General features: G+C 56.3%; 96 protein-coding genes and 2 pseudogenes. 86 read left to right on the top strand and 12 right to left on the bottom strand.

Annotation, left to right across the window (positions count from 1 at the left end):
- Window positions 1-503: 503 nt before the first annotated feature.
- The 17 genes from GTO89_RS14875 to GTO89_RS14795 all read left to right on the top strand — a co-directional run bounded on the left by GTO89_RS14875 (window position 504) and on the right by GTO89_RS14795 (window position 27,926).
- A complete protein-coding gene (locus GTO89_RS14875; RefSeq protein ID WP_328793924.1) occupies window positions 504-4,493 on the top strand; it encodes an SAM-dependent methyltransferase in 3,990 nt (1,329 codons plus the stop codon).
- A 7-nt stretch (window positions 4,494-4,500) separates the two neighbouring features.
- Window positions 4,501-5,037 carry a DUF4255 domain-containing protein gene (locus GTO89_RS14870; RefSeq protein ID WP_161262880.1) on the top strand — a complete coding sequence of 179 codons (537 nt, stop codon included), beginning with the start codon at window positions 4,501-4,503 and terminating at the stop codon, window positions 5,035-5,037.
- 11 nt (window positions 5,038-5,048) lie between these two features.
- Window positions 5,049-5,870: a hypothetical protein gene (locus GTO89_RS14865; protein ID WP_161262879.1), complete on the top strand. Its 822-nt coding sequence runs from the start codon at window positions 5,049-5,051 to the stop codon at window positions 5,868-5,870.
- 217 nt (window positions 5,871-6,087) lie between these two features.
- The gene (locus tag GTO89_RS14860; RefSeq protein ID WP_161262878.1) at window positions 6,088-7,827 is read left to right on the top strand and encodes a phage tail sheath subtilisin-like domain-containing protein; all 1,740 of its coding nucleotides are present in this window, start codon (window positions 6,088-6,090) and stop codon (window positions 7,825-7,827) included.
- Between the two features lie 33 nt (window positions 7,828-7,860).
- Window positions 7,861-8,298, top strand: coding sequence for a phage tail protein (locus GTO89_RS14855; RefSeq protein ID WP_161262877.1), 438 nt, complete (start codon window positions 7,861-7,863; stop codon window positions 8,296-8,298).
- Window positions 8,299-8,377: 79 nt separating this feature from the next.
- Window positions 8,378-8,752 (top strand): phage tail assembly protein, encoded by a 375-nt coding sequence (locus tag GTO89_RS14850; protein ID WP_161262876.1) that lies wholly within the window; start codon window positions 8,378-8,380, stop codon window positions 8,750-8,752.
- On the top strand, window positions 8,749-8,931 hold the full coding sequence (locus tag GTO89_RS17885) for a DUF6760 family protein (RefSeq protein WP_161262890.1): 183 nt from the start codon (window positions 8,749-8,751) through the stop codon (window positions 8,929-8,931). The genes GTO89_RS14850 and GTO89_RS17885 overlap by 4 nt, the downstream gene beginning before the upstream one ends.
- 66 nt (window positions 8,932-8,997) lie before the next feature.
- Entirely contained in the window at window positions 8,998-9,450 is a 453-nt protein-coding gene (locus GTO89_RS14840) for a phage tail protein (RefSeq protein WP_161262875.1), read from the top strand.
- A 35-nt stretch (window positions 9,451-9,485) separates the two neighbouring features.
- Window positions 9,486-15,665, top strand: a complete 6,180-nt coding sequence (locus tag GTO89_RS14835; RefSeq protein WP_161262874.1) for a hypothetical protein — start codon at window positions 9,486-9,488, stop codon at window positions 15,663-15,665.
- Between the two features lie 3 nt (window positions 15,666-15,668).
- A complete protein-coding gene (locus tag GTO89_RS14830; RefSeq protein ID WP_161262873.1) occupies window positions 15,669-16,292 on the top strand; it encodes a CIS tube protein in 624 nt (207 codons plus the stop codon).
- Window positions 16,293-16,299: 7 nt separating this feature from the next.
- Window positions 16,300-17,397 (top strand): phage late control D family protein, encoded by a 1,098-nt coding sequence (locus GTO89_RS14825; protein WP_161262872.1) that lies wholly within the window; start codon window positions 16,300-16,302, stop codon window positions 17,395-17,397.
- Window positions 17,394-18,089 carry a phage baseplate assembly protein V gene (locus GTO89_RS14820; RefSeq protein ID WP_161262871.1) on the top strand — a complete coding sequence of 232 codons (696 nt, stop codon included), beginning with the start codon at window positions 17,394-17,396 and terminating at the stop codon, window positions 18,087-18,089. Before GTO89_RS14825 ends, GTO89_RS14820 begins: the two co-directional genes overlap by 4 nt.
- Before the next feature lie 31 nt (window positions 18,090-18,120).
- Entirely contained in the window at window positions 18,121-18,519 is a 399-nt protein-coding gene (locus GTO89_RS14815; protein ID WP_161262870.1) for a GPW/gp25 family protein, read from the top strand.
- A gap of 109 nt (window positions 18,520-18,628) precedes the next feature.
- Window positions 18,629-21,673, top strand: coding sequence for a baseplate J/gp47 family protein (locus GTO89_RS14810; RefSeq protein WP_161262869.1), 3,045 nt, complete (start codon window positions 18,629-18,631; stop codon window positions 21,671-21,673).
- 28 nt (window positions 21,674-21,701) lie between these two features.
- On the top strand, window positions 21,702-24,038 hold the full coding sequence (locus tag GTO89_RS14805) for a putative baseplate assembly protein (RefSeq protein WP_161262868.1): 2,337 nt from the start codon (window positions 21,702-21,704) through the stop codon (window positions 24,036-24,038).
- Window positions 24,039-24,058: 20 nt separating this feature from the next.
- A complete protein-coding gene (locus tag GTO89_RS14800; protein WP_161262867.1) occupies window positions 24,059-26,221 on the top strand; it encodes a phage tail protein in 2,163 nt (720 codons plus the stop codon).
- Between the two features lie 25 nt (window positions 26,222-26,246).
- Window positions 26,247-27,926, top strand: a complete 1,680-nt coding sequence (locus GTO89_RS14795) for a hypothetical protein (protein ID WP_161262866.1) — start codon at window positions 26,247-26,249, stop codon at window positions 27,924-27,926.
- On the opposite strand, the gene GTO89_RS14790 is transcribed toward GTO89_RS14795, so the two are convergent.
- Together GTO89_RS14790 and GTO89_RS14785 are read right to left on the bottom strand one after the other, a co-directional pair.
- Window positions 27,890-29,575 (bottom strand): MORN repeat-containing protein, encoded by a 1,686-nt coding sequence (locus tag GTO89_RS14790; RefSeq protein WP_161262865.1) that lies wholly within the window; start codon window positions 29,573-29,575, stop codon window positions 27,890-27,892. The genes GTO89_RS14795 and GTO89_RS14790 overlap by 37 nt on opposite strands.
- 106 nt (window positions 29,576-29,681) lie before the next feature.
- Window positions 29,682-30,071, bottom strand: coding sequence for a DUF4280 domain-containing protein (locus GTO89_RS14785; protein ID WP_161262864.1), 390 nt, complete (start codon window positions 30,069-30,071; stop codon window positions 29,682-29,684).
- Between the two features lie 47 nt (window positions 30,072-30,118).
- On the opposite strand from GTO89_RS14785, the gene GTO89_RS14780 reads away from it, so the two are divergent.
- Both GTO89_RS14780 and GTO89_RS14775 read left to right on the top strand, forming a co-directional pair.
- On the top strand, window positions 30,119-33,091 hold the full coding sequence (locus tag GTO89_RS14780; RefSeq protein WP_161262863.1) for a HAMP domain-containing protein: 2,973 nt from the start codon (window positions 30,119-30,121) through the stop codon (window positions 33,089-33,091).
- A gap of 56 nt (window positions 33,092-33,147) precedes the next feature.
- Window positions 33,148-34,260: a hypothetical protein gene (locus tag GTO89_RS14775; RefSeq protein ID WP_161262862.1), complete on the top strand. Its 1,113-nt coding sequence runs from the start codon at window positions 33,148-33,150 to the stop codon at window positions 34,258-34,260.
- Window positions 34,261-34,334: 74 nt separating this feature from the next.
- Here the strand turns inward: GTO89_RS14775 and GTO89_RS14770 are convergent, their stop codons facing one another.
- The gene (locus GTO89_RS14770) at window positions 34,335-35,648 is read right to left on the bottom strand and encodes a replication-associated recombination protein A (protein WP_161262861.1); all 1,314 of its coding nucleotides are present in this window, start codon (window positions 35,646-35,648) and stop codon (window positions 34,335-34,337) included.
- 221 nt (window positions 35,649-35,869) lie between these two features.
- Window positions 35,870-37,726, bottom strand: coding sequence for a translational GTPase TypA (gene typA, locus GTO89_RS14765; RefSeq protein WP_161262860.1), 1,857 nt, complete (start codon window positions 37,724-37,726; stop codon window positions 35,870-35,872).
- Between the two features lie 297 nt (window positions 37,727-38,023).
- Between typA and GTO89_RS14760 the strand changes: the two genes are divergently transcribed.
- The 10 genes and pseudogenes from GTO89_RS14760 to GTO89_RS14715 all read left to right on the top strand — a co-directional run bounded on the left by GTO89_RS14760 (window position 38,024) and on the right by GTO89_RS14715 (window position 47,786).
- Window positions 38,024-39,025 carry a LacI family DNA-binding transcriptional regulator gene (locus GTO89_RS14760; protein WP_161262859.1) on the top strand — a complete coding sequence of 334 codons (1,002 nt, stop codon included), beginning with the start codon at window positions 38,024-38,026 and terminating at the stop codon, window positions 39,023-39,025.
- Window positions 39,022-39,957 carry a ribokinase gene (gene rbsK, locus GTO89_RS14755; RefSeq protein ID WP_161262858.1) on the top strand — a complete coding sequence of 312 codons (936 nt, stop codon included), beginning with the start codon at window positions 39,022-39,024 and terminating at the stop codon, window positions 39,955-39,957. Before GTO89_RS14760 ends, rbsK begins: the two co-directional genes overlap by 4 nt.
- Window positions 39,954-40,346 carry a D-ribose pyranase gene (gene rbsD, locus GTO89_RS14750; protein ID WP_161262857.1) on the top strand — a complete coding sequence of 131 codons (393 nt, stop codon included), beginning with the start codon at window positions 39,954-39,956 and terminating at the stop codon, window positions 40,344-40,346. The genes rbsK and rbsD overlap by 4 nt, the downstream gene beginning before the upstream one ends.
- Before the next feature lie 20 nt (window positions 40,347-40,366).
- A complete protein-coding gene (locus GTO89_RS14745) occupies window positions 40,367-41,866 on the top strand; it encodes a sugar ABC transporter ATP-binding protein (protein ID WP_161262856.1) in 1,500 nt (499 codons plus the stop codon).
- Window positions 41,863-42,804 (top strand): ABC transporter permease, encoded by a 942-nt coding sequence (locus GTO89_RS14740; protein WP_161262855.1) that lies wholly within the window; start codon window positions 41,863-41,865, stop codon window positions 42,802-42,804. The genes GTO89_RS14745 and GTO89_RS14740 overlap by 4 nt, the downstream gene beginning before the upstream one ends.
- Before the next feature lie 125 nt (window positions 42,805-42,929).
- Window positions 42,930-43,871 (top strand): ribose ABC transporter substrate-binding protein RbsB, encoded by a 942-nt coding sequence (gene rbsB, locus GTO89_RS14735; protein WP_161262854.1) that lies wholly within the window; start codon window positions 42,930-42,932, stop codon window positions 43,869-43,871.
- 397 nt (window positions 43,872-44,268) lie between these two features.
- Entirely contained in the window at window positions 44,269-44,964 is a 696-nt protein-coding gene (locus tag GTO89_RS14730; protein ID WP_268894700.1) for a metal ABC transporter ATP-binding protein, read from the top strand.
- Window positions 44,965-44,975: 11 nt separating this feature from the next.
- A pseudogene (locus GTO89_RS14725) lies at window positions 44,976-45,752 on the top strand (metal ABC transporter permease); the annotation flags it as partial.
- Between the two features lie 136 nt (window positions 45,753-45,888).
- Entirely contained in the window at window positions 45,889-46,350 is a 462-nt protein-coding gene (locus GTO89_RS14720) for a Fur family transcriptional regulator (protein ID WP_161262852.1), read from the top strand.
- A gap of 209 nt (window positions 46,351-46,559) precedes the next feature.
- The gene (locus GTO89_RS14715) at window positions 46,560-47,786 is read left to right on the top strand and encodes a stalk domain-containing protein (protein WP_161262851.1); all 1,227 of its coding nucleotides are present in this window, start codon (window positions 46,560-46,562) and stop codon (window positions 47,784-47,786) included.
- On the opposite strand, the gene GTO89_RS14710 is transcribed toward GTO89_RS14715, so the two are convergent.
- Window positions 47,681-50,356 (bottom strand): DNA internalization-related competence protein ComEC/Rec2, encoded by a 2,676-nt coding sequence (locus GTO89_RS14710; RefSeq protein ID WP_161262850.1) that lies wholly within the window; start codon window positions 50,354-50,356, stop codon window positions 47,681-47,683. The genes GTO89_RS14715 and GTO89_RS14710 overlap by 106 nt on opposite strands.
- Window positions 50,357-50,488: 132 nt before the next feature.
- On the bottom strand, window positions 50,489-51,631 hold the full coding sequence (locus tag GTO89_RS14705) for a CotS family spore coat protein (protein WP_161262849.1): 1,143 nt from the start codon (window positions 51,629-51,631) through the stop codon (window positions 50,489-50,491).
- A 92-nt stretch (window positions 51,632-51,723) separates the two neighbouring features.
- Between GTO89_RS14705 and holA the strand changes: the two genes are divergently transcribed.
- Window positions 51,724-52,830, top strand: coding sequence for a DNA polymerase III subunit delta (holA, locus tag GTO89_RS14700; RefSeq protein WP_161262848.1), 1,107 nt, complete (start codon window positions 51,724-51,726; stop codon window positions 52,828-52,830).
- A 109-nt stretch (window positions 52,831-52,939) separates the two neighbouring features.
- Here the strand turns inward: holA and rpsT are convergent, their stop codons facing one another.
- Entirely contained in the window at window positions 52,940-53,206 is a 267-nt protein-coding gene (gene rpsT / locus GTO89_RS14695; RefSeq protein ID WP_161262847.1) for a 30S ribosomal protein S20, read from the bottom strand.
- Window positions 53,207-53,397: 191 nt separating this feature from the next.
- Here rpsT and GTO89_RS14690 point away from each other — a divergent pair, with 191 nt between their 5' ends.
- The 26 genes from GTO89_RS14690 (at window position 53,398) to recO (ending at window position 79,724) form a co-directional block, all read left to right on the top strand.
- Window positions 53,398-53,754, top strand: a complete 357-nt coding sequence (locus GTO89_RS14690) for a phage holin family protein (RefSeq protein WP_161262846.1) — start codon at window positions 53,398-53,400, stop codon at window positions 53,752-53,754.
- A gap of 73 nt (window positions 53,755-53,827) precedes the next feature.
- Window positions 53,828-54,964 (top strand): stage II sporulation protein P, encoded by a 1,137-nt coding sequence (gene spoIIP, locus GTO89_RS14685; protein WP_161262845.1) that lies wholly within the window; start codon window positions 53,828-53,830, stop codon window positions 54,962-54,964.
- A 138-nt stretch (window positions 54,965-55,102) separates the two neighbouring features.
- A complete protein-coding gene (murJ, locus tag GTO89_RS14680; RefSeq protein WP_161262844.1) occupies window positions 55,103-56,695 on the top strand; it encodes a murein biosynthesis integral membrane protein MurJ in 1,593 nt (530 codons plus the stop codon).
- 143 nt (window positions 56,696-56,838) lie between these two features.
- The gene (lepA, locus tag GTO89_RS14675) at window positions 56,839-58,644 is read left to right on the top strand and encodes a translation elongation factor 4 (protein ID WP_161262843.1); all 1,806 of its coding nucleotides are present in this window, start codon (window positions 56,839-56,841) and stop codon (window positions 58,642-58,644) included.
- An 11-nt stretch (window positions 58,645-58,655) separates the two neighbouring features.
- Window positions 58,656-59,909: a radical SAM family heme chaperone HemW gene (gene hemW / locus GTO89_RS14670; protein WP_161262842.1), complete on the top strand. Its 1,254-nt coding sequence runs from the start codon at window positions 58,656-58,658 to the stop codon at window positions 59,907-59,909.
- 110 nt (window positions 59,910-60,019) lie between these two features.
- Window positions 60,020-61,054, top strand: a complete 1,035-nt coding sequence (hrcA, locus tag GTO89_RS14665; protein ID WP_161262841.1) for a heat-inducible transcriptional repressor HrcA — start codon at window positions 60,020-60,022, stop codon at window positions 61,052-61,054.
- 84 nt (window positions 61,055-61,138) lie between these two features.
- A complete protein-coding gene (locus GTO89_RS14660; protein ID WP_161262840.1) occupies window positions 61,139-62,710 on the top strand; it encodes a TCP-1/cpn60 chaperonin family protein in 1,572 nt (523 codons plus the stop codon).
- Window positions 62,707-63,414, top strand: coding sequence for a nucleotide exchange factor GrpE (grpE, locus tag GTO89_RS14655; RefSeq protein ID WP_161262839.1), 708 nt, complete (start codon window positions 62,707-62,709; stop codon window positions 63,412-63,414). The genes GTO89_RS14660 and grpE overlap by 4 nt, the downstream gene beginning before the upstream one ends.
- A 77-nt stretch (window positions 63,415-63,491) precedes the next feature.
- A complete protein-coding gene (dnaK, locus tag GTO89_RS14650; protein ID WP_161262838.1) occupies window positions 63,492-65,351 on the top strand; it encodes a molecular chaperone DnaK in 1,860 nt (619 codons plus the stop codon).
- A 61-nt stretch (window positions 65,352-65,412) separates the two neighbouring features.
- On the top strand, window positions 65,413-66,537 hold the full coding sequence (gene dnaJ / locus GTO89_RS14645) for a molecular chaperone DnaJ (protein ID WP_161262837.1): 1,125 nt from the start codon (window positions 65,413-65,415) through the stop codon (window positions 66,535-66,537).
- A gap of 36 nt (window positions 66,538-66,573) precedes the next feature.
- Window positions 66,574-67,524, top strand: coding sequence for a 50S ribosomal protein L11 methyltransferase (gene prmA, locus GTO89_RS14640; RefSeq protein ID WP_161262836.1), 951 nt, complete (start codon window positions 66,574-66,576; stop codon window positions 67,522-67,524).
- 15 nt (window positions 67,525-67,539) lie between these two features.
- On the top strand, window positions 67,540-68,304 hold the full coding sequence (locus GTO89_RS14635) for a 16S rRNA (uracil(1498)-N(3))-methyltransferase (RefSeq protein WP_161262835.1): 765 nt from the start codon (window positions 67,540-67,542) through the stop codon (window positions 68,302-68,304).
- A complete protein-coding gene (gene mtaB / locus GTO89_RS14630; protein WP_161262834.1) occupies window positions 68,301-69,638 on the top strand; it encodes a tRNA (N(6)-L-threonylcarbamoyladenosine(37)-C(2))-methylthiotransferase MtaB in 1,338 nt (445 codons plus the stop codon). The genes GTO89_RS14635 and mtaB overlap by 4 nt, the downstream gene beginning before the upstream one ends.
- Before the next feature lie 32 nt (window positions 69,639-69,670).
- A complete protein-coding gene (locus GTO89_RS14625) occupies window positions 69,671-70,015 on the top strand; it encodes a histidine triad nucleotide-binding protein (protein ID WP_204758267.1) in 345 nt (114 codons plus the stop codon).
- A 147-nt stretch (window positions 70,016-70,162) separates the two neighbouring features.
- A complete protein-coding gene (gene rpsU, locus GTO89_RS14620; protein ID WP_161262833.1) occupies window positions 70,163-70,339 on the top strand; it encodes a 30S ribosomal protein S21 in 177 nt (58 codons plus the stop codon).
- Between the two features lie 14 nt (window positions 70,340-70,353).
- A complete protein-coding gene (locus tag GTO89_RS14615; RefSeq protein ID WP_161262832.1) occupies window positions 70,354-70,803 on the top strand; it encodes a GatB/YqeY domain-containing protein in 450 nt (149 codons plus the stop codon).
- 179 nt (window positions 70,804-70,982) lie between these two features.
- On the top strand, window positions 70,983-71,267 hold the full coding sequence (yqfC, locus tag GTO89_RS14610; RefSeq protein WP_161262831.1) for a sporulation protein YqfC: 285 nt from the start codon (window positions 70,983-70,985) through the stop codon (window positions 71,265-71,267).
- A gap of 14 nt (window positions 71,268-71,281) precedes the next feature.
- Complete coding sequence (gene yqfD / locus GTO89_RS14605; protein WP_161262830.1) at window positions 71,282-72,514, top strand: sporulation protein YqfD; 1,233 nt, start codon at window positions 71,282-71,284, stop codon at window positions 72,512-72,514.
- A gap of 33 nt (window positions 72,515-72,547) precedes the next feature.
- Complete coding sequence (locus GTO89_RS14600; RefSeq protein ID WP_161262887.1) at window positions 72,548-73,531, top strand: PhoH family protein; 984 nt, start codon at window positions 72,548-72,550, stop codon at window positions 73,529-73,531.
- An 11-nt stretch (window positions 73,532-73,542) separates the two neighbouring features.
- The gene (locus GTO89_RS14595) at window positions 73,543-75,795 is read left to right on the top strand and encodes an HD family phosphohydrolase (protein ID WP_161262829.1); all 2,253 of its coding nucleotides are present in this window, start codon (window positions 73,543-73,545) and stop codon (window positions 75,793-75,795) included.
- Entirely contained in the window at window positions 75,773-76,267 is a 495-nt protein-coding gene (gene ybeY / locus GTO89_RS14590; protein WP_161262828.1) for an rRNA maturation RNase YbeY, read from the top strand. The genes GTO89_RS14595 and ybeY overlap by 23 nt, the downstream gene beginning before the upstream one ends.
- A complete protein-coding gene (locus GTO89_RS14585) occupies window positions 76,258-76,614 on the top strand; it encodes a diacylglycerol kinase (protein ID WP_161262827.1) in 357 nt (118 codons plus the stop codon). Before ybeY ends, GTO89_RS14585 begins: the two co-directional genes overlap by 10 nt.
- A 53-nt stretch (window positions 76,615-76,667) precedes the next feature.
- The gene (locus GTO89_RS14580) at window positions 76,668-77,120 is read left to right on the top strand and encodes a cytidine deaminase (protein WP_161262826.1); all 453 of its coding nucleotides are present in this window, start codon (window positions 76,668-76,670) and stop codon (window positions 77,118-77,120) included.
- A 19-nt stretch (window positions 77,121-77,139) separates the two neighbouring features.
- A complete protein-coding gene (gene era, locus GTO89_RS14575) occupies window positions 77,140-78,147 on the top strand; it encodes a GTPase Era (RefSeq protein WP_235920493.1) in 1,008 nt (335 codons plus the stop codon).
- 5 nt (window positions 78,148-78,152) lie between these two features.
- A complete protein-coding gene (deoC, locus tag GTO89_RS14570; RefSeq protein WP_161262825.1) occupies window positions 78,153-78,869 on the top strand; it encodes a deoxyribose-phosphate aldolase in 717 nt (238 codons plus the stop codon).
- A gap of 15 nt (window positions 78,870-78,884) precedes the next feature.
- Entirely contained in the window at window positions 78,885-79,724 is an 840-nt protein-coding gene (gene recO, locus GTO89_RS14565) for a DNA repair protein RecO (protein WP_161262824.1), read from the top strand.
- A gap of 122 nt (window positions 79,725-79,846) precedes the next feature.
- Here recO and GTO89_RS14560 read toward each other — a convergent pair whose 3' ends face one another.
- On the bottom strand, window positions 79,847-81,190 hold the full coding sequence (locus GTO89_RS14560) for a hypothetical protein (RefSeq protein ID WP_161262823.1): 1,344 nt from the start codon (window positions 81,188-81,190) through the stop codon (window positions 79,847-79,849).
- A gap of 306 nt (window positions 81,191-81,496) precedes the next feature.
- On the opposite strand from GTO89_RS14560, the gene glyQ reads away from it, so the two are divergent.
- The 18 genes from glyQ (at window position 81,497) to GTO89_RS14470 (ending at window position 101,973) form a co-directional block, all read left to right on the top strand.
- Complete coding sequence (glyQ, locus tag GTO89_RS14555) at window positions 81,497-82,414, top strand: glycine--tRNA ligase subunit alpha (protein ID WP_161262822.1); 918 nt, start codon at window positions 81,497-81,499, stop codon at window positions 82,412-82,414.
- Window positions 82,415-82,468: 54 nt separating this feature from the next.
- Window positions 82,469-84,544 (top strand): glycine--tRNA ligase subunit beta, encoded by a 2,076-nt coding sequence (glyS, locus tag GTO89_RS14550; protein WP_161262821.1) that lies wholly within the window; start codon window positions 82,469-82,471, stop codon window positions 84,542-84,544.
- 213 nt (window positions 84,545-84,757) lie between these two features.
- Window positions 84,758-85,399: a helix-turn-helix transcriptional regulator gene (locus GTO89_RS14545; protein ID WP_161262885.1), complete on the top strand. Its 642-nt coding sequence runs from the start codon at window positions 84,758-84,760 to the stop codon at window positions 85,397-85,399.
- A gap of 78 nt (window positions 85,400-85,477) precedes the next feature.
- Window positions 85,478-86,278: a pyruvate, water dikinase regulatory protein gene (locus tag GTO89_RS14540; protein WP_328793925.1), complete on the top strand. Its 801-nt coding sequence runs from the start codon at window positions 85,478-85,480 to the stop codon at window positions 86,276-86,278.
- Window positions 86,271-88,955 carry a pyruvate, phosphate dikinase gene (ppdK, locus tag GTO89_RS14535; RefSeq protein ID WP_161262820.1) on the top strand — a complete coding sequence of 895 codons (2,685 nt, stop codon included), beginning with the start codon at window positions 86,271-86,273 and terminating at the stop codon, window positions 88,953-88,955. The genes GTO89_RS14540 and ppdK overlap by 8 nt, the downstream gene beginning before the upstream one ends.
- A 381-nt stretch (window positions 88,956-89,336) precedes the next feature.
- Window positions 89,337-90,584, top strand: a complete 1,248-nt coding sequence (locus GTO89_RS17880) for a GumC family protein (RefSeq protein ID WP_161262819.1) — start codon at window positions 89,337-89,339, stop codon at window positions 90,582-90,584.
- 169 nt (window positions 90,585-90,753) lie between these two features.
- Window positions 90,754-91,425, top strand: coding sequence for a sugar transferase (locus GTO89_RS14525; RefSeq protein ID WP_328793923.1), 672 nt, complete (start codon window positions 90,754-90,756; stop codon window positions 91,423-91,425).
- A 43-nt stretch (window positions 91,426-91,468) separates the two neighbouring features.
- Window positions 91,469-92,437 carry a UDP-glucuronic acid decarboxylase family protein gene (locus tag GTO89_RS14520; protein ID WP_161262818.1) on the top strand — a complete coding sequence of 323 codons (969 nt, stop codon included), beginning with the start codon at window positions 91,469-91,471 and terminating at the stop codon, window positions 92,435-92,437.
- Window positions 92,434-93,714: a lipopolysaccharide biosynthesis protein gene (locus tag GTO89_RS14515; RefSeq protein ID WP_161262817.1), complete on the top strand. Its 1,281-nt coding sequence runs from the start codon at window positions 92,434-92,436 to the stop codon at window positions 93,712-93,714. The genes GTO89_RS14520 and GTO89_RS14515 overlap by 4 nt, the downstream gene beginning before the upstream one ends.
- Window positions 93,711-95,216, top strand: coding sequence for an O-antigen ligase family protein (locus GTO89_RS14510; RefSeq protein WP_161262816.1), 1,506 nt, complete (start codon window positions 93,711-93,713; stop codon window positions 95,214-95,216). Before GTO89_RS14515 ends, GTO89_RS14510 begins: the two co-directional genes overlap by 4 nt.
- The gene (locus tag GTO89_RS14505; protein WP_161262815.1) at window positions 95,146-96,324 is read left to right on the top strand and encodes a glycosyltransferase family 4 protein; all 1,179 of its coding nucleotides are present in this window, start codon (window positions 95,146-95,148) and stop codon (window positions 96,322-96,324) included. The genes GTO89_RS14510 and GTO89_RS14505 overlap by 71 nt, the downstream gene beginning before the upstream one ends.
- Window positions 96,325-96,340: 16 nt before the next feature.
- On the top strand, window positions 96,341-97,111 hold the full coding sequence (locus tag GTO89_RS14500; RefSeq protein ID WP_161262814.1) for a class I SAM-dependent methyltransferase: 771 nt from the start codon (window positions 96,341-96,343) through the stop codon (window positions 97,109-97,111).
- Window positions 97,108-98,259, top strand: a complete 1,152-nt coding sequence (locus GTO89_RS14495; RefSeq protein ID WP_161262813.1) for a glycosyltransferase family 4 protein — start codon at window positions 97,108-97,110, stop codon at window positions 98,257-98,259. The genes GTO89_RS14500 and GTO89_RS14495 overlap by 4 nt, the downstream gene beginning before the upstream one ends.
- Complete coding sequence (locus tag GTO89_RS14490; RefSeq protein WP_161262812.1) at window positions 98,225-99,400, top strand: glycosyltransferase family 4 protein; 1,176 nt, start codon at window positions 98,225-98,227, stop codon at window positions 99,398-99,400. The genes GTO89_RS14495 and GTO89_RS14490 overlap by 35 nt, the downstream gene beginning before the upstream one ends.
- Complete coding sequence (locus GTO89_RS14485; RefSeq protein ID WP_161262811.1) at window positions 99,397-100,215, top strand: WecB/TagA/CpsF family glycosyltransferase; 819 nt, start codon at window positions 99,397-99,399, stop codon at window positions 100,213-100,215. Before GTO89_RS14490 ends, GTO89_RS14485 begins: the two co-directional genes overlap by 4 nt.
- A 40-nt stretch (window positions 100,216-100,255) precedes the next feature.
- The gene (locus tag GTO89_RS14480) at window positions 100,256-101,041 is read left to right on the top strand and encodes a CheR family methyltransferase (RefSeq protein ID WP_161262810.1); all 786 of its coding nucleotides are present in this window, start codon (window positions 100,256-100,258) and stop codon (window positions 101,039-101,041) included.
- 15 nt (window positions 101,042-101,056) lie between these two features.
- A complete protein-coding gene (locus tag GTO89_RS14475; RefSeq protein WP_161262809.1) occupies window positions 101,057-101,278 on the top strand; it encodes a hypothetical protein in 222 nt (73 codons plus the stop codon).
- Between the two features lie 131 nt (window positions 101,279-101,409).
- Window positions 101,410-101,973 carry a gamma carbonic anhydrase family protein gene (locus GTO89_RS14470; protein WP_161262808.1) on the top strand — a complete coding sequence of 188 codons (564 nt, stop codon included), beginning with the start codon at window positions 101,410-101,412 and terminating at the stop codon, window positions 101,971-101,973.
- Here GTO89_RS14470 and GTO89_RS14465 read toward each other — a convergent pair.
- Complete coding sequence (locus GTO89_RS14465) at window positions 101,970-102,452, bottom strand: 3D domain-containing protein (RefSeq protein WP_161262807.1); 483 nt, start codon at window positions 102,450-102,452, stop codon at window positions 101,970-101,972. The two genes, GTO89_RS14470 and GTO89_RS14465, sit on opposite strands and share 4 nt — an antisense overlap.
- Window positions 102,453-102,642: 190 nt before the next feature.
- On the opposite strand from GTO89_RS14465, the gene GTO89_RS14460 reads away from it, so the two are divergent.
- The 3 genes from GTO89_RS14460 to GTO89_RS14450 all read left to right on the top strand — a co-directional run bounded on the left by GTO89_RS14460 (window position 102,643) and on the right by GTO89_RS14450 (window position 105,752).
- A complete protein-coding gene (locus GTO89_RS14460; RefSeq protein WP_204758265.1) occupies window positions 102,643-102,948 on the top strand; it encodes a type II toxin-antitoxin system HicA family toxin in 306 nt (101 codons plus the stop codon).
- Between the two features lie 126 nt (window positions 102,949-103,074).
- Window positions 103,075-105,270 (top strand): cell division protein FtsA, encoded by a 2,196-nt coding sequence (locus tag GTO89_RS14455; RefSeq protein ID WP_161262806.1) that lies wholly within the window; start codon window positions 103,075-103,077, stop codon window positions 105,268-105,270.
- A 62-nt stretch (window positions 105,271-105,332) separates the two neighbouring features.
- Window positions 105,333-105,752: a hypothetical protein gene (locus GTO89_RS14450; protein WP_161262805.1), complete on the top strand. Its 420-nt coding sequence runs from the start codon at window positions 105,333-105,335 to the stop codon at window positions 105,750-105,752.
- 86 nt (window positions 105,753-105,838) lie between these two features.
- On the opposite strand, the gene GTO89_RS14445 is transcribed toward GTO89_RS14450, so the two are convergent.
- Both GTO89_RS14445 and GTO89_RS17475 read right to left on the bottom strand, forming a co-directional pair.
- Complete coding sequence (locus tag GTO89_RS14445; RefSeq protein WP_235920496.1) at window positions 105,839-106,477, bottom strand: NAD(P)-dependent oxidoreductase; 639 nt, start codon at window positions 106,475-106,477, stop codon at window positions 105,839-105,841.
- A 9-nt stretch (window positions 106,478-106,486) separates the two neighbouring features.
- Complete coding sequence (locus GTO89_RS17475; RefSeq protein ID WP_235920492.1) at window positions 106,487-106,813, bottom strand: Rossmann-fold NAD(P)-binding domain-containing protein; 327 nt, start codon at window positions 106,811-106,813, stop codon at window positions 106,487-106,489.
- A gap of 327 nt (window positions 106,814-107,140) precedes the next feature.
- Between GTO89_RS17475 and dut the strand changes: the two genes are divergently transcribed.
- The 6 genes from dut (at window position 107,141) to GTO89_RS14415 (ending at window position 109,940) form a co-directional block, all read left to right on the top strand.
- Entirely contained in the window at window positions 107,141-107,632 is a 492-nt protein-coding gene (dut, locus tag GTO89_RS14440) for a dUTP diphosphatase (RefSeq protein WP_161262804.1), read from the top strand.
- A 158-nt stretch (window positions 107,633-107,790) separates the two neighbouring features.
- On the top strand, window positions 107,791-108,054 hold the full coding sequence (locus GTO89_RS14435) for a SpoVG family protein (protein WP_161262803.1): 264 nt from the start codon (window positions 107,791-107,793) through the stop codon (window positions 108,052-108,054).
- 55 nt (window positions 108,055-108,109) lie between these two features.
- Window positions 108,110-108,361, top strand: a complete 252-nt coding sequence (locus tag GTO89_RS14430) for a SpoVG family protein (protein WP_161262802.1) — start codon at window positions 108,110-108,112, stop codon at window positions 108,359-108,361.
- 152 nt (window positions 108,362-108,513) lie between these two features.
- Window positions 108,514-108,792, top strand: a complete 279-nt coding sequence (gene spoVG / locus GTO89_RS14425) for a septation regulator SpoVG (protein ID WP_161262801.1) — start codon at window positions 108,514-108,516, stop codon at window positions 108,790-108,792.
- 154 nt (window positions 108,793-108,946) lie between these two features.
- Window positions 108,947-109,204: a hypothetical protein gene (locus GTO89_RS14420; protein WP_161262800.1), complete on the top strand. Its 258-nt coding sequence runs from the start codon at window positions 108,947-108,949 to the stop codon at window positions 109,202-109,204.
- 532 nt (window positions 109,205-109,736) lie between these two features.
- On the top strand, window positions 109,737-109,940 hold the full coding sequence (locus tag GTO89_RS14415; RefSeq protein ID WP_161262799.1) for a hypothetical protein: 204 nt from the start codon (window positions 109,737-109,739) through the stop codon (window positions 109,938-109,940).
- Window positions 109,941-110,037: 97 nt separating this feature from the next.
- On the opposite strand, the gene GTO89_RS14410 is transcribed toward GTO89_RS14415, so the two are convergent.
- The gene (locus GTO89_RS14410; RefSeq protein ID WP_161262798.1) at window positions 110,038-110,187 is read right to left on the bottom strand and encodes a hypothetical protein; all 150 of its coding nucleotides are present in this window, start codon (window positions 110,185-110,187) and stop codon (window positions 110,038-110,040) included.
- A 528-nt stretch (window positions 110,188-110,715) separates the two neighbouring features.
- Between GTO89_RS14410 and GTO89_RS17995 the strand changes: the two genes are divergently transcribed.
- From GTO89_RS17995 to GTO89_RS17470, 3 genes and pseudogenes are all read left to right on the top strand, one after another.
- Window positions 110,716-111,279 carry a CBO0543 family protein gene (locus tag GTO89_RS17995; protein WP_407929498.1) on the top strand — a complete coding sequence of 188 codons (564 nt, stop codon included), beginning with the start codon at window positions 110,716-110,718 and terminating at the stop codon, window positions 111,277-111,279.
- A gap of 118 nt (window positions 111,280-111,397) precedes the next feature.
- Window positions 111,398-111,835: a VOC family protein gene (locus GTO89_RS14405; protein WP_161262797.1), complete on the top strand. Its 438-nt coding sequence runs from the start codon at window positions 111,398-111,400 to the stop codon at window positions 111,833-111,835.
- Window positions 111,836-111,857: 22 nt separating this feature from the next.
- Window positions 111,858-112,239 (top strand): annotated as a pseudogene (locus tag GTO89_RS17470) (alpha/beta hydrolase); the annotation flags it as partial.
- Between the last annotated feature and the right edge of the window lie 4 nt (window positions 112,240-112,243).

Below are 112,243 nucleotides of genomic sequence, written 5' to 3'. Positions count from 1 at the left end.
TTCAGTCGACGGGTACGAATCGGTCGAGGACTTGACCTTCAACTTGCAGCTTTACAAATGAACTCTGTGTGGTTTTGAGGGAACCCCCCACTACTTTTTATTCGTAGTGGGGGTTTTTGCGTTTGGACCATTTTTAGTTAATCGCCTGCTTTTATAAGCGATCTTCGATATTGTCTACTCCGTAAAGTGTTATTTATTGACCATCATAGCTGTGACAAAGAGGCTGCGATTAACGACCATTCTGTTATGACGATGTCACTTGGTTGGAGAATTTTTAACCGTAAATATGCCAAATGTTCAAATTTTCTGATTCACGAGGAGGAGTTATTGATTGGAAATAGAATACTAGCCATTAATGTTCGAACAAGACACTTAATACCATTAATTAAAAACCAATGACATCATCAGATTAAAAATAGACCACTATCCAAAGCCGATGCGCTGCCATAGGAAAAATGCTCGCTAACTGATTTCAGTGGCGAGACGATGGTACCAGGGGCGAGATGATGAAAGATTCGATGAAAAAATCAGACCATTCATCTATTCTGCTAGAAGAGCCCACGCCTTTTTCCCAATCATCTCTCTGGAAACTGCAAAGACAGTATTTTGCGGAACGAGGGATTAAGGCTTGGCAGGAAGGCGAGGTCCCTCACTACATCACCTGCAATCCCGTTATCGCCAAAGCCTATGGTGAGATCATACTTGCTTACTTGAAAGATCAAAAGTGGGAGTGCAATTGTGCTGATGAACCCATCTATATCCTGGAACTCGGGGCAGGATCGGGGCGACTGGCTTATCACATCCTGAAGCATCTTGATTCATATCGCCAATACATACCTGATATTCCTGCGTTTTGCTATATTTTGAGCGATTTCAGTGAGCAAACCGTTGAATTCTGGCGTAATCACCCACAGTTTGCACCGTATATTCAGCAGGGATGTCTCGATATCGCCGTCTTTGATGCGGAAAAGGACACCGAAATTTCACTAATGTTTTCCGACAGGCGACTGGGCATAGGAAACTTGCGGTATCCCCCGGTTGTGATTGCCAACTATTTTTTTGATACCATTCCGCAGGACTTATTTCGTATACAGGAGGGCCAGCTCTACGCCTGTCAAGTCAGCTTAGCAGGCCCCCCGAACTATGATAAACTGTCTACTGCGGAGTTACTGGAAAAGCTGGGAATCAGCTATCAATATCAGCCTATCGAAGATCCCCCGTATGAGGATCAGGCGCTACTGGAACTCCTCACGACCTACCGGGAACAGTTACGTAATGCCCATGTTCTTGTACCGTCAATCGCGCTGGAGTGTCTAAACCGGATAAAATCCTTTTCTGAAAAAGGACTGCTCTTGCTCACAGCCGATAAGGGCTATCACCGGTTGTCAGACCTGGAGGGAACGACTACACCTTACCGAGCGAATCATGGCAGCTTTTCCTTGGCAGTAAACTATGACGCCTTTGTACGCTACTTTGAACGTCAGGGGGCCCTGTCCTTCTTTCTCACTCATGCTCATCACAGTCTGAACGTGGGAATGGTCCTTAACGTGCCTGAGCCGTCCCGTTATGTGAAGACACGGCAGGCGTTTTCGCAGTACGTGGAGCAGTTTGGGCCAGAAGATTTTTTTAATCTAAAAAAGCACTTTGAAAAACACATCGACACGATGGGACTGCGCCATATCCTCGCCTATGTTCGTCTGAGCAACTACGACGCGCGTTTTTTCAAACAGTGCTTACGGCGGCTTTCTTCGCTGGCGCCATCTAGTTCTCCGCAAGAGCGAGAGGATCTGCGACGGTTAATCGAGCAGGTGTGGACAGGTTATTTTCACATTGGCGAGTCACAAGACCTGGCCTTTGAAAGTGGATTGCTCTTGGAGCAAATGGGATACTGTGCCGATGGCATTCGTTTTTTTCAGTATGCCCTAGATGGTGGGCTTTGCTCAGCCGATTTGTATTGCCAGTGGGCCCACTGCTGTAGCCGCCTTCATGATTTGCAAGGGGCGCGGAAGTACGCGCGTATGGCATTGGAGATGGATCCGGCGCATGAAGCGGCGGCAACGTTGTATTCGTTGCTGCTGGAGGGAGAGTCTTTCCATACAGCAGATGGAGATGGGCCTCAGCAAGTGGTCGACCTGTCGGTATCGGAGTTCCCGATTCAGCCTGTTCGAATTCTGACCGAGCCCGATGTGACCATCGAAGATGCAACTGTTGGTGATGCCAGTCTCTCCGGTCAAGCCTATCCGGACGGATGGTTTCATATCCAAGAAGAACTGGAGCGGATAAAGCTGCGAATGCGCAGGTTGTTGCGCATTCGCCAAGCCAGGCAGATGAACAGCGTTTCGAACCAGTTTAAGGGACTGGTCATCTCGGAAGAAGAAGTTGAAATATTGCTTGGTCAGAATGATCCCCGCTTTGATGCTCAACATAACGGGATGAATGTCTTCTCCTCGGACTGTGGAGAAAACAGTGGCCTGAATGACGGGCACCTGGAAGTCCGTTGGCTGAATGAGCAGATCCGACTTTTGGGAAAAAGGATCCAGTCTCGGCGAGAACGCAGTCGAGAGAAGGGCGTCAACCTTCCCCTGGATCGATTGACCCAAGCCTATAACCTAACGGTCATGGAAGAGCAAGTGATCCTGCTTTGCCTGGCCGTAGAATATAACCCCGCTGTTGAAAAGATCTACGCCTATTTTCACGATGATATCAACTGCAAACATCCCACCGCGGATCTGGCGCTTCAATTCCTTTGTTCTACCGAGAGATGTCGCCATTCCCTCCTGACAGCGCTGCTGCCCGGGGCAAAGCTATTTCAGCGTCGCATCCTGCAAATGGAAGGCAATGGAACAGGGGGCATTGTAAAACACGCCTTGCGTCTGGATGAGCGTATTTTCGCTTTTCTCTTGGGATGTGATCGCTTGGACCGGCCGATTGAATCGATGGTTCGCCTTTTTCAGCCGGAGACAGAACCAGAGCCCTTATTGACTGGGCAAGAGGTTCAGGAGCGACTTCGGTGTCTCGCCCAAAAGTGTGGGGACGGTGAACCAGAAAAAAAGGCGAAAGTAAACACCATCGTCTATCTTTGGGGACCGCCAGGGTCGGGAAAATTGCTTCATCTTCGGCATCTAGCCGATTACCTGAAAAAACCGCTCCTGATCGCCCAGGGAAAAGGGTTGTTGCGCCAGCCCTCCGAATCTTTTAGTGATTGTATGACACGTATCGTCCGTGAGTCCGTCCTGCGGGATGCGATTCTTTGCGTAAGTGATTTCGATGTCTTCTTTGAGGAGATGGAAGGTCCCGATAGAGAGGGGGGCGCCGTCCAGGGGCGTCTGGCGGATTTGCTGGCCCAGGTAGCGGAATACCCTGGTCAATTGTTTCTTCTGGGTGAGCGTTTTCGTAAGGCGCCTGGTCTCCAGGCGGACAGGCCGCTGATCGAACTGGAACTGGATGTGCCCAGCCTGGGTGAACGGGAGAAAATCTGGGAGGCAATGGCTGTGTCCAGCGGGAATCGATTTGATGCGCCGGTCCTCTGGGGGGACCTGGCTGGCAAGTTTCGCTTCACCCCTGGACAGATCCGTGAGGCGCTGACAGCGGCCCAGGTGCTCGCTGATGCCAATTCGCCCCTAATCGGACAAAAGGAACTGTACAAGGCTTGTTTGGCGATCAGCGAGCATCGATTGGCTGACAAGGCAACGCCGATTCGAGGGAAATACCGTTGGGATGATCTGGTCTTGCCGGAAAGTCAGAAGGCTCAACTGCAAAGCGCCTGCAATCATGTGCGTTACCGCCACATCGTTTATGGACGTTGGGGGTACGAAAAGAAACTCCCCTATGGCAAAGGGTTGAGCATGCTCTTCGCCGGCCCTCCCGGCACGGGCAAGACGATGACGGCCCAGATCATCGCCCGGGAACTTCAGTTGGAACTGTACAAAATCGACCTATCTCAGGTCGTCAGCAAGTATATCGGTGAGACCGAGAAAAACCTCCGTCAGGTCTACCAGGAAGCCCGGGCAAGCAATGCGATCCTCTTTTTCGATGAGTGTGACGCCTTGTTTGGCAAACGCTCTGAGGTCAAGGATTCCCATGACCGCTATGCCAACATCCAGTCCGCCTTTTTGCTTCAGAAGGCAGAAGAGTATGATGGCATATCCATACTGGCCACGAACCTATCCAAGCACATTGATGAAGCCTTTTTGCGACGCTTTACCTATATCATTGATTTCCCTTTTCCAGACGCCGAACAGCGAGAACGGATCTGGCGTTCGATGTTTACCCCCGAGACGCCGATTGGACGGGATGTGGATTTCGAGTTCTTGGCCAGTCAATTTGACATCGCCGGGGGGAACATCAAAAATATCGTCATCGCCGCCGCCTTTTTGGCAGCGGAACGGGGAGAACCGATCGGGATGAAAGAGATCATCCAGGCTGCCAGGCAGGAAATGCACAAGATGGGGAAACTGATGGTCGCCGAACCCCTGACCTATCTGGGCTATTGAGAAGGAGGTGGCGCTTATCGGAAACTATACGGTCTTCGCCGACACCGCCAACACACTGCTGAAGCTGTTACGGGAAAACCTGACTCCTGATCCGATTCCCAAGCCAGAGATGATCGGTTTTTGTTCGCCCTACGAGAAAGGTGACTTCCGACTCGCCTTATTTCTGTACGAGGTGAAGGAGGCCAGAGAGTCCTACATGCCGTCAGTCGGCATGCGGTTGCAACCGTTGAAGGTGTATCTGCGTTTTATGTTGACTGCTTTTTCGACAGTGGATCTCATGAACCGGGCAATAGACGAAGCGACAATTCTCGGCAAAGCCATGCAGGTGATGCACCAGCAATCCCTGCTGAAATCTTCGGCATTGACAGGCACGCTGGCCGAAAACGGGGAGGAATTGCATATCACCCTTGATCCCCTGTCCTTTGAAGAGATTGCCAAGCTGTGGAGTTTCGCCGACGTAACCTTCAAACCATCTGTCAGCTATACCGTCGGTCCGATCTATCTGGATACGGCGCAATCGGGAGATACCGCCAGGGTGATGTAGGGGTGTTACAAATGCGAACATTGACAATGCGACTGGGCGCGCCAGTCTCGGTGGTCGTCGAATTGCTCGACGATTTCACTGCCGAACCGCCCGCTCAAGGAGATATCAAGGTCCTTTTACAGGGGTATCCGGTCAACGCCATCGCTAAGTCGGCCGGACAATATGTCTTTACCAATCTTCCCGACGGCTCCTATGAATTGGAGGTCCGTTCAACGCATTACCTCCATTGCCAGACGCAAATTACCGTCGGCTCGCTTGATCCGAAACATCCTGTCGTGTCATTGCTGTTAAAACCAGCGCCGAACTACTCCTTTCCATCAGGGGCGACCCTCCTTCGCGCCCGAGTGGTTGATGTGGCAGGGCAAGCGATTCCTGATGTTGGTGTTCGCGGCACCGTGCTTTCCGGAAACGGTGCGCGGGCCCGATTGGTTCCTGCGAATGGAAACGGTGAAGAACGAAGCGGTACAATCGAGTATCGCCTCATGCATGTGTTGGGACGGATCATTCCAGGGGACATATACTTGCTCCGGTCCAAGGAAGATGGATGCGAGGAATACAATCAGGTGAAAGGGTACCTTCGGGACAATCGCTCCATAACCTTTTATCAGCCTTTTTCACACAGTTATGGTCCCGGCGCCTTGCTGCTGCCTTGTGTAGAGACAAGAACCGATCAGCGAGGCGAGGTCGTCGTCTATTTTCGCCATCCCAGCGTCCGGCGATTTGAAGGGCAAATCGAGTTGAAGTACGGGCAGCAGGTGATCAGCGAAAAGGTCACATTAGAGGACGGGGGCACAATCAAACTGTGTAAATCCATAACCGAATCCCTCTCTTGACTGGCAGTGAATTTCTGCCGGTGACGAAGCAACGAATCAAACCGGAATGGCGGTTTTGACATCGTAGGTACTTTTGACAGCAAGCCTCACCGGTTGATATTGCCGGTGAGGCTTGTCTATTCCTTGGCCTTGGAACCCTCCGGCCTCAGGCCGGTTAATCGGTTCAAAAAGTGTACGAAAGGGGGAACTGGTTTCATTGATTTGAAACCGGGCGGGTATGCCGGAATATCTATCTCCTGGCGTGTATGTGGAGGAGTTTGACAGCGGATCGCCAGCCTTGGCGGATGTAAGCACCAGCACCGCTGGATTCCTTGGCGTGGCGCAGAAAGGCCCCACGGCGGGATTGCCGCAACTCGTGACCAGTTTTGCCGATTTTCAGCGCCAGTACGGCTCCTATCTATCGGAGAATGCCTGCGGTCCCTATCGTTTCCTGGCCTATGCGGTCGATCACTTCTTTCAAAACGGCGGTTCCCGGGCCTATATCATGCGTGTCGCCCCGGGCGACGCCAAAATGGCGACCAATGCCACGCCCGACAAGTCGGTGCTGCATATTCAAGCCGCCAACCCGGGCGCCTGGGGCAACCAGATCCGGGTGCGGGTGACGCCAGCGAGCAAGGCGAAGACCCAGATCAAAGCGATTATCGGCGATCCAGACACATCCAAGAAGTATCAAGTGAAAAGCTGCGCCGGTTTTAATCCAGGTGATCGAGTCATCTTTGTCGGCGACAATGGATTGCAGTACAACCAAGTGGTCACATCTCAGGACGACATCATCGAAATGGCCGAGCCCTTTGATGGCGGCAAAGCGGTGATTGACACGAATCTGTTGCCCCAGAAGGTCCTGAAGACAGCTGAGTTCACCTTGGAAATTTATTTTGGTGATGAAGCGGAGACATTCAGCAATCTCTCCCTCAACGGGGCGGCTTCCAATCATGTGGACAAGGTGTTGACCCGTTCCAACATCATCGCCGTGCAAGATGTCAGCGCTGGTGGTGCGATGACGTCGTCCACCCCTTTTCAGGCCATCAGCGGGCTGGATGACGATGAGGGGATGTACGAGATCGAACTCTCCGGAGGCAGCGACGGGACAGTGGACCAACTGACGACAGAATTCATCGGCGCTGATCATGGCCCCGGCAAGCGGACAGGCATCGCCGCTTTTGTCGACAATGACGAAGTCAGCATCATCGCCGCGCCGGGCATCACCGACCCCAACGTGCAGCTGTCGTTGGTCGCCCATTGCGAAAACCTGAAGAGCCGCTTTGCGATTTTGGATATTCCGGTGGAAAAGACAAAGGTGCAGGATGTGGAAAGCCATCGCAATATCTTTGACACCAGCTATGCGGCCCTGTACCATCCCTGGCTGCAGGTCTTCGACCCCCTGGAGAGGCGCAATGTCTTTCTTCCTCCCTCCGGTTCCATGGCGGGCATCTACGCCCGTTCCGACAACAGCCAGGGCGTGCACAAGGCGCCGGCCAACGAAGTGGTCCGGCGGACGGTGGGGCTGTCGGTTCAGTACAACAAAGGCGAGCAGGACATCCTCAACCCGAAAGGCGTCAACCTGATCCGCTACTTCACCGGTCAAGGCATCCGGGTCTGGGGCGCGCGCACAGCTTCTTCCAATAGCCTGTGGAAGTATGTCAACGTTCGCCGGCTTTTCATCTTCTTAGAGGAGTCGATCAAGCGGGGAACCAACTGGGTCGTCTTTGAGCCGAACGATGAACGGCTTTGGGCGCGGGTGCACCGGACCATCGACGGCTTCTTGACCGGTGTCTGGCGAAATGGCGCACTGGAGGGGAGCACACCGGCCGAGGCCTTTTACATCCGCATCGGGCGCGATACCATGTTGCAGGACGATATCGATAATGGCCGGCTGATTTGTATCATCGGCGTTGCGCCGGTGAAACCGGCAGAATTCGTCATCTTCCGGATTACGCAGAAGACGAGAGAACAGTGAGCGGTGAAATAAGGCGATGAAAGGGGTAGCGATATGGCTGATGATAAATACCCATACCGAAATTTTCGGTTCAAAGTCACCATTGAGACTGATCCGAAGATAGAGCTTGGGTTCAGCGAGGTATCCGGGTACGACGCATCCATCGCTGTGGTGGAATACCGGGCAGGTGATCATGCGACAACGCCGATGAAGATGCCGGGGCTGGCCAAGTACGGCAACATCACCTTAAAACGGGGTGTCACCGATTCGATGGATCTCTTCAATTGGATCCAGGCCTGCATCGACGGCAAGATTACGCGCAATACGGTGACGATCACCGCCATCGATGAATCAGGCGCCGATAAAGCCTCCTGGACGGTTACTGCAGCCTGGCCTTGCAAATACACAGCGCCCAATTTCAACGGCAACGGCGGCGAAGTGGCCATCGAGTCTCTGGAACTCGCCCACGAAGGGATGAAACGGACGAAGTAGGTTGCCGCAATGTGGTGGGGCCTGCGAAGTCGTTGAGAACGAAATCTTGAATCGTACCAAACATAGGGGAGGTTCCTCCATGGCGTTTCAAACAGAGTATCCTTTTGAACTCCCTCGAGGGTATGTTGATGAAAACGGCAACCTGCATCGCAAGGGAGTTATGAGGCTAGCCACGGCGGCCGACGAGATCCTGCCCTTGCGGGATCCCCGGGTGCAACAGAATCCGGGATATCTCACCATCCTGCTGCTGGCCAGGGTGATTGTAAAACTGGGCGATCTGAAGAGCATTGACGGCAAGGTCGTCGAAAATCTGTTTACCGCTGATCTCGCCTTCTTGCAATCGTTGTATCAACAAATTAATCAGGCAGACGAGATCAAGATTGACGTGAATTGCCCCCACTGTGATCACCGGTTTGAGGTGAAGGGCGCTTTTTTCGTCGAGATGGAGGACTGACCCGGTACCCGGTTGACCAGATTTACGAGGAGGTCGGCTTCATCGCCTATCACTTTCATTGGTCCCACGATGAGGTGATGGCGATGGAGCACCGGGACCGGCGGCGCTGGTGCAAGGAAATTTCACGGATCAACCGGAAACTAAACGACGAACCGGAAAATGTCTTTGATGTGTTCTGATGGACTGGATTTTTCATGCTTCAGAATTAAAGGGATGAATGAAAAAGGAACTGAGGGGCAGGAAAAATGTCGTCTGAACGGCCTGTAGCTTCTTTCCGCTTTTTGCTGGAGATTGCAAAGCCGGGTGAAAAGAGCGAGATCGCTGGCGGATTCAGTGAGGTCAGCGGCCTGGAAAGCAGTATCGAATTCGAGGAGTATCACGAAGGCGGCGTCAATGACTTCGTGCACATTTTCCCCAAAAAACCGAAGTTTGTGCCCTTAGTGCTCAAGAGGGGCCTTTCTCAGACGAGCACCCTTTGGGATTGGTATGCTGAGGTCAGGGACGGCAAGATCGTTCGAAAAAGCGGTTCCATTCTCTTATTGAATGATGACAAAACCGTACTGGCCAAGTGGGATTTTTCAAACGCCTACCCTGTTCGATGGGGTGGCCCCGTATTAAAGGCGAATCAGAGTGAAATCGCCGTTGAGTCGATCGAACTCGTCCATACAGGTCTTAAGTTGGCTATCAAAAACAATTGAGTTGTTGTGTTTTGACTGAAAGCGGGTGATTCGGGATGCAGATCGGGCGAAAGACAAAGAGCGTATCGGCGGTAAAGATAGGGGTCATTGGCGCCGGTGGCGAGCGTTCGCTCGCTTTGCCTGCGCCCCTATCGAAGAAGGCCGCCACAGCGACCTCTTTCACGGAAGGCATCCTGAAAAAATACCGCTTCAGTCATCCTTTTGGTTTTTCACCGCTAACATTGGTTTTTGCCAATCTCGCAGCAGGCGGTTGCGATTGGGGTTCCATCGCTTTTTATCTAAAAGTGGTTCTACAGGAAGCGCGAAGTGCTCGTCAGGTCATATCAAAAGGAGTGCCAACACCGATTTCGATCACATCTGGAGTGCCGGATGGGATACGCAAGGGAGCAGCGGCGAGTACGGTCCAGACTGTGTTAATAAGGGAACTATCAAGGTTCTCCAATCAGCGGGCATTGTTTGGGTTGAACGAAGTATTGCGCCTTTTCTGGAGATCCGGCTTCGACTGGAATGTAAAAGAGCAGCAACCGTATGTTCCTAAAAGCCGAAGCGACGTCAATGGGCGGCTCATTGTCCAACGGCTCAAAAATCAGGAGCAACTTTTTGGAGAGAAAAGCGCTCTTCACCTTCAGAAACCTGGGGAACGGTTGGGATATCCGTCAGAACGAGAAACCTTCGTGATGACAGGCGGCGTGAACCAGCCGATGGCGCTGTTGAGAAAGCTATTCTCAATAAGTCGAGGCAACATTGATGAGCGGATCCCGAACCTTAGGGGGGTAAGGCAGAGGCAAAGAGATGGAGCGGAAAACTCCCCTTACCTCGAGAAACTCCGGGCTCGATTCGCTCAGCAGACGATAACAAACGGTTTCATGATGAGATTCAGATCGAAGCAGCGAATAACCCCTTTAATGATATTGGAAGCGTCCCGTCACGAGGTCGACTCGAAGGCGAGGGTTATTGCCAACGCGTACTACACTTATACTGCACTTGAGATGATCCCGTTTACGCGATTAACGCACACAGTGTCGCACAGGACCTTTACACCGCAAATAAGTGCTCGTCTGAATACAGATGGGATTTCGGAAATCAGGTTGGAAAGAATCCTTCCTCTTCAGAGAAGTGGTTTCGGAAGTGTTTTGGAAAGTGTTATTCGCCATGTCCGATTGAGTCGAACGCTGAAATCCATTCCCGTTCCATCTTCCATGCCGAAAGGACGCCCCAAGCAACATAGGGCCACGCTTACTTATGAATTCTATAAAAGTCAAGGCAATGTCGATGAGTGGAGATTGGGTCGTAAGGCCGTAAATCAGGAGCAAAGTATCGGAGAGAAAAGCGCTTATACCGAGAAACCCCGAGGGCGATTCGATCATCCGTCAATCGCGAATATCCTCGAGAGGGCAAATCGATCGAAGCGGCGGATGACGCCGTTAATGATATTGGAACCGCCTAGGGCTTATACACCGCAAATAATCCTTCGTCTGAATACAGCAAACATTACGGAATTTGAATCGAAAATAATGGGTCTCTCTCAAAAGAGTGTTTTCGGCAGGATTCTGGAATGTGCTTTTCGGCAGGTCTTATTGAGACGAACACAAAAATTCAGGCGGTTCGCTTCTGAAATGCCCGATGGAATACTCCAGCAAAAAGGCGCCGCAATTCCTCACGCTTTGTTGGACTGGGAAGTATCAGCGGGATTGCGTCTTTCCTGGAGAGTTTGCCTTGATCGGGACAAAAGAGATCAGCGACAGCTTTCCTCAAAAATTCGAGGTAACATCGAAAGGAGATCCTTAGGCCGTAGGGGGATAAGTCAGGAGCAGAGTCTTGGAGCGGAAAAAGCGTCTTACCCTGAGAAACGTCGGCCTCGACTCGATTGGCAGTCAATTAAAAACAGCTTCGAGTTGATAGTCAGCTCGAATCAGCAACTTACGCCGTTAATGATATCGGAATCGTCTCATAACAGATTTGACTTGAATTCACGGGTTGTTACCTACGCGTACTACGCTTATGCCGCGATGGGGCGCGCAAGAGAGAGAATAGGCTTTCCGGGAACAACGCAATCAATAGGTTGTAAGTCACTTAGACCGCAAATAAGCGTTCGTCCGAATACAGATGGCGTTATGGAGGTTAGGTCGGGGATAATCCTTTCTCGTCAAAGAGGCTTTTCCGAAAGGGTTTTGGAAAGTAGTTTTCGTCAGGACTTATTGACAATGACGCTGAAGTCCGTGCCGGTTACTTCTCCATTGCCGGAAGGGTTCCTCAAGCAAAATTGGGCCACGATTGCACACTCGCTGTTGGCGCTGTTGGAACGGGAAATCGCGGGGGGGAGCCAACAACGAGCGTTATTTGGCTTCATAGGGACAAAACTAGTTGGGAAAGGGCACTTTAACTCGACCTCGGCGGAGTCTCTTTGGCCTGTAACGACCCATAATCGACATTTCCACAGAGATGTATACGAGGGTTTGCGCCTTTCCTGGCGGGTTAACTTCCATCGGGACCTAAAAGTCCAGCGAACGCTTTTCTCTAAAAGACGAAGCAACGTCGATGAGCGGATCCTGAGCAGTGGGACAGTAAATCAGAAGCGACGAGTTGAAGAGGAAAGCGCGGCTTACCTTGAGAAACTTCGGGCTCGACTCGATTGGCAGTCAATTAGAAACGGCTTTGAGTTGATAGACAGAGCGAATCAACGAATTGCGCCCTCAATGATATTGGAATCGTCCCATAACAAATTCGACTTGAACTCACAGGTTATTACCTGTGCGAACTACGCTTATGCCGCGCTGTGGCGCGCAAGAGGGAGGATCGGCTTTCCGGGAACAATGGGGTGTAAGGCATTTGTTTCCGGAAGGGTTTTGGAAAGTAGTTTTCGTCAGGTCTTATTGACAGGGACGCTGAAATCCATGCCGGAAACTTCCAAAGTGCCGGAAGGGTTCCTCAAGCAAAATTGGGCCACGATTGCACACTCGCTGTTGGCGCTGTTGGAATGGGATATAGCTGGGGGGAAACGACAACGATCGTTATTTGGATTCATAGGGACAAAACCGGTTGGGAAAGGGTGCTTTGAATCGACCTCGGCAGGGTCCCTTTGGCCTGTAACGACCCATAATCGACATTTCCACAGAGATGTATACGAGGGTTTGCGCCTTTCCTGGCGGGTCAACTTCCATTGGGACCAAAAAGAGCAAAGAACGCTATTCTCAAAAAGTCGGGTTAAGATCGATGAACGGATTCTCGGTCGTAGGGATGTCGTCGAGGAGCAAAGAGTCGGGGAGAAAAGGGCGGCTTACCTCGAGAAAAACTGGCGACGATTCGATTGTCAGTATGCCGCACTGCGGCGTGCAAAAGAGAGGATAGACTTTCCTGGTTCGACTCAACCGTTGGGGTATAGGGTTGATACACCGCAAATAAGCGCCCCTTCGCATCCAGATGGCGTTGCGGAATTTGGGTGGGAAATGAGGCGACCTGTTCAAAAGAGTGATCTCGAAAGGATTCTGAAAGGTGTTTTTCACCAGGTCCTATTGAGACGTACACTTACATCCATGCCGGTTGCTTCAGACATGCCCGGTGGAAAGCGCAAGCAAAAAGGGGCGCCGAGTGCTCCCGCTGTGTTGGATTGGGAAGAATCTGGGGTGTTCCAGCATCGAGCGTTATTTGGGTTAAAAGGGAAAAAACCGGTTGGGAAAAGGATCTTGGAATGGACCTCGACAGTGTCCCTGTGGCCTGCAACGCCCCATATTCGTCATTTCTACAGAGATCTGCTCGTATACGAGGGATTGCGTCTTTCCTGGCGAGTCCACATCGATGGGGACCAAAAAGAGCAGCCAATGCGAATCTCAAAAAAACGAGGCAACTTCGAAGAGCGGCGCTTAGGTCGTAGGACTGAGAATCAGGAGCAACCTGTTGGGGCGGATGGTTCGGCATACCTTGCGGAACTTCAGGCTTATGCCGCGCTAGGGCGCGTAAGAGAGAGGACACGCTTTCCGGGATTGACTCAATCGTTGGGGTATAAGGTTGATACACTGCGAATAAGCGATGTTTCGAATCCAGACGGCGTTGCGGAATTTGGGTCGGAAATGAGGCGTCCTGCACAAAAGAGTGATTTCGAAAGGATTCTGGAAAGTGTTTTTCGCCAGGCCCTATTGAGACGAACACTTAGATCCATGCCGGTTGCTTCTGACATGCCCGATGGAATCGTCAACCAAAAAGGAGCCCCTGTTGCTCACACTATACTGGAAGGCGAATTAACAGGGGGATCCCAGCGTCGGGCGTTATTCGGGTTAAAAGGGACGAAACCCTTTGGGAAAGGGATCTTGGGTTCAATGTCAACAGTGTCCCTGTGGCCTACAACGACCCATATTCGACATTTCTACAGAGATCTGCTTGTATACGGATTGCGTCTCTCCTGGAGAGTCCACTTCGAACGGAAGCAAAAGGAGCAGCCGATGCTTCTCTCAAAAAGTCGAAACAACGTCGATCAGCGGCTCCAGAACCACAGGGATGTAAATCAGGAGCAAAGAGTTGGAGAGGAAAGCGCAGTTAACCTGGAAACACGCCGAGGGAGAATCGTCGATCTGTTCTTGCGAAAGACCTTCGAGGAGGCAAGCCGCTCGAGTCAGCGGAAAGGGCCGTTGGCGATCATGGAACCGGGCCCAAACAAGTTGAATTTGAATTCACCGATGGTTGTTTTTTCATTTCTAGGTTATGCCGCGCTACGGCGCGCAAGAGAGATGAGTGGGTCTCCGGGCTCGATGCAATCGTTGTGGCTCAGGACTTTCACACCGCAGCTGACGCTAAAAAAACAACTAAAGTACAACAGAGAAAACGGAGGTAACCCGTTACGACTTGCTTGGAGAACCGACATCCATCGGAACATAAAAGAGCGATCTACTCACACTTCACAATGTCTAGGAAAGGTTAATAAGAGCAGGCATCCGTCAGAACGAACCCCTTTCGTGATGACAGATGGACTGAATCGCCAAGCCCCGTTGTTGCTGCTGCCATTGATGCGGAAACGAGAGAATGTGAATTCGCCGGTTGGAATCTGCACGCTACAAACAGGTGACGCGTTGCGGCTCGCCGACGCCATAGAAACACTTCCAGGATTGTTTCCTATATTGAGCCGAAAGTATCATACCGAACTGACAAGATTTCACTTGTCTACATGTCATGTTGCTGATTTTGGTCTGGAGCGTGCGCTTCCCCTTCAAAGACATATCTTCAGAAGAATGTCGGCAAGCGTTTTTCAGAGACAGCAAGAGCGCTTTCCCATACGTCAAAAGGACACGCATGATCAACCTGTTCATGAAAAAAGTGTTGTTCAGGGAAAAAGAACGACAGCGCAAAGCCCGGGTCGCATCGAGAAAGGCCGGGAACAACGGAAGCGGCAATCAGACAGCCCTCCCCTCCTAATCTCACACCAGCACATCCAAAGGCTGCGGCGATGGACGAAACTTGACCAGGTTTGGAACAAGTCGGGATTTAATTTACGAACCTTCATCGCCTCATTAACGCCAGACGACATACAGCAGACCATGAAAGCGACCCAAATGCGGCCAGGAGTGTCTCTATCATCGTGGCGTTCCCTTTTTATGAGCCATCTGACATGGAACCTACATAGGCAAAGAGGCGCCGAAGCGGCGCTAAAATCAGTGGTTCCTGAGGGTCCTCGGCAGAAGAGTGACGTTGGATCTGTCGTTGGAAAGCCACCAGGGCTGTCGGCGTACAGAGCCCTGCCAACAGTGATTCACTTTTCGCAGAAAAAAGCGGAAGAAACAGCTATCCAAAAGCTGACCGGTATTCCCCAAACAGCGTCACAGCGGGATTTTGTTAGATTCTCAAGCAAGCGAGAAAGGCCATTTTCAAGAATGAAACGGGACAGCAATGATCCGATTCAAGAAAAATCAAAGGATGCCCATAGTCCGAGAGGTTCCTTGATGATACGCCTGGGACCCTTGCCTGTACGCAGCGATTTTCGGAACGCAGCGGTCCCTGATGCGCCTCCCTTGGATTTACGCTACAGACAGACACCACAACAGCAAGCTGCAACGGATCCTCATGCCAATAGGGGCGACCGAGAGGTCATTACGGAGGAAAAAGTCGTTCAATTGTCCTCGGCAACCCGCTCGGGAGAAAAGCCATTGGATATCCAGCGGATAACGGAAGTGGTATATAAAGAGATCCAAAAAAGGTGGAGTTTTGAACGTCAGCGAAGAGGATTATAACGAATGGTGCAAAAAGCAAAAATAATTGTCCATGGCAGCAAATCGGATACAGAGTTTGAAGTGCTTTTCAATCCGAATGAGTACACCTTAGATGCTCAAAATACCTACCAAAAAAAAGCGGCAAACGGTTCATCGGCTCCGATTGTGCAATTTACGGCAGGGGACCAGACAACATTGACGATGGAGCTATTTTACGACACCACTGACAAGGGCACTGACGTGCGGGAAGAGACCAATAAGGTGACCCAACTCCTCGACGTAGACCCAGACCTGCATCACCCGCCGATCTGCTCCTTCGTTTGGGGATCCCTGAATTTTAAGGGGCTATTAAAAAGTGTGGGCCCCCGATACACCATGTTTCTCAATGACGGCACACCGGTTCGGGCGAGACTTCGGGTGACTTTTTGGTCCTGGGAAGGGCTGACCAAGCAGTACCAGCGGATTCCCAGGCAATCGGCCGATCGCACGAAAGAGCGGCAAGTGAAGAGCGGAGAGCCCCTATGGCTGATCGCCCACGAAGAGTATGACGACCCCAGCCAATGGAGAAAAATCGCCGAAGCCAACGGGATCGATGATCCGCGCGCCTTGGAACCTGGACAAAAACTGATCGTGCCCAAACTGAGGTGAATCAATCGTGGACGATTTAGCGCTGGATCAAACAACCTATGAATTCAGTGCCCTTGAAGGAAAGTACAGCCAGTTCATGGCCCCTGCCTTCAAGATTTTGGTCAAAGGAGTGAATCTGCAGGAGAAGGGCATGGCCATATCCCAGATTTTCGTCGATACCAGCATGGATTCCAAAGCCGATTCGGTCAGTTTCGATATTGTCAACGCGTTTAAAGAGGAAACAGGCGGATTCCAGTGGGTTGATGAGCATTTTGCCCTGGGCAATACGGTCGAGGTCCACCTTGGCTACGTGGACAAACTGCGCAAAGTCTTTTATGGCCTGCTGACAAAAGTGGAGTTCTCCTATACCGTCGATGACATCCCTCGCCTGACCGTCGTCGCGATGGACCATTCCTTTTTGATGATGAAAGGGGCCAAGACGAACTGCTGGCAAGACAAAAAACACAGTGAGGTGGCCAAACTCATCGGCGCCAAATACCTCTCCGAGTTTCAAATCGACGATACGAGTCAACAGATCCCCTTCATCGTGCAAAGCAACCTGGAGGATTTTCGTTTCTTAGCCTGGATGGCCGGAGAAAACGATTACGACTTTTTTGTGAAGGGGCGAACCTTATACTTTCAAAAGCGGTTCAAAAACACGACTCCCGTTATGACATTGGCCCTTGGCCGGGGTCTCCATAGCTTGACGATGGAGGCCAATCTCTCCTCGCAGGTGAGCAAAGTCATCGTCCGGGGATGGTGTGAGCAGACCCATACGATTGAAGAAGGGACGGCCGAAGAGATTCAGAAACTGGGCAGCGGCAAAACCAGCATGGATATGATCAAACTCTTGGGTGACTACACCACTGAGTATGTGCAGGCAAACGTGGCCTCCAAGGATGAGGCGACGAAAAAAGCCGGCGCCATTCTCAACCGCCGGGCGATGCAATTACTGACAGGAGAGGGCGAGACGGTCGGTTTGCCGGAACTGCAAGCGGGACGTTATATCAAGTTTGAGGGACTGGGCAATGCCTTTACGAACCCTTTTTATTTGCACAGCGTGAGCCATAGCCTGAACGAATCGGGTTTTGTCACACAGTTTGGCGTGAGGGGAAATGTGCTATGACCTATCCCGGCGATCCCCTGGACATCGTGGGGGAAGAAGTGAACGGGGTCATGTTGGGGATTGTCGCGGACAACAAGGATCCCGAGGGATTGGGGCGCGTCAAGGTGACCTTCCCGATGCTGGATGACAAGAACAAAAGCGATTGGATCCGGGTGACCACCCTGATGGCCGGCGGCGATCGAGGCGTCCTGTTTATCCCGGAAGTGGGTGATGAGGTGCTGATCGCCTTTCACCTGGGCGTCTTTCGCCAACCCTATGTCATCGGAATGCTCTGGAACAAGGACAAAAAACCGCCCGAAGGCGCCAAGGACGAAAAAAACAACATCCGCAAGATCCATTCCCGCGCCGGCCATGAGATCGTCTTTGATGACGGGGAAAAGGGCGAAATCGCCATTACGACGGCCAAGGGCAATAAGATCGTGCTTTCTGATCAGTCGGGGACGATCACCGTCGAGAATGGCGATGGAAAAAAGATCACCATCGCCAAAGAAGGGATCACCGTAACGAGCGGCCAGTCTTCGCTGGACATGAAGTCATCCGGTCAGATCGAGATGAAGGGACAAACCATCAAAATCTCGGCGCAGCAGATGGAGATTAAGGCCACGTCGCTGGACGTCAAAGCGGATGCCCAGTGGAATGGAGAGTCTTCCGGCATGTTGACGCTCAAGGGTTCCATGGTCAAGATCAATTAAAACCGCCATTGAGCGCAGGCAGGTGACAGAGATGACGCAGTTTCTAGGTCGGGGATGGAAGTTTCCCATTCAGGTCGACCCGGCCACGGGGCGGATCCGCATGTCCGAGTATGAAGAGGATGTCGAAGAGGCGATTCGCATCATCTTACGAACAGCCAAAGGGGAGCGGGTGATGCAACCCGAGTTTGGCTGCAAGATCAGGGACTATGTCTTTCGAGGAACCGATCGATCCACCTTGCAACTGATGGCCGATGAAATCAAGGACGCCCTGCGAAGTTGGGAACCGAGGATCGAAGATATAGAGGTGAAAGTGACGCGACATCCCGATGAAGGCGGAACGCTGTTTATCCATATCCAGTATGTGGTGCGCAGGACGAACAACCTGTTTAACCGGGTCTATCCCTTTTATCTGTATGAGGGAACCGGGTGATCGGGCTCGTTGTCTATCGGATGGGTGTTGCCCATAGTTGTCTGGGGGAAGCTGCGCCGTTGCCGCAGCGCCCGTGTCTTGAGTCGGGGAGAAGGGGGGAAAGGAATCCATGTCCATGCCCATACTGGACAAGCGGGAAAAGGCCGACCTGATCCGGATGATGCAGGACTTGGCGCCGAACTATACGCCCGAGTGGCTGTTTACCCCTGACGCTCCCGATCCGGGATCCGCCCTGGCGCTGCTTTTCATCGGGATGTTTCACGAAAATATCAAGCGCTTTAACCGGCTGCCGGATAAGTATTATCATGCCTTTCTCAATCTGCTGGATGTTCAGCCGATGACAGCGAAACCGGCCCGGGCCTATCTGACGTTTACGTTGAGCAGCAAGGGCCTCCAACCGGTTTGGGTTGCCCAGGGGACGCGGGTTGCCGCCCAGGGCGAAGAGGATGACGGAGAGATCTTTTTTGAAACGGAAACGGATATTACGGTGACACCGGCGAAAGTCGCGGCAATGTTCTCTGTTTCCCCCAGAGAGGACCGCATCACCCAGTACCAAGTGGGTTCGCCGATGACCCTGTTTGACGTCCAATCGGGGATGAACCTGCAGGAACATGCCTGGTATATCGCCCATGATGACATGTTTCATCTGGGGCAAGGCGCCTCCATCATCGTCGAAGTGACCCACTCACGAGAGCGCTATCGTGAAAAAACGCTCGCTCAAAAATTGACGAATCCCGATTGGGTGGAGTGGTCATTTTTAAGCGAGAGGGGCTGGGCGCCTTTTTTGGCTTTTCGTTCGGAAGGCAACTGCATCATCCTGAAAAAAAATAGCCAGTCGACGATCGTCGCCGGTGCGGTGGCGGAGCGGAACCATCGCTGGATTCGCTGCCGGGCTCGCTCGGGAGGGCCGGCCGCCGCCGCTTTGGAAGCGATTGAAATCGATGGACTGCGCCTGCAGAGCCGTTGTGACGCCGAGGAGAACCCGAAGGGCCTGGCGCCCGATTTGGTGTTCGGCAACGATATCCACCTGCCTGCTGCGGGATGCCTGCCCTTCGGCAAAGTGTTCGCCTTGTATGACTGTTTTTACATCGCCAGCGAAGAGGTATTGAGCAAGCGAGGCAGCACCGTCGAAATTCGACTCGAACTGGACTGGATGCACGATCCGATCGATGAAGAGGCGAAGGCGACCATTGACTGGAAGTTGATCATGAAAGAGCCGACACTTCCTGTGCATACACCACGGACCGAAGTTTCTGTGACAGAGGTGCTTTGGGAGTACTGGAACGGCCGGGGATGGGTGCGACTGCCAGTCAACGAGGGCGCCGAGCAGGTCTTCGACCACAATCGGGAGCGACGCAACGCGTTGATTCGATTCCTTTGCCCCGATGATTTGACACCCTTTGCGGTGAACAACCAGAGCGGCTACTGGATCCGGGCGCGAGTGCTCCACATCGACCGCCTCTTTGCAGGCGCTCCACTGTACGTCTACCCACGGCTGCGGGAAATTCGGCTCTGGTACGATTACGAGCAAAGGATGGTTGCCCCAGTCTGCATGCTGACCGTCAACAATCTCGAATGGCAGGAGCCTCGCTTGACCAATGGCGCGCTTTCTCCGCCGCTCACACCGTTTCTAGGGGGAAAAGACAGGCAGTCGTCGACCGAGTTTGGTTTTGACCTTCCGCCTGTTGGCGGACCAATTCAGATGTACTTCTCCGTTCGCGAGGAGGCTTCTGTCGGAGGGCAAGGGCCGACTTATTTGTGGGAGTATTTGCGCAAAGGCGACACCGGAACGCAATGGGCGCCGCTCAAAGTGGAAGACGAGACAAAGGGTTTTCGAGAAAACGGGGTGATTCGTTTTTTCGGACCTGGCGACATGGCCCTGGAAAAACGTTATCACTGCACCTTGTACTGGCTCCGCTGCCTTCGCGTCGGCCCCGTCGCCGGCGATGAGACCACCGGCGATGGAAGGGTATTGCCGGGACCTGTGATCGAACGGCTTGCCTTGAATACCGTGCGGGCGCTGCAGAAAGAGACGGTGGCGCGCGAGGTCCCACGCAAAGTCAGCGATTCCCCGCCTGTCTTCGCTTTATCTCGCGCGCCGGTCATTGCGGAAGAGGTTTGGATCGATGAAACCGGAGAAGTGACAGAAGCTGATGCCACAGAGATGGAACGGGACAAGGCCGTGCCGGTTCAAGCCGTCCGGGATGGGGAGGGCAGACTGCAGCGACTCTGGGTGCGCTGGAGTCCGGTCAATCAATTGCATTTTTCTTCGCCCCATGAACGTCATTACCGGATCGACCGGTCGACAGGCATGATCACCTTCGGCAATGGCATGCGTGGAAAGGCCCTGCCGTCCAAGCAGATCGAAAACATCATGGTCACCTATCAGACCGGCGGGGGAGAGAAGGGGAATCTGGCGATAGGGGCGATTAAGAGTCTGCAGAGCGCCTCTCCCTTTATCCAGGAGGTGGTGAATCTAGAACCTTCCGGCGGGGGGTGTGATCGCGAGTCGACGGAGGAGGCGCTGCAACGGGGTCCGCATCGCTTTAAGCACCGCAATCGGGCGGTGACGGCCGAGGATTTTGAGTGGTTGGTCAGAGAGGCCTTTCCGGACATCGCCAAAGTCCGGTGTCTGACCCATCGGGACGGGCAGATGCGCAGGGATGACGGGGCTGTCACCGTGGTGATCTACCCGAAGCACAAGGCAAACCTGCGGGCCTTTGCCGAAACGAGGAAACAGGTGAAGGCGCACCTCCTCCAGCGTTGTCCCGTTCATCTGGCCTTAGCGCAAAAGGTACACGTCATCGAACCGGCCTTTCTGGAGATCTCCCTTACGGCCGGTTTGGTTGTTGCAACGATGGAGCAAGCCATCCCTGCCGAGCGGCAGGCCACGGAGCGAGTGGAACAGTTTTTAGATCCGCTGCAAGGGAACTTTGACGGGAAAGGTTGGACGATCGGGCAGACGATTCACCCTTCGCTGTTTTACACCCTGTTTAAATCGATTCCCACAGTTCTCTATGTCGAGCATCTCGTCTTGAAAATCAATCGGATGGAAGGGACAAGGCGTGAGGAGATCGACATCTCGGTCATGCAGCGCTTGCCACAAGGACTGATCGTCAGTGGTCAACATGGAATCACGGCTCGACCGGATTGAGACCGGCTGAAATTGGGGATGAAGTCATATGTTGAATCTTCCCGATCTGGACGATCGCACCTTTGACCAGATCGTCCACCATGCCTGCAAAGAGATACCGGTCATCTGCCCGGACTGGACAGATGAGAATGAGCATGATCCGGGGATCACCCTGTTGCAGATGCTGGCCTGGCAGGTTGAAATGCAACAGTACTACCTGAACCGGATCACGGCGCGCCATGAATGGAAGTTCCTCTCTATGCTCGGTATCCGGCGCAAGGAGGGGGCGATCGCCCGTTGTCATGTCGTTATTGACGATGTTCCCCAAGCGCTTTCCCTTCCTCGAGGAACCCCCCTTCTGACTGGGGAGATTCCCTTTGAGACGCAAGAACGCATCGACTTGCTCCCGGCGCAGTTGGAAAAGGTCATCGTCCATGTGCCGGGCGCGGCTGCCGTTGATGCATCCATAAATAACAATCATGGGAACAGTCCCTATTACCCCTTCGGACCGAGGGCCCGGCCTGGAAGCATGCTCTACCTCGGCTTTGATCAACCCTTGCCAAGCGGGCAGGCGATTCATCTCATGGTGGATGGGTACAGGCAGTCGTTGCGCGACCATTCCTCTGACGAGGCAGAGTGGACCCGGCGCCGGGCCGATGAATCGATGGATAGCGTCCCGATGGGCAACGGAGCGGTAAACAATGTCGAGGAGACCGTGGGCGGTTGGCTTTCCGGCATTTTATCCTGGCGAGCCTATTGCGCCAGCGGATCAGCCGGGAAAGCGAGCTGGACACCTATCGAGGTGGTGATGGACGAGACGCGATACCTCACCCACAGCGGCAGACTGACCTTTCGACTCACGAGCCCTATGGCCGGGCTCGCCTTGCCTGTCGCCGATGGGCAACGACGGTACTGGCTGCAGTGCGCCGTCGTCCACGGCGGCTATGATTCATCGCCACGGCTGGATCAGATCAGCCTCAACACCGTACTGACAGCTCAATGTGAAACCTTGAGCAAAGTCCGCACCTTCCAATCGACAGGGGAAGCCAACGCCACCCTGGAACTGGACGAGTACCTGGCCCTTGCCGGTCATGTGGAGGTTCAGGTACAGGTCGGAGAGGTGGAAGGTCAGTGGCGCTATTGGCGTTCTGTTGATGATCTTACAGCCTGCGCCCCTGGGGATCCCTGTTTCACCTTGATACGTGATTGGACGGCAGGACGAGCAAAGGTGACCTTCGGGGACGGGGAACATGGGCAGATCCCAGGAGCCAACCGTAAAATCCGCTTGATCCTCTATACCCAGGAATTCGCCCATAAGCGCTGGCTCGGGAAGAGCACCGGATTGCCCAATCAGCAGTACTCCTTGAACATAGCTTACCTGCGGCGCGAGACCTTTCTCTTACAGGTCGGACGTGTCGTCGCCGGCTCGCCGGAATTGCTCTGGGAGGACTGGACGTTGACGGAAGAGTTGGATGGCTCCTCATCGGGAGACCGCCATTATATGCTCGACGAAGTGTCGGGAAACATCGCCTTCGGCGACAACGAGCGGGGGAGACGGCCGGCGCGATTTCCGGAAACGATGGAACAGGACAATCTCTGCATCCTCTCTTGCCAGACGAGTTGGGGAAGCCGGGGCAATATCCAATCCAACCAGATCCGAGAATTGCGGCGGGATTCCCGCTTTCCCGAATGGCAGCGTCTTGCCGTGACAAATCCACAACCTGCTTGGGGGGGAGCGGGCAGAGAATCCTTGGAAGAGGCAAAACAACGCCTGCACAGAGAGTTGCGACGGCCCACGCGGGCAGTCACCGCTGAGGATTACGAGCACATCGTCAAGACCATCCCCGGGCTGGCCGTAGCCAGGGTCAAGGTGCTCCCTTTGTATTGTCCGGGCTTGTCCGATTACCCCAATCGTACAGCGCCGGGCCAAGTAACGATTGTGGTTGTGCCCCAGAGCAACCGGTCCAGCCCTGTTCCCAGTCCGGCTTTTCTCCAGTCGGTGCGACACTTCTTGGAACCGCATCGACTGCTCACGACAGAATTGCACATCATCGCGCCGGTCTATATCCGGATCTCCATCCGAGCCAAGGTCGTCATGACGGCAAACCGGCAGAGTCAAAGTGACGGCATTTCCCTGGCGCGACAATTGAACCGCGCATTATGGCATGGCGACGGCGGCATCGGTCCCACACAGTGGGCCTTTGGCCAGACGGTGCGCCGCAGCGCCATCCTAGGCGCGCTCAACCGGATCGGAGGCGTGGCCTATATCGAGGAACTCTGGATTGACGCAGAGGGATCGGACGCCGTCAAGAGAGCCGACGGCGATATCGAGATCCCGCCCCACGGTTTGGTGTTTCCTGGAGAACACGAGATCGAAATCCGATGACGAGAGTAGGGGTCCAGGCGATGGAAGAAAAATGCCGCTACTTTGCCTTCCGCAATCAAGAGGATTGGGACGAGGGCGTCGGCTTCAATCTCCGCTTCGACGATGGGCAAATCGTCATCTGTCAGGAGGAGAAGTATGTCTGGCAGGAAACGCTCCGCCTTGGACGGATCGTCCCAGCCCGGATCTGCGACTTTGCGCCCAGGCTGGACGGTCGGTTCTATCTGCTGGATGAACAGACCAATGTTTGGGTCTATGACCCGAAAAAGAAACACCGGGAGCGTCTTTTCAGCGAAGGCCATCGCCTCTTCACGGCAGACGCCCGGATCGCTGCGGCGGGAGAACAATTGATAGTGGCCGATCGCCGGGCCAAGTATCCCTTAGCCATGTTTTCGACGAGCGGGCAGATCTGTTGGACCATGACGACGTGGCGGGAACAGCCGATCGTCCCTCTCGCATTGACAGCAGGGCGGCGCGCCTTGTATCTATTGACGCCCCGATTTGACCGTGGCGCACCCGATGGGAAGGCCTCGTCGGGCACGTCTTTTTCCATCCTGCAGATCGATTTTGCCGGTCCTGTTCTCGCCGAGTGGCGGTTTTGTCAAGGGGAAGAACGACAGGAGCGACGCCACGATTTTTCGGGAAACCCCTTTCATCTAGCGGTTGATCAACAAGGCGGCCTGTGCCTGTTTGATCGGCCTTCACAGGCAGTGACGGTGTTCACCAAGGAGAGCGCGCCCGAAGGACGTTGTTTCCCCATAGAGAATGGGAAAATGGCGGCTTTTACCGTCGATCATCAGGGGAAATGGGTTTTTATCAAAAGCCGTAGCGCTTCCGCAGAAAAGGAAATGGCGCGAGTCGGCGAGGCCGGTCTTGAGGAGGAGCCTCGCGCCCAGGGAAGGGACAATGACCGTGATGATGAAATCGGCGGGACGATGCTGGTCTATTCAGCGCAGGGCAAATACCAGGAGACATTGAGTGATTTTGTCGGCCATGGCGATCGATTGGTCCTTGGCAAGAACGCGGCCATGTATCTGCTGGATTCAGTCCGCCGGGAGCTTCATATCCTTCGCCTGCAAAATCGCACAGAGCGCTGGGCGGCGACAGGCGCGCGGGAAGGTTGTTATGTTTCCGCTGCCATTGACAGCGGGAAAGAGGGCACCCTCTGGCACCGGGTCGCCATGGATGCCCGGATCCCCGAAGAAACGCAGGTTCGGTTTTCCTTTTTTTGCAGTGATTCACCGGAAGCCGGCCCTGAGAGCTGGGCCGGTTTTTCGTCAAAAAGCGTTCCTTCTCCCCCTCAGAAGGATAGCCTCCTGCAAATCGCAAGGCGGTTTTCCCGGCCCATCATCAATTCCGGCGATGCGCTCCTGACAGGGGCGCAAGGGCGCTACCTCTGGTTCCGGCTGGAGTTGGCGGGGACGCGAGAGGCGTCGCCGGTGGTGCGGGGCTTGCGGATCTACTTTCCTCGGGTAACCTCCCTCCTCTATCTGCCGGCGATCTACCAGGAGGACCGGGAAAGCGGTGATTTTCTGGCGCGTTTTCTGAGTCTCTTCGACACCTTGTTGGAGGAAGTGCAAGAAAACATCAAACATTCGCCACGGATCTTGGATGGACAGGTCGCAGCGGGAGATCATTTGCGCTGGCTGGCGGGATGGCTGGGGATCGGCGCCCGGCAAGGGTGGACCGATGGGCAAATCCGCCAGGTGATGGCCAGAGCGCCGCAGATGTATCGTTACCGGGGCACAAGGCGGGTCGTTGAGGACATGCTTGAGATCTTCACGGGTGCGCGGCCGTTGATCGTCGAGTATTTTCAATACAAACCGATGCTGGAGTCGGTCACATTTCAGCGCCTCTTTCTTCGCTTGTACAGCGACAATCCCTACTGTTTTTGCGTGATCTTGAAAGGCTGGGAACTGCCGTCCGACCAAGAGCGGGCGATGGCGCAGCAGATCATCGATGAGCAAAAGCCGGCTTTTACAGAGGCGAAGCTGATTTTACTGGAACGTTGGATGATCTTGGGCAGTCATACCTATCTGGGAATCAACAGCTATCTCTCCCAGCCGACGGCGTTGGTTTTGGATGAGCGGGGTTCGCTCCCCTTTCACACGTTGCTTCTCGAAGATAGGCAGGATGGTCGCCTCGGCGGGCATACCCGCTTAGAGGTCAACACCGAATTGGCGTAAAACCGGCCGGGAAAGGAAGGCGTCTATGAAAAAGTCCAGCTATTTTCCCTTCGAGCGCAACCGGTATTTCTACGGAAAACTGTTGACGGTGCGGGATTTTGATTCGGAACAGAAGTATGTCAACGATAAGCGTCGCCTGATCAATCGCCTGCTTTTCGGCGCCGGGGTGGTGGCGGGATTGCAGGTGACCCCTGTCGACGATCAGAACCTGGCCATCGGCGCAGGCGTCGCCTTGGATGGATTGGGCAGGGAGATCATCATACCGGCGCCGTTTACGGTCAAGCTCTCCATGGTGAAAGGGTTTTCCTTCGATACGTACACAAAAAATCTCTATCTTTGCCTGGCCTATAAAGAGACGGAGACGGAGCCTGTTCATACGGTGGGCAAGACAGCCGAACAAGCCGGCGATTCCATGGACGAGTATAACCGGGTCGTCGAAGGCTATGAAATTTTCGTCCAGGAGGCGGCCTTGTCGCGCGCCGACAGCGAATTTGCCGATCTCTTTGAGGACTGTTGCGTCCTTTGCCAGGAGGGCGATCTCTCGATCCGGCAGAGAGCGCCCCGGTACGTCAACCCTGGTGAGGTCTTTCAAGTGACGATGACCATCGAGAAGAGCCTGCGTCCGGACAAGGTTCATTTGGAGTATGAACTGGACGGTGGAGAGCATTTTGCCTTCGTCGATCCCGCTGATGGCAAGGTGATCTTCGATGAGCCGATGGATCGCCAGGATACGCGCTATGAGCGGACATTGACAGTGCAGGCGGGGAAGTGGAAGAGCGATAAAGCCCAGTTGGGCATCCGGGATGGCAGCATCCGAATCAATCTGGGTGACCGGCAAGTGACGGCGCGCAAGGACTGCGCCAATACCGTCGGCATCATCGAGCAAGCGGTGGAAGAACGAATCCTGGCCGATTACACCAACCGAACCTTGGACCGCTCCCTGGCCAGTCCTGTTCAGCCCTGCCTGTACCTGGCGAAAATCAGTCTCTTTCAAATCGGATCGACCTATCGAATCGAGAAGGTCGAGGCCCTTCCCTTTGACGAACGGGTGTACGGAACCGGTCTGCTCGCTCGTCTGGAGCGGCGCCAGGGACAGGCGAGCAATCGAAAAGAGCGGCGTCCTTCAGAAGCGGCTCAGGCGGTCTTTCGAACAGAGGCCAGACGGCTGGAGGCCGATCAGGAGCCCTACTTCCAGGTGGGCTACAATGAGCAAGCCAACGAGTACAACTTCCGGTTGGGGATCCCCGCCGGTCAAAAGGGCGCTGTGGAGATGACGACAGGCGCCGTTACCGTCTGGGCAGAAAAAGCGAATTCCACCGGCAAAATCTTGTTTGTCAACAGCGAACGGACGCAGTTTACCGGTGAAATCGATCATGGGTTGGGGCTGGGGCCTGTCTTGGTGGAAGTTGGCATTGAAGAGCACCTGTCCTTTCAGCAACGGGACATGTCCCGTGTCAACCGCAGGCTCTATTTTGGCGCCATCGACCTGTTTGCCGACAGCCCTTATGACACAGGGCTGGGGGAGATCGCTGTCTCTGCCGTTGCTTTTCCCGATAAAGGCAGCTTCGTCATCGCTGTTCGCTTCCCTGAAGGCTGGCAAGGGGAGGCAGTCATCCTGCGCTGGTGGGCCTATAAGGCAGGGGCAGAAAAAAACAACACGCTGGCTCTTCAAGAGGCCAGCGTGTCAACGGAGGGGAAATTGTAAGGTTCAGGGAGTAAACTAAGACCTAACCCCGGTTCAAAGTATTTCTTGAACTGGACGGTGCAGGCTTCGATTTGACCGCCTTGGCCGGCGCGGAACTCATAGGTGAAGTCATCGCCGATGTACACAGCGCTTGGGCCGTTATGCAGCACTTCGTAAGGCGCTTTTTGCACCGGCTTGTCTGCCGGATTGCCGGAACCGGCGCCCGTTTCTCCCTCGCTGGGGGAAACCATCTGGGCGTCAAGCCGTTGTTTTATCTTTTCAGCCGCCTCGCCCGATATACCGACTGCTCGTGCGATGATATTTGGCGCAACGCCGGAGAGCTTATCGGTCACGATCACCAGGTGGGTATCGCTATACAGGAGGATTTCCGGTTGGGCAGCGGCGGCGGGTTTTTCGGGAGCAGCAGATGCGCCAGCGTCCGAAGCTCCCGAAAGGGGTTTGGCTTTGGCCGATTTGGCGGTGGCCCCTTTACCGATCGATAGCTTAACAACCGGTTTTCCGCCAGAAACAGACCTGGTGGAGGATGACGCGACAGCCCTTTTATCGGGTTGCGGGAGCGCCTCCACCTGGGCGGGCTTGCCGAGCGCCTCTTCGATTTTTGCCTTCGACATGCCTAAAAACCGGCTCATATCGATCTCGCCTCCGGCGAAGAAACCGCTGTAAATCACGGCGCCGTCGCTGTGCATCAGCGTCCCGAGGCCGGCATACTTTCCGTCTTGATACCCGCCCTTATAGCGTAGATTCTCTTGCTCGTCGTATTCCTCACCGCTTCCATGGAGCATACCCAGCAGAAATGCGCCGGCCAGTTGCTTTTTCCCGTTTTCGTAATACAGGACCCCCGTGCCGCTATACTTACCGGCCAGGTAGTCCCCTTTATACTTGATGCCCCCACCTGGAAAAAACTCTGTTCCTTGACCGGAAGGCTGGCCGTTGGTAAAAATCCCAGCGAATTTGGTCGTGCCATCAGGGTAAAACTCCTTGCCTTCTCCGTTGAGGCGTCCGTTTTCGAACTTCCCAGTATAGTGTACTTTTCCGGTGGAAAACAAGATGACGCCATCACCGTTGCATGTGTCATTGGCAAAGGCCCCACGGTAGTGTTGTCCCTCTTGCCATGACTCTCCGGCGCCTTCGCGCCGTCCCTCTTTAAACTCACCGGCATAGATCAACTGCCCGTTTTCGTACAGCTTGCCTGTGCCGGAAAACTGGCCATTGACCAGATCGCCCACATAGCGCAGCGCGGCGCCGCTGTCGTCGAGGATCTTGGCTTTTCCTGTATAGTCGCCGGCCGCCGCAAGGCTTTGGAATTGGGCATATCGACCGGTCCACTTGGCGATTAAGGGAAGCGGAGCGACAAGGATGACGATGGCGACAACGACAACGGTGATAAGGGCGATCAGGCCCAGCAACTTTTTGGATATGTAGTATTCGCCGATACGTATGTAGTTTTCTAATAAAGGCTTTTCAGGGGAGTCGGCCTCTTCGGCGCCAGTCAATTCGTCGTTCTCTTTCTGAGAAAACAGCTCGGCTGTTTGCCATGATTCCTTCAACGAATCGACCCAACCGTCAACGGCCTGCGCCAGTCGCTGGAATAGTGAGAGGTTCTGATTCTGGTTCACTTTTTGGGATGATTTTTTCGATGGTCCGATCAAAAGACATGCTCCTCTCTCTCAATAACCAAAGAGCGATGTAGTTGTGATAGGACTGCGTTGCCAAGGAAGGGAGATGTGGTATCAAGAGGCAGCCACTGAACGGTTGCTAAGGCGTCTGAACCTGGACTTGGCCCGGAAAAATGATTTCAATCACCCCGCCCCAGGCGCACATCAGCTTTGAACTGTTGTTGAGGGCGGGAATGGATCCGATCAAAACGGTGGGACAGCCGGGCGCCCAGGGGGCCGGTGTCAGCGGGACACAGGGCATGGGCGTTAAGGCGCCCATGGCGGCCGCCGTGGCGGAAGCCACGGTGGGATTGGCAAGGGACATGCACATCCCGAAGGGAGGAATGTTGACCACTGGTTTGTTGTCCATGATGGTGGCCGCCGGCGCGCCGCCGATCATAACCCGGTTTGTGGGAAGGACCATGAGCACGCTGGGGGCTTGTCCAAAAGAACATTTTAACTGCCCGTTGCCAATGACGGCGTTGCCCATCGGTAATGCTCCTTTCTGAAGAAATGATATCAGGGGGGTGATCTTGGATGAAGAAAACGACTGTCATTTTCATCATCCTTTTGCTGTCACTGTCGATTGCCGGAATTATGACTTTCCGCCTTACCATGTCTACCTTTGGTGGTTTTTTTGAAGACAGCCCCATGCTCGCCAATCTCTTTGCCGTCGCATCGAGCGATCCAGATAAGGGGATCTATGTCATCGACTCAGGAAAACGGGGCCTCAAAAAGGTTGATCGAGAAGGCCGCTACGATAACCTGATTCTCGACAGTTCCGATGAACTTTTTTCCCTAACAGACAAGAAAGAACAATATAACAACTATATTATAAATGATCTAGATGTTGATTCAGAAGGGAATTTATATATATTACGTTCCTATCTGAATATGGGTGATCTGGTGGTTCAGAAGGAACAGATCTGGAAGTACCGTCCCGATGATTGGAAGGCGCCCACTCTTGTCCACGAGCAGAAGTATGAAGATAATCAAGCATTGATCCGGAGCGGGAAGATCACATCATTGACGTGCCGGCAAGATGGCCTCTATTTTTTCTTTGTCGATAACCAAGAGGTGACGCTCAAGCGAATCGGGACCGATAATAGGGTGAACCCCTTGTTCACCTTTCCGATTCCCGACGGTCGATCGATCCATGAGATCACCGGATATATGCCTGGATGGATCTACTATACGACGGAATTAGGCGAGTTGTATCGTGTAGATTCCCGTGGCGAGAGCCAAACTGTCCCAGCGGAACTGACGAGCAATACCAAGAAAAGAAGCGCCATTCCCCAATTTTTACATCTGAGGAATGACGCAGACGGTAATGGCTTCTTGTATTACATAATGCCGAATGAGAATGCCCTATATCGTATATCAATCAGCCACCCGGAACAGAGGCAGGTGGTCTTTTCCGGCGCGATGCTCCCGTCACCGCCTCCGGAAGGCGCTTGGCTGATCAATGATTATGCCGTCACCGATCATGAGATCATTGTGGCAACCAATGACAAGCCAAACAATAAAACAAGTCGAAGCGATTCGTCTGAAGACAAGCTCTATTTGATCGATGGGCAGGGCAGTGTCAAGATGATCAGCACATTCAATCCGGCGGCCAAAGAATGGGTCGATCAGGGAACGGTTCTCTTGTTATGCATGGTCGTTATCCTGATGATGGCTTATACGACCTACTTTGCCTATCTTCATATCCTTAATCGCCGGCTGAATATCATGATCAAGCAATCGCTGGTGTCGGTTGTGGTCTTCGCCATCGTTGTTGTCGGTGTCGGCATTGTCATGCGGGGACAGTTGGAGAAATATAACCCGAACATTACCGAGGAGATGAAGATGCTCGCCCAGAGCGGCGCCCGTTTCATCGAAGGAGACGCCTTGCAGCGGATCGAGCAGTCCCGAGACTGCAAAGGCGCCGATTACCTGAAGATTCAAAAGTCCCTGCATGATTTGACGATCGATGAGCAAATCGGTTACTTCTCTTCTTTATACCAGTTCGCCGGCGGAAAGCTATATCCAGTGATCGTGGGCAATGATCCCGATATATCCTTGTTTCAGCCGGTGATGGCGCTGTTGGGGGATGGTCAATATCCTGCCAGCATGAAAAAATGCGCCCAGGGGTCGCCGATCGAGACGGCGACTGTACAGAGTGACCTGGGACGATGGGGAGCGGCATTCGCTCCGGTAAAAAACAGCCAGGGGCAGGTCGTCGGTGTATTTGAGGTGGGCCGCCAATCCCATGGTTTCGAAATGAAACGAGAAGCCATGATTTCGAGTATCCGAGAAAACGTGTTTACCAGCATGACGGCGCTCTTTGTCGCCTTTATGATGGTGACCTTGCTGCTCCAGAGACGGATCCGCCAGCTCCGAGACAGCGTGCATGCCCTGGAAGCATCCCATGGCACTGTGGCGACGGAGGTGTCTGTCACGTCAACAGATGAGCTGGGCGATCTGGGGCGCCAATTCAACCACATGGCCAGGCAAATTCAGATGACGATTCAGCATGTGACAGCATTGAAGGAGGCCTATTCGCGCTTTTTTCCTGAACACTATTTGAAGGCGCTGAATAAGGAAATCACCGAACTGAAGCTAGGTGACAACCGTGAGCTTGACCAAACGGTCATCATGGTTTCCAACCTCCGCCGGTTCCAGGAACAGATAAAAGGCAAGAGCTCTGATTACATTTTTCAATATGCCAATTTGTTTTTTATGCAGGTCGGCGAGGTGATCCAGCAACAGGGCGGGGTTATCTGTGAGTATCTGGAATCAGGGGTCTTCGTTCTCTTTGAAGGAGATGTCGATGGCGCCCTTGACGCGGCAATCGAAATGGTGCAGCGGGTCCGGGCGGGCAATCGGGACGCGGCGAGTCTTATCGCAGTGGCAAGTGATGAGGCAAGTGATGTCGATCGAAATGGGGTGTCGCCTCTGGAAAATAGGAATCCGGCCATGAATATGAAGGCCGGCATTGCCTTGCATTATGGTCAGGTCAAATTGGGCATCATGGGCACTGTGACAGAAGGGGAGAAGGAACGGGACAAAAAGGCAGAACGGCTCGAGGGGAATATTCTGTCGCCTGATGTCACTTTAAGCATGCTGATGGATAAATTGGCTGAAGTGATTGATGTTTCTATTTTGACGACGGCAGCTTTCATCGGTGAGTTAAAGAACCCGGATCAATATCAGTTTCGGAGTATCGGCAAGCTTCGCTTCCGTGGTTGGGAGCGGGCTGTCGAGATGGTTGATGTCTATGACAGTGATTCGGAGTACCAGAAACGGCGCAAAGGGGCGTCACAGAATATGTTTAATGACGCCATTCGCTGTTATCAGAACGGCGGTTTTGCGGTGGCGCGGCAGGGCTTTCTGGAGGTGATCCGGCAGAACCCTGAGGACAAGGTAGCTCAGTTGTATTTCTTTCAGTGTGATCGGTATATTGCAGCCGGTGGGGTAAGTGATGATTGGGATGGGGCGTTGAATGTCACTGAGGCAGAAAACGGGTAATGCGATTGGGCTGGTATGTAGAAAAGAAATGCTTAATTACTGAAGGAGGGGGTACTGTGGCTGATTTTGAAAGCGTTAAAAAAGGTTTGGAATCAAAATCGAGTGGAAGATCCGGTCATTACATGATGCAGAACGGAATGGGGGTCCAAAGAACCCCCCCGTTGGAAAGCGCTTTTCCAGCGGGGGTGACGACAGGAGAGATAGCACAGCTTCAGCGGATCATTGGGAACAGGGCAGTGGCCCAACTGTTAGGAAGCCAGTCGGGTCAAAGAGTGGAGGACCCCACCAGGACAGAGAGCGGTGTGCCTGTCAATGATGATCCTGCACTAGAACAGGAAGCCTCTGTGATGGGGGAAAAAGCGGTACAGCTTGTGGCGGCGTCAGAAGAAGAAGAGGCGCCGGTGCAGGAAAAACACTTGCCCCATGAGGCATGGCATGTGGTGCAGCAGATGGAGGGAGGGGTAACGCCAATAGTTCCGTTGAAGGATGGTATTCTGCGTGGGATCGTTCAAAAAGCGCCAAATCCGGCTCGCTATGGACCCGGTAACGAAAACGGGCCAAGGCCTGCTTTTCCATTTAAAGACGCAGCGAACCAAGCGAACTATCCGAGCAATATTCCGGAGATGGGGGACACGACAAAACACCATGTGATCCCATGGAACAAGCTAAAAGCCTTTGTAAAAGCGATGATCGATAATCATCATCCCGAAATAAATGCGATTTTACAGGGCGCCGTTGATATCATGATGGCTCAAAGTCCTTTAGTGAATGGAACGAGAATGCAAGGCGCAAGTACACAGGCATCCTTGACAGGGGAAATTAACGCACCCATACAGAATGGTTTTAATGCTGTAGACCAGGACTCGATTGCAACGTCGATATGTTGGTTACCGGGAAACCTATTTATAGGTCCCTTAACGAATAATCGATGTGATGATCCCGGGGAGGAATTTGAAACGAATGCGAGAGGAGCCGTTGGACCTAAACGATTTGACATACTTGAAGAACTATATAATGATATAGAAGTTTTTTTGAGCAATCCTCAGGTATTAAGTCCGACTATCGTTCAGAACTTTACTACGATACGTGATTGGACAGAACCGGCGCCGTATAATCCTGATGCATGGAATAACGTATATGGAAAATGGTACTTAATTGAGCTATGGTAAGTGGAATAGCGACCGGACCGGTTGGAACCGTTTTTTGCAAATTTCAGGAACAAGGCTTGCGGTAAAGAGCCGCCCTACATATTCTTTCTCAGTTCCTCCAACCAACGCCCGATCTGCTTTTCCCGTCCATTCTCCGAGGGGGTGTAGAACCGGGCGTTCTCCATGTCCGGCGGAAGATAGCTTTGCCGGATATAGCCTCCGTAGTGATGGGGGTACTTGTACCCGACACCGCTGCCCAGGAGGTCGCCGGCTTTAGAGTGGGATGTATCGGCCAGGTGACGGGGAACCTCGATGCGGTTCGCTTCCCGCACAGCCCGCAAGGCCTTGTCGATAGAATCCTTCGCGCCGTTGCTCTTGGGGGCGCAGGCGAGGTAGATGGTCGCCTCAGCCAGCGGAATGCGTCCTTCCGGCAACCCGACAAACTTGACGGCTTCGGCGGCCGCCTGGGCGACGACGAGGGCCATTGGGTCGGCCATGCCGATGTCTTCCGCCGCATGGATGACGATGCGGCGAGCGATAAAGAGAGGGTCTTCGCCGGCTTCCAGCATGACCGCCAGCCAATACAGCGCAGCATCCGGATCAGAGCCGCGGATGCTTTTAATGAAGGCGGAGATCGTGTCATAGTGGCGGTCGCCTTTTTTGTCATAGTAGACAGCGATCCGGCCGGTTACCTCTGTGACCTCCGTTGCCTCAATCGGGTTGTCGCCATCGCCGTGAACCCCAGCGACCATGTCTAAGATCGTCAGGGACGCCCGGGCATCTCCCTTGGCGGCCCGAACGATCAGATCAAGGGCTTCTACCGTGAGAGCGCTTTCCGGGAGGCCGAGGCCCCGTTGGCTGTCTGTCAGCGCCCGTTTCAAGAGGGACACCAGTTCCTCTTCTTTGAGCGGTTGCAGGATATAGACGCGCAATCGCGAGAGGAGAGCGGCGTTCAATTCATAGAGCGGGTTTTCTGTCGTAGCCCCGATCAGGATCAAGGTGCCGTCTTCCACGATCGGCAGCAATACATCCTGTTGGGCTTTATTGAAACGATGAATCTCGTCGATAAAGAGGATCGTCCGCTTCTGGTTGAAGGTGAGGCGGTCTTCCGCCTCTTTGGCTACCTTTTTGATATCGCTCGTGTTGGCCGTGACGGCCGAGAGGGTGACGAAACTGCTCTGGGTCGTCTGGGCGATCAGCCGGGCGATGGTTGTCTTTCCCGTTCCCGGCGGCCCATACAGGATAAAAGACTGCAACTTGTCCTCATCGATCATGCGGCGAAAGAGGGAGCCTTTTTTTAGAAGATGGGACTGCCCGGACACCTCGTCGAGGCTGCGCGGGCGCATGCGAAAGGCCAAGGGGCCTTCTTTGCTTTTTAAAGCCTCGCTCTGATAGGAAAAGAGGTCCATCGGAACAACTCCTTACGGAAAGTTGCGGAAAGGGCGAGTGGAGGCAGACGCCACGCCTGGGAGGTTGTAACGACGATCGGGATAGGCAACATATGTTCTCTACACTCTATTGTAACCGCTCCGTCTGAATTTCCCAAGCGAGAAAAAAGCAAGCCCTCAGACCGGCGCAGCCGACCCAAGGGCTTGATCAAAGTCACTGTTTTTTCAAGGCGTTCCTAACCTTAGTTGATCCCCAGCGCCTTGTTCTTCTTCGCCCGCTCCCGCTGGTTGATGTCCATGATACGCTTGCGCAGGCGGATGTTTTTCGGCGTCACTTCGACGAGTTCATCGTCGTCGATCCACTCCAAGGCGTCTTCCAGGGAGAGGGTGCGCGGCGGTTCGAGGCGGATGGTGCCGTCCGAGCCGGAAGCGCGCATGTTGGTCAAGTGTTTCGCTTTGCAGACGTTGATGTCCATATCCTGTTCCCGCGAGTTTTCGCCGACGATCATGCCCTGGTAGACATCGGCGCCGGGGGCGATGAAAAAGCGGATCCGCTCTTGCAGGTAACCGAGGGCGTAGGCGGTGGTGGAGCCTGTTTCGAGGGCGACGGCGGCGCCGCGGCTGCGGCCCGGGATCTCGCCACGGTACTCGCCATAGCCGTGGAAGAGGTGGTGCATGATGCCGAAGCCGCGCGTGTCTGTCAGGAACTCGGTCCGGTAGCCAATGAGCCCGCGGGCGGGGATGACGAACTCGATGCGGACCTGGCCGTTGCCGCTGTTGACCATGTTGGTCATCTCGGCGCGGCGGGTGCCCAGCTTCTCCATGACGACGCCCATGTACTCTTCGGGCACGTCGATGGTCAGGTGCTCCAGCGGTTCGAGGACCACGCCATCTTCGTCTTTGCGCAAGATGACCTGCGGTTTCGAGACGGCCAGTTCGTAGCCTTCACGGCGCATCGTTTCGATCAGGATGGAGAGGTGCAGTTCGCCCCGGCCCGAGACGAGAAAGACATCGGGGTCTTCTGTGTCCTGCACGCGCAGGGCCACGTTTTTCTCCAGTTCTTTATAAAGGCGCGCCCGCAGGTGGCGGGAGGTGACGTAATCGCCCTCCTTGCCGGCAAAGGGGCTGGTGTTCGTCTGGAAGGTCATCTGCAGCGTCGGTTCATCGACGTTGATGATCGGCAGGGGGGCGGGGTTGTCCGCATCAGAGACGGTCTCACCGATATGGACGTTCTCGATGCCGGTGACGCAGATGATGTCGCCGACGGTCGCTTCTTCTGTGGCGACCCGTTTGAGGCCCTGGTAGGTGTAGACATTAAGCAGCTTGCCTTTGATGATGGCGCCGTCGCGCTTGCAGACAGAGACCGGCTGGCCGGCCCGCAGCTTGCCCTGGCGGATGCGGCCGATGGCCACGCGTCCCACATAGCTGTCATAGTCGAGGGCGGCCACGAGCAACTGCACGGGGGCTTCCTCGTCACCTTCCGGGCAGGGGACTTTTTCAATAATCGTTTTAAACAACGGCTCGAGTGTGCTTCCCGGCTCATCCGCTTTCAGGCTGGCCCAGCCGGAGCGGCCGACGGCGTAGAGGACGGGGAATTCGAGCTGGTCGTCATCGGCGCCCAGTTCGATGAACAGTTCCAGGATCTCGTCGAGCACTTCCTCGGGACGGGCGTCATTGCGGTCCATCTTGTTGATGACGACGATGGGGCAGAGACCTGCTTCCAAGGCTTTGCGCAGGACGAACTTGGTTTGGGCCATGACACCCTCGGCGCTGTCGACGAGCAGGATGGCGCCGTCGACCATGGAGAGGATGCGCTCCACCTCGCCGGAGAAATCGGCGTGGCCGGGCGTGTCGACAATGTTGATCTTGATGCCCTGGTAGGAGACGGCCGTGTTCTTGGCCAGGATGGTGATGCCCCGTTCCCGCTCCAGATCGTTCGAGTCCATGACACAGTCTTGGACCTCTTCATTGGCCCGGAAGACGCCTGACTGGCGCAGGAGTCCGTCGACGAGGGTTGTCTTGCCATGGTCGACGTGGGCGATGATGGCAATGTTCCGCAGATCTGTCCGTTTCAAACGATTATTCCTCCTAAATCTCATAAAAAAAGGATGCCCTTTTCGACATCCGCAAATATCGCCATAGTAGATCGTAACGGGTTAGCGGCGATCTGTCAAGAGCCCTTGAAAATAAAGGGCGGAAGGGGATTGCTGTGATCGTGATATTTTTTTCTAAAGGGAGCTTTTCGGGAAAGGACTTCAGAAATTAACGGCGAATTAACATGTGGAAACGTTACCACATAGAATCGCCCAGATACATACCCCATCTGTCAGCCGGCATAACCGGTGAAGACGCGCTGTTGAAGAGAGAGAATCGGACCGCAAGATCGGAGGGACGCCATGGCTACGATCAAAGATGTCGCTGCCTTGGCCGGCGTATCTGTATCGACGGTGTCGCGGGTCATCAACGCCAGCGGCTATGTGGACAGCAAAACGGGGGAGCGGGTGTTGGCTGCCGTCGAAGCCCTTGATTACCGGCCGAGCCGCATCGCTCGCACCCTGGTGACGCGCAGGTCGGGAACGATCGGCTTGATCCTGCCTGACATCACGAACCCCTTTTTTCCAGAGGTTGCCCGGGGCGCCGAGGACGAAGCCTACCGTCACGGTTACAATCTGATCCTCTGCAACTCCGATTGGAAATTAGAAAAGGAAACCCTGTACCTGGGCATCCTGCGCCAGCAGTGCGTCGAAGGCGTCATTCTGGTCAGCACAAAGCTCACGGAGGAGCGCCTGACCGAGGAATGCCGATCCTTGCCGCCTCTGGTTGTGATCGATCGCACGATCACTCTCGATATCCACTCGATCAGTTCCAATAATGTCGGTGGGGCCGCCTTGGCGACAAAACACCTCTTGGTCCAGGGATACCGCCGCATCGCCCACATCGCCGGACCGGCTTCCTCCATATCGGCGCGGCAGCGCTTGGAGGGTTATCACCGGACGATGGCGGAGGCGGGCCTGCCTGTCGACCCGGCGCTGGTCGTCGAAGGCGATTACCGTCTCGGCGGAGGAAAAAAAGCCATGGCCCGGTTGCTCGCCTTGACAGAACCGCCGGAGGCCGTTTTTTGCGCCAATGACATGATGGCTGTCGGGGCCTTGGAGCAGTTGCAGGAGAGCGATCGGTGCGCTCCAGCCGATATGGCTGTCGTCGGCTATGACGGCATTGACCTTACCCGGTACGTCCATCCGCGCTTGACGACGGTCATCCAGCCTACCTACCAGATGGGGGAACGGGCCGTCCAACTGCTGTTGGAGACGATCAAAGGAAACGAGAGCTTTCAACATATTGAACTGGAGCCCCGTTTGGCGATCGGGGATTCCTCTGTCAGGAGGGACGGACCATGACAAGACCGCGCCTGCTCGTCATCGGCAGTGTCAACGCCGATCTGGTGGCCTATGCGGAACGAATCCCCCACGCGGGGGAGACGGTAAAGGGGAGGCGCTTTTCGACCGTGCCGGGCGGCAAAGGCGCCAATCAGGCCATGGCGGCTTGCCGCCTTGGCGCAGCGGTGACCTTTATCGGCGCTGTCGGCGATGATGCCTATGGCCGCGATATGCTGCAGTATTTTCGGGACAACGGGTTGGAACCGGCACGGGTGAAACAGGTTCCCGGTTCGACCGGGGTGGCGTTGATCACGGTCGATGATCGGGGCAACAACCAGATCGTCGTCGTCCCCGGCGCCAATGACCAACTGCAACCAGCTGACCTGGAGGAATGCGGCGACGATTTTGCCGCCGCCGATGTGGTGGTGATTCAACTCGAAACGCCCATCGTGACGGTGGCGAAAGCGATTGAGATGGCGGAACGGTGGCAAAAACCCTTGATCTTGAATCCAGCGCCGGCCCAATCGCTCCCGGAGGACTGGTTTCGCCGGATCGCCTACCTCGTGCCGAATGAGCATGAAGCGGCCTTGCTGGGCGGCGATCGGGCCCGCGACTTTACGGATCTGCAAGAGAAACTGGCGGGATCGCTGGTCGTCACGATGGGGGAGAAGGGTGTGCTTTTCCGCAGGAACGATCGGGTCGTGGAGGCGGAGGGAGAACCGGGAGGAACGATGGACCGCATCCCCGCCTTCTCAGTCCCAGTCGTTGACACGACAGCCGCCGGAGACGCCTTTGTCGCCGGATTTGCCGTCGCCCTGGCTGAAGGGCGACCGCTTAAGGAAGCGTTGCGCTTTGCCAGCGCTGTCGCCGCCTTGTCGGTGACCAAAGCGGGCGCCCAGACATCGCTGCCGCGCAGAGACGAGGTCGAACACTTTTTGGAGGGAATAAGATGAAAAAACAGGGCATCTTGCATCGCGATCTGGCCGCCCTGATCGCCAGCCTCGGTCACGGCGACCTGGTGGTGGTGGGCGACAGCGGCCTGCCGGTCCCACCGGGCGTCCCCTGTATCGACCTGGCCGTGACCAATGGGGTTCCGCCTTTTTTGCCGGTCCTTGAGGCGATTCTTTCGGAGATGGTGGTGGAGAGCGCGACTGTCGCCGAGGAACTGAAGCCGAACGAAAAATTGGCCAAATCCCTTGCCGAACGTCTGTCCCCCATCGAATTGCACTTTGTCAACCACGAGTCGCTGAAGACGCGCTGTCGTCAAGCCCGGGCTGTCATCCGGACAGGGGAGTGGACGCCTTACGCCAACATCCTCCTTTATGCCGGCGTCGCCTTTTGACGGCGGGGAGGGATGGGAGCATGCCGCTGTTAGAGATGCGGTCAATCAATAAAAGCTTTCCCGGCGCCAAGGTGCTCAAGGATGCAGACTTCACTGTCGAAAAAGGAGAGATCCATGCGTTGCTGGGGGAAAACGGCGCCGGTAAATCGACGTTGATGAAGATCCTCACCGGCATCTACCGCAAAGACAGCGGGGACATCCGCTTCGACGGCAAAGCGCTGGCTGTGCATGGGCCGCGGGAGGCGGAGGCGCTCGGGATCGTCATGATCCACCAGGAATTCAATCTCGTCCCTCCGCTGAGCGTTGCCGAGAACATTTTTTTGGGCAACGAAGGCCCCTTCACCCGCTGGGGGACGATCCTCTGGCCGGCGTTGGTGGAGGCGTCGCGCCGCTTTCTCGACCAGGTCGGTTTGGCGGTGGCGCCTACACGTCCTGTCGATGAGTTGAGTGTCGGTGAGAAACAACTGGTTGAAGTGGCGAAAGCCCTTTCGAAAGAAGCGAAGCTGCTGATCATGGACGAACCTACGGCGGCTTTGACCGAGACGGAGAAAGAGAAGCTTTTTTCGATCATGCGCGCCCTATCTGGGCGGGGTGTATCGATCATTTTTATCTCCCACCGCATGGAGGAGCTTTTCGCGATCTGCGACCGTGTCACTGTTCTTCGCGACGGCGCCTATATCGCCACACGGCCGATTCAAGAGACGACCATTGATGAGTTGGTGTCCCTCATGGTGGGCCGGCAGGTGGAAGATCGCTTCCCCAAAGCGGTTGTGGCGCCGGGCGAGATGATTCTGGAAGCGGAAGGTTTGCAAAACGACCGGTTGAAAGGGGTCAGCCTACATGTGCGCGCCGGCGAGGTAGTCGGCATCGGCGGCCTGATGGGGGCCGGTCGGACGGAGGTGGGACGGGCTGTTTACGGCCTCGATCGGGCGACAGGGAGCCTGCGCCTGAAAGGCCGCAACGGCGAAAACTTCTCGGGGCTCTTTCACCATCCCGCCGAAGCCATCGCCCACGGTGTCGCCATGGTGCCCGAGGATCGCAAGGACGAAGGGTTAGTGCTGCTCGCCAGTGTGAAGGAGAACCTGGCCCTGCCGACGCTCGACCGGCGGGCCCGCCTGGGCGTGATCGACCAAGCGGAGGAGCGCCGGATGGTCGACGGCTATGTGAAGACGCTGCAGATCAAGACGGCCACAACGGAACAGCCGGTGCGCAACCTGAGCGGCGGCAACCAGCAGAAGGTGGTTTTCGGCAAATGCCTGGAGACGAAACCGCGCCTGTTGATCCTGGATGAGCCGACGCGCGGCGTCGATGTGGGGGCCAAGGTAGAGATCTACCAGTTGATCAACGAATTGGCCGCCAGCGGCATCGGCATCCTGCTCATCTCGTCGGATCTGCCGGAACTGATGGGCATGAGCGACCGCATCTATGTCATGTACGAAGGCAGAATCACCGGCCATTTCACCGGGCAATCGGTGACCGAAGAAGCCTTCATGCGCTGCGCCACAGGAGGTGGACAATGAAAGACCTGCTGCAAAAACTCCGGCGAAACGGGATGGGGCCGCTGATCGGCTTGGCGCTCATCTGCATCGCCTTGACCCTCTTGTCGGATCGCTTTTTTTCAGCTTCCAACATCCTCAATATCGCCCGGCAGGTGTCCATCAACACCCTGCTCGCCGTAGGCATGACCTTTGTGATCATCTCCGGCGGCATCGACCTTTCTGTCGGCTCGATCCTCGCTTTTGCCGGGGCTTTAGCCGCCGGCGCCCTGGCCAGCGGCATGGACACGGGAATTGTCCTGCTCTACGCCTGCCTGATCGGCCTCGCCGGCGGCGCCCTGAACGGCCTGCTGATCGCCTATGGCCGCATCGCCCCCTTCGTAGCCACCTTGGGCACGATGACCCTCTTCCGGGGCGCCACGCTCATCTACACGGAGGGACGTCCTGTTCGCGCTGTCGAGGAAGGTTTCAACGCCCTTGGCGGCGGCTATCTGGGTCCCATTCCGACGCCTGTCGTCATCACCGCTGTTATGGTTTTTCTGGCATGGTTTGTCCTCAACCGAATGACCGTGGGCCGCCGTGTCTTTGCCATCGGCGGCAATGAGGAAGCCGCCGTCCTCAGCGGCATCAAGTCGACCTACAGCAAGATCTTTGTCTACGCCGTCAGCGGCCTCATGTGCGGCCTTGCCGGCGCCATTCTGACCTCGCGGCTCATGTCGGCCCAGCCGACAGCCGGCGCCGGTTATGAACTCGATGCCATTGCGGCAGTCGTCCTCGGTGGAACCAGCCTCTCCGGGGGCCAAGGCGGCGTGCTTGGGACCCTGATCGGCGCCCTGATCATCGGGGTTCTCGACAACGGCCTGAACATACTCAATGTGTCTTCCTTCTACCAGCAGGCGGTAAAAGGCATCGTGATCCTGATCGCGGTGCTGTTAGACCGGCGAAACGCCGCAAGGGGGTGAGCAGCGAAAAGGGTTGTAATCGGAGTTCCCGAGAAGATGTGAGAAATGGTTTAGAAAGCGCTGTTGATTGTTCCGGCTAAGAGGCTTCAAAAAGCGAAAGAGTGTAAGAAATGGGAGGAAATCGCATGAAACGGTATCTGAAAGCAGCGTCCCTCGTCGTCACTTCTCTGGTTATGGTCGGCATGCTCGCTGGCTGCGGCGGTTCCAAAGAAGCAGCCAAACCGGCTGATAAACCGGCCGAATCGGCCAAACAGATGACCGTCGGTATCGCTCTCTCGACACTGAACAACCCCTTCTTTGTCGATATGCGTGACGGCGCGCAAGCCGCCGCCGATAAAATGGGCGCCAAACTGGTCGTCATGGATGCCCAGGATGACGCGTCCAAGCAGGTCTCCCAGGTGGAGAACCTGATCCAGCAGAAAGTGGATATCATCCTCCTCAACCCGACCGACAGCGACGGCCTGGTCACTGCCGTGAAAGACGCCAACAAAGCGAACATACCGGTGGTCACCCTTGATCGCAGTGTCAGCGGCGGTGACGTCGTATCCCACATCGCCTCGGACAACGTGGCCGGCGGCAAGCTGGCGGCTGATTTCGTCGTCAAATCGCTGAACGGCAAAGGCAAGGTGGCGGAACTGGAAGGCATCGCCGGCACCTCGGCCGCCCGTGACCGCGGCCAGGGTTTCCACAGCCTCATCGACAATGAAAAAGACATCAAGGTCGCAGCCAAGCAGCCTGCCGATTTCAACCGCTCCAAGGGCATGACCGTTATGGAGAACATCCTCCAGAGCCAGCCCGATATCCAAGCTGTCTTCTGCCATAACGACGAGATGGCCCTCGGCGCGCTGCAAGCCCTGCAAGCGGCCAAGAAGAACGTGATCCTTGTCGGCTTTGACGGGGGCGCTGACGCCGTCAAGGCTGTTCAGGATGGCAAGATGTCGGCCACTGTCGCCCAACAGCCCAAGCTGATCGGAGAGATGGGCCTGCAGACCGCCGAAAAAGTGGTCAAAAAAGAAAAAGTGGAGTCCAAGATTCCCGTGGCCCTGAAGCTGATCACCAAGCAGTAAGGGATACCAAGAATACTGCTTTCGGTGGCCCAGCGCTTCACTGACTCCTGAGAGGCCGTGAGACCGACGCATAGTTCGGTTTCACGGCCTCTTGCCTGTTTATTGACGGCTGGATAAGGGGAAAAATGGGAAGGTGCATAAAAGACATCTCGGACAAATTGAGACTTGTCATAGGAAGCGGAATGGGTGTACTCTTAAAACGCAAATAGGAATAATCCTATTTAAGCGCGGATTGCTTTTTATGTCCGCTTTTTGAACCGACTATAGAAAGGGGGAATGGGCTCTGTCTTTTCGTAGAATAGGGGCTGGCCAAGGATCGACCGAACCTTGGCAACCTGACGCGAACCTACTCGTTGAGGCCCGCAATCTCTCTTTTCGATATGGCCAACACCAGACCTTGAGCGACATCCAGTTGAGCATCTTCCGGGGCGACTTTCTCGGCATCATCGGTCCCAACGGCTCCGGAAAGTCGACGCTCCTGCGTCTGTTGCTCGGTCTATTGACGCCCGAACAGGGACAGGTCTTGCTCTGGGGAGAGCCGCTGCCACAATTTCGCCAGTGGGGCCGAGTCGGTTATGTGCCGCAAAAGGCGACCGCCCTGAACGACGCCTTTCCCGCTACCGTCCGCGAGGTCGTCGCGGCCGGACGGCTGGGTCGCAAGGGGCTCTTCGGACGTATGAACAGCGATGACCGGGCGATCATCGAACAATCGCTGGCAACGGTGGGGATGGACGGCTTTGCCGATCGGTTGATCGGCAACCTGTCCGGCGGTCAGCAACAGCGGGTTTTTATCGCCCAGGCGCTGGCCGGTGAGCCGGAGATCCTCTTCTTGGACGAACCGACAGTCGGTGTCGACATGGAGCAGGAGGAGCAGTTTTACGGCCTCCTGGAACGGTTGAACCGCGAATCGGCGATGACGATCGTCATCGTTTCCCATGACATCGGCGCTGTGACAGAACGGGTCAACAAGCTTGTCTGCCTGAACCGCCGCCTCTTTTTCCACGGCGAGGTGAGCGGTTTCAAAGCTCGCCAGTCCGAAATCTTGTCGTTGCTCTATGGCCATCCCGTGCAGATGGTCCGGCACAGCCACTAGGAGGAAAAGGCATGCCTGAAATGCTCCAACACGATTTTATGGTTCGCGCGCTCCTGGCGGGTATCATGGTCGCCGTCATCTGCCCAGTGATCGGTCTTTTTCTGGTGCTGCGTCGCCTATCTCTCATCGGCGACACGATCTCCCACGTTTCCCTGGCCGGTGTCGCCGGGGGGATGCTCCTTGGCGTTTATCCGCCCTTGATGGCCCTCGGTTTTTCGATCGTGGCGGTTTTGGGTCTGGAAAAGCTGCGCCGACGCTTTCAAAACTATGCGGAGATCTCCATCGCCGTCTTCCTGTCCGGCGGCGTCGCTTTGGCGGTTATCCTGTTGAGCATGAAAAAGTCGGCTTCCTCCGATGTCCTAAGCTATCTCTTCGGCAGCATCGTCGCTGTCAATGACCGCGATTTGACCATTCTGGCCGCTGTCAGCCTCACCGTGCTGTTGACCGTCGGACTGTTTTACCACCGGTTTTTCTACATCACCTTAAACGAGGAGAAGGCGCGGCTCAGCGGTTTGCCGGTCAACGCCCTTAACCTGTTGATCATGGTGTTGACGGCTCTCGTCGTGGCCGCCTCCATGCGGATCGTGGGCATCCTGCTCGTCTCGTCGATGCTGGTTTTGCCTGTCGCCGCCAGTCTGCAGGTGGCGCGCAGTTTCCGGGCCGCCCTCTGGCTGGCCCTGGCCTATGGACTGGTTGAAGTCAGCCTGGGATTAGCAGCGTCCTATTATTATGATCTGGCCCCCGGAGGAACCATCGTCTTACTGGCGGCTTTCTTGCTGGTGGCAACCATCGCCTTGCGAACTGTTGTTGAGCGCTTTCTCCGGCGCTCGTCCCAAGAAGCCGCTTCGCTGCGGGGGCTGACCAATCGTTGAACCGACCTGAACAGGATTTCTTGCGGGCCCATTGCGGGATAGAGGAGGCGTCATGACGTCAGACGAGAGGATACAGAGGCAAGCCGAGGATGTCCTTGAACTGCTCAAGGTTAAGGGATACAAGTTTACCCCCCAACGGCGGGCGGTGATTGGCGCTTTGATCGAGGCGAACCGGCCCCTTTCGGTGAAGGAAATGGTCGATCGCTTGCGTGAGAGCTACCCCGATATGAGCGCTGATACGGTGTACCGCAACCTGAAGGTGCTCTGTGACCTAGGCGTGGTCAGCCTGATCAGCCAGCAGGGCAAAGAGGGCGCCCGGTACGAACTGGATGGGCGGCCACACCACCACCACCTGGTCTGCGTCACCTGCGGCAAATCGGTCTGTCTGCCCTATTGCCCCATGCAGGAGAGGGCTGAGGAGATGGCCCGGCGCGAGGACTTTCATGTGCTGGGACACACCTTTGAGATATTCGGCTATTGCCGCGACTGTCAACGGGAAGAGAGTTCGTCTTGAGCGCCTCCTGTTGGCAGATTCTTTCCAAGGTGAACAGGCGGGCGAAGGGCCGCTACATAATGGGCATAGGGAATGGGCCGAAGCGCTTGATTCAATGGGAGCCGACATTTATCCAATGGGCTTCCATTTTTTATTTATTTACGAAACCACCATGCCTAAGGTAAGCTTTAAAAAGAAACAGAATGGAAGGCTTAATTTTTTTTGGAAGCATGGCATACTGGATACCGAAAGGAATCGCCGAATCAAAGGGGTTTTGGCGCCTGGCCCTGTTTCCACAGGAAGGAATGGACGACAGCATGCATCGACTCTTCAAGGGGAACCCATGGACGCAAGCGATCGCCGTGACGTCGCTTGGCGTCGCTCTGACGTTTGGCAGCGCTGTGACGGCGGCGCTGGCATCGCAGCCTGAAGGATCAACCGACCCGATAGATTCCACGGCGTTGCCGCAAGCCATAAAAATGAGCGACCCAAGGGCAACTGCACCGGCGACGGCGCCAACATCGATGTCTGATCCCGATAAAGTGTTGACGGCAAGGTTCTATATCGGACGCAACTATTTCGAAGTCAACGGCAAACGCAACGGTATGGATTCGGCGCCCTTGGTTGATGAGCAGGCGGGACGGGTGTTGATGCCATTGCGATATCTGGCCTACAGCCTCGGCATCGCCGATGGGGACATCAACTACACCAGAAATGCCTCCGGCGGGGTCGAACAGGTGAGCATCCGTCGCCCTGCCGCTGGTGGAGCCCAAGACACCCTTTTGATCAACCTGGGGCGCACTGACATGCAGGTAAACGGTGGGCAAGCAGGCGCGTTGGACGCTGAGCCGCGCATCGTCAATGACCGGTTGATGGTTCCCTACCGGGCGGCAGCCCAGGCGCTCGGGGGGATGGTTGCTTGGGATGGCGTCGATAAAGCGTTCACTGTCAGAACGTGGAAGACTGTGCCTGCCCCGCAAAGGCCTTCGGCTCAGCAGGTGACACTGCTTCAGGGACAGCGTCAGATGAAGTTGATGGACATGGGCGGCGACGAGAAAACCTCGCGAACGCCTTCTGTTTCACTTGTCGTCGATCCTGTCAACCAGAAGAGCCGCTTTGACATCATGGAGTACCTGAAGGCATGGGGGATTCCGGATTCAGCGATCCTCTACGATCCGGTTCGGGGGAGCCTCGTCGTCCGGGGAGTCGCTGGTGAAAGCAAGCCAGGAGAGCCCTATGGGGCCGGGTTCATCTATTTCTACGCCGGCGACGGTTACGGTTGGATCAGCAACTACCAGCCGACCAATCCCGGTGACGACGTTGATGCCATCACCCTTGTCAACGGCAGGCTTTACGGTTCCGTACCGCTGCTCAATGCCGTATCGCCCCTCTTTGGCAGGCGCACCGAGGGCGGCATGACCAATGACGCCTTGTGGGTTCGGTTGGTCGAGCCGTAAGCGGGCTTTTCCCAGCGAGTTGTCCGCCAATGCCACTGTTCGCCGTCGCCTGTTGCGATAACAGCGCCACAGGTGTCTGTGCGCAACACCTCGGCGCACTGTTCCCCCCAGCGTTGCAGGATTTCCGGCGCGGGATGGCCGAAGGTGTTGCGGCCGACCGATACGACGGCGAGGTCCAGTTCACCGAGGGCGGCCATGAGCGACGGTTCCAGGTTGTGACGGCTGCCGTGATGGGGAATCTTGACCACACCGGCGGTGAGGGGAAAGAACTCCCCGGCGTATTGGGCGGCCAAATAGGCTTGGCCTTCCCGCTCCAGATCGCCCGTCAGCAACAGGCGACACTGGCCGTACTCGACCAGGAGCACCAGGGAGGAGTCGTTCGTTGTCTGGGGCGGCGAATCAGGCGATGGGAAAAGGACGATCATGCGGACTGCCGGATCGGGGCTGATGTCCACTCCCGGTTCCGGTGACTTTACGACAGTGACCTGCTGTCGCGTCGCCACTTCCTCCAACGTCAGGTAAGCCGGGGGCGCTGCGCCGGGCGGGGGGGAGAGCGCCAATTGACCCACGGGAAATTCGGACAACAAGTAGGGCAGGCCCCCGATGTGATCCTGATCGGCATGGGTATTGACGACCAGGTCCAACCGGGTGATGCCTTTGCGGTGAAAGAAGGGAGCCACGATCTTCTCCCCGGGATCAAAGGCTTTTTTCGACCTATCCTCTGCGCTTCCCATGGCGAGCAGTGGTGGTCCCGGCGTGTCCACCAGCACCCTTTTGCCGCCCGGTGTTTCAATCAGGATGCCGTCGCCCTGTCCGACATCGATGAAGGTGACCAGCAGTTCGGCCGGGGCCAATAGACGATAGCCCAGAAAAAGAATGATGAGAAAAGGCGCCGACCGGACGGTCCAGTCGTGGACTCGGGCGGCATCTTTGGGGCGGACGTGCCCGGCGAGGCTCTCGCGAAAAAAGATAACAGCGAGGTAATAGGCGACCATCAGCAGGGGAGATGGGGTCGCAACGGTCAGGGCGGCGCCCGGCACTTCAGCGAGACGGCGCAGGAAAAAATTCAAAAGGTCGACGGAGACGGCTGAGACGAGGGAAAAACTCAGCGCGCCGGCGGGCCAGAAGGGCAGCAGCAGAAAGGAAAGGAAGCCCAGGATCGTCACCAGGGCGATGATCGCGCCGCTGGCGATGTTGGCCAGCAGGCCCGAGACGGAGAAGAGATTGAAGTAGTACAGGCAGAGGGGGGACAGGGCCAACTGAGCTGCCAGGGAGACGAGCAGGGTGTCAAGGAGCAGGGTCAACGCCTTGCCCAAGGCGCTGCCCAAGGTGGCAAATCGTTGCTCAAGGGTCTGCGCAAGGCGCTGTCCGACGGGTTGAACGGTTTGATGCAACGGAGGGAAGAGGTAGAGGATGCCCCAGGTGGCGGCGAAGGACAGTTGAAAGCCGGGATCGGCGAGCATGAGGGGATTGACGAGAAGGATGGGCAAGGCGGCCGAGGCCAGCAGGGTGGGCCCGTCGACGTTGCGCTGGAATCCGTAAGCCAGGAGTCCGCCCAGGGCCATCAGCAAGGCCCGCTGCACGGAAGCGGGAAAGCCGGTCATAAAACCGTAGAATACGATGGCCGCCGATGTCACGGCGATGCTTGGCCAGAGGGGGGCTTGCCACCGCCTTCCGCCGCGCAGCATCGTCAACACTGTCCCGGCGATGACGGCGATGTTGGAGCCGGACACAGCAAAGGCATGGGCGACGCCGGTGACGCGATAGACCTGGCGATCCTCCTCTGACAAGTCGCCTTGGCCGCCGAAGAGAATGCCCTTGATGATGGCCGCGCTATCCCGCGGCAGGCGTCCTTCCAGAAAGACCTCCATCTGTCGGCGCAGGCTGTAGGCGGCCCCAGCGATCTTTTCGACGATGCCTGTACGGGAAAAATCACCATTCCGTTCGACGGCGATCTCCCCCGCGTTCTCCGACAAAAGGGAACGAAGACGCCCGACGGCGTCACTGTTTCGGCAGTACAGTTCTACAGCGACGCCTTGCCGCCAGAGGTAGGCCCGATAGTCAAAGTCGCCGGGGTTGCGCCGTTCCGCCGGCAAGCGCAATTGTCCGGTCACCTCGACCCACTCAAAGGGATGAATCTCCGTCCCCGACGGCGCGCGCTGGGAGCGGACGCGGATCTGTTCGCCTTCGATGGTCCGCAGATCCATGACCAGAGGCGAGTCATTGGAGAGGATTTGTTCGACCCTTCCAGACAGGGTGACTGTCTGTTCCAGTAGAGCATACAGCTCGGAGCGGGGTTGTGCGGTCAGGAAAGTGAAGGCGGCGCCAAAGACGATGATGGCGCTGTAAAAGGCAGATCGTTGCCAGAGTGCCGGCGGTCGGTGGGGTGTCGATCGGGTGAACAGATGCCGGTCCCCCCAAACAAGCATGGCGACCCCGCTTACCGCCAGCGCCAAGCCCATCTGCACCGTTTCGCCAGACAGGGGATAGGTCCTTATTTCGTGACCAAACAGGCCCAGTGCGATGCCAAAGCCATAGAGGCAGACAAAAACCACCAAAGGACGCTTCACGGCGACACCCCCGGTGGTTTTTTCTACATAAGCCCATTCAATCCCTTTTATTTCTAAATAAAGAAAAAATAAACTTCGCTAATCAAGGACTGCTTGTCGGCGCAAAGAAACAAAGATGGAAGCGCGATGACGTCAGTTTCGGTAACCTGGTTGGGGAAAGAAGCGCTTGTATAGATCGAGTTGATAGGGCAGCCCCATTGTATCGCTTTCACCGGCGATCGTCGCCCCATCGGAAAGGGAATTGAAATCATGGCGATGCAAAAACCCCCAGCAGTATTCTTCGGCAAACCGGCGGAGAAAGCCGCTCTTCTGTCGCTGCTCCCCCTGCCATTGCCGCAGGTCGCGGCGGAAGGCGGTTCTATCGAAGAGGAGGCCCTCATAGCGGCGGCGGCAGAGGCGCCAGAACCGCTGCGGGAAGATCAGCAAGGCGAGCAGGACGGGGTATTCGTCGGGGTGTAAGGGGGAAGTCTCCTCGTAAACGGACAGGATCCGCTGTCCCAGCGAAAAAGACCAGCGGTGGCTGCGCAGCGTCCGGTCAAGGAGACGGGCCACATCGGCGAGGCGCAGGTCCCAACGGCAGTAGTCAAAATCGATCAGGTTGGCTTCGTCCCGGTAATTGAGGACAAAATTGCGGGCGGCCACATCGCGGTGGACAAATGACTTTTCCGCGCAGGCTTCCGCCGCCAGGCGACGATACTGTGATTTATCGAGCACAGTCACCGCCAATTGGGCCTGCTGCACAGCCGCTTTCAACAGTTCCTGCTCCGCCAGCGTTCCCTCGTCCATGGCGGCATAGCGATTCAGATCAGCTGTTCGACCGGCCAGCAAGCGAGGCCACCGTTGCCAATGGGCGCGCCGGCGAGACAAGCCCGGCCCGTCAAAGCCCTTTGCGTACTGATGGAACTCGGCCAAAGTCGTTGTAGCCGCCGCGATATGCCCTTCCTCCAGAAAGTCGCAGGGACGGTCGGCGACCCAGTCGGTCAAGAACAACCAACCTTCGCCGTGGACATCCTGATGGGGGAGCCACCGGCGTCCTCGCCGCGCGGGGAGCAATTCGGGCGAGCGGGAAAAGCCTTCCCTGCGCAGGTGCTCCATGGCCAAGCAGATGAAGCGCAGTTTCCCCTCGTCATAGGCCACTCTTTTTAAACAGAGGGGGCCCAGGTCGCTTTCCAAGCGCCAGACAGGGGCCAGCCGCTGGATCGCCCGGACATGCAGGCCATACTCTCGCCAGATCATATCGACCAGTTGTTCCGCTGTCTCTGTCAACGGCTGCAACCACCTTGCCCCCTGCTCTTGCCTTTGCGCGATTTCGTTTTACAATATATGAAGAGCGGTCCCGAAGGGTCTGCAGAAAGGCGGGTGGGTCCATGGATTATGCCGGTTTCAAGGCGACACTCCAGCGGGATGTTTATGCTTCGGTCTATCTCATCTTCGGTGATGAGCCCTTTCTGATGGGCGAGATCGTCGAAACGTTGACGGACCGTTTCGCCAGTCAGCCGGGAGGCGAATTCAATATTGACCGCCTGGAGGGGGACGCCACGGCAGAGTCGATCGCCGAAGCGGCGCAGACACCGCCCTTCATGGCCGAACGGCGTCTCGTCATCGTCCGTGACACGCCGCTGTTGCGCGCTCCGCGCGGTTCTGACGGAACTGACGGGGAGGGAGCGGCGCCGGGCAAAGGCAAGGGGGCCAGCCGAGCCAAAGCGGCCGAGCCGGAGGCGCCGCTGTTGCACTACTTCGCCTCGCCGTCGCCGACGACATGCCTCGTCTTTTTCTCGCCTTCGGGTGTCGATAAGCGAAAACGTCTCTATAAAACCATCGAAAAGGCCGGACAGGCGGTGGAGATCAAGAAGCTGTCCGATTCGGACCTGCGGAATTGGGCGGCCCAGCGAGCCACGGCGATGCAACTGCCCTTTGAGGCGGAAGCGCTGCGCCTGCTTGTCGATCGTGTTGGCGACGATCTGGGCCGGCTGGTCCTGGAGATGGAAAAACTGCGCAACTTTCTCGGTGAGCCGTCGCCGAAGCGGCGGGTGACGCCGGAACGGGTGCGCCGCCTCGTCCCGGCCACGCCGGAAGACAATGTTTTCGCCATCGCCGACGCCCTCGGCGACGGCCGCGTTGACGATGCCTTGCGCATCGCCCGCGACCTCGTCCGCAACGGCCAGCACCCCATCCCGCTGCTCTTTTTGATCATTCGCCATGTGCGGCAGTTGTTGCGCCTGAAGGAACTGGCCGCCACAGGGTTGCGCAAGAACGATTGGGCGAGGGAGATGAAATTGCCCGCCGGGATCGTCCGCAAGCTGGAGAGCCAGGCCGATCGCTTTCCCCGGGAGGAACTGCGCCGTCTCTATCACCGCCTGACGGCCGCCGATGTGTCGATCAAAACGGGCGCCGGCGAGGCTCAGCAGACGTTGGAACTGTGCCTGCTCGCCTTTGCCGGGGAGGGGAGACCGCTGGCGAACCGAAGGGCATAGCGAAGGAAAAACAAAAAAGGGCATGACAAAAGGGAGACCGGTTGAACCGATCTCCCTTTTTAACACCCTTTAACGTACCATAACAACTGCCCGTCGGACAGTGGCGCCCTTAAACCGCAGCCTTGTTGAAACGCTTCGAGATACGGGACTTCTTCCGAGACGCCGTATTCTTGTGGATCAAACCTTTGGCGGCGGCTTTATCGAGAGCCCGGACAGCCTTGGCAAGGGCGGCGCGAGCATTGTCCACGTCGGCGGAGGCCAGCGCAGCTTCGAAACGCTTAAGCGTCGTCCGCAGCGCCGAACGGGCAGAGGCGTTCTTCAACGTCCGCTCACGGGCGATCTTGACCCGCTTGATCGCTGATTTGATATTGGGCACACTCCTCACCTCCTTGCCACTCAACAAAAGTCATTTTACCATGTGAAAGAGACAGATGCAAGAAAGACTTTGCGGTCCAGCCAGAATATGACTCGTTTGGGCGATGCAAAAGAAGTTGGTTGATGAATGAATTGGGCCGACGAGGAGAAACTATGGGAGAAACGTTCCAAAAAAGGAGGAACCAGCGCATCATGTTATCAATGGTCGTCCGTTTTCTCGTCTCCGCCGTCGTGCTTCTGGTGGCCAGTTGGTTTATCCCCTATTTTGTCATCAATGGCATCATCGGAGCCATCGTGGCCGCACTGGTCATCGCCCTGTTGGGTTACGCGGCGGAAGCCGTTTTCGGCGATCGGATCACCAGCATGCACCGTGGCATCGTCGGATTTTTGGTTTCCGCCGCGGTCATCTGGCTGAGCCAACTGTTAGTGCCGAATGCGATCAAGACCAGTGTCATCGGCGCTCTGATCGCCGCTTTGGTTATCGGCGCCATCGACGCCGTGCTGCCGACGCCGCTGACGCCAAAAGCGCTTCCCGGAGGAAAACGCTGAGGCGGCTCGATTCCCGTCATAGCCTGACACCCCCTGACATACCCATATATTGGGTGGGAAGGGGGTTTTTATTTTGTTCACGCGCCGGACAAACCCGTGGGGACGCTCCCGTCCGAGCCGTCTCTGGGTCATTGTCATCCTGATAACCTTTGTTCTGCTCGGTTGGATGTGGCGGACGATGCCCGTTGTTTGGACGTGGATCCCGCCTGTTGACATACTCAAGCTGGCCATGCCTGTTCTCTCCACGCAACCCCCGGCAAGCCCGTCCGATGGGCGCGACGGGGCGGGAACCGATGTAGAACAAAAACCGCAGCTAACGCCCAGCCGCTCCCAAAGCGTCCCCGGCGATACCCTGAACCGCCGGAACGACGGGACGCCGCCGCTGCAGGGAACGACGATGCAACAACCTGCCGCCGCGCCCGCCCGCCAGGCGGCCGACCCGGAAGGCGATGATTATCCTGATCTGGATATCCTTCGGGAGGATCCTCGCGGGATGTCCCCGTCCAACGGAGCAGAAAAAAAGCAGGAGAGTCCCGCTGGAATCCCTGCAACCGACGCGCCTTCGCCGCCTACAGGGGAACCGGATCCGGTGATCTTGCTCTATCACACCCATAACGCCGAAAACTATGGCGCTGACGATGGCGCGTCGCGGTTCGACGGGCGAAATGCCGGCGTCTTCACAGCGGGCAAGCGACTGGCAAGCCGCATGCAGGAAAAACATAAGCTGCGGGTGTTCCATTCCGACGTCATCCACGACTATCCATCCTACGATCTGGCCTATGCCCAGTCGAGAAAGACTTTGCTCGAGATGTTATCCCGCTACCCCAATCCCCTGGCGATCATTGATTTGCATCGTGACGCTGTGCCGGTCAGGGAGACGGTGACGATCGGTGGACGGAAGGCGGCGCGGATCATGATCGTCATCGGCACCGATGCGCGAGCGCCCCATCCGCACTGGAAGGATAACCTCCATTTTGCCGAGGCGGTGGCGGCCAAACTGGAGGAACTGGCGCCGGGGCTGTGCAAAGGAGTCGTCACCAAGGAGGGCCGCTACCACCAGCAGATGCATCCGCGGGCGTTGCTTGTCGAGATCGGCGGAGATCGCAACAGCATCGCCGAGGCGCAGGTGTCGGCGGAGATCTTTGCCGACGCATTGACCAAGGTGCTGCGAGAGAAGGGTTTGCTGCGGGAAGCGAAAAAGGGGACATAAAGGCGCCTTGAAGGGAAAAAGAGCCGATGTAGTAACTTTTTTTCACCTCTCCTCCGAGATGAAAGGGAAAGGCAGTTGTCAAAGCAAAAAAAGTTACTACAATAAGGGAGGGAGCCAACCAGGAAAGGGAGTCCGATAGTGAACCACAACGACAACGAAGGGCCGCCGCCTTCCCGCGGCGGACAACGCATTGCCAAGGCCGCCGGCTCAATCATGCTTGCCATGTTAATCTCCCGCATCCTGGGCTTTGTCCGGGAAGCGGTGATTGGCGCCAAGTTTGGACAGAATGCCATTACCGATTCCTATAACGCTGCCTTCGCCCTGCCGGATTTTCTCTATTTTTTGCTCGTCGGGGGCGCCCTCTCAACGGCCTTTATTCCCGTCTTCTCGTCTTATGTGGCGACGGACAAGGAGAATGACGGATGGATCGTCGCCTCCACCTTTGTCAATGCCATGATCCTGCTGCTCTCGGCCGGCATCATCCTCGGCGAGATCTTCACCCCCCAATTGATCCCTCTGGTCGCTTATGGCTTTCAAGGGGATACGCTGGAACGAACGGTCTTCCTGACGCGAATCATGTTCCCATCGGTCTTGTTTACCGGTCTGGCCGGGCTGGCCATGGGGGTGTTGAACTCCTACCAGCATTTCCTGATGCCCTCCATCGGGGCGATTCTTTACAACGTTGTCATTATCCTCTGCGGTTATTTTCTATCAGACACCTTTGGCATCGCCGCCTTTTCCATCGGCGTTGTCCTCGGCGCCTTTGTCAACTTCCTTGTGCAGGTGCCCATGCTCCTGCGTGTCGGATTGCGCTACCAGATGGTCATGCGCCTTGACCATCCTGGTGTCCTCCAGATCGCAAAACTCATGGGACCGGCTCTCCTCGGCCTGTCGATCGGCCAGATCCAGGACATCATCAACCAAAACCTGGCCTCCGCCCTGGAACCGGGATCGATTTCGGCCCTTCGCTGGGCGAACCGGCTCATGCAGTTGCCCCTTGGGGTGTTTGCCATCGCCATCTCGGTGGCCGTTTTTCCCAGCCTGACGAGCGCCGCTGCCCGCCGGGAATGGCTCGACTTCCGTCGAAACTTGTCACTGGGCTTGCGCACTGTTATCTACATCACCGTCCCTGCCGCCGTCGGCATGGCCATCCTGCGCGTCCCGATCGTACAGGTGCTCTTTGAACGGGATAAGTTCGATCATACGGCCACCTTGGCCACAGCCTCGGTGTTGCTCTTCTTTCTGATCGGCCTCTTTGCCCAGGGCGCCAACCAGTTGCTTCCTCGCGTCTTTTACGCCTTGCAGCGACCGTCGATACCGGTTCGGGTCAGCACGATCATCCTTGTCGTCAACACCGCCCTCAGCTTGGTCATGATTCGCTACTGGGGCGCCGAAGGGGTGGCCATGGCCTTCTCCCTCAGCGCCATCGTCGCCTTTGGCCTTTTCCTGATCCTGGCGCGGCGGGCCCTGCGATCCATCGACGGCGGCCGGCTGATGATGTCCCTGGCAAAAACCCTCACCGCCTCGGCGATCATGGGGGCTGTTATTATGGCGTTGCAGCAATTTATCGGCGCTCTGGTGGACATGACCACCCTGACGGGCCAACTGGTTTTGTTGACGATCACCGTGTCCGCCGGCGCCGGCGTTTATGCCCTGGCGACCTATTTAATGAAGATGGAAGAAGCGGATATGGTTGCGCGCACCTTCCTCAGCCGGTTTACGCGACGGTAGAGGGCCTACACCCCGCGGTGCAGGCCTTGCCTATTTTCAAAATGCAGCGATTGGCTGGCCGATTGTCGTTGTTTGCCCCCAGTGAAATGAGTTATAATATATTGCATATGTCTGTGCAATTGGCAAGGGAGGCTTTTCGAATTATGGGACAGGCGCAAGCCAACATTCGAAATTTTTGCATTATCGCCCATATTGACCACGGCAAATCGACCCTTGCCGACCGCATCCTGGAATTTACCGGGGCGCTGACGGAACGTGAGATGGAAGACCAGGTCCTTGACTCGATGGATCTGGAGCGGGAACGGGGCATTACCATCAAACTGCAGGCCGTCCGTCTTCAGTACAAGGCGAAAGATGGCCAGGTGTATACACTGAACCTGATCGATACCCCGGGCCACGTGGATTTCACATATGAGGTTTCTCGATCCCTCGCCGCTTGCGAAGGGGCGTTGCTGGTTGTCGACGCTGCTCAGGGCATCGAGGCTCAGACGCTGGCTAACGTCTATCTGGCCCTGGAGAACGACCTGGAGATCATTCCGGTCGTCAACAAGATCGATCTGCCCAGCGCCGAGCCTGACCGGGTCAAGCAGGAGATTGAAGATGTCATCGGCCTGGACGCCTCTGACGCCATCCTCGCTTCCGCCAAGGCCGGCATCGGCATCGAAGAGACCTTGGAAGCCATCGTCGCCAAGGTTCCGCCGCCGAAGGGCGATTCGACGTCGCCGCTGCAGTGCATGATCTTCGATTCTTTTTATGACGCCTACAAGGGCGCCATCTCCTATGTCCGCGTCGTCGAAGGCACCGTGAAAAAAGGCACCAAGATCAAGATGATGTCGACCGGGAAGAACTTCGAGGTAACAGAGGTGGGCGTGTTTACCCCGGCGCCGCGACAGGTGGAGCAACTCTCCTCCGGCGAGGTCGGATTCATTGTCGCCTCTATCAAAAACGTCAAAGACACCCGGGTAGGCGATACGATCACTGACGCCGATCATCCCGCCAAGGAACCGCTGCCTGGCTACCGCCAGGTGACGCCCATGGTCTATTGCGGCCTCTATCCCGTTGAAGGCGCCGATTACGAAGACCTGCGCGACGCCCTGGACAAACTCCGCCTGAACGACGCCGCCCTGATCTACGAACCGGAGACATCGGTGGCTCTCGGTTTCGGCTTCCGTTGCGGCTTTCTCGGCCTGTTGCACATGGAGATCGTCCAGGAGCGGCTGGAGCGGGAGTTTGACCTTGACCTGATCACGACAGCGCCCAACGTCATCTACAGGGTCAACCAGACCGACGGCGAGGTGATCCTCGTCGACAACCCGACGAAACTACCGCCGACCCAGAAGATCGAGACGATCGAAGAGCCCTATGTGAAAGCGTCAATTATGGTGCCTTCCGACTTTGTCGGCGCCGTCATGGAGCTCTGCCAGGAAAAACGGGGCTCCTTCATCAACATGGATTACATTGCCGGCCAGCGTGTCATGCTGATCTACGAACTGCCGCTGGCGGAGATCATCTTTGATTTCTTTGACCAGTTGAAGTCGCGCACCAAGGGCTACGCCTCGCTGGACTATGAACTGATCGGCTACCGCGTTTCCGAACTGGTGAAGCTGGATATCCTCCTGAACGGCGACCTGATCGACGCCTTCTCCATCATCGTTCACCGCGATCGCGCCTATAACCGCGGCCGGGCGCTGGCCGACAAGCTGAAGGACCTCATTCCCCGGCAGATGTTTGAGGTGCCCATCCAGGCCGTCATCGGCAACAAGGTCATCGCCCGTGAGACCATCAAGGCGATCCGCAAAAACGTTCTCGCCAAGTGCTACGGCGGGGACATCTCCCGGAAACGCAAACTGCTGGAAAAGCAAAAAGAGGGCAAAAAGCGGATGAAACAGGTGGGGAACGTGGAGATCCCCCAAGAGGCCTTCATGGCCGTCCTGAGTATCGACAAGTAGGACGGAACAACATGAGCGATCACCGGAACATCACGGAGCGTCAGAACCTGCCGGAGCGAGGGCACGCCCTCTCGGCGGCGCAACACCTGAGAGCAGGCTGGGGCGTCTACGTCCATGTCCCCTTCTGCCGCAGCAAGTGCGCCTATTGCGATTTTTATTCCCATCCGGCCGATAAAACATTCCGGATGGCTTACGGAAACGCCGTCATCGGCCAGATGGAAAGGGAGGCGGGCCATTGGCGCCGCCGCCTCCCATCGGGGCCGGCGACGGTTTTTTTTGGCGGCGGAACGCCCACCCTCCTGCCCGGCGCCGCCGGCGCGCAGATCCTGGAGACCCTGCGGCGCTGTTATGGACTGGACGAGCGGCGGGGGAGCGCGGAAACCCCTGCCGAAATCACCATCGAAGCCAACCCGGGGACCGTTGATGAGCGAGAATTAGCTTCCTGGGCCGAGGCCGGCTGCAACCGCATCTCCCTGGGCGTGCAGGCCTTTCAGCCTCGCCTGCTCGCCTTCTTGGGCCGCCGGCAGCGCCTTGCCGATGTGACCGAGGCCGTCGCTTTGGCCCGCAAAATCGGCATTGACAACATCAGCCTCGATCTGATCTACGGCATCCCCGGTCAGACCCTGGAAGATTGGCGACTGTCCCTCGAATTGGCCCTTGGCTTGGCCCCTGCCCATCTGTCTCTCTACAACCTCAAAGCTGAGGCGGGAACGCCTCTGGCTGAGTGGATGAACCGGGGCCTGGCAAATCCCTGTGACGAGGATCTTGAGGTGGAGATGTACGAGGCGGCCCGTCAGATCCTGAAGTCAGCCGGACTGGCACAGTACGAACTGTCCAATTTCGCCCGCCCTGGCCGGGAGTGCCGCCACAACCTAAACTACTGGCGGCGAGGCGACTACCTCGGCTTTGGCAGCGGCGCCGTCTCTGCCGCCGGCCTGCAGCGCTGGTCCTGGCCCGCTGACAGCAGCGCCTTTGTTCATGCCTTTCAAAAAGGCGAAACCTTCCTCCCTATCGAGGAGGAAGGTTTATCGGCGCTAGTGGCGGCCCAGGAGGCCATCATCCTCGGTTTGCGCACGATGAGGGGCGTCAGCCTGACGGCGGTCGCCGGCGAGTACGGCCTGGACGATACAACATTCGAAAAATGGCATAGACTGTCAGCAGATCTCTCCCGCCAGGGGTGGATAGACTATGATGGAACAACGATCTCCCTGGCGCCGCGCTCCTATCTGATCGCCAATGAAATCATGGCGCGCTATCTGGACTGAAAGGCGGCGGACTTCCCCAAGTATTGACAAGCGAATTTCGCGGTGGTATTTTTTACGGTAGAGGTTAGCACTCGCCTTCATCGAGTGCTAACAACGGGAGGTGTTCCGGGATGCAGATGAATGATCGCAAGCAGAAAGTTCTCTGGGCTATTATTCAAGACTACGTATCCACGGCGGAACCCGTCGGCTCCCGCACCATTGCCCGCAAGTATGACCTCGGCGTCAGTCCTGCCACCATCCGCAACGAGATGTCCGACCTGGAGGAATTGGGCCTGATCGAGCAGCCCTACACCTCGTCCGGTCGCATCCCCTCTGATTACGGCTACCGGTATTTCGTTGACTGTCTGATGGAGCGGGAGACCCTCAATCCGGAGGAACTCCAGAGGGTGCAACAAGCCATGTCGGAGCGTCTGCAGGAAGTCAACAGCATCATGCAGCAGACGACCAACCTCCTGGCCAAGTTGACCAACTACACCGCTGTCGTGCTGGGTCCCCAGGTGGGGAAGACGACCTTTCAGCAGATTCACTTTTTCCCGCTCATGCCGACGAAGGCGGTCGTTGTCGTCGTCACCTCAGCCGGTGTCATGGAAAACAAACTCCTTGACATCCCTGAGTCGATGACGCCGGAAGACCTGCAAAAAGTGTCGGCGTTGATCAACGAGCGCCTGCAGGGATTGACGATGGCTCAGGTCCGGGCGTCCCTCTGTTTGGAACTCAATGAGGCATTGAAGAAGCAAAAACAGGTGCTCTCCCGATCGCTCGAACTGATCGATGAAGCGTTGCTTGGCGAAAGCGAGGAACGGGTCTTTCTGGGGGGCACCATGAACATCTTCAAACAGCCTGAATTCAAAGATGTGGAAAAACTCCAGACCCTTTTGGGCATACTAGAACAACATCATACCGTGCGCGAGTTGATGCACGACAACCCCGAAGAGGGCATCCACATCAAGATCGGCACGGAAAACCGCCACGAAGGTTTTCGCAACTGTTCCATGGTCACCGCTTCCTACCAGTTGGATGGCGAAGTCCTCGGCGTCATCGGCCTGATCGGTCCGACGCGGATGGAATACTCCAAATCCATCGCCGTGGTGGAAGGCTTGACGGAACAACTTTCGGCGGCTCTGAAAAAAATGTTCAATCGCTAGAGGTTCTGAAAAAGGTAGGGGCTTTTTGTCCGCAAGAAGTCCCTATTTCCCTGCCTTTTCGGAAGAGACTTGGAGGAATCAGCGTTGAGTGTCAAGCAAGTGAGCAACAACACCGAAGTGGATGAACGATTAGCGGCATTGATGACCAACGCCAACGCCATCCGCGCCATTGCCAGCGCCGTCGAAGGCACCCTCGGCCCAAAAGGGCTGGACACGATGCTTGTCGACAAGTTTGGCGATGTGGTCATCACCAACGATGGCGTCACCATCCTGCAGTTGATGGAAGTCAACCACCCGGCGGCGAGGATGCTGATCAAGATGGCCCGCGCCCAACAGTCCGAGATCGGCGATGGGACGACGACAGCGACAGTGCTGGCCGGAAGTCTGATCAACGAAGGGGTCAACCAGGTGACCAAGGGCGTCCCTGTGTCCCGCGTGATCGAAGGGTTGAAGGCGGGCGTCAAAAACGCCGTCGAGATGTTCCAGCGCCATGCCCGTCCTGTCCGGGGCGTCATGGACCCCATGCTGGAGAAGGTGGCCCTTGTGGCCGGCCGAGAACACCAGGACATCGCCCGCCTGGTTGTGGAAGCGGCTCGCCTTGTCGGTGAAGAGAAGCTCCACGAATCGGGCTTTAAGCTCTCGGAGACGATTCGCGCCCGTGAAGGCGCCGATAACCAGGTTCTCTCCGGCGTGATCATCAATAAGACGCCCATGAATGAGGACATGCCGAAGAAGCTTCAGGACGCCACCGTCCTGATCATCGATGACGCCCTGGAACCGGAAGAACTGGAGGAAGAGGCCCTCGCAACAGAGGCAGGCTTCAACTGGTACCGTCAAAAACAGCAGGAATTCCTGGAGAATGTCCGCAAAATCGTCGCCCTCGGCGTCAAGGCGGTCCTTGTGGACCGGGGCGTGGAAGATATGGCAGAGGAGATCCTCACCGATGCCGGCGTGCTGGTCATCCAGCGTGTTGCCAGCAAGGAGTTGAGAAAGGCAGCCGAACATACAGGCGCCCGGGCGATCAAGCGCACAGGTCTGAAGCGCGATCCCGCCGATTTGACCCGCTACCTGGGCAAGGCAGGCGCCATCGTTGTCGATGAGAAGCTGGAGCATCTCTGTATCCTACAGGGAAGCGGCAAACCGGTGGCAACGATCCTCGTGGGCGCCGCCACAGAAGAAGTTGTCGGCGAGCGGGAGCGCATCGCCAGGGATGCCGCTTCGGCGGTGCAGGCGGCCATCAAAGGCGGTCTCGTTCCCGGCGGCGGCGCTGTCGAACTGGCGGTGGCTCGTCAGATGGAAGAAGTACGCCGTGAGACGCGCGGGATGGCCGCCTATGGCCTCGACTGCGTCGTGGCAGCGCTGAAGAAGCCCTTTTCTCAGATCATCACCAATGCCGGTTTTAATCCCCTGGAGAAGCTGGGCGATGTCATCGCCGCTCAGATGGAGCAGAACAGCGACACCCTTTCGATCAACTGCGACAATGGCGAGTTGGCCGACATGTGGGAACTCGGGGTCATCGATCCGGCCCATGTCAAGATGCACGCCTTGAAAGCCGCCGGTGAGGTCGCAGAGGCGATCCTGCGCATTGACACGATCATTAAAAAACGGGAAGAACGTCCCGATTCAGGCAGCAACCGTGGGGAGGGAGACTGGTGACCATCGAAGAGAAAAAGGATCATAACAAGATAGACGCGGAAGCCTCCGGGGATAACGCCGCTGTGAACCGTTCCGCTTCGGAAGCGGCTGCGGAGGCCGCCGGTCAGCCGGAAAAGGGCGCTGTCGCACAGGATGAAGCGACAGAGGCCGCAGTGGACGGAGACGATATTTCCCTTTCTGAGGAGGAGCGTCAGGCCGCCGCGGCTGAGGAATTCGGCCGATTCATTTCGGAAGTGGCCAAGACTCGGGAAGAACTCGATAAGGCCAAACAGGAGTTGCAGGATTGGGAAAACCGCTATCTCCGCCTCCAGGCCGATTTTGACAACTTCCGCCGGCGGACCCGTCAAGAAAAAGAAGAGTTGGGCACCTACGCCAACGAGGGACTCGTCAAAAAGCTATTGCCCGTTCTGGACAACTTCCAGCGCGCCCTAGCGGCCATGGAAAAGGCCGGTGCCGCTGAAAATCTGCTTTCCGGTGTGGCCATGATCGAGCGCCAGTTCACCGATATCCTGACCAAAGAAGGTCTCCAGGCGATGGAAGCCGTTGGCGCCGACTTCGATCCCCAGTCCCACGAGGCGGTCATGTTCGGTGAAGCCGATGAGCGTTTCGCCGACGGGATGATCATGGAGGAGCTGCAAAAAGGCTATCTCTTCAAATCGAAAGTCCTTCGGCCGGCGATGGTGAAAGTGGCCAAGGGCGGCTAGCCTTCAACATAGATCACCCAGAAGAAGCAATATCACGCCAACCTGTAAATGGCAAAGAAAAATAGGAGGTTTCGCACATGGGTAAGATTATCGGTATCGACCTCGGCACAACCAACTCCTGTGTCGCCGTGCTGGAAGGCGGCGAGTCTGTCGTCATCGCCAACAAGGAAGGCGCCCGGACAACCCCGTCGGTCGTCGGTTTTTCCAAGACAGGGGAGCGACTCGTCGGTCAAGTAGCCAAACGGCAAGCGATCACCAACCCTGATCGGACGATCATTTCGATCAAACGGCACATGGGCACTGATCATAAAGTCAAGATCGATGACAAGAACTACACCCCCCAAGAGATCTCGGCCATGATCCTGCAGAAGCTGAAATCGGACGCCGAAGCCTACCTGGGCGAAACGGTCACCCAGGCCGTCATCACCGTTCCCGCTTACTTCACCGACTCCCAGCGCCAGGCCACCAAAGACGCCGGCGCCATCGCCGGTCTGGAAGTCCTGCGCATCATCAACGAACCGACAGCAGCCGCCCTGGCCTACGGCGTCGACAAAGGCGAAGACCACACCATCCTCGTTTACGACCTGGGCGGCGGCACCTTTGACGTCTCCATCCTTGAACTGGGCGACGGCATCTTTGAGGTGAAAGCGACCTCCGGCAACAACCGCCTCGGCGGCGACGACTTCGACGAAAAGGTCATCAACTGGATGGTTGCCGAATTCAAGAAAGAAACGGGCGTCGACCTCCGCGGCGACAAGATGGCCATGCAGCGCCTCAAGGAAGCCGCCGAAAAAGCCAAGATCGAGCTGTCCGGCGTCATGTCGACGAACATCAACCTGCCCTTCATCACCGCCACTGCCGATGGCCCGCAGCACTTGGACATGACCCTTTCACGGGCCAAGTTTGACGAGATGACGGCTGATCTCGTCGAAATGACTATGGGCCCCACCCGCCAAGCCCTGAGAGACGCGAAAATGGAACCGAAAGACATCGACAAGGTCATCCTCGTCGGCGGATCCAGCCGGATCCCCGCCGTACAGGAAGCCATCCGCAAATACCTGGGCAAAGAACCCTTCAAAGGCATCAACCCCGACGAAGTCGTTGCCATGGGCGCCGCCATTCAGGCCGGTGTGCTCGGCGGCGAGGTGAAGGGCATCGTCCTGGCCGACGTAACGCCCCTTTCCTTGGGCATCGAGACCCTCGGCGGCATCTGCACCGTGCTCATCCCGCGCAACACGGCGATCCCCTCCAGCAAGAGCGAGACCTTCACCACCGCCGCCGACAATCAGACCTCCGTCGAGGTCCATGTCCTGCAGGGTGAACGCAAGTTCGCCGGCGAGAACAAGACCCTCGGCCGCTTCCACCTGAGCGGCATCGCTCCGGCGCCGCGCGGCATCCCCCAGATCGAGGTCAAGTTCGACATCGACGCCAACGGCATTGTTCACGTCAGCGCCAAAGACAAGGCCACTGGCAACGAACAGAAGATCACCATCACCGCTTCGACAGGTCTCTCTAAGGACGACATCGAAAAGATGGTCAAAGACGCTGAACTGCACGCCGAAGAGGACCGGAAACGTCAAGAAGAAGTGGAGATCCGCAACCAAGCCGACTCCATGGTCTATCAGGCCGAAAAGACCGTGAAAGACCTGGGCGATAAAGTAGAGGCGGCCGATAAGGAAAAAATCGAGGCGGCGAGGGAAGAACTGAAAAAAGCCCTCGAAGGAAAAGACCTGGACGAGATCAAGAAAAAGACGGAAGCCCTGACGACCGTCGTGTATGAACTGTCCACCAAGCTCTACCAGCAAGCCGGCGCCGCCGGCGCGCCTGGCGCGGGACCCGAAGGCGCTCCCGGCGGTTTTGGCGGAGAAGAGAAAAAAGATGACAATGTAGTCGACGCCGATTATACTGTCATCGATGACGATAAGAAAAAATCCTGATTCAGGCGACCGGGGGGCTTAGCCCCCCTGTCGATGCTTTTACCGGGGGGAGGGGACAAGGATGAGCAAACGAGATTACTATGAGGTGTTAGGCATTGGGCGGGACGCTGGGGAGACGGAGATCAAAAAGGCCTACCGCCGGTTGATCAAGGAATTTCACCCCGATGTCCACCCCGACAAAGCATTAGCCGAAGAAAAAACCAAAGAGATCAACGAAGCCTATGAGGTGCTGTCGGATCAGGAGAAACGCGCCCGTTACGACCAGTTCGGCCATGCCGGCCCCGGCGGGTATGGCGGTTTTGGCGAAGGCGGAGCGGACATGGGCGGCTTTGGCGACATCTTCGACATGTTTTTTGGCGGCGGCTTCGGTGGCGGCGGCCAGCGGCGAGGTCCCCAGAAGGGGAATGACCTGCGGTTCAACCTGTCCATCACCTTTGAAGAGGCTGCCTTTGGCGTGGAAAAAGAGGTCGACATCCCGCGGTTGGAGTCCTGTGACGTCTGCGGCGGCAGCGGCGCCGAACCGGGGACATCGGTCACCACCTGCACCACCTGCAACGGTTCAGGGCGGGTAGCCACCGTCGCCAAGACGCTGCTCGGCAATATGCAGACGGTTCGCACCTGTCCCACCTGTGGCGGCGACGGGAAGATCATCAGCAAGCCTTGTCTCCACTGCGGCGGCCAGGGAAAGGTCCGCAAGCGGAAACGCATTAAGGTCAAGGCGCCCGGCGGCGTCGATACGGGAACGCGAATCCGCGTCACCGGTGAAGGCGAAGCCGGCGATAAGGGCGGACCGCCGGGCGATCTTTACGTCTTTATTGAAGTGCAGCCCCACACCTTTTTTGAACGCGACAACGATGATGTGATCTGTCAGGTTCCCATCAACTTCGTCCAGGCGACTTTGGGCGCAGAGATCGAGGTGCCGACCCTGGACGGCAAGGTATCTCTAAAGATCCCGGAAGGAACCCAGACAGGCGCCGTCTTCCGCATCCGCGGCAAGGGTATCAAGCGGCTCCGGGGTACCGGGCGGGGCGATCAGCGGATCGAGGTCAAGGTGACCGTGCCGACCCGGTTGAGTGATAAACAAAAGGAATTGCTGCGGGAGTTCGGGCGCACCCTGAAGGCGGAGAACATTGAGTCAGAAAAAGAGAAGTCTTTTTTTGAAAAGATGAAAGACGCCTTCATGTGAGGACCGGCTTAACCGGCGGGGAAGGGTGTATCGCTGTTGAAATGGCGTGAGATCGCCATCACCACCCGGCAGGAAAATGCCGACGCGATGGCCGAGATTTTTGAAACAGTCGGGGCTATGGGGATGGTCATCGAGGATCCCCAATTGATCGCCAGCTACATTGAGAGCAATGTCTGGGATCTTCATGATGTGGAGATCCCAGATGTGCCGGAAGGCATGATCCGGGTGAAGACATACCTGGCCATCGACGATATGCTGGAAGACCGGCTGGCGGCGTTACAGGAAGAGCTGTCGGCGCGGGAACGCTCCGAAGAATGGCCCGCCCATGCCTGGACGATGACGGACCTTCATGAGGACGACTGGGCCCATGCCTGGAAAGCCTTTTTTAAACCGGAAAAAGTCGGCCGTCGCGTCGTCATCCGTCCGACTTGGGAAGCCTATGTGGCTAGTGATGATGACCTGGTCATCTCCATCGATCCGGGAATGGCCTTCGGCACAGGCACCCATCCGACAACGGTCATGTGCATTCGCGCTCTCGAGGACTATGTCCATTCGGAAGCGCGTGTCCTCGATGTGGGGACGGGTTCTGGCGTGCTGTCCATCGCTGCGGCGTTGCTGGGCGCCAAAAAGGTTCTGGCTGTCGACAATGATCCCGTAGCTGTCGCCACGGCCCAGGAAAATGCGGCCTTGAACCAGGTCGACGGCATCGTGGAAGTCCGCCGCAACGACCTGCTGGCCGGGTTGGAGGAACAGGCCGATATTCTGGTGGCCAACATCATCGCCGATGTGATCATCCGCCTGGCCCCCCAGGCAGGGGCTGTGCTTGCCCCCGAGGGGATCATGATCGCTTCGGGGATCATCCAGAACCGTCTCGATGATGTTGTTGAAGCGATGACGGAGAACGGATTCACCATTGAAGAGCTGATCAGCCATGGCGAATGGGCCGCCCTCGTCGCCCGCAAGGCTGGCGGATCAACAGAAGCTTGAACCGGGGCGTGACTGATGCACCGATTTCTCTTTGATCCAATGAATCGGATAGACGAGCGCCTGCGCCTTGACCGGGAGGAGAGTCTCCATCTCACCCGGGTGTTGCGCCTGCGCGTCGGCGACCAGGTCCTCGCCTTTGACGGGCAGGGGAACGAGTTTACCGCCTTTGTCGCTGAGATCAAGGGCGATCAAGCTGTTCTCGAAGGTCTGTTGCCTACCGGCGCTTCCCGGGAGGCGCCGGTCCGTCTTTGTCTGCTTCAGGGCGTCGCCAAGGGCGAAAAGATGGATCTGGTGATCCAAAAAGCCACTGAACTCGGTGTGGGCACCATCCTTCCCGTTTTGACCGAACGGTCTGTCGTGCGTCTTGACGCCGCCAAGGCGAAGGAGCGGCGCGACCGCTGGCAGAAGATCGCCCGGGAAGCGGCGAAACAGTGCCGCCGCACGGTCATCCCGGAGGTGCAGACCCCGGCACCCTGGTCAGAGGTGATCGCCCGTTGGGATGAGGCTTGTCCCCTGCTGATCCCCTGGGAGGAAGAGCGAGGAAAGGGACTGAAGCAGGTTCTTGCTGACCTCCGTGAGGAGGGCAGTCTCAGTGATGGCTCCCCCAAAATCCTTGGACTGGCGATCGGTCCGGAAGGCGGATTGACGGCGGCAGAGGTTGTCCAAGCGCAGGGAAAAGGCGCTCGATCTGTCGGCCTCGGCCCCCGGATATTACGGACCGAGACGGCGGGCATCGCCGCTCTCGCGGCCATCATGTACGAACTGGGGGATTGGGGATGAATCCCGGAGAGCCCACCGCAGCATTCCATACCCTCGGCTGCAAAGTCAACCAAGGCGAAACAGACGCCATCGCCGGCATGTTCAAGGCCCGCGGTTATGCCATCGTGCCTTTTGATGAGCCAGCCGATGTCTATGTCGTCAATACCTGCACCGTGACCCACCTGAGCGATCGGAAATCCCGACAGGCCATTCGCAGGGCTAACCGGCAGAACCCGGAGGCGGTCGTCGTCGTCACCGGCTGTTATGCCCAGACGGCTGCCGATGAGGTCCGGACCATCGAGGGCGTCGATATCGTCGTCGGCACAGACCGGCGCAGCGCAATCGTCGATCTGGTGGAAGCCCACCAGCGCAGCGGTGAGCAGGTCAACACCGTGTTTGACTCGCAGCAGATCGAGCGCTTTGAAGAACTGCCCGCTGTGGCCGAACGGTCCCGCGCCCGGGCGACCATGAAAATACAGGATGGCTGCAACCTCTACTGCACCTATTGCATCATCCCCTACGCCCGCGGCCCTGTGCGCAGCCGCAGGAGGGAGAGCGTTGTCGAGGAAGCCGAACGGCTCGCCGAGGAGGGCTTCAAGGAGATTGTCCTGTCGGGGATTCACCTGGGCGCATATGGGAGCGACACTGATACCGATCTCGCCACACTGATCGCCGCCCTTTGCCGCATTGACGGCCTGCGGCGCATCCGTGTCGGCTCTGTGGAGCCGCAGGAGTTCACGCCGGAACTTTTGGAGGCCATCGTCCACCCCCGTGTCTGTCCCCACTTCCACATCCCCTTGCAATCGGGCTCTGATGCTGTGCTGGAACGGATGGGCCGCCGCTACCGCCGGCAGGATTTTCTTGATGTAGCGCGAAAGATTCAACAGATGATCCCCGGCGTGGCGATCACCAGCGATGTCATCGTCGGTTTTCCCGGTGAGAGCGAGGCCGAGTATCTGATGTCGGAGGAACTCTGCCACGCGGCCGGCTTGGCGGGATTGCATGTCTTTCCCTATTCACCGCGCCGTGGCACACCGGCGGCCACCTTTCCCGGCCAGATCGCCCCGGCTGTCAAGCAAGAGCGCGCTCAGCGCCTGGGCCAAATGGCGCGCCGGTTGGCCGCCGAATACGCCCAAGGTTTTGTCGGTCAAGTCCGGGAGGTCCTGGCGGAGGAACAGGTTGGCGGCCTCTGGACGGGCCATACGGACAACTACCTGAAAGTCCTCTTTGATATGCCGACGCAACACCTTGCACGGGAAAGGTCATGGGCGATCGAACGGGAAGACCTGGTTCCGGTGCGTTTGCTTCAGGTCCGGCCTGATGGCGCCCTCGACGGCCTGCCGGTTGATGTGTAATGGCGCCAAACACGGCAAAGGGGGTGAAGTTGTTGAGCGATTGCATTTTTTGCAAGATCGTCCGGCGGGAGATTCCAGCCCAACTCGTTTATGAAGACGATCAGGTTGTTGCCTTCCGTGACATCAATCCGGTGGCGCCGACCCATATCCTGATCATCCCCCGGGAACACATCGCTTCTGTGGCGGAAGCCACCCCTGACCACCAGGGACTGTTGGGCCAACTCCTGCTGGCCGCCCCCAAGATTGCCGAAAAGATGGGCCTGGAGAAGGATAATTTCCGGATCGTGATCAATACCGGCGCCGATGCCGGTCAGACCGTTTTTCACCTCCATATCCATCTGTTGGCCGGAAGGGCCTTGGCTTGGCCGCCGGGATAAAACGGCAACAACTCCCCGGTTGACGCTTTCGCTCCCTGGAAGTATAATGTAGACTGTGTGTATCTTGTTTACAGCACACGACCGTTCGCCGCACCAAGCACAGCCTGGACCCGGCATCATAGATACCAGCGGGGGGAGGGAAGCGGAATGAGCGAAGTACGAGTAGGTAAAAATGAGACTTTAGATAGCGCCCTGCGGCGTTTTAAGCGCTCCTGCCAGAAAGCGGGCGTTTTATCGGAATGCCGCAAGCGTGAACACTATGTCAAACCCAGTGTGAAACGGAAGAAAAAATCAGAGGCAGCCCGGAAACGGAAGACCACCTGAGGAATGGTGAGCTTATGTCGCTGAAGGAACGTTTGATGGAGGACATGAAGCAGGCGATGAAGGACAAAGAGGCCGGCAAGTTCCGCCTCTCTGTCGTTCGCATGGCTCGGTCCGCCGTTCAAAAAGTGGAAATCGATAAACGGCGCGATCTCACGGAAGAAGAGACCATCGATGTGCTTGCCCGGGAAGTGAAACAGCGCCGCGATTCCATCGCCGAGTATGAAAAAGCGGGCCGCTCTGATGCCGTAGAAGCGTTGAAACAAGAAATCACGCTTCTCACCGCGTATCTTCCCCAACAACTTTCCGAAGAAGAGGTCCGCGCGCTGGTGCGGGAGGCTGTGACGGTGACAGGCGCTCAGAGTCCCAAAGACATGGGCAAGGTCATGGGAGTTCTGATGCCAAAAGTCAAAGGTCGCGCCGACGGTAAACTGGTAAACCAAATTGTCAAGGAACTCCTTGGCTGACAGCTGTACAACCCCGGTGACGGATGAAGAACCCTTGCAGAAACACCTGCAAGGGTTCTTTTTTTGCGCCCTTCTTTTGGATGCTTTTCTACGGCAGGCACTGGCGCCAGCCCGACGCCGGGGCATGATCTCGCTCCTTTTGGCATAAGTATGGACAAGGATGGAAAGGAGTGCGGAGCATGGCCTGGGAACGGGGCAAGCAGCGGCTGCAGAAGGCATTGGCCGGATTCCTGGAGATGCCCAAAGATGTGCTCTTGGATTACCCGAAGATCAGCATGATTGGGAACGTGCAACTGGTGTTGGAGAATCACCGGGGCATCGTCGAGTATAGCGATGACCGTATCCGCATCGGCATCACCGGAGGTCAGTTGGAGATCGTCGGGGAACAACTGGTCCTCCGCACGATCCTGCCCGAAGAACTGGTGGTGGAAGGACGCATCCGTCAGTTAAACTATTCGAAATGACCGGAGGGAAGGACATGCTGCGCCGTTGGTGGTCTTACTGGATCGGCTTTTTAGGGATACGAATCGAGGGATCGCAACTAGAAAAATTCATCAACCTGGCGGCGAGCCGGGGGATCCCCCTTTATGACCTGCGGCGGGAGGCGTCAGGCCGCCTGTCGGCAAAGGTGCGGATGGACGGCTTTCGTTCCCTCCGCCATGTGGCGCGCAAATCAGGCAGCCGCATGCGCATCCAGTCGCGCTACGGCTGGCCCTTTTATGCCTCTACATTGAAACGGAAGCGCTCCCTTGTCATCGGCGTTTTTTCATTCGTGTTGACGATTCTGATCATGTCCACCTTCGTCTGGGATGTCGATGTGATCGGCAATGATCGGGTGGAGAAGCAGCAGCTTTTGCAAGTGGCTCGTGAAAAAGGGATTCGCGTCGGAAGCTGGCGACCGCTGATCGATGTGCGGGAGGCCGAGCATTCGCTCATGGGCGCTTTCCCCGGACTGGAATGGGTGGGGGTCACAGCCAAAGGCACCCGCGTCGTCATCGAGGTGCAGGAGAAGGTGTTGCCCAAAAAGCCGGTGGTGAACGGCCCCTGCCATATTGTTGCCGCCAAGAGCGGCGTTATCCAACGGCTGATGGTGCTTGTCGGCGAAGGGAAAGTCGCCGAGGGCGAGCGTGTCGCTAAAGACCAGGTAGTGATTTCCGGGCTGCTCTATGATCACAAGCCGGCCGCCCACACACAGGCAGAGGAAAAACCGACGCCGCCCAAGCTGCTGGAGAAGGTGCAGGCTCGTGGAGAGGTTTGGGCCAAGGTCTCTTATGATCAATGGATCGAAGAGCCGGTCCTTTTGGAGGGAACCGTTCCGACTGGCGCCGTGAGCGAACAATGGCGCATAAAGTGGGGAAATCAGGAAATCATCATAAAAGGTCCGCGCAACAACCCCTATCCTACAGGATCAGAAGAGGTTTCCATGAGAACTCCTTCATTATGGAGGAATCTCGGCATACCCGTCGAAATAATAAAAACAGAGTATCATGAATTGCGCGCCTTCCGGCAGGAACGGACCGCTCAAGAGGCGTTGGCGGCGGCGCAGGAAAAAGCCAGGCAGGCCGTCAGCGGTCTGTTGCCGCCGGGAGCCCGAGTGCTGCGTGAAATGGTGCTTCCCCAACCGGCTCCTCCGGAAAGGGTCAAGGTGAAGGTGTCCGTGGAAGTGCTGGAGGACATCGCCGTTCCCCAGTCGATCGAAGCGGGCCCATAACGGGCGCGGGGCGTCACAGGAGGTTGGACGAACCTGTCGGCATCGAGCCATGAGCAACGAATCCATCTCGAAGACAATTGGGAGGCCGTCGGACTTTTCGGCCACCGCGATGAAAACTTGCGGTTGATCGAACGTTTGAGTGGCGCTAAAATCGTGGCCCGCGGCGCCGAGATCATCGTTACAGGCGCGCGACCGGTTGTCGAGGCGGCGACGCGGCTGATTGAACAACTGATCGGCCTCATCCGAGCCGGACAAGAGGTCGGACAGGGCGAGATCGAGTACGCCTTCCGACTGGTCAATGAAGGCCATCAACCCCTGATCGCCGAGGCTCTCGGCGATGTGGTGATGACGACACCGCGGGGGAAGCAGATCAAAGCGAAAACACTGGGGCAGCGGAAATACCTGCAGGTTATCCGCCAAAACCAGATCATCTTCGGCATCGGGCCGGCTGGAACGGGCAAAACCTATCTGGCCGTCGTCATGGCTGTGCTGGCCCTGAAGAATAAGGAAGTCAACCGGATCATCCTGACTCGGCCGGCGGTGGAGGCTGGGGAAAAGCTGGGCTTTCTGCCTGGGGATCTGCAGGAAAAGGTGGACCCCTATCTGCGCCCCCTCTATGACGGACTCTTTGACACCATGGGGGCTGAGCCGACTCAGAAATACATGGAGCGGGGCATCATCGAGATCGCGCCGCTGGCCTACATGCGGGGACGCACCCTGGACGATTCCTTCATCATCCTTGACGAGGCCCAAAACACAACGCCGGAACAGATGAAGATGTTTTTGACGCGCATCGGTTTCGGATCAAAAGCCGTAGTTACCGGCGATATCACACAGGTGGATTTGCCCCGGGGCGCAAACTCGGGGCTTGTGACTGTGCAGAAAATTCTGCAGGGTATTGAAGGACTCGCTTTTCATTTCTTTACCACGGGAGATGTGGTGCGCAACCCTCTTGTCGGCCGGATCATTCGCGCCTATGAGGACTATGAAGACCGGGGTGGTCAGGGAGATAGATGAGGTGAAATCGGGTGGCCTACAGCCAAATCACGGCCCTGTTGACGCTGGCACTGCGTAAGATTTGGCAATACCGGACAACACGCCGAATCGTCTATGGTTTCACTTTTTTCCTGATCTATACGGTGATCCTGGCTTTGCCTCACCTGTCTTCCCTGGAGACGCTGGAGGCAGGACAAAAAAGCCAGAAAGACATTAAATCGCCGATCACGAAGGAGATCGTTGACGAGGAACGGACTCGTCTGGCTCGCGAACAGAAGGTCAACGCTACGCCCCCCGTCTATACGCATGATCCGAACGTGACCGGACGGAGCCAACGGGACATCGATCAGTTTTTTAAATCCATCGCAGACTACCAACGGGCAGGAACGGAATCGGCCAACGCCGATCCGGCGTCGTCCGGAACGGCAGCGGAACAACGCCGGTGGGAACAGTTGAAGGTGCAGATGAATGTGGCTGCCCCGGAGACGCTGCTGCGCAAGCTTGTCTCCCTTCGACCTGAATCGCTGGCCTTCATCCAGACAGAGACGCAAAACCAGATCTCCGACATGCTCAGCATGCCTGGGTTAACGGAAACCCTGGACGAGATGCCCCAGGGGATGCCCCTCACCCGGGCCGCCGGCAGGGTGTTGCCCTACAGCATACAGGAAGCCCATGCCATCGTGTTGGAACGGATCGACAATTCCGTTTTGACGCAGGAATCGAAAGAGATCCTGCGCACCCTGATCCCGCTTTTTTTGCGGGCCAACTCCACCCTTGATGTGGACGCGACAAAACGGTTGCGCAGTGAGGTGCGCCAGAGCGTCGCGCCGATCACCTTCCTCATCCGCAAGGATGACGTGATCGTGCGCGCCGGCGACATCGTCTCGGACGAACAGATTCAACTTTTGGCGCAACTGGAGCTGCTGCGGACAGGCGACGCCTGGCTGAAACCACTGGGAATGGCGCTGTTGGTTCTGCTGAACATGACGATCACCCTCTGGTACTTGCGCACCTACCGGCGCGATTTCTACCTCGATGAACGCATGCTCCTGCTGCTGGGATTGATGGCCATGATGACGCTGTTGACGGCGCGGATCGTCGCTTCCATCAACCTGCATGAACAGAGAGCCATCTATGATCAACTGCTGTATGTCATCCCGGCAGCGACGGGACCCATGCTGATCGCCATCCTTCTGGACAGTCGCGTGGCCATCTTCATGTCGGCTGTGCTCAGCGTCTTCATCGGGATCATCACGGACGCCTCGATCCCCCATGCCATTGTTGCTTGGATCGGCTCTCTCGTCGGCGTTTACAGCGTTTCCCGCTTCAGCCAGCGGATGGACTTTGCCCGATCCGGTCTGATCATGGCTGTCGCCAACGCGCTGACGGTGTTTGCCATCGGTTTGGCGGCAGGCGTCAAACTTCCCATCGTGGCCACCTATGGGTTGCCGATGGCCGTCGTCAACGGGATCCTGTCGTCGGTATTTATGATCGGTTCGTTGCCCTACCTGGAATCGGCTTTTAAGCTGACCACATCGGTCAAGCTGCTCGAACTGGCGAACCCGAACCACCCCCTGTTGCGGCGGTTGCTGATGGAAGCTCCTGGCACCTACCACCACAGCCTGCTCGTCGGCAACCTGGGAGAGGCGGCTGCTGAGATGATCGGCGCCGACGCGCTGCTTGTCCGTTTGGGCGCCTATTATCATGATGTGGGCAAAATCCGCCGGCCCGCCTTTTTCATCGAAAACCAGGCGCCGGGACAAAACCCCCATGATAAGATCGCCCCTTCCCTGAGCACCCTGATCATCACCTCTCATGTCAAAGATGGCGCTGAATTGTGCCGGGAGGCAGGATTGCCGCCGCAGGTGGTCGATCTGGTGGAACAGCACCATGGGAACACCCTCGTTTCGTTCTTCTATCACCGGGCGCGGGAGGCTGATCGCACCGAATCGGTGCAGGAAGGCGATTTCCGCTATGAAGGGCCGAAACCGCAGAGCAAAGAAGCGGCCTTGGTCATGCTGGCCGATACGGTGGAAGCGGCTGTCCGATCTCTTTCCCAACCCACGTCGGGAAAGATTGAAGGGCTGGTGCGCAAACTGATCAAGGAGAAATTGAATGACGGACAGCTTGAGGAGTGCGATCTCACCTTCAAGGACCTCGATCGCGTCGCTCAGGCCTTCTGTCGCGTCTTCAACGGGATCTACCATACACGGATTGAATACCCGGAAGGGGTTTCAAAAGAACTGGACGGGAGGAAACGCAGTGGAACTGTATATAGTGGATGAACGAGAAGGCGTCGTTCAGGCGCCGGAAGTGGAAGAATCGTGGCAGTTGATGCTGGAGCAACTGGCTTTGGTTTGTTTGGAGGAGGCCGGGCACCCGCTGGAGGACACGGAGATCAGCCTGGTATTGACGAACGATGAAAAAATCCGTCGCCTCAACGCCGACTACCGGAACATCGATCAGCCGACAGATGTGCTGTCCTTCGCGATGGAGGAGCAGGCCGACGATGAGCCCGATTTCGACGACCCTACAGCCGGCATGGTGCTCGGCGACATCATCATCTCCGTTGAAACGGCGGAACGACAGGCCGCGGAGTACGGTCATACCCTGGAGAGGGAGATGGGCTTCCTCTTTGTCCACGGCATGCTGCACCTACTGGGGTATGATCACGGTGACGAGGAAGAAACAAAACGCATGCGGGCGATGGAAGAAAAGGTCCTGCAAAGCCAGGGACTCCAGCGGGAATGGACCTGAGGAAATTTTTTCGTTCCTTCCGCTTCGCTTGGCGCGGCATCTTCTGGGTGATCAAAACGCAACAAAACATGCGAGTTCATCTTGTCGCCGCTGTGACCGCTCTGGCCATGGCCGCCTGGTTTCGTTTGGGCGGTTGGGAATTGGCCTGGGTGGTCACGGCTGTTTTTCTCGTTCTCGCCGGTGAAGCCTTCAACTCGGCCATCGAAGCGGCCATCGACCGCATCGGCAGGGAAGAGCATCCCCTGTCCGCCGCCGCCAAAGACGCCGCTGCCGGCGCGGTCCTGATTTTGGCGTTGCACGCGCTGATCGCCGGCATGGCTGTTTTCGGTCCGCGCCTGCTCAGATAATCTTCTGAATCGGACAGCCTATAAAAGCCCGAACCGATAAGGAGGGGACAGGGATGATTTCCAGGCGGGAGCAGCCACCGGTTCCATCGGAGGCTTCCTTGCGGAACTTGATCGAAGCCGCCCGCCAAGCCCGGGAGCGCGCCTATGCGCCCTATTCGCGCTTTCGTGTCGGAGCGGCGCTGCTGGGAGAGGACGGTTCGATCTACAGCGGCTGCAACGTCGAAAACAGTTCCTACGGCTTGACCAATTGCGCAGAACGGACCGCCTTGTTCAAAGCGGTTTCAGAAGGTTGCCGCCGCTTCACGGCCCTCGTCCTCACCTCTGACGCGCCCACTCCGGTCACCCCCTGCGGCGCTTGCCGCCAGGTCCTTGGCGAGTTTGCTCCCCATATGCCGGTCTACATGGTCGATGACCAGGACCGGCGCGAGATCAGCGTGGTGAGCGAGTTGTTGCCGGGCATCTTCCGACTCGCTGAAGTCACGGATAGGCAGAAACAGGAATCATGAAAAGACTGAGGTGACCCCTATGGCGGAAAGATACCGCTTTGTTCGACGCTATCAACGGGAGAAAGCGCCCTCACAGCCGGAGAAGGTCGTCGCCAAGACGCCTGCGCCGGAGAGCGCTGGGAAAAGCGCGGAGAAACACCGGTCCGGCTTTATCAGTATCATCGGCCGTCCCAATGTGGGTAAATCGACGCTGATGAACCAGTTGATCGGCAAAAAAGTCGCCATCATGTCCGATAAACCCCAGACGACGCGCAACCGCATTGTCGGCGTGCTCAATGCGCCGGGCGGGCAGGCCGTCTTTCTCGACACCCCCGGGATTCACAAGCCGAAGCACAAACTCGGGGAGATCATGGTGACGACGGCGCGCAAGACCCTCAACGAGGTGGACCTGATCCTCTATGTCGTTGACGCCTCAGAAGAACCGGGCGGGGGAGAACAGTTCATCAGTCACCTCCTGAAAGACATCAAAACGCCCATCTTCCTTGTCGTCAACAAGATGGACGCCGTCACCCGGGAAGAGGGATTGAAGAAGATCAGTCAATACAGCCAGTTGGTGGCCTGGCAGGAATTGATCCCTGTCTCGGCGAGGGTGAAGACCAATCTGGATCGGCTCAAGGACCTGATCTTCGAAAAACTCCCGGAAGGGCCCCTCTACTACCCGGCAGGCTCATTTACCGATCAGCCGGAACGGCAGTTGATGGCTGAGATGATCCGGGAAAAGGTGCTCCATGTGACCCGGGAGGAGATTCCCCATTCTGTGGCTGTCGTCATCGAACAGTTGCAGGAAACGCCGAAAGGGGGCATGGTTGTCTATGCCACCATCTTTACGGAACGGGACTCCCAGAAAGGGATCCTCATCGGTAAGGGCGGATCCCTTCTCAAAGAGGTCGGCCAGAAGGCGAGACAGGAGATCGAGGCGCTGCTGGGCACATCTGTGTACTTAGAACTCTGGGTGAAAGTAAAGAAAGACTGGCGCCAGCGCCCCGATGTGCTGCGCTCCTTCGGTTTTGACGAAAAAATGGAGTGATCGCCATGACCGTGCCGACAAAGGAACGGTGGACGCGAGAGCGCGTCGCCGCCATGATCGACCATACCTTGTTGAAACCGGATGCGGGGGAGGAGCAGATCAGCGCTCTTTGCCGCGAGGCGGCGGCCTACGGTTTCGCGTCTGTCTGTGTCAACCCTGTCTGGGTGGAGACTTGCGCCGTGTTGTTGCAAAACAGCCCGGTCAAGGTGGCCACTGTCATCGGCTTTCCCCTCGGCGCCTCCTATAGCCGCCTAAAAGCCTTCGAGGCGAAAGAGGCCTTGAAAGCCGGCGCAGAGGAACTGGATATGGTGATCAACCTGGGTTGGGCCAAGATGGGCCGTTGGGACGCCGTCGAGGCCGACATTGCGGCCGTTGTTTTGGAGGCGCGCCGGCATCCTGGCGTTCTGGTGAAGGTGATCTTGGAGACGTCCTTGCTCACTGATGAACAGATCGTCGCCGCCTGCCATTGCGCCCTCGCCGCCGGCGCCGATTACGTCAAGACATCGACAGGGTTTGGACCGGGGGGCGCTGCGGTTGAGCATGTGTCGTTGATGGCCGGGACGGTGGGGACCCGAGCCCGCGTCAAAGCCTCCGGTGGCATCCGCACAGCGGAAACGGCGCTGCGCATGCTGGAAGCCGGCGCCGACCGCCTGGGGACGAGCGCCTCTATGACCATCCTGGACGGTCTCCCCAGCGCCGCCGATTGCCCGCCGGAGGACTAGGGGAGGAGGGCTGACATGCGCGTTTACCGCGCTCAGGCGCTGATCCTTCGAGGCCGGAGTTACGGGGAAGCTGACCGGTTGCTCACGTTGCTCACCCGTGAACGGGGAAAAGTAACGGCTATCGCCAAAGGGGTGCGCAAGCCCACAAGCCGCCTTCGCGCCGGCACGCAGCCCTTGACCCAGAGCCAACTCGTCCTCTATGAGGGCAGGAATCTGCAAACGGTGACCCAGGCGGAGCCGGTCGAGTCCTTCGTCGCCCTGCATGGTGATGTGGAGCGATTCACCCATGCATCATCGATGGCGGAACTGGTGGATCGACTTAGCCCGGATCACGGCGGCGCCGACCTGTTTCCGCTCTTGCTGACGGGGTGGCACCTGCTCTCCGTCTTTCCGTGCGATCTGGTGGCCTGCCTGTTTCAAATCCGCCTGCTGGACCGGCTCGGATACTGCCCGGAACTCTTTCTCTGTCTGGACTGCGGTCAACCGGTCGAGATCGACGAAAGGGCGTCCTGGCCGGCCTATTCGCCGGAGATGGGCGGCGTGGTGGGGAGTTGCTGCCGTCACCGCCACGGGGACAGCGGTCTCATCGCCCCTGGCGCTCTGGCCTTGCTGCGCCACCTGCTGCTGATGGATCCCCGCGATTTGGGCCGGTTGCGAGTAGGCCCCAAGCTGCTGCGCCATGCCTTAGCTGTGCTCCAGGAGACCATCTGCTGTCGCTCGGAGGGAACCATGCGCTCCTGGGCGGTGATGGAATCGGTCGGCCGATCCCTGACCGATGAAGGAAGGTCGCCGGCGGAGCAGCCGCCATCGCCTGCATCGCCGGAAACAGCAAAAGAGCCCAGGAGTCCTCTCTGAAGACGACTCGCTGGGCTCTCTTGGCGTTTCGCTCATGGCGCAGACGGCTAAGACCGATCCAAGTCCTATGGTAAAAGCGATTCTCCCACAAAATCTGATCGAACGAGGCCAACGGGCGCCCCTTAATGGATTGCTTTCAGGTAGGCCTCTGTCGAAAGCAGCTGCACAGCGGCGCAGCGAATCACGCCGTTGCCGTCTCCCGCCGGCAACCAGGGAGAACAATAGACAAAGGGACGCTGCGGATCAGGGGAGAGAGCCCAACCATTGTGCTTGATCCCTTCCCCCGGAATGAAAGGCGTCAGGGCATCCTCGGCATCCTTGGGTCCGAAGACGCGCCCGCGAATCACCGCTGCATCCGGCTCTTCGGCACGCTCCTCGATGCGGAGCCAGAATCCCGGATAAGCCGGAAAAACGGCGCCGCCGGGGACAAGAACGGGAGAACCGCCCGAGAGAGCGCGCACCGTAATGGCGCCGTCCTTCCAGAAGGGAAAGGTGGCCAACACCGGTTCGCCGATTTTCAAACCACCGACAGAATCGACGGCGATAAAGGCCAGTTCAGCCGGCGTTTCTGGATCCAGCGGCAAGGGCTCATTGTCAGCCCAACTGGCCTCGACGGCCTTGCCCACCATATTGACGGCCTTGATCAGGTCGGGAAGACCCATCCGGCGATCGCGCGGACTTTCGGCGATGCCGGGACGGCCGCCGGCGCCGGGTCCCCAGAGATCACGAACAAGGGAGCGCGCGTCAAACTGACCGCCCTCACAGGCGATGGTGATCGTCCCTTGCCGAGAGTCGAGGACCACCGTGGCCGGCACGATCCGGCCTAACCGGGGGGAATAATAGGCGGCGGAGCAACGCGGCCCCTCGGTGACAAAGACACGAACCAGGGGGCTTTCATCGACCAGCCGGGTCTCCGAAACGGCATCATGTCCGGCAGACCACAACTGCCCGGCAGTAAGCAGTTCCCGATCCCCCTTCAAAATGGCTTCGATGGCTTCGCCGGCTTTGACAACGTGGGCCGTTACATCGATGGTTCTCCGAAAAGGGCCCAGGGGGAGATGGGCTTCCGACCAGGAAGACCAGGCGTCCAACTGCTCGCGCACCTGCTCGGGAAGGTCGCCGGCCCGGTGGGGCCCGCGCACCTGCAGATAGGCTGCGCCGGCCCAGAAGTTTTCATCATCCGGCTTCTGCCCCATCAAGGCAAGACATGCGCCGATCGTATCCACATCAAGCCGCGAGATGACGATGGTCCCTTTCGCTAGGGGATCCAATTCAGCGATGCATGGCGTGGGACGGCCGGCATAGGCGCCGGTGCGGGTGGCTAGCGTCGGTGCGTCCCTGCCTTCCACAACAGTGGAGCCATACTCAGCTTTTACCGTCGCCACAGGGAGCCCGGCAAGGTGCATCTCTTCAACAATCTGAAAGGCGTCAAAAGCTGTCGGCGCCAGAAAAACGGCAACTGACATAAGATTCGCTCCTTTCCCCAAGTTGACAAACCGTCCATGGCATTTATTGGCACTAAATGATTATACCGGAGGGAAGGTATTTATTCAATCAGAAGGTCTAATTTTACACTTTCTGTTGATTGTTAAAATTTCCTGCCGACTCGATAAAAAACAGCCTTCTGGTTGCCCCCGCGGTTTCGTAATTTTGGTCTTTTTGTGTTAAAATTGTGTTTGATTACTCGGAATGGGGGCGGCGATGGTTCGATAGATGTGACTCATAAGCAGCGATAAATGGACCTCACCCATGATGAAGGAGGACGCTTGACCGTGAATTTTCAAGAGATCATTCTGGCGCTGAACCAGTTTTGGGGGGAACAGGGTTGCATTATTCAACAACCCTATGACGTGGAAAAAGGCGCCGGCACGATGAACCCGGCGACCTTCCTGCGCGCCCTCGGGCCGGAGCCCTGGAATGTGGCCTATGTGGAGCCTTCGCGCCGTCCCACCGATGGGCGTTATGGCGAAAACCCGAACCGTCTGCAGCACTACTACCAGTACCAGGTCATCCTGAAACCCTCGCCCGACGATGTCCTGGAGATGTACCTGGACAGCCTGCGCCGCCTGGGCATCGATCCGCTCAAACACGATATCCGTTTCGTCGAGGACAACTGGGAATCGCCCACCCTCGGCGCCTGGGGCCTCGGTTGGGAAGTCTGGCTCGATGGCATGGAGGTGACCCAGTTCACCTACTTCCAGCAGTGCGGCGGCATCGACTGCCGGCCTGTCTGCGCCGAAATCACCTATGGCATCGAACGGATCGCCATGTTTATTCAACAGAAAGACTCTGTCTACGACATCGAATGGGTCGATGGCGTCAGCTACGGCGACGTCCATCACCAGGGGGAAGTGGATTACTCCCACTACAACTTTGAAGTGGCCGATACGGAGGCGCTCTTTACCTTCTTCGATATGTATGAAAAAGAGGCGCTGCGGGTCATTGAAAAAGGGCTCGTGCAGCCCGCCTACGATTATGTGCTCAAGTGTTCTCACACCTTCAACCTCCTCGACGCCAGGGGAGCCATCTCAGTCACGGAACGGACCGGCTTTATCGCCCGTGTGCGCCACCTGGCCCGTGTCTGCGCCCAGGGCTATGTGAAACAGCGGGAGCGTCTCGGTTATCCCCTGATCAAGGATCCGGCGCTCCGCCAGCGGCTGGGTCTCGATCAGGCGAAAGCAGGAGAATAGAGGACGCCGTGCCGGTTCTTGCTTAGTCCCTTGGAAACTAGAGGAGGTAGACGCGTGGATACTCGCGATCTGTTGTTAGAAATCGGAACAGAAGAAATCCCGGCGAAATTCATGCCCCCCGCCCTGGCCCAACTGCGGGAACTGGCGGAAAAGGGTCTCCAGGAAGCCCGCCTGGGCTTCGGCGCCATCGAAACCTATGGCACCCCGCGGCGCCTCACCCTTTACGTAACAGAGGTGACGCCGCAACAGCAAGACCTGCGCCTTGAGGTAAAAGGTCCGGCCGTCAAAGCCGGTTTTGACAAAGAGGGCAACCCCACAAAGGCTGCCCAGGGTTTTGCCCGCTCCCAGGGCGTAGACGTTTCGGCGCTGGTGACACGCGATGTGGCCGGGGTGCCCTACCTGTATGCGCTCCGCACCGAAAGCGGCCGCCCTGCCGAGGAGGTGCTGCCCCAGCTGCTGAAAAGCTGGATCGGCAGCCTTTCCTTCCCGAAACCGATGCGTTGGGCCTGGGGCGAGACGCGCTTTGCCCGGCCCATCCGGTGGATCGTCGCCCTTTACGGCGCAGAGATCGTTCCTATCGAGATCGAAGGGGTTCAGGCCGGCCGGATCACCTATGGTCACCGTTTTCTCAGCGGCGGGCCCTTGGTGCTCAACGAACCGTCCGAATACCTGGAGCGCATGGAAGCTGCCTATGTCATCGCCGATCCGCAAAAGCGCAAGGACTTGATCTGGAAGCAGATCACCGAGCTTGCCGCGGCGGAGGGCGGCCTGGTCGCTGAGGATGAGGGCTTGCTCAACGAGATCACTTATCTCGTCGAGTATCCGACGGCACTTTGCGGTCAAGTGAACGCCGATTACATGCACCTCCCTGAAGACGTGCTGATCACGCCGATGAAGGAGCACCAACGCTACTTCCCCGTGAAAAAACCCTCCGGCGGATTGCTTCCCAAATTCATCACTGTCCGCAACGGCACTGCGGAACACATCGCCGTCGTCCGAGCCGGCAACGAGAAGGTGTTGCGGGCGCGCCTCGCCGACGCCGCTTTCTTTTATGCCGAAGACCAGAAGACCCCCTTGTCCGCGCAGCGAGAGAAGCTGAAGAAGATCGTCTTCCAGGAAAGCCTGGGCACCGTCTATGAGCGGGTGGAACGAGAACAGGCGCTCACCGGTTTTCTGGCCGACAACCTGAAGGTCTCCTCAGAATTGCGGGATCGCGCTTTGCGGGCTGCCGAATTGGCCAAGGCCGACCTGGTCACCCACATGGTCTACGAGTTTCCAGAACTGCAAGGGATCATGGGAGAACGGTATGCCCTCTTATCGGGCGAGGCGCCCCAAGTGGCCCAGGCCATTCGAGAACACTACCAGCCCCGTTTCTCCGGCGACGATGTTCCCGCCAGCACGGAAGGAACGCTGGTCGCCCTGGCCGATAAAATGGACGCCATCGTCGGCTGTTTCTCCATCGGCATCATCCCGACAGGTTCTCAGGATCCCTACGCATTGCGCCGGCAGGCGCAAGGTGTCTGCCAGATCATCATGCGCGGCGACCTGCCCCTTTCCCTGTCGGCGGTGATCGAGAAGGCCTACAGCCTCTATGCCGCCGCCGGCCGGCCGACGCGGAGCCTGGAGGAGACGCAAAAGGATCTAGGGGAGTTCTTCCGCCAGCGCCTTCGCCACCTTCTCGGGGAGGAGGGCGTCCGCTACGACACCATCGATGCTGTGCTGGCTGAGGGCTTCGATCAACCGGCTGAGGCGCTGAAGCGGGCCAAAGCCCTGTCCACCTTCCGCCAGGCCGACGCCTTCGCAGCGCTGATCACGGCCTATACCCGGGCGGCCAACCTGGCCAAAAAAGGCGGCCATGGCGCGATTCGCGCCGATCTCTTCGAAGAAGCCACAGAAGGAGGCCTCTACAGGGCGTTGCAAGCGGCCCAGGCGAAGGTCCGGCAGGCCGGCGGCGATTACGGCGCTGTCCTCGAAGCGGTGGCCGCCTTGCGTCCGGCTGTCGACGCCTTCTTTGACGCGGTGATGGTCATGGCTGAAGATGTGGCGATCCGGGAAAACCGCCTTGCCCTCCTCAACGGTGTCATCGGACTGACCCGGGGTGTGGCCGACCTGAGCAAGCTTGTCGATTGACAGGCATCAAAACTCGATAGCAGTGAAACCCTAAAAAGAGGGCCGCCAACCAGGCGCCCTCTTTTTTGCGAAATGTATCCGCATAGTACAAAAAATCTGTCTCTTCAGCAGGAAAATTAGTGGTCGATATAGTATATATCATTTTGGTCATCAAAGCATTTAGTATGACATAATTGTAAACTGTGGGCGAGGACGGCAAGGTGGTGACGATGTATCGAACTCTCTGAACGCCAGGTCAAGATCGTGCAGATCGTTAAAGAGAAAGGGCCCATCACAGGGGAACAGATCGCCGATCGGTTGGAACTGACCCGTGCGACATTGCGGCCCGATCTCGCAATCCTTACCATGTCGGGAATCCTGGAGGCGCGTCCCCGGGTAGGCTATTATTACAACGGCCGATCGGGGAATACCCTCGTGGCTCGCGCCATCAGCAAGCTGCGCGTCAAGGACATCAAATCCCTGCCTGTCGTAGCGCGTGAAACGGCCAGTGTGTATGATGCCGTTGTCACCATGTTTACAGAGGATGTGGGAACCCTTTCCGTGGTGGATGCCGATGGCTGCCTTTCCGGCGTCGTCTCCCGCAAAGATCTCCTGAAGATCGCCATCAGCGGCGGCGATGTGCACAAGATGCCCATCGGGATGGTGATGACCCGCATGCCGAACATCATCACCGTCACGCCCGATGACACGGTCTACCTCGCCGCCAAACGGTTGATCGCCCACCAAATCGACGCCCTGCCTGTCGTTCGCACCTTTGTCCAGCCCAATGGACAGGAACGGCTGGAAGTGGTTGGACGATTGACGAAAACGAACATCACTCGCTTCTTCGTAGAACTTGGGAACGACGAATTGTAAACCGGGGCGGAGGCTCATGCGCTTCGGGGTACCAAGGAGGGAAAGCGTATCGTTAGCACGGATGGTGGGAAACCGGTAATCTACGTGGTCTCCGATTCCATCGGTGAAACGGCTGAATTTGTCGTTCGCGCCGCTGCCAGCCAGTTTGACGGCCATGGCTTTGAGATCAAGCGAGTGCCCTATGTGTTGGATCAGAGCCATATCGAGGACATCATTGAAGAAGCGGCCGCACACCGCAGCATCATCGCCTATACGCTTGTCATCGACGAACAACGGGAGGCCCTGTTGCGATTGGCCCAGGAGCGCCAAATCCCGACGATCGATGTGCTGGGACCGACGATTGAACGGTTGCAGAAACTGACGAACTTAAAGCCGGCGCAAAAACCGGGATTGCTCCATCAGTTGGATGAGCAGTATTTCCGCAAGGTTGAAGCCATTGAGTTTGCTGTCAAATATGACGACGGGAAGGATCCCCGCGGGATCCTGCATGCCGATATGATCCTGATCGGCGTGTCGCGCACATCCAAGACGCCAGTTTGCATGTACTTGGCTCATAAACGGATCAAAGCGGCGAACGTCCCCCTCGTGCCTGAGGTGGCGCCGCCGGAAGAACTCTTCCAACTGCCGCGCCGCAAGGTGGTGGGCCTGACGATCTCTCCGCAATTGCTCAACGGCATCCGGACGGAGCGTTTACGCGCCCTTGGCCTGGCCGGCAACGCCGATTACGCCAGCCACCAGCGTATCTTGCAGGAACTGGAGTATGCCGACAGCATCATGAAACGTGTCGGTTGTCCCATCATCGATGTGACCAACAAAGCGGTCGAGGAAACGGCCGCTCGAGTGTTGGAATATTATTACCGGGGGGAACGGAATGTCTAAGAAATGGGTCTACCTCTTTGAAGAAGGTAAAGCGGAAATGAAATCCCTGCTGGGCGGAAAAGGGGCCAACCTGGCCGAGATGACCAATATTGGCCTGCCTGTGCCGCCGGGGCTCACCATCACCACCGAGGCCTGCAACGCCTATTACGAATCCGGAAAAGATTTTCCCGAAGGGCTGATGGACCAGGTCAAGTCCGCCCTGGCCAATGTGGAAGCGAAACTGGGCAAGATGTTCGGCGACGCCGAAAATCCCCTGCTCGTTTCGGTTCGATCGGGCGCCGTGTTTTCCATGCCCGGCATGATGGACACGATCCTGAACCTGGGTCTGAACGACGAGACTGTCAAGGGGTTGATCAAGGCAACCCAAAACGAGCGCTTTGCCCTTGACTGCTACCGCCGGTTTATCCAGATGTACTCCGACGTGGTCCTCGGCGCTTCCCACGCTGATTTTGAACATATCCTGGAAGACTACCGGGAACGCCAGGGTGTTCGTTATGACAACGAGTTGTCGGTGGAAAGCCTGAGCGCCCTGATTGAAGAGTATAAAACCATGGTCCGCCGCACGACCGGGCAAACCTTCCCGCAAAACCCCATGGATCAACTGGAAGGGGCGATCCGGGCCGTCTTCTCCTCCTGGAACAATGACCGCGCCATTGTTTACCGCAAGATCAATAAAATCCCCGACAACCTCGGAACCGCCGTCAACGTTCAGACGATGGTCTTCGGGAACATGGGCAATGACTGTGGCACCGGTGTGGCCTTCACCCGCAACCCGTCGACAGGGGAAAAGACCCTTTACGGCGAGTACCTGATCAACGCCCAGGGCGAAGACGTCGTTGCCGGCATTCGCACACCACTACATATCTCGCGCATGCAGGAAGAATTGCCCGCTTGCTTTACCCAGTTTGTCGAGATCTGCGGCATCCTGGAGCGGCACTACCGCAACATGCAGGACATTGAGTTCACCATTGAACGGGGCAAACTCTGGATGCTGCAAACCCGTAACGGCAAACGCACCGCCGCCGCTGCAGTGAAAATCGCTGTTGATATGGTCCAGGAAGGCCTGATTAACAAGGAAGAGGCTGTCCTGCGCGTTGAACCGGAACACCTCGATCAACTGCTGCACCGCCGCATCGACCCGTCGGCCAAACTGACGATCATCGCCAACGGCCTCCCGGCCTCCCCTGGCGCCGCTTCCGGCACTGTCGTCTTTGACGCCGATGAGGCGGAAGACCTCGGCAAAGCAGGGGAAAAGGTGATCCTGGTCCGCATGGAAACGACGCCCGATGATATCCATGGCATCGTTCAAGCCCAGGGGATCCTGACCAGCCGCGGCGGGATGACCTCCCATGCCGCCGTCGTCGCCCGCCAGATGGGCAAACCCTGCGTCTGCGGCTGTGAGGCCCTGCGCATCGACTACAACCGCTGCGAATTCGCTGTCGCCACCGCCGACGGCGGGATCAAGACCTACCGCAAGGGCGACGTCATCTCCATCGATGGCGCCACAGGCCGGGTTATCGAAGGCATCGTGCCCATGCTCGAACCGGAACTGACCAAGGAATTCCGTGTACTCCTTGACTGGGCCGACGAGATCCGCACCCTGGGCGTTCGCGCCAACGCCGACAAACCGGTAGAAGCGGAAATGGCCCGCAACTTCGGCGCCGCCGGTATCGGCCTCACCCGGACAGAGCACATGTTCATGGCCCAGGAGCGTCTCCCCATCGTGCAGGAGATGATCCTGTCTCAATCACTGGAAGAGCGGGAAGTGGCGCTGTCGAAGTTGCTGCCGATGCAACAGGGCGACTTCTACGGCATCCTCAAGGCCATGGCTGGTTTCCCTGTCTGCATCCGCCTGCTTGACCCGCCGCTCCATGAATTCCTGCCCAACCTGGAAGACTTGCTCGTCGAGACGACGCGCCTGCGCTGCGCCATTGAGACCGCAACCGGCGACGCCAAAGAGGCCCTGCTTGATGAACTGAACGCCAAAGAGATTTTGATGAAGAAGGTTCGCGCTCTCCATGAGTTCAACCCCATGCTCGGCCACCGCGGCTGCCGTCTGGGGATCACCTACCCTGAAATTTATGCCATGCAGGCCCGTGCCATCTTCCAAGCAGTGGTTCAACTGGTCAACGAAGGTTTCGAGGTGGAGCCGGAGGTTGAGATCCCGCTGGTGGCCGAGGTCAAAGAGCTGGCTTACCTGCGCAAGGTTGTTGAAGAGACGGCGGAAGCGGTCATGACCGAGTCGGGCGTCAAGTTCGACTACAGCGTCGGCACCATGATCGAAGTGCCCCGGGCGGCCCTGACGGCTGACCAGGTAGCCAAAGAAGCCCAGTTCTTCTCCTTCGGCACCAACGACCTGACCCAGACCACCTTCGGCTTCTCCCGCGACGACGCCGAATCGAAATTCCTCGGCATCTACACAGACCGGAAATTGCTGGCCGAAAATCCCTTCGTCGTTCTTGATCGGGAAGGTGTGGGCAGTTTGATGAAGATCGCCGTGGAAAAAGGCCGGGCTACTCGTCCCGACCTGCTCGTCGGCATCTGCGGCGAACATGGCGGCGAACCCTCGTCGATCGAGTTCTGCCACCTCATCGGCCTCAACTTCGTCTCCTGCTCCCCCTACCGGGTGCCCATCGCCCGTTTGGCGGCGGCTCAAGCGGCTGTCCGGAACGCCTAGAAAGTGCTCAACCCTTTGCAAAAAATGTGTCGTTAGGCAATGGGAACGTCCTTCTCCGGGCATACTAGGTTCATGATTGAAGTATATGAAGATGACCTCTTTCAGGCCGATCTGCCCGGAGAATGGATTCCCACGGCCACGTGGAAAAAAAAGGGCGGAAAACTACAAACGAACAGACATAATCCACCGGCACACCTGCATACACTATAATGGATGTTCTTTCCAACGCAGGTGCGGCAGCGGAGCCACTGCGTGTCATTCCTTGGCAAAAGCCAAGGATTTTTTTTATTTGTTTAGCAGGAAATAAGTGTAACTAATCTTAAAAGTTAATAATTAAGGATTAAAAAGTAAACACAAACATAGAGAAGAGAGGACGATTCTGTGGAATCCAGCGAAGGCGATTTCGGATTATTGCGATACTATCAAGCCCTAAAAAAGTACAGACCGATGATTCTCACTGTCACCTTGCTGTCTTTTGCCATCACCACGTTGGTGAGTTTTTTTGTTATTGCTCCAGCCTACGAGGCGAAACTGGTACTGCTGATCTTACGAGCGGGAGACGCCAAGCAGACCGGGCCCGTTTCCGACAATTTCAACTTGGAAGAAGTCATCTCGTCCGTTTCCAAGATGCCGCAGTTTACGATGCAATCCTACGTCGCGCAGGTGCAAACGGATACAGTGCTGCAGCGTGTGATCGACAACATGGGTTTGCAAGAATACAACACGACTCGCTTAAAAAATCAGGTGACCGTCGCCATGATCAAGGATACCAACTTGATCGAAGTAAAAGTTGTTGATTCTGATCCGGAGTTTGCCAGAGACGTGGCCAACACCCTGGGCAATGAGTTCGCAGACTATGTGACAGAGATGAACATACAAAAACTCACAAAATCGGGCCACCTGTTGGAGCAGCAGGCCAACGAAGAGGAAAAAATGCTCCAGAAAGCGATGGAGGATTTAAACAATTTTCTGGCCCAACCGAAAAACGCAAATGTGCTTGATCAGGAGGGAAAAAACCTATCTGAACTGCTGACTCACTACGGGAACGCAAAGATACAGGCGGAAATTGACGTGCAACAATTGAGCGCGCAAATTGTTGAGTTGGAAAAGCGGATCGCGGAAACGCCTCAAACGGTACATAGGGATCGCGGCGCCCTTCAAAGGATTGAAGCTGATTCCACGCAAGTGGAACAGATCAATCCCGTCTATACGATGCTGAAAACAGAACTAACCCAAAAGGCGACCCAACTGGCAGGAAAAAAGGCGGAACTGAAAACGCTGGTCGCATCGATTGCGGAGATCGACGCCAAGTGGAAATCCATCCAAGAAGAGATAGCGCCCAAACAGACGGAGTACGAACGGTTAAAGAGAGAAGTCGAACGGCATACGAACACGCGCAATCTGCTCATGGAAAAGGTGACAGAGATCCGGATCGCCCGGTTTATCAATCAAGGGGAAACAACGGTCAAGGTTGCGTCCCCGGCGATCACCCCCACAACGCCCTTTAAGCCCAATAAACAAAAAAATATGGCCCTGGGACTGTTGGCAGGGTTGGTGCTATCGTCATTTCTTGCCATCGCCTTGGAGTTTTCCAGCGATATGATAAAAAAAAGAGATTGTACAGGGTAGCTTTTTTTAGAGACAGCCATTCGAGCTGTCTCTTATTGTCCCCATTGCACACAAAAGCGGCGTAAATGAACGTCTCAATTACGCTTACATCGGTGGGTACGATCATATATTTATTTGGGTGGGGAGGACGCCTGGTAAACAAATGCTACGGAGCAAGGTGTGACAGGGAGTGATCGAATTCATTATGTACAGCAACCCTACCTGTGAAGAGAAGATGTTTCTTCAGGATTGCCTGGCAGTGCGATGTTTTGACCTTTTCGTCGGTGCTTTGATTTTTGTCATCGTACTGCCCGTCATGCTGGTTATCGCCGTTGCCATCAAACTATCGTCGACAGGCCCTGTTTTTTTCGTTCAGAAACGTCTTGCTCAGGGAGGTAGGGTGTTTCCCTGTCTTAAATTTCGCACTATGGTCTCCAACGCGGAAGATGTCTTACGGGAAGCTTTGGCGAAGGACCCACAAATGAAAGCGCAGTGGGAGAAATATTTTAAACTGAGAAAAGACCCACGGATTACGCCCTTGGGTCGCTTTTTGCGCGCTACGAGTCTTGATGAACTCCCACAGATCATCAATGTCCTAAGAGGCGAAATGAGCCTTGTCGGACCGAGAGCGCGACCACTCTATGAGCGGGAAGGGCAGGAGAAAAATCGACTGTTTCAACTCGGATTGACGGTTAAACCGGGGATGACGGGCTTGTGGCAGGTCTCTGGCAGAAGCAAGCTCAATTTCGATCAACGGATCGAACTGGAAGCATGGTACGTGCAGAATCGCTCCCTTCGATTGGATTTAACGATCCTGGTGAAAACGGTGGGGATTGTCCTGAGGGGCGACGGAGCCTATTGATCTGATTTGCCTGTTCACACTCGGGTTCGGAAGGATGGGTCATTTGCAAAGTAAGCGGATTCTTGTCGCCGGAGGCGCCGGGTTTATTGGTTCCCATCTCTGTGATGCTTTGATTCAAGATGGCCATGAGGTGATCTGCCTGGATAATTACTATACGGGCAGTCGAGAAAATGTGCGCCATCTCATCGATCACCCCCGGTTTTTCCTCGTCGAACATGATGTGGAAGCACCGTTGGAGATGGCTGTAGACGAGATCTACAACCTCGCTTGCCCCGCATCTCCCAAACACTACAGCCGCCGGCCGATCAAAACACTGCGGACCAATGTATTGGGTTCATTAACGCTGTTGGAGTTGGCCAGCAGGAACCAGGCGAAGATTCTGCTGGCCTCGACGAGCGAGGTTTATGGCGATCCAGAGGTTCATCCGCAGCGGGAGGGGTATCTCGGCAACGTCAATCCTATCGGACGAAGGGCTTGTTATGACGAGGGAAAGCGTTGCGCCGAGACGCTGTTTTTCGATTACCACCGTGAAAAGGGAGTCAATATCCGGGTGGTAAGGATATTCAACACCTACGGCCCGCGGATGAACCATGACGATGGGCGGGTGATCAGCAATCTGATCGTGCAGGCCCTTGCAGGCGGGGAGATGACGATTTACGGAAAGGGGAAGCAAACACGATCCTTTTGTTATGTCGATGACCTTATCGAGGGGATGATGGCGATGATGAACGGCCCCGACCTCTTCCCGGGGCCTGTCAATCTCGGAAATCCGGCCGAAACGACCATTCTGGAGCTGGCTGCCCTGATTCGCGCGTTGACGGGCAGCGCTTCCCCCTTTGTATTCAAGTCCCTGCCAGAGGACGATCCGATGCGGCGTCGACCAGACATCACCTTGGCCCGAGAACGGTTGAACTGGCGACCGAAAACGGGGCTGGAAGAGGGGTTGCGGAGGACGATCGATTTTTTTCGGAGTGAGAGGGAACAAGAGGTCTATGGAACGATATCGGGGTGAAGAGAGAGTGGGCGAAAGGGGCTGTCTGGGCCCTTTTGGAACAGGCATCGTTTTCGGGGAGCAACTTTCTCTTTGGGCTCCTATTGGCACGTTGGCTCAGCCCTGATCGCTATGGCGCCTACGTGCTGGCCTATGCGCTCTTTCTCTTCTTAGCTGGCGTACATAATGCGCTGATTCTGGAACCGATGAGCGTCCTCGGGCCGTCAAGGCAGGGGCAACAATTGGACGACTATTTTTCGATTCAATTGCGACTGCACTTCTTGCTCACGGCGCTGCTCGCCGTCGTCGTGGCATTGAGCGGATTCGTCCTCTTTTGCGCATGGCCACAGAATCCGCTTGGCATGGTGCTCACCACCTCAGGATTGACCCTGCCGCTGATCTTGTATTACTGGACCCTTCGCCGACAATTGTATATCTCAGGAAAAATCGGTTATGCGGTGATCAGCAATGGGCTTTACGCCGGCCTGACCCTCGTGGTCGCTACGAGGGTCCACCAGTGGGGCCTGTTGACGCCCGAAACGGCCTTTCTCATCATGGGCGCTGCCGGAACGGTGGCAGGGTGTATACCGATTCCTGGACGCGGTCGCTGGTGGAACGGGTTGACCCCTTGGGCGGACATGAAAAGGACCCTTCAGGCCAACTGGATGTTTGGCCGGTGGTTGCTAGGCGCGTCCCTGCTTGCGTTGGGATCAACCCAGGCGCAGACCCTGTTGTTGGGGTGGTGGGCAGGCGCCGAAGCGGCCGGTATCCTGCAGGCGATGATGAACTTCATGCTTCCCATGACACAGACGGTGACTGCGGCAAGCACATGGATGCTGCCTGTCTTTGCCCGCGATTTTGGTGAAGGAAAGCTGGCGCAGCTGCGAAGCAACAGCCTTGTCATGATGGTTTTGCTCACCGCCTGCGCCCTGGCCTACTGGCTGCTCTTGTGGGGCGGCGGCGATCTATTGGAGCGGTTGATCTATGGAGGGCGTTACGTCGGATATGTTTGGCTTATCCCCATCATCGGCCTCGTTCCGGTGATCACGGCCGCCGCAGCGGTGTATTCGGTCACCCTTCGCGCCTTCCAGCGTCCTGACCTGCATTTTGCGACGATCGCTCTTCAAGCGGTGACGGGTTTGTTGACGGCGCTGTGGATGATTCCCCAATGGCGCGTTGCCGGCGCGGCATACAGCATCGTGGCAACCTATCTCATGGCTGGGTGGATGACTTACATGATGTATCGCAAGGCCCTAGCCGGCTTGGATGAAAAAAATGTTTCGGAGCGAACGGAATGACCAGGACGCGCTTGCTCCTGCTCTCTGGGACGCTTAGCCTTGCCGTCGCCGGAACTGTCACCAGCGGTTGGGGGGGAGCGGTTGTTGTCGCGGTGTTACCCTTGATCGCCCTGGGGGCTGTGTTGACTTGGCCGATTCCCTCGGCCCTTCCCGTCTACTTGGTCATGGTTGTCTTTGTCGAAACGCTCAAACGAATGATTTTTTTGTTCGATCCTGCTGACAGTTTTATTCAGTATATTCCCTTGGCTTTAGGCCAAGGGGTTACCCTGACGCTGGGGTTGCGCGGATTGGCGGAACGGATCGGCGCCGGGGTTTTTGACCGGATAGACAAAGCCTTTCTGTTTTACCTGTCGACCTACGTTCTTGGTGTGCTTGTGAATGAGTTAAACCGCCCGTCTTTTGCGATCATGGTGATTCTTTATTTTCTTCCGCCCCAGTTGGTTTTTTTCGCCTACCGTTGCGTCACTGAAGACGTTTCCCTGCGGCGGATTTTGCGGGTGATGGCGGGACTTGGCCTTTTTGCCGGCGCTTACGGCGCTTACCAATTTTTCTATGGGCCAAGCCCGATTGACCTGGCGTGGGCGGACTACTCTCGCGCCTTTTCCATTCAAGCGTCTAACGTGTGGAGAGCCTACACCTTTGATGAGATCATGCGGCCCTACTCGTTTTTTGCCGATCATTTTTCTTACGGTTACTTTCTTGTGGCGGCCATCATCTCCTGGTTCGCCGTCCACTGGACCAAGCCGTCCGGGAGCCGCCTCATCACCGGCGTTTTTCTGGTTTTCTCCCTGGCATTGGCGCTGACCCGAACGGCCTGGATCTCCTTGCTGCTTTCCCTCTTCGTCTATGTATCGCTGCGGTGTTCGGGAGAACCCCTGCGGCGTAAGGCGGCCTGGCTGGTGATTCCCCTTTACGCAGCCCTGACCGTGTTGAGCGGGTGGGCCTATGACAACTTCTTTGAGCCGGAAGCTTTTGCTGACGGTCTGTCAGCGCAGGCCTTCAGCTTAGGCACCTTGAGCGCCCGCAAGGACGCGGCTGATCTGTTTATTAAAGCGGTGCCCGAACACCTTGTCCTGGGCGAAGGCCCCTCATCGGGCTTGTATGTGCTGAGCGCCAAGTTGTCGGGCAACTTGGAAGAAGAACTTGAGAACGCGCAGACCGATGACGGCCACAATTTTCTCGTGCATCTGCTGATTGCCGGCGGCGTTCCCGGTCTGGCCGCTTTTTTGGTCTTCTATTTCTTGTGTTTGCAACAGGCGCTGGCGCAGGGGCAAGGGCGACTTTGGTTGCCAGCCGTGTTGATCGGCCTGTTTTTGGCTGGCGTAACTGCTGGACCCACCTTCTTCAATGCCTTTTTTTTGGCGTGGTGCGGCTTCGCCTGCCACCCTCCCCCGAAAGGGGCCGATCACGAAGTAAGGGGTACGAATGCCATTGATTCGACTGTGTATCGTCAGTTCCCATCCGATTCAGTACCTGGTTCCGCTGTGGAGGGCGCTGAATGACCACCCCCAGTTGGAGGTGGAGGTTTTTTACGCCTCCCAAGGCGGGGCTATCGAGGCAGTGTTCGACAAGGACTTCAACCGCCCTGTCCGGTGGGATGTGGACCTGCTGAGCGGCTATTGCCACCGCTTCCTGGAAAATCGACCCTGGGCATGGTTAAACTGGCGGTTTCAATACCGCTGTCCCGGTGTGAAGGATGCCTTGGCGAGCGGGCGATTTGATGCGTTGCTGCTCCTGGGCAAGGAGTATCCCTTTTACCTCGACGCCTTTCATGGAGCCCTTGAAAAAGGCATCCCCGTGCTCTACCGGGCGGACACGCCGCCGCCCAAAAGGGGGCTGTTGCGTTGGCTCGCTGATAAACACCGGCGTTTCTTCTATCAGAAAGTCGCTGCTTTCGGTTGTGTGGGAAAGGAACAGTATCATTATTACACCGCCTATGGCGTTGCCAGGGAAAAGATGTTTTGGACGCCCTACTGTGTCGACAACCGCTTTTTCGCACAGGCCCGCCAGACCGCGTTGCGGGAACAGATTCGTGGACAACTCGGTTTTTTGCCGGCGCAACGGGTCCTGCTTTTCTGCGGAAAGTTAATTCCCTTAAAACGGTTTATCGATGTGATTCAAGCCTTTGCGAAGCTTCGAGAACGGGAGCGCTATGGGTTGCTGGTCATCGGCGATGGTCCGCTCCGAGCCGAATGGGAGGAACGGGTTCGACAGGAGCGGCTCAGAGGCGTCCAGTTTGTGGGATTTAAAAACCAGAGCGAGTTGCCCGCTTTTTACGGGGCCGGCGATTGCCTGATCGTACCGTCCAGCCGGGAGACATGGGGGCTTGTCGTCAATGAAGCCATGAATCTGGGCCTTCCCATCATCGCCAGCGACCAGGTAGGTTGTGGACCCGATCTGGTCCGGGCGGGAGAGAACGGGTACGTTTATCCCGTCGGCGATACGCAAGCCCTTGCGGAGCGCATCGACACTTTGTTTGCCAGTGAGGAAACCAGATCGGCGATGGGGGAGCGCTCGCGCCAAATCGTGGATGAATACTCTGTCGAAGCCAATGTGCAGGGGATCTGGAAGGCGTTGCTGTTCGCTTTGGGTGAAGCGAAAGTCGGATAAACAGGGGGGTAAACCGTTGAAAGACGAGGCGCTGCCGACGACGGCAGAACAGGTGATTGAGCAGTACCACAGCATCCTTCGGCGGGAACAGGCGCTGGAGCCCGAGACAGAAGCGGTGGTCTTTACGACCTTTTCCCGGACGATCGAGGATTGGCTGCCCCGAGACAAGGAGGCTGCCATTTTGGAGATCGGGTGCGGGGAAGGCGCATTCCAAAAGTTCCTGCATTCGAAGGGGTACACCAACCGCTACGCCTTCGACTTGTCTACAGAAAACGTCAGCGTCTGCCATGGCCGAGGGCTTTCTTACGTCTGCCGTCACGACGCGCTGCAACTGTCTGATTTTCCCGGGCCGGAACAAGGCTGGGATCTGATCGTCTTCATCGACCTGCTGGAACATTTGCCGAAGCAGGAACTATCCCGGTTCATGACCGTTGTGCGGAAGCGGTTGCGGCCGTCGGGGAGCGTGATTTTGCAGACCGTCAACATGGCCTCGATCGCCGGGCTCTATTACCGCTACAATGACTTGACCCATGAGCTGGGTTTTACCGAAAACAGCATCTGCGATCTCCTGATCGCTTCCGGTTTCCCTCGCCCATCGATCGAGGTGGCGCCAGCCTGGAGCGCCGCTACCTGGTTGGGCCGATTGCGAGAAAAGTATCTGGGTGGACTTCATCGGCTGATCTACCTGGCTGACGGGCGAGGGGCGCCGTCAATTCCGACGCGGAACCTGCTCGCGCGGGCCAGACCGATGGCGGAGGCGAGCCAAGGGGAGGGACGGCAGGCATGAAAGCGCTGATGATCAACCTATGCGCCTATTCTCGGACAGGCGGGATGGAGCGCTTCAATCAGCGGATTGTCCGCTCCCTTACCGAGATGGACGGTGTGCAGGCGAGGGTGCTCTCCCTGTGGGATGACGATTGCCCAGCAGACCTGGGGGAGCATGTGGCATACAGGGGCTTTCATTGCAACAAAATCCCCTTTCTCCTGCGCTTCATCGGCGAGTTGTTGCGCTTTCGACCGGATGCCGTGCTCGTTCAGCATGTGTTCTTCGCCTGGCTTCACCCGCTGATTTGTCTGCTCTGCCCGGGCGCGGAGATTCTGCTGTTCGTCCACGGCACCGAGGTCTGGGATCGACCGTCGCCGCTGTTTCGCCGGCTGGTGTCGCTTGCCGATCGGATCGTGTCGGTCAGCTTGTATACGACAAGCAAGATGGCTGAGGCCTACGCGATTCCGGTGTCGCGCTTTCACCTGTTGCAAAACGTCTTCGAACTCCGCGACTTTTCCTCCGATGACGCGGTCGATCTAGAAGAACGATTCCCATGCCTCTTCCGGGTGAACGAATCAACGGTGCAATATCGACTCCTGACAGTTACCCGTCTGGCCGATCGCTACAAAGGGGAACGGGAGACCATCCTGGCCTTGCCGGCGATCCTGCGCCGTTTTCCCGACACCCACTATTACATCGTCGGTAAGGGACCCTTGGCGAGCGCCCTGCGCGATCTGGCAAGGAAACTGTCTGTGGAGGACCATGTCCATCTTCTCGGCGCAGTAACCGATCAGGAACTGGCGAAAATGTATGGCGCCTGTGATGTCTTTGTCATGCCGTCGAAGGGGGAAGGCTTTGGCATCGTCTATCTGGAGGCGGCCGCTCATCGATTGCCCGCGATCGCCGGCAATGTCGATGGCAGCGTGGAAGCCGTTGTCGACGGCGAAACCGGCCTCTGTGTCAATCCCGATGACGTCCCGGCGATCGCTACAGCCGTGATCGACCTCCTGCAGGATCCGGAAAGGCGGCGGCAGATGGGGGAAAAGGGATACCGGCGTGTTGTGGAATCGTTCTCCCACGAACGGTTCCACCGCCAATTTGAGCGTATCCTCTGTTTACGGGGGGCGTCGGCCAATGCGGGTGCTCGTCATACACAACCGGTACCGTGACGCGGGGGGAGAAGATCGTTCATCCCAGGCGGAAGTGGAACTGCTGCGTCGTTTCGGCCACGAGGTCAAGGTGATCGAGCGCTCGAACCGGCAGATCGACAGCTACGGTTGGTGGGAGCGGCTCCGGCTCTTGGACCGGGCGGCATGGAACCGTGAAGCCCTCCGGGAAGTAGGGCAGGCGGTCCGAGATTGGCGAGCGGAGATCGTCCATGTCCACAATTTTTTCCCCCTCTTTTCGCCAGCGATTCACATCGGCGCCCGGCAAGCCGGCGCGGCGACGGTGCAGCACCTTCATAACTTCCGGCTGATCTGCCTGAACGGCGTCATGCTCCGCAAAGGCAGACGTTGTGAGCGATGTGTCGGTCGAACGCCTGTACAAGGGATTGTCCATGGTTGTTACCGCCGCTCCGTTTTTGCGTCGGCGGTGGTCGCCCACATGTTGCAGGTGAACCGCTGCCGAGACCTCTGGCGCGAGGCCGTCGACGCCTTTATCGTCCCGGGCGACCACTCGCGACAACTCTTTATCGCCGGCGGCCTTCCCGCCGATCGACTCCATGTAAAGCCAAACGTTGTTGACGGCCGGCAACGGGTGGGAATGGATATGACCGAAGGGGAAGAAGCCCTGTATGTGGGTCGGTTGTCAGAAGAAAAAGGGGTGGGTGTATTGCTGGATGCCTGGCCTGGCATCGGCCACGCCTTGACCATCACCGGCGACGGGCCGTTGCGAAGCCCTCTGGAGATTCGTGCGCAGGGTCTTCCGGTCACCTTTACCGGCGCCTTGCCAGCGGATCAGGTGATGGCTCGGATGCAGAGAAGCCGCGTCGTCATCGTCCCTTCCATCTGCCACGAAACCTTTGGACGGACGATTGTGGAAGCCTACGCCTGCGGGAAACCGGTCATCGCCAGCCGCTTGGGAAATCTGCCCGACATTGTCGTTGATGGGGTTACGGGATTTTTGGTTGAACCGGGAAACGCAGCGGATCTGGCGGATAAAGCGAAGCGCCTGCTGAACGATCGTGAACTGGCTCGCCGGATGGGCAAGGCTGCCCATGAGGCGTACCAGCAAGGGTTTACAGCGGAAAAAAACTACCAGGCGTTGATGTCGATCTACCGGGATGCGCTGAAGAGGAAGAAGGGATGATGGATACCCCTTGGCGATCGATTCTGGGCAGCCGCGTGGATGGGATAGATTATGGGTCTGCCATCGAGAACATCATCGACTGGGCGCGAAAGGGAGAATCGCGCTACCTGTGCGCCGCAACGGTGCACATGATCATGGAAGCCTTTGACGACAAGGTCTATCGGGATATGCTGAACAGCGCCGATCTGGTCGTCCCTGACGGCATGCCACTGGTTTGGATGTTGCAGGCGGAAGGGCTGAGGGGACAAGGCCGGGTCTATGGCCCGAACCTGACATTGGTTCTTTGTGAGGCGGCGGAGCGCGAGGGAATTCCGGTTGCTTTTTACGGTGGTTCTCAAGAGACGCTTCAGCGGCTCATCGTGAATATGAAAAGCCGGTTTCCCTCGCTGCCGATCGTTCACGCCAGTTCCCCGCCCTTTGCATCGGCATTGGATCAGGATCTATCCGATGTACGCCCACTGGCTGCGTCCGGCGCCCGCATCCTCTTTGTCGGCTTGGGATGTCCAAAACAGGAACGATGGATGGCGCGACGCAAAGGCCACCTGCCGATGGCCATGGTGGGCGTAGGCGCCGCTTTTGACTTTCACGCCGGAACACTTCGTCAGGCGCCTCCCTGGGTGCAGCAGATCGGGATGGAGTGGTGTTTTCGCCTTTTGATGGAACCATCCCGCCTCTGGAAACGGTATCTAAAACAGAACCCCCGGTTCCTTTTTCACGCCTTCCTGCAGTTGACCCGGTTGCAGCGATGGGCGATTCACGATCTTGCTCCTTTATCACCGGCAAAGCAGGAATCTTCAAGTCGCTTAACGAAATAATAAGATGGTTTGCACGATACTCTGATAAGGAGGCAAATCCGTGACCGTTGTTGGGGATGAATACGAAGTCTTTATCAAAAAGGTACATGGCAAAAGCGGATTGGACCTGTCTAATTACAAGCGCCCACAGATGGAACGACGAATCCGGACATTGGCGCGGTCACAAGGCGTCAATGATCTGCTCAGTTATTTCACCCTGATCGACCGCGACGCCGAGCAGTACCGCAAATTCATTGACCACCTGACAATCAACGTGTCGGAATTTTTACGCAACCCCGGCCAGTGGGAGATCTTAACCAACAAGATCCTGCCCATGTTGCAGAAGGAGAATCCTGTCCTGAAGGTGTGGTCTGCCGGTTGTTCCACCGGCGAAGAGCCTTACAGCCTGGCCATGACGCTGTTGGAATCGCGTTGTGACATGCGCAACAAGGTGCTGGCCAGCGATCTGGACACGGAAGTGCTCCGCAAAGCCCAGATCGGCATCTACTCCGACAAATCGTTGGCCAATGTTCCGCCACAACAGGTCTCCAGGTACTTTGAGGCCCAGGGCAGCGGCTTTCATCGGGTGAAAGATGACCTGAAACGCCATATCCGGTTCCAGCAGCAGAACCTGCTGAAAGACAACTTCGAATCCGGCTTTGACCTGATCCTCTGTCGCAATGTGGTCATCTATTTTACGGAAGAGACGAAGAGCCTGCTCTACAAGCGCTTCTATCAAGCCTTGCGCAAGGGGGGCATCCTGTTCACCGGTTCGACAGAGCAGATCTTTCAGGCTCGCGAACTGGGCTTCGGCACGGCAGCGACCTTCTTTTACCAGAAACTGTAGCAAGGGGGGCAAAACATGGACAAAGGCATGCTGGAAACAGTATGGATGGCCATCGCCCTGGTGGGCGTTTATTTTGGCTTCGGATATGGCTTCTGGTACTGGATGCGGGCCGACAAAACGGTGGACCGCCAATGGAAAGAAGCGAAACAGCATTACAAAGGACTTTTCTATTTGGGATGGCCCCTCGTGCTCATCGCAGTGCTCTTTGCGGGCGCCAAATCGAAAGTTGCCAAGTAGGAAGAGAAAAACCCCATCGCTTGCGGCCCGGGGGACCGGCAGCGATGGGGTTTTGTCTAAAAATCGGTATAAATAGGTAATAGGCGGGAATGATCCATTGGCAGATCTTTTTGGAAAAGGAGTCGACCCTGATGCCGATCTTTCGATTAGGCTCCCTGACGCCCCGGATCGATCCAGACAGCTTCATCGCGCCCAGCGCCATTGTGGGCGGCGACGTGATCGTCAAAAAAGGCGCCAGCCTCTGGTTTCATGTGGTCGCCCGTGGCGATGTGGGACAGCCGATCATCGTTGGCGAACATTCCAACATCCAGGACAACACGGTCCTCCACACGGACGCCTTCCATCCCACGGAGATCGGCGATTGGGTCACCGTCGGTCATGGCGCCATCATTCATAGCGCCCGTGTCGGCGACTATTGCCTGATCGGAATGGGGGCGGTGCTTCTCGACGGCGCTGTCATCGGCGAACACTCTGTCGTTGGCGCTCATGCCCTCGTCCCGCCGGGCAAGGAGTTTCCCCCCTACAGCCTGATCGTGGGCAGCCCGGCGAAGGTGGCGCGCACCCTAACGCCGGAAGAGGCGGAACGGTTCAAAGGCAATGCGCGCCGCTACGTCAGTCTCTGGCAGGAGAAATATAAGCAGGGGTTCCATTGGATCACGCCCCCTGGCAGCCTATTTCCGCAAGAAGGCGACTAGCGCTGATTGCGGGTCGGCGCCCAGACCATGGTCCCGTTGGATGTTCCAGGGACTTTGGGATCCGGTCCGGCGAGGAGAAAAACCCGTACGGGTCGCCGGCCAAAACTGACGGCCGATTCGTGGTCGGGCAGGAAGAAGTCCATCCGTCGACCACGGATCTTGCCGCCAATATCCTGGGCCTCGAAGACACGGCCAAAGCCGGGCACATAGATTTTTGTTCCCAAGGGGATCACATCAGGATCGACAGCCACCGTGTACCAGGGGATCGCTTTGTGACCAGTTTTCGTGATGCCGTCGCTCTTTCCGCAGCACTGGATACAGGCGTCATAGGCGGAGGCATCGACCTCCATGGGGGCCGAAAGGCGGTATCCGTTCATGGCCATTTGGGCCAACGTTCGCAAGGGCGCTTCGTCGTCGGACAGGGCTTCAAGCCCTCCTGACGCTGGAGCGGCAAAGGCCGACGCCGGGTGAACGGCCATGGCCACAGCCAGCAGGGAGAGCAGGAACCACCGGGTAAGGATGATGCATCATCTCCTGCAGCATAATGGTGGGAGCGTGGATGCTTTTAGCAAGCTGCATTCATTAGGGTATCACCGTCGCGTTCTTTTATGCGCAAATCCGAGAAAAGGGAAGTTTGTGGAAAAGAGGAATCGCTAAAAAGAGGTCCGAATGAACAAAATAGAGACGAATCCTGTCGCGCCTCCAGAGGAAACTGGAGGTGACGCTGTTTTGGGGATGTCCGGCCGCTTACCTACGGTGTCCGGCCTCGATGTGGCCAAGGTTCTTTCCCGGGACGGTTTCACACCGGTTCGGCAAAAAGGCAGCCACCTCCGGCTTGTAAAAGCGGGAGCGGGGGAGCTTTTGGCCGTCACCGTCCCGGGAAACCAGAAAGACCTGAAAAAAGGCACCCTGATGGGCATCTTGCAACAAGCCGGCCTCAGCAAGGACGAGTTTCTGGAACTTCTCTCGGCTTGACGGCCCCTGGTTGACGCCGCAGTCAGGGAAGGGGAGGCGCGGCAGGTTCTTTTAAAAGAGCAGGAAAACCATGCCGCCGGGTCGAAAAAAGGTCCTGCGGCATTTTCGCATGCAGGAGGACTGGACATGCCGGAACAGGATCATTATATCTTCGCCCTCGACATCGGAACCCGGAGTGTTGTCGGGATCGTCGCCCGAGCGGCAGAAGAAGGATTGGACATCATACATACCGCCATGGAGGAACACCGCCAGCGGGCGATGTTGGACGGTCAGATCCATGATGTGGTTCAGGTGACCCAGGTGGTTCGTCGCATCAAAGAGCACCTGGAAGCGCGGCTGGAGCAACCGTTGCGGGAGGTGGCTGTCGCCGCTGCCGGGCGGGCGCTGAAGACGTCGCGGGGGCGGGCGGGACGCAAATCGCCCTCCCTGCAGGAATACACGCCGGAAGATGTCCTGGGAATGGAACTGGCGGCCCTTCAGCAGGCGCAAAAGGAACTGAAGAGCGCCGGTGGCGACGCAGTTCGCGACTACCACTGTGTCGGCTACAGTGTTGTCAACCACTACCTCGAAGGACAGCCCATCGGCAACCTGGTGGGCCAGCGAGGACTTGCGGCGGAGATCGAAGTCATCGGCACCTTCCTGCCCCGGGTGGTCGTCGATTCCATGTTTTCCGTGCTCCAGCGCGCCGGGCTGGAGATGAAGAGCCTCACCCTGGAGCCGATTGCCGCCATCAACGTGGTCATCCCGCCGAACATGCGCCAACTGAACCTGACGCTCGTTGACATCGGCGCGGGAACCTCGGATATCGCCATCACCTCCGGGGGCACCGTGATTGCCTATGACATGGTCCCTGTCGCTGGTGACGAGATCACGGAGCAGATCTGTCAGAAATACCTGCTCGAGTTCGGTGAAGGGGAACGGGTCAAACGGGAACTGCAGTCCCTCGTGCAGAGCGCGCCCGGTAGGGAAGTGACCGAACTGGAGGGCAAGCAGGTCTGCGCCTGTGATGTCCTCGGCTTCGAACAGGAACTGGATGTCCGGGAATTGTTGGCCTCGCTGGAACCGACGGTGGAACACCTGGCCTGCCAGATCGCCGACAAGATCATCACCCTTAATGGCAAGGCGCCGCAAGCGGTCATCCTCGTCGGCGGCGGCTCCCTGACGCCGCTGCTGCCGGCGCAGTTGGCGCGCGCCCTTGGCCTGCCGCGGGATCGGGTCGGTGTCCGGGGGCGGGAAAGCCTCCGCGATCTGACGGGAAACCTGGAGAACATGAAAGGACCGGAGTTTGTCACCCCCGTCGGAATCGCTGCGACCTCGATCAAACACCAGACCCTCGGCTTTTACGAAGTCACCGTCAACGAGCAACCGGTGCGGCTGTTCAACATGCAACTGGGCACGGTGGGTGATGCCTTGCTGGCGGCCGGTGTCAGTCTTCGCCATATCCATGGCTTGCCCGGTCTGGCCATGACGGTGGAGGTGAACGGTCAGGTCAAAATCCTCCGGGGAACCCTAGGCGAACCGGCGCGCATCACCGTCAACGGCGAACCGGCGAAGATCGACCACTTCGTCCGGGCCGGCGATCAGATCCGTTTTGAAGAAGCCCGCAAGGGCGCTGATGGCGGCGGAACGATTCGCCAACTGGCGCCGGCCTTGACGCCGCTCGATCTGGTGATCAACGGCCAAGGGGTGCATATCGACCCGCCGGTCACTGTGAGCGGAAAAAAGGCGACCCTGGACACCCCCCTGGAGGACGGGGCGAAGATCCGCTACTTTCCCCTGGACACATTGGCCCAGGTGCTCGATGCAGTCGGCGATCTGGAGGCGTTACGGGCATCCCATTCCATCCGCTATGTCCTCAACGGCGTCGAAAAGCTCGTTCCTGTCTCCTTGCCGGAGGCGCGGATCAACGGTCAGGTCGTTCGTCTGGACAGTCCTGTTGCATCGGGTGATCGCATCGACATCCGCCCTTCCCGTGTAACCGGACTTACGTTAAAAGAGATCGTCGACCTGAAGCAGTGGGAAGGCCAACCCCTCCATGTCAGCATCAATGATAGGGAGTGGTCTTTCCCCGGGCAGGCGCCCGCCTTTACCCTCAACAACCAGCCGGCGACAGGGGAGGAACAGGTGAATGACGGCGATAACATCGTCGTCAAAGCCGGGCGTTCCGCCGACCTGATCCTGTCGGAATTATTGGCCCTGATCGATTTCGATCCCGCCCCGCCAGAGGGAAAGACCAAGCTGGACATGCGTGTCAATGGCTTTACTGCCGACTACGCCACACCCATCCCGGACCGGGGGCGCGTCGAACTGATTTGGAAATAAGGTGAATATCGGGTAAAATCCCCTCTTGTTGGCAAAACTACCGGCAGGAGGGGATTTTTTTCATGCAATCATTTATCTTGCGGCTGTTCGCGATCATTCTTCCTGTCTATCTGTTCCTGTCGGCGCTTTGGCCCGGCGGGCCCGGCCAAGCTTATCTGCTGGCCATGCTGGCGGCCATTCTCGTCTGGCCGTTCCTCCAGCAGATCGGACCGCTTTTTCGGCAGCCCGCCCAATTTGAGGAGCAAGCACCGTTACTGCGATCCCTTGCTGCGGAAAATGATAACCCCGGTGAAAACAACGCAGGCGCTTCCTCAGGAAAAGGACTGATCATCCGCCTGCTTGCGGTCAGCATCTGTCTGCTGCTGCTCGGCTGGTGGTGGAATATGCCCGGATACTACGGATTGATGGCCCTGTTCAACCTCATTCTCGCTGGATATCTGTTGTCACGATCCCATGGCGCGGGCTCCTTGCGGCGATTCTGAAATCCATTGTTTTGCTTAAGATACGGCGAACCCGGAGTTTACCCTCCGGGTTCGCACACTTCCGTATATGGGGATTGCAAGGGTGATCAGGCGTACACCTGTGGGTTCACCGGAGTCAAGGCTTTCCCGCCTGTCAGGACAGCGATGATGTTTTTCGCAGCGATTTCGGCCATGGCGTCGCGCGTTTCTACGGTGGCGTTTCCCAGGTGGGGGCAAAGCACCACATTGTCTAAAGCCTCCAGTCCCGGCGTGATCTTTGGTTCAAACTCATAGACATCAAGGGCCGCGCCGGCGATGGTCTTGTTGCGCAACGCCTCAAGCAGGGCGGCCTCATCGACAAGGGGACCCCGGGCGGCGTTGATCAGAAACGCCGTCCTTTTCATCATCTGCAGTTCTCTTGGGCCGATCATATGGCGCAGCGATGGGTTGTAACTGATGTGGAAGGTGAGAAAATCTGCCTGTGTGATCACCGATTCCAGTGGCGCGTATTCGGCGTTAAATTCCTTCTCCAGTTCGGGGCTGAGACGGTTCCTGTTGTAGTAGAGGACTTTCATGTCAAAGCCCTTGGCCCGTTTGGCGACAGCCTTGCCGATGTTGCCCATGCCGACGATGCCGAGCGTCTTGCCCGTCACTTCGGTACCCAGGTGGTAGAGGGGCGCCCAGCCGGTAAAACGGCCGGCCCGCGTGTTTTTGTCGCCTTCCACGATGCGGCGGGCGATCGACAGGATCAGGCCTCAGGTCAGTTCTGCCGTAGCGTCAGTGGAGACGATGGGTGTGTTGGTGACCGGGATGCCGCGAGCGGTGGCGGCAGTCACATCGATATTGTTGAAGCCAGCGCCATAGTTGGCGATAACCTTCAGATTGAGCGAACCAGCGATGATATCGGCGTCAATACTGTCCGATAGGAGAGAGAGCAAGGCGTCCTTGTCTTTTAGCCCTTCAAAAATTTCTCCTTTGGATAAAAGACGGAGGTCATCATGCATCGTCACATCGAATTGACGGGAGAGCATCTCGTAGGCGATGGCAGGGATCTTCCCGGAGATGAACACAGTGGGCTTCATTCAACAGCACTCCTCGTTACGGCAGTATCCATGGCTTGCCTGGCTTCGGCAACTTGTGGGTAACTGCTCAATGATCTATCAATCACATTCTAGCGCGTGATCGAATACATGAAAAGCAGGTAATGCCATCTCCCCTCATGGCTCTTCGATATTACCTATCCCCTGGTCCTCGTCTTTCAAAACGCTTAAAAACATGGAAGAGATCGGATGCATCAAGCTGAAAGAGAAAGAGGAGAAAGGGCTCTCAAGAAGGAAGAAATATAGACTCTGTCGAAATGACAAATAGGGCATCGACTATACATCGTTACGATAGAAAGGACATCGTCCATGAAAGTACAAGTCAAACGGCTTCATCGCGAGGCAATCCTTCCACAAAGACAGACCCGGTTATCCAGCGGGTTTGATCTGCATGTCTTGGACGCTGTTCTTCCGGAAAACGCTGGCGATCCCTATTATGAGCAGTTCGATTCCATTCGCATCTTTCCCGGCGAGCGCATCTTGGTTCGCACAGGAATCGCCATTCAAGTGGGGGAAGGGATGGAGGCTCAAGTTCGCCCGCGCAGCGGTCTCGCCTTGCGTCACGGCATCACACTGCTGAACAGCCCTGGCACTGTTGATGCTGACTATACGGGCGATATCGGGGTTATTTTGATCAATCTCGGTGACAAACACGTGGATATTCGCAAGAGGGATCGGGTAGCGCAACTGGTGTTTCAACCGGTGTACCATCAGGTAGAACTCGAAGAGTCGGACAACCTGGATGAGACGGAGCGGGGAACAGGCGGTTTCGGTCATACGGGGATTGCCGCTCAACCGTAACCGAACGAATCTCTGTAAACAATCCGGTATTATTCACTTTTTTGATTGTATAGTATTTGTTTAACCATTGGAAAGTCATTATAGAAATGTCTTCTTGACATAGAATGCAATAGTAATTACAATGTGTTTTATGGGAGAAACAGTGCGAGGGTTACGGAATGCAAATAACCGATGTGCAAATCACGCGAGTGCAGTTGGATAAAATCAAAGCGATCGCGTCGATTACACTGGATGACGCCCTGATCATCAATGGGATTAAGGTGATTGAAGGGCCGGAAGGGCTGGCCGTCGAAATGCCCCGGCGCAAACCCTTCACTGAGGGGATCCGGTATACGGCCCATCCAACCAACAAAGAGGCCTGGGAGTACGTGACCCAAACGGTCATCAAGGCCTTTCGGAAAATGGAATACATAGAAGTGTAATGCGCCATCCCACCGGTCTCTACCGGTGAGAAAGATAAAGGGAAGGTGTGTGCCGGTGAGAATCACAGATGTACAGATCCGGAAACTTTTCGATGACAGTGATATGAAAGCCATCGCATCGATGACGATTGATGATATGTTTGTCATTCATGACATCAAGGTCATTGAAGGGGAATCGGGGCTGGTCGTCTCCATGCCGGCCATCGCGCAACCGATTTCAACGCAGGTGAAGTCCACCATCGCCGAGGTGATCCTCCGTTCCTATCAGGGCGCCCTTGCCGATGATGATCTGTCGATTGAGCAGTAAGGAACATAACGTGGTGGGAAATTTGTAATGCCCCTTTCCGATTGGCCGAACAAAACCTTTACAAAGATTATTAAAATTCATCATAAGTCTGTTGACTCTATCAAAAAATGTTGTAAAATTATGATTATATAATAGCTTTAGGGGGTGCGAGGATGAACATCACGGAAGTCAAAATCCGGAAAGTGAATTTGGAAAACACAGTAAAAGCCATTGTCTCGGTTACGATTGGCGACGAATTTGTCATTCACGACATAAAGGTTGTGGAAACACCGAAGGGGATCTTTGTGGCCATGCCGAGTCGAAAAACACCGGATGGGAAATACCGTGATATTGCTCATCCCATTTCCCAAGAAGCACGTGCTATCTTATCCGAAGTTGTTTTAGAGGCCTTTCAGTCCGCCACAGGTGAGAAGGAGCAAGTTGCCCTGTAATCGCCGAAAAAGTAGATGAACTCATATGATTACAGTAACCCAGGCCGAACGGTCTGGGTTTTTACATTCCACGATTAACGTAGATGAACTTAGTAAATTTGATTGGAATGGGAAAGATATTCATAGATAACGTGCGGATTGAGGTGTGTTCGTTTTGTCGGAACGGCAACAGGAGATACGAAAAGAACGGAAAGCCGACCAACTGGTCGCTTTAACCGGTACGCTAGCAGCTTGTGAAAAAACAGCCCAGCGGATTCAGGATTTTTTAGACGAGGTCAAAGCAAGTGGCATTAAGCCTCCCGTCGAAGTGTATAAACTCTTAGAAGAAGAGATGGACACCCTGAAGTCCCTGGCCAAGGAATTCGAAGCGGATATTGAAAAAATGAAAAATGCCGAATCAGGTGACCGATAGTATCCGAAAAAGCCTCGTCGCGTATTGACGAGGCTGGGAATGGGGCAACCACTTGAAGAGGCAGCAATCTGGTTAAAGCCGTTGGAACGCTGTTCACCGTGGTCCTCGCGGCCCCGGACCGTAGGGAGGCCGTGGACCCGGGTAGGGCGGACGAGGAGGATAAGGAGGAAATGGAGGATAATAGATAGGGGGACGCGGGTATATCGGGTATGGGGGGTAATAGGGAGGATAAGGTGGAATGGGAGGATAGGGTGGGTAGGCGGGATAGTAGGGCGGATAATAGGTCCCAAAGGGCGGGTAATACCAGTTTGGTCGACGAGGCGGCTGATTGTGGCTCACGCTCATCCCTCCTTGTTCAGAAGAGGCAGTGTGTTGAAGCATTCAGGCGCAACCGGTGAGGCTCTCCATCCTGGAAACAGGGCGGATGATCGCCCCAAGCAGATTATTCCGTCACAAACGAAAGCGTTACAACGCAGCCTTGTTCTAAGGCAAAATATCTCCGTGAGATGACAAATCAGTTAAGGAGGCATTTATGTTTTCCATAGAAGAAGTAATCCAAGCCATGGACGCCAGCAATCTGTCTGTCTTTGAAAAGCAAATCCTCAAACTACGGTTTGGGATCGGTCGACCACAGCCGTTGACGCTAAAGGAACTAGAAGAAACACAGGGAGTAACCCCATGGGCTCTTCGCCAGATCGAGGCGAAAGTGATTCAACAATTACATAGGAGTAAATGATGCTAGATCAAACAGAAGCAAGAAACCGTCTAATGGCCCTAATGGCCAGCAGACGGTTTCTTGCTTCTATCCATTTTTGATCCTTTTCTCCCGTAATTTACACGTGATAGTCGATCTCGTCGATGGTGGATTCCAAAATTGATATGGTTTTTCGGATTTTTTTGCCTTTCTCATTATCTTTGTTTGCGTCTTCGCTATTTTTTAATTCAGCTATCATCGACTTGAGCTGCTTGATAACTTGTAACACAAAAAAGCCTCCTTGTTTAATGGTCAACAGGTCTGGTGAATCTTGATGCTGTTCTATCAAAACTTACGGTTGAGAGAAATGTTCACACGGTGGGAAAGGAGCGCGAGATGCGGGATAAAAGCAAGATAGCAGATGAGGCTACCTCATTACTTCCAAGTTCTTTAGGATGTCCTGCAACTCCTGAAAGGTGATTTCCCCTTTTGCATACCGCCTTTTTGCGACTTCGGCCGGTGAGGTAAACCTTTTATAGGCAAGATAAGCTCCTATGATCAGTAAAATGAAAATGCCTACTTTAACGAACAGAAGTAAAAAAACTATAAAGATGGAACCTATGGTTAACTCTAACATGTCGAGCATTAGGCACCTGCCTTTCGGAAATCTTCTCGTCACCATTATAACAAACTAGGCATGAGTAGGCCTTTTCATGGCAAAAAAATATCCCTAAGGTGTCATAATTTATTGCTCTAGTGGCATCCTATACCAAGTTCGGTACGCTTTTCAACTCTAGGTATTAGGTGAGGAATAAAAATGAACACTGCGGATTTAATTCGTGATCTCCGACTCCAGCTATGGGGAATTATATACCCACAATGGCGAGCTGATCTTTTTTCAACTCGTTGGTGGTTTATCGTTATCGTTATTGCGGTTAGCTACATGATATGGTGGAAATATGTGGATAAACATAGGCTATCCAACATACTGTTATTCGGTTCTTTTATAGCAGTATCAAGGATTATCATGGATGATGTTGGGGCATCGATTGGGGGATTCGTGTATAGTGTTAAGCTGCTACCGCTCGGTCACTCATTATTTCTTAATGATTTGACGGTGTTTCCATTGATATCTATGCTCGTTTACCAATACTGTTCAACATGGAAATCCTTCATATTATGGACGACTATTACTGAAACTATGTTGTGCTTCCTATTTTTACCTTTGCTTTCTTCGTTTGAAATCTTTCAACTATATACGTGGAAATATTATCACACTTTCTTGATTATGTGGGTGGTTATGATTGTAATGAGAGTGGTAATGTTGGCTGTATTATGGTTTGAACAGCAGGATGACGAATTCAAACGAGCAGATCGTTAAGGGCTTTCCGCTTTGTAGGACATAACTGAGTGTGATTTCTGTTAGGTTATCGTAGGCGAACTTGATTTGAGTTGGTTAACGAACACAAAAAAAAACAGGAACACAGGAGATGTGGGATATGAAGATTCATCGAATAGATCATGTGGGTGTAGTTATAAATGATCTTTCTGTGGCTAAAACGTTTTTTTTAGATTTTGGACTTGAATTGGTAGGGGAAAGAGAAGTGGAAGGGGAATGGGTGGATAGGGTTGTTGGACTTAATAACGTTAAAGCAAAATGCGTAGTTTTCCGGACGCCAGACGGTCAGGCTAATATAGAGTTATTTAAATTTTATAATCCGTCGGATGATCAAGGTATTCTAAAGCCCTCTGCAAATACGCTGGGTATCCGCCATATTGCATTTGCTGTTAAAGACATTGAAGCTATTGTTGCCAAGTTGAAAAAGAAGGGAACGGAAATCTTTAGTGAGATACAGCAATATAAAGAGAGCTATAAGGTATGTTTACTTCGTGGTCCAGAGGGGATTATTTTGGAGTTGGCTGAGGAAATCAAATAAGTGCGATACTATATTCGGTTCCTCGCATGAGCCTTTAAAACAGTCGTTGTTTCTCTCTCCCGTGGTAAATATGGAACGCATCATAAACAATATGATGACGTGGTTTGATATAAGCGAGAATAGATTAAAGATGGAAAAAAGTAGTTTCGACACCTATTGGACAATCACTTTATTGGGATTACTACTGCTATGTGAAAGAACACCCCATTGTTGCATGGAATAATCCAACGTCAATTCTCTATGGCTCAGAAGATAACTTATGTGAGTTTGATGTGGTATCAGCATTTGCAAAACACTTCAACTGTGATTTGCAAGTAATGGAGCAGGGAGAACACTATTTTCACACTAAAGAACAAATGGAATTTTTTAGACATTGGCTAAAGAAACATATATCTCTCAAGTAAATGA

The sequence above is a fragment of the Heliomicrobium gestii genome, assembly GCF_009877435.1.
GTDB classification, from domain to species: domain Bacteria; phylum Bacillota; class Desulfitobacteriia; order Heliobacteriales; family Heliobacteriaceae; genus Heliomicrobium; species Heliomicrobium gestii.
This window is presented reverse-complemented; position numbering and strand designations above follow the sequence as displayed.

Excerpts from the sequence above, each read along its gene's own strand:
- GTO89_RS14875 (WP_328793924.1), top strand. The coding sequence starts at position 504 with ATGATGAAAGATTCGATGAAAAAATCAGACCATTCATCTATTCTGCTA.
- GTO89_RS14865 (WP_161262879.1), top strand. The coding sequence starts at position 5,049 with ATGCGAACATTGACAATGCGACTGGGCGCGCCAGTCTCGGTGGTCGTC.
- GTO89_RS14860 (WP_161262878.1), top strand. The coding sequence starts at position 6,088 with ATGCCGGAATATCTATCTCCTGGCGTGTATGTGGAGGAGTTTGACAGC.
- GTO89_RS14855 (WP_161262877.1), top strand. The coding sequence starts at position 7,861 with ATGGCTGATGATAAATACCCATACCGAAATTTTCGGTTCAAAGTCACC.
- GTO89_RS14850 (WP_161262876.1), top strand. The coding sequence starts at position 8,378 with ATGGCGTTTCAAACAGAGTATCCTTTTGAACTCCCTCGAGGGTATGTT.
- GTO89_RS14840 (WP_161262875.1), top strand. The coding sequence starts at position 8,998 with ATGTCGTCTGAACGGCCTGTAGCTTCTTTCCGCTTTTTGCTGGAGATT.
- GTO89_RS14835 (WP_161262874.1), top strand. The coding sequence starts at position 9,486 with ATGCAGATCGGGCGAAAGACAAAGAGCGTATCGGCGGTAAAGATAGGG.
- GTO89_RS14830 (WP_161262873.1), top strand. The coding sequence starts at position 15,669 with ATGGTGCAAAAAGCAAAAATAATTGTCCATGGCAGCAAATCGGATACA.
- GTO89_RS14820 (WP_161262871.1), top strand. The coding sequence starts at position 17,394 with ATGACCTATCCCGGCGATCCCCTGGACATCGTGGGGGAAGAAGTGAAC.
- GTO89_RS14815 (WP_161262870.1), top strand. The coding sequence starts at position 18,121 with ATGACGCAGTTTCTAGGTCGGGGATGGAAGTTTCCCATTCAGGTCGAC.
- GTO89_RS14810 (WP_161262869.1), top strand. The coding sequence starts at position 18,629 with ATGTCCATGCCCATACTGGACAAGCGGGAAAAGGCCGACCTGATCCGG.
- GTO89_RS14805 (WP_161262868.1), top strand. The coding sequence starts at position 21,702 with ATGTTGAATCTTCCCGATCTGGACGATCGCACCTTTGACCAGATCGTC.
- GTO89_RS14800 (WP_161262867.1), top strand. The coding sequence starts at position 24,059 with ATGGAAGAAAAATGCCGCTACTTTGCCTTCCGCAATCAAGAGGATTGG.
- GTO89_RS14795 (WP_161262866.1), top strand. The coding sequence starts at position 26,247 with ATGAAAAAGTCCAGCTATTTTCCCTTCGAGCGCAACCGGTATTTCTAC.
- GTO89_RS14785 (WP_161262864.1), bottom strand. The coding sequence starts at position 30,071 with ATGGGCAACGCCGTCATTGGCAACGGGCAGTTAAAATGTTCTTTTGGA.
- GTO89_RS14780 (WP_161262863.1), top strand. The coding sequence starts at position 30,119 with ATGAAGAAAACGACTGTCATTTTCATCATCCTTTTGCTGTCACTGTCG.
- GTO89_RS14770 (WP_161262861.1), bottom strand. The coding sequence starts at position 35,648 with ATGGACCTCTTTTCCTATCAGAGCGAGGCTTTAAAAAGCAAAGAAGGC.
- typA (WP_161262860.1), bottom strand. The coding sequence starts at position 37,726 with ATGAGATTTAGGAGGAATAATCGTTTGAAACGGACAGATCTGCGGAAC.
- GTO89_RS14760 (WP_161262859.1), top strand. The coding sequence starts at position 38,024 with ATGGCTACGATCAAAGATGTCGCTGCCTTGGCCGGCGTATCTGTATCG.
- rbsK (WP_161262858.1), top strand. The coding sequence starts at position 39,022 with ATGACAAGACCGCGCCTGCTCGTCATCGGCAGTGTCAACGCCGATCTG.
- rbsD (WP_161262857.1), top strand. The coding sequence starts at position 39,954 with ATGAAAAAACAGGGCATCTTGCATCGCGATCTGGCCGCCCTGATCGCC.
- GTO89_RS14745 (WP_161262856.1), top strand. The coding sequence starts at position 40,367 with ATGCCGCTGTTAGAGATGCGGTCAATCAATAAAAGCTTTCCCGGCGCC.
- GTO89_RS14740 (WP_161262855.1), top strand. The coding sequence starts at position 41,863 with ATGAAAGACCTGCTGCAAAAACTCCGGCGAAACGGGATGGGGCCGCTG.
- rbsB (WP_161262854.1), top strand. The coding sequence starts at position 42,930 with ATGAAACGGTATCTGAAAGCAGCGTCCCTCGTCGTCACTTCTCTGGTT.
- GTO89_RS14720 (WP_161262852.1), top strand. The coding sequence starts at position 45,889 with ATGACGTCAGACGAGAGGATACAGAGGCAAGCCGAGGATGTCCTTGAA.
- GTO89_RS14715 (WP_161262851.1), top strand. The coding sequence starts at position 46,560 with ATGGCATACTGGATACCGAAAGGAATCGCCGAATCAAAGGGGTTTTGG.
- holA (WP_161262848.1), top strand. The coding sequence starts at position 51,724 with ATGGATTATGCCGGTTTCAAGGCGACACTCCAGCGGGATGTTTATGCT.
- GTO89_RS14690 (WP_161262846.1), top strand. The coding sequence starts at position 53,398 with ATGTTATCAATGGTCGTCCGTTTTCTCGTCTCCGCCGTCGTGCTTCTG.
- lepA (WP_161262843.1), top strand. The coding sequence starts at position 56,839 with ATGGGACAGGCGCAAGCCAACATTCGAAATTTTTGCATTATCGCCCAT.
- hemW (WP_161262842.1), top strand. The coding sequence starts at position 58,656 with ATGAGCGATCACCGGAACATCACGGAGCGTCAGAACCTGCCGGAGCGA.
- hrcA (WP_161262841.1), top strand. The coding sequence starts at position 60,020 with ATGCAGATGAATGATCGCAAGCAGAAAGTTCTCTGGGCTATTATTCAA.
- dnaK (WP_161262838.1), top strand. The coding sequence starts at position 63,492 with ATGGGTAAGATTATCGGTATCGACCTCGGCACAACCAACTCCTGTGTC.
- dnaJ (WP_161262837.1), top strand. The coding sequence starts at position 65,413 with ATGAGCAAACGAGATTACTATGAGGTGTTAGGCATTGGGCGGGACGCT.
- GTO89_RS14635 (WP_161262835.1), top strand. The coding sequence starts at position 67,540 with ATGCACCGATTTCTCTTTGATCCAATGAATCGGATAGACGAGCGCCTG.
- mtaB (WP_161262834.1), top strand. The coding sequence starts at position 68,301 with ATGAATCCCGGAGAGCCCACCGCAGCATTCCATACCCTCGGCTGCAAA.
- rpsU (WP_161262833.1), top strand. The coding sequence starts at position 70,163 with ATGAGCGAAGTACGAGTAGGTAAAAATGAGACTTTAGATAGCGCCCTG.
- GTO89_RS14615 (WP_161262832.1), top strand. The coding sequence starts at position 70,354 with ATGTCGCTGAAGGAACGTTTGATGGAGGACATGAAGCAGGCGATGAAG.
- yqfC (WP_161262831.1), top strand. The coding sequence starts at position 70,983 with ATGGCCTGGGAACGGGGCAAGCAGCGGCTGCAGAAGGCATTGGCCGGA.
- yqfD (WP_161262830.1), top strand. The coding sequence starts at position 71,282 with ATGCTGCGCCGTTGGTGGTCTTACTGGATCGGCTTTTTAGGGATACGA.
- GTO89_RS14585 (WP_161262827.1), top strand. The coding sequence starts at position 76,258 with ATGGACCTGAGGAAATTTTTTCGTTCCTTCCGCTTCGCTTGGCGCGGC.
- GTO89_RS14580 (WP_161262826.1), top strand. The coding sequence starts at position 76,668 with ATGATTTCCAGGCGGGAGCAGCCACCGGTTCCATCGGAGGCTTCCTTG.
- era (WP_235920493.1), top strand. The coding sequence starts at position 77,140 with ATGGCGGAAAGATACCGCTTTGTTCGACGCTATCAACGGGAGAAAGCG.
- deoC (WP_161262825.1), top strand. The coding sequence starts at position 78,153 with ATGACCGTGCCGACAAAGGAACGGTGGACGCGAGAGCGCGTCGCCGCC.
- recO (WP_161262824.1), top strand. The coding sequence starts at position 78,885 with ATGCGCGTTTACCGCGCTCAGGCGCTGATCCTTCGAGGCCGGAGTTAC.
- GTO89_RS14560 (WP_161262823.1), bottom strand. The coding sequence starts at position 81,190 with ATGTCAGTTGCCGTTTTTCTGGCGCCGACAGCTTTTGACGCCTTTCAG.
- ppdK (WP_161262820.1), top strand. The coding sequence starts at position 86,271 with ATGTCTAAGAAATGGGTCTACCTCTTTGAAGAAGGTAAAGCGGAAATG.
- GTO89_RS14510 (WP_161262816.1), top strand. The coding sequence starts at position 93,711 with ATGACCAGGACGCGCTTGCTCCTGCTCTCTGGGACGCTTAGCCTTGCC.
- GTO89_RS14495 (WP_161262813.1), top strand. The coding sequence starts at position 97,108 with ATGAAAGCGCTGATGATCAACCTATGCGCCTATTCTCGGACAGGCGGG.
- GTO89_RS14490 (WP_161262812.1), top strand. The coding sequence starts at position 98,225 with ATGCGGGTGCTCGTCATACACAACCGGTACCGTGACGCGGGGGGAGAA.
- GTO89_RS14485 (WP_161262811.1), top strand. The coding sequence starts at position 99,397 with ATGATGGATACCCCTTGGCGATCGATTCTGGGCAGCCGCGTGGATGGG.
- GTO89_RS14475 (WP_161262809.1), top strand. The coding sequence starts at position 101,057 with ATGGACAAAGGCATGCTGGAAACAGTATGGATGGCCATCGCCCTGGTG.
- GTO89_RS14470 (WP_161262808.1), top strand. The coding sequence starts at position 101,410 with ATGCCGATCTTTCGATTAGGCTCCCTGACGCCCCGGATCGATCCAGAC.
- GTO89_RS14465 (WP_161262807.1), bottom strand. The coding sequence starts at position 102,452 with ATGGCCGTTCACCCGGCGTCGGCCTTTGCCGCTCCAGCGTCAGGAGGG.
- GTO89_RS14460 (WP_204758265.1), top strand. The coding sequence starts at position 102,643 with ATGAACAAAATAGAGACGAATCCTGTCGCGCCTCCAGAGGAAACTGGA.
- GTO89_RS14455 (WP_161262806.1), top strand. The coding sequence starts at position 103,075 with ATGCCGGAACAGGATCATTATATCTTCGCCCTCGACATCGGAACCCGG.
- GTO89_RS14450 (WP_161262805.1), top strand. The coding sequence starts at position 105,333 with ATGCAATCATTTATCTTGCGGCTGTTCGCGATCATTCTTCCTGTCTAT.
- GTO89_RS17475 (WP_235920492.1), bottom strand. The coding sequence starts at position 106,813 with ATGAAGCCCACTGTGTTCATCTCCGGGAAGATCCCTGCCATCGCCTAC.
- dut (WP_161262804.1), top strand. The coding sequence starts at position 107,141 with ATGAAAGTACAAGTCAAACGGCTTCATCGCGAGGCAATCCTTCCACAA.
- GTO89_RS14435 (WP_161262803.1), top strand. The coding sequence starts at position 107,791 with ATGCAAATAACCGATGTGCAAATCACGCGAGTGCAGTTGGATAAAATC.
- spoVG (WP_161262801.1), top strand. The coding sequence starts at position 108,514 with ATGAACATCACGGAAGTCAAAATCCGGAAAGTGAATTTGGAAAACACA.
- GTO89_RS14415 (WP_161262799.1), top strand. The coding sequence starts at position 109,737 with ATGTTTTCCATAGAAGAAGTAATCCAAGCCATGGACGCCAGCAATCTG.
- GTO89_RS17995 (WP_407929498.1), top strand. The coding sequence starts at position 110,716 with ATGAACACTGCGGATTTAATTCGTGATCTCCGACTCCAGCTATGGGGA.
- GTO89_RS14405 (WP_161262797.1), top strand. The coding sequence starts at position 111,398 with ATGAAGATTCATCGAATAGATCATGTGGGTGTAGTTATAAATGATCTT.